At 68.5% G+C, this 115,343-nt stretch carries 100 protein-coding genes and 3 rRNA genes (2 of these 103 only partly in view); 19 read left to right on the plus strand and 84 right to left on the minus strand.

Annotated features, from left to right (window positions below):
• Positions 1 to 265 carry the start of an SDR family oxidoreductase gene (locus tag J2853_RS18935; protein WP_307559740.1) on the minus strand. Its footprint begins 476 nt before the window's first position, so 265 of the gene's 741 nt are visible here — the first part of the coding sequence; the start codon lies at positions 263 to 265; the stop codon falls past the left edge of the window.
• 88 nt (positions 266 to 353) lie between these two features.
• Here J2853_RS18935 and J2853_RS18940 point away from each other — a divergent pair, with 88 nt between their 5' ends.
• Positions 354 to 956, plus strand: a complete 603-nt coding sequence (locus J2853_RS18940; protein ID WP_307559742.1) for a TetR/AcrR family transcriptional regulator — start codon at positions 354 to 356, stop codon at positions 954 to 956.
• A gap of 127 nt (positions 957 to 1,083) precedes the next feature.
• On the opposite strand, the gene J2853_RS18945 is transcribed toward J2853_RS18940, so the two are convergent.
• The gene (locus J2853_RS18945) at positions 1,084 to 1,881 is read right to left on the minus strand and encodes a M23 family metallopeptidase (protein ID WP_307559744.1); all 798 of its coding nucleotides are present in this window, start codon (positions 1,879 to 1,881) and stop codon (positions 1,084 to 1,086) included.
• 33 nt (positions 1,882 to 1,914) lie between these two features.
• The gene (locus J2853_RS18950; protein WP_307559746.1) at positions 1,915 to 2,424 is read right to left on the minus strand and encodes an ArsR/SmtB family transcription factor; all 510 of its coding nucleotides are present in this window, start codon (positions 2,422 to 2,424) and stop codon (positions 1,915 to 1,917) included.
• Between the two features lie 405 nt (positions 2,425 to 2,829).
• Here J2853_RS18950 and J2853_RS18955 point away from each other — a divergent pair, with 405 nt between their 5' ends.
• From J2853_RS18955 to J2853_RS18965, 3 genes are all read left to right on the plus strand, one after another.
• Positions 2,830 to 3,324: a hypothetical protein gene (locus J2853_RS18955; RefSeq protein ID WP_307559748.1), complete on the plus strand. Its 495-nt coding sequence runs from the start codon at positions 2,830 to 2,832 to the stop codon at positions 3,322 to 3,324.
• A 135-nt stretch (positions 3,325 to 3,459) separates the two neighbouring features.
• Entirely contained in the window at positions 3,460 to 4,635 is a 1,176-nt protein-coding gene (locus J2853_RS18960) for a sensor histidine kinase (RefSeq protein ID WP_307559750.1), read from the plus strand.
• Positions 4,632 to 5,303 carry a response regulator transcription factor gene (locus J2853_RS18965; RefSeq protein ID WP_307559751.1) on the plus strand — a complete coding sequence of 224 codons (672 nt, stop codon included), beginning with the start codon at positions 4,632 to 4,634 and terminating at the stop codon, positions 5,301 to 5,303. Before J2853_RS18960 ends, J2853_RS18965 begins: the two co-directional genes overlap by 4 nt.
• 224 nt (positions 5,304 to 5,527) lie before the next feature.
• On the opposite strand, the gene J2853_RS18970 is transcribed toward J2853_RS18965, so the two are convergent.
• The 5 genes from J2853_RS18970 to gap form a co-directional block, all read right to left on the minus strand.
• Positions 5,528 to 5,875 carry an RNA polymerase-binding protein RbpA gene (locus tag J2853_RS18970; RefSeq protein WP_012892502.1) on the minus strand — a complete coding sequence of 116 codons (348 nt, stop codon included), beginning with the start codon at positions 5,873 to 5,875 and terminating at the stop codon, positions 5,528 to 5,530.
• Between the two features lie 81 nt (positions 5,876 to 5,956).
• Positions 5,957 to 6,187: a preprotein translocase subunit SecG gene (secG, locus tag J2853_RS18975; protein ID WP_089212697.1), complete on the minus strand. Its 231-nt coding sequence runs from the start codon at positions 6,185 to 6,187 to the stop codon at positions 5,957 to 5,959.
• A gap of 133 nt (positions 6,188 to 6,320) precedes the next feature.
• Positions 6,321 to 7,097, minus strand: a complete 777-nt coding sequence (gene tpiA / locus J2853_RS18980; RefSeq protein ID WP_307559753.1) for a triose-phosphate isomerase — start codon at positions 7,095 to 7,097, stop codon at positions 6,321 to 6,323.
• Complete coding sequence (locus J2853_RS18985; RefSeq protein WP_307559755.1) at positions 7,098 to 8,285, minus strand: phosphoglycerate kinase; 1,188 nt, start codon at positions 8,283 to 8,285, stop codon at positions 7,098 to 7,100.
• Entirely contained in the window at positions 8,285 to 9,289 is a 1,005-nt protein-coding gene (gene gap, locus J2853_RS18990) for a type I glyceraldehyde-3-phosphate dehydrogenase (protein WP_307559757.1), read from the minus strand. The genes J2853_RS18985 and gap overlap by 1 nt, the downstream gene beginning before the upstream one ends.
• A gap of 214 nt (positions 9,290 to 9,503) precedes the next feature.
• On the opposite strand from gap, the gene J2853_RS18995 reads away from it, so the two are divergent.
• Entirely contained in the window at positions 9,504 to 10,010 is a 507-nt protein-coding gene (locus J2853_RS18995; RefSeq protein WP_307559759.1) for a hypothetical protein, read from the plus strand.
• A 120-nt stretch (positions 10,011 to 10,130) separates the two neighbouring features.
• Here the strand turns inward: J2853_RS18995 and whiA are convergent, their stop codons facing one another.
• The 6 genes from whiA to uvrA all read right to left on the minus strand — a co-directional run bounded on the left by whiA (position 10,131) and on the right by uvrA (position 18,816).
• On the minus strand, positions 10,131 to 11,111 hold the full coding sequence (whiA, locus tag J2853_RS19000) for a DNA-binding protein WhiA (RefSeq protein WP_089212700.1): 981 nt from the start codon (positions 11,109 to 11,111) through the stop codon (positions 10,131 to 10,133).
• A 96-nt stretch (positions 11,112 to 11,207) separates the two neighbouring features.
• Entirely contained in the window at positions 11,208 to 12,125 is a 918-nt protein-coding gene (locus tag J2853_RS19005; RefSeq protein ID WP_307568730.1) for a gluconeogenesis factor YvcK family protein, read from the minus strand.
• A gap of 14 nt (positions 12,126 to 12,139) precedes the next feature.
• The gene (gene rapZ, locus J2853_RS19010) at positions 12,140 to 13,012 is read right to left on the minus strand and encodes an RNase adapter RapZ (RefSeq protein WP_307559763.1); all 873 of its coding nucleotides are present in this window, start codon (positions 13,010 to 13,012) and stop codon (positions 12,140 to 12,142) included.
• Positions 13,009 to 15,090, minus strand: coding sequence for an excinuclease ABC subunit UvrC (uvrC, locus tag J2853_RS19015; RefSeq protein WP_307568731.1), 2,082 nt, complete (start codon positions 15,088 to 15,090; stop codon positions 13,009 to 13,011). The genes rapZ and uvrC overlap by 4 nt, the downstream gene beginning before the upstream one ends.
• A 134-nt stretch (positions 15,091 to 15,224) precedes the next feature.
• On the minus strand, positions 15,225 to 15,671 hold the full coding sequence (locus J2853_RS19020) for a Rieske (2Fe-2S) protein (protein WP_307559765.1): 447 nt from the start codon (positions 15,669 to 15,671) through the stop codon (positions 15,225 to 15,227).
• A gap of 304 nt (positions 15,672 to 15,975) precedes the next feature.
• Positions 15,976 to 18,816: an excinuclease ABC subunit UvrA gene (gene uvrA / locus J2853_RS19025; RefSeq protein WP_307559767.1), complete on the minus strand. Its 2,841-nt coding sequence runs from the start codon at positions 18,814 to 18,816 to the stop codon at positions 15,976 to 15,978.
• Positions 18,817 to 19,336: 520 nt separating this feature from the next.
• Here uvrA and J2853_RS19030 point away from each other — a divergent pair.
• Complete coding sequence (locus tag J2853_RS19030; RefSeq protein ID WP_307559769.1) at positions 19,337 to 19,978, plus strand: MBL fold metallo-hydrolase; 642 nt, start codon at positions 19,337 to 19,339, stop codon at positions 19,976 to 19,978.
• A gap of 155 nt (positions 19,979 to 20,133) precedes the next feature.
• Here the strand turns inward: J2853_RS19030 and pssA are convergent, their stop codons facing one another.
• The 13 genes from pssA to J2853_RS19095 all read right to left on the minus strand — a co-directional run bounded on the left by pssA (position 20,134) and on the right by J2853_RS19095 (position 33,132).
• Entirely contained in the window at positions 20,134 to 20,964 is an 831-nt protein-coding gene (pssA, locus tag J2853_RS19035; protein WP_307559771.1) for a CDP-diacylglycerol--serine O-phosphatidyltransferase, read from the minus strand.
• Complete coding sequence (locus tag J2853_RS19040; protein ID WP_307559773.1) at positions 20,951 to 21,598, minus strand: phosphatidylserine decarboxylase; 648 nt, start codon at positions 21,596 to 21,598, stop codon at positions 20,951 to 20,953. Before J2853_RS19040 ends, pssA begins: the two co-directional genes overlap by 14 nt.
• A gap of 127 nt (positions 21,599 to 21,725) precedes the next feature.
• Positions 21,726 to 22,718 (minus strand): TerC family protein, encoded by a 993-nt coding sequence (locus J2853_RS19045; RefSeq protein WP_307559775.1) that lies wholly within the window; start codon positions 22,716 to 22,718, stop codon positions 21,726 to 21,728.
• A gap of 248 nt (positions 22,719 to 22,966) precedes the next feature.
• Entirely contained in the window at positions 22,967 to 24,088 is a 1,122-nt protein-coding gene (locus J2853_RS19050) for a glycosyltransferase family 4 protein (RefSeq protein WP_307559778.1), read from the minus strand.
• Positions 24,081 to 25,739, minus strand: a complete 1,659-nt coding sequence (gene murJ / locus J2853_RS19055) for a murein biosynthesis integral membrane protein MurJ (protein ID WP_307559780.1) — start codon at positions 25,737 to 25,739, stop codon at positions 24,081 to 24,083. The genes J2853_RS19050 and murJ overlap by 8 nt, the downstream gene beginning before the upstream one ends.
• On the minus strand, positions 25,736 to 26,602 hold the full coding sequence (locus J2853_RS19060; protein ID WP_307559781.1) for a hypothetical protein: 867 nt from the start codon (positions 26,600 to 26,602) through the stop codon (positions 25,736 to 25,738). The genes murJ and J2853_RS19060 overlap by 4 nt, the downstream gene beginning before the upstream one ends.
• Before the next feature lie 4 nt (positions 26,603 to 26,606).
• On the minus strand, positions 26,607 to 27,599 hold the full coding sequence (locus J2853_RS19065; protein WP_307559783.1) for a copper transporter: 993 nt from the start codon (positions 27,597 to 27,599) through the stop codon (positions 26,607 to 26,609).
• The gene (gene steA, locus J2853_RS19070; RefSeq protein WP_307559785.1) at positions 27,596 to 28,807 is read right to left on the minus strand and encodes a putative cytokinetic ring protein SteA; all 1,212 of its coding nucleotides are present in this window, start codon (positions 28,805 to 28,807) and stop codon (positions 27,596 to 27,598) included. Before steA ends, J2853_RS19065 begins: the two co-directional genes overlap by 4 nt.
• Before the next feature lie 128 nt (positions 28,808 to 28,935).
• Positions 28,936 to 30,651: a DNA repair protein RecN gene (recN, locus tag J2853_RS19075; protein WP_307559787.1), complete on the minus strand. Its 1,716-nt coding sequence runs from the start codon at positions 30,649 to 30,651 to the stop codon at positions 28,936 to 28,938.
• 90 nt (positions 30,652 to 30,741) lie between these two features.
• The gene (locus J2853_RS19080; RefSeq protein WP_307559789.1) at positions 30,742 to 31,647 is read right to left on the minus strand and encodes an NAD kinase; all 906 of its coding nucleotides are present in this window, start codon (positions 31,645 to 31,647) and stop codon (positions 30,742 to 30,744) included.
• 23 nt (positions 31,648 to 31,670) lie between these two features.
• Positions 31,671 to 32,489 (minus strand): TlyA family RNA methyltransferase, encoded by an 819-nt coding sequence (locus J2853_RS19085; RefSeq protein ID WP_307559791.1) that lies wholly within the window; start codon positions 32,487 to 32,489, stop codon positions 31,671 to 31,673.
• Positions 32,486 to 32,659 carry a hypothetical protein gene (locus tag J2853_RS19090; protein WP_307559792.1) on the minus strand — a complete coding sequence of 58 codons (174 nt, stop codon included), beginning with the start codon at positions 32,657 to 32,659 and terminating at the stop codon, positions 32,486 to 32,488. The genes J2853_RS19085 and J2853_RS19090 overlap by 4 nt, the downstream gene beginning before the upstream one ends.
• Positions 32,656 to 33,132: a hypothetical protein gene (locus J2853_RS19095; protein WP_307559794.1), complete on the minus strand. Its 477-nt coding sequence runs from the start codon at positions 33,130 to 33,132 to the stop codon at positions 32,656 to 32,658. The genes J2853_RS19090 and J2853_RS19095 overlap by 4 nt, the downstream gene beginning before the upstream one ends.
• 69 nt (positions 33,133 to 33,201) lie before the next feature.
• On the opposite strand from J2853_RS19095, the gene J2853_RS19100 reads away from it, so the two are divergent.
• The gene (locus tag J2853_RS19100) at positions 33,202 to 33,594 is read left to right on the plus strand and encodes an SCP2 sterol-binding domain-containing protein (RefSeq protein ID WP_307559796.1); all 393 of its coding nucleotides are present in this window, start codon (positions 33,202 to 33,204) and stop codon (positions 33,592 to 33,594) included.
• Positions 33,595 to 33,732: 138 nt separating this feature from the next.
• Here J2853_RS19100 and J2853_RS19105 read toward each other — a convergent pair whose 3' ends face one another.
• Together J2853_RS19105 and J2853_RS19110 are read right to left on the minus strand one after the other, a co-directional pair.
• Positions 33,733 to 34,749, minus strand: a complete 1,017-nt coding sequence (locus J2853_RS19105) for an HAD-IIA family hydrolase (RefSeq protein ID WP_307559798.1) — start codon at positions 34,747 to 34,749, stop codon at positions 33,733 to 33,735.
• A gap of 25 nt (positions 34,750 to 34,774) precedes the next feature.
• Positions 34,775 to 35,206 (minus strand): tetratricopeptide repeat protein, encoded by a 432-nt coding sequence (locus J2853_RS19110; RefSeq protein WP_370879291.1) that lies wholly within the window; start codon positions 35,204 to 35,206, stop codon positions 34,775 to 34,777.
• A 120-nt stretch (positions 35,207 to 35,326) separates the two neighbouring features.
• Between J2853_RS19110 and J2853_RS19115 the strand changes: the two genes are divergently transcribed.
• Entirely contained in the window at positions 35,327 to 36,628 is a 1,302-nt protein-coding gene (locus tag J2853_RS19115; RefSeq protein WP_307559802.1) for a DUF1015 family protein, read from the plus strand.
• A 112-nt stretch (positions 36,629 to 36,740) separates the two neighbouring features.
• On the opposite strand, the gene J2853_RS19120 is transcribed toward J2853_RS19115, so the two are convergent.
• Positions 36,741 to 37,259, minus strand: coding sequence for a single-stranded DNA-binding protein (locus tag J2853_RS19120; RefSeq protein WP_307559804.1), 519 nt, complete (start codon positions 37,257 to 37,259; stop codon positions 36,741 to 36,743).
• A gap of 110 nt (positions 37,260 to 37,369) precedes the next feature.
• On the opposite strand from J2853_RS19120, the gene J2853_RS19125 reads away from it, so the two are divergent.
• Positions 37,370 to 38,296, plus strand: a complete 927-nt coding sequence (locus tag J2853_RS19125; RefSeq protein ID WP_307559806.1) for an MBL fold metallo-hydrolase — start codon at positions 37,370 to 37,372, stop codon at positions 38,294 to 38,296.
• 58 nt (positions 38,297 to 38,354) lie between these two features.
• Here the strand turns inward: J2853_RS19125 and J2853_RS19130 are convergent, their stop codons facing one another.
• From J2853_RS19130 to argC, 16 genes are all read right to left on the minus strand, one after another.
• On the minus strand, positions 38,355 to 39,326 hold the full coding sequence (locus J2853_RS19130) for a hypothetical protein (RefSeq protein ID WP_307559807.1): 972 nt from the start codon (positions 39,324 to 39,326) through the stop codon (positions 38,355 to 38,357).
• A 14-nt stretch (positions 39,327 to 39,340) separates the two neighbouring features.
• The gene (locus J2853_RS19135) at positions 39,341 to 41,092 is read right to left on the minus strand and encodes a hypothetical protein (RefSeq protein WP_307559809.1); all 1,752 of its coding nucleotides are present in this window, start codon (positions 41,090 to 41,092) and stop codon (positions 39,341 to 39,343) included.
• Between the two features lie 399 nt (positions 41,093 to 41,491).
• Positions 41,492 to 42,439 (minus strand): prolyl aminopeptidase, encoded by a 948-nt coding sequence (gene pip / locus J2853_RS19140; protein WP_307559811.1) that lies wholly within the window; start codon positions 42,437 to 42,439, stop codon positions 41,492 to 41,494.
• Between the two features lie 181 nt (positions 42,440 to 42,620).
• Positions 42,621 to 42,737 (minus strand): 5S ribosomal RNA (gene rrf, locus J2853_RS19145).
• 205 nt (positions 42,738 to 42,942) lie between these two features.
• Positions 42,943 to 46,078 (minus strand): 23S ribosomal RNA (locus tag J2853_RS19150).
• Positions 46,079 to 46,522: 444 nt separating this feature from the next.
• Positions 46,523 to 48,043: ribosomal RNA gene (locus tag J2853_RS19155) — 16S ribosomal RNA — on the minus strand.
• The 16S, 23S and 5S rRNA genes sit together here, the layout of an rRNA operon.
• Positions 48,044 to 48,755: 712 nt before the next feature.
• The gene (tyrS, locus tag J2853_RS19160) at positions 48,756 to 50,024 is read right to left on the minus strand and encodes a tyrosine--tRNA ligase (RefSeq protein WP_307559813.1); all 1,269 of its coding nucleotides are present in this window, start codon (positions 50,022 to 50,024) and stop codon (positions 48,756 to 48,758) included.
• Between the two features lie 120 nt (positions 50,025 to 50,144).
• Positions 50,145 to 50,795: a DNA-3-methyladenine glycosylase gene (locus J2853_RS19165; RefSeq protein ID WP_307559815.1), complete on the minus strand. Its 651-nt coding sequence runs from the start codon at positions 50,793 to 50,795 to the stop codon at positions 50,145 to 50,147.
• Between the two features lie 52 nt (positions 50,796 to 50,847).
• Complete coding sequence (gene argH / locus J2853_RS19170; protein WP_307559817.1) at positions 50,848 to 52,266, minus strand: argininosuccinate lyase; 1,419 nt, start codon at positions 52,264 to 52,266, stop codon at positions 50,848 to 50,850.
• A gap of 42 nt (positions 52,267 to 52,308) precedes the next feature.
• Positions 52,309 to 53,508: an argininosuccinate synthase gene (locus tag J2853_RS19175; RefSeq protein WP_307559819.1), complete on the minus strand. Its 1,200-nt coding sequence runs from the start codon at positions 53,506 to 53,508 to the stop codon at positions 52,309 to 52,311.
• Positions 53,501 to 54,082, minus strand: a complete 582-nt coding sequence (locus tag J2853_RS19180; protein WP_307559820.1) for an arginine repressor — start codon at positions 54,080 to 54,082, stop codon at positions 53,501 to 53,503. Before J2853_RS19180 ends, J2853_RS19175 begins: the two co-directional genes overlap by 8 nt.
• Positions 54,079 to 55,170 (minus strand): ornithine carbamoyltransferase, encoded by a 1,092-nt coding sequence (argF, locus tag J2853_RS19185; protein ID WP_307559822.1) that lies wholly within the window; start codon positions 55,168 to 55,170, stop codon positions 54,079 to 54,081. Before argF ends, J2853_RS19180 begins: the two co-directional genes overlap by 4 nt.
• Positions 55,163 to 56,311, minus strand: coding sequence for an acetylornithine transaminase (locus J2853_RS19190; RefSeq protein ID WP_307568732.1), 1,149 nt, complete (start codon positions 56,309 to 56,311; stop codon positions 55,163 to 55,165). The genes argF and J2853_RS19190 overlap by 8 nt, the downstream gene beginning before the upstream one ends.
• Before the next feature lie 56 nt (positions 56,312 to 56,367).
• Positions 56,368 to 57,411 carry an acetylglutamate kinase gene (argB, locus tag J2853_RS19195; RefSeq protein ID WP_307559824.1) on the minus strand — a complete coding sequence of 348 codons (1,044 nt, stop codon included), beginning with the start codon at positions 57,409 to 57,411 and terminating at the stop codon, positions 56,368 to 56,370.
• On the minus strand, positions 57,408 to 58,562 hold the full coding sequence (gene argJ / locus J2853_RS19200) for a bifunctional glutamate N-acetyltransferase/amino-acid acetyltransferase ArgJ (RefSeq protein ID WP_307559826.1): 1,155 nt from the start codon (positions 58,560 to 58,562) through the stop codon (positions 57,408 to 57,410). The genes argB and argJ overlap by 4 nt, the downstream gene beginning before the upstream one ends.
• Positions 58,559 to 59,581 (minus strand): N-acetyl-gamma-glutamyl-phosphate reductase, encoded by a 1,023-nt coding sequence (argC, locus tag J2853_RS19205; protein WP_307559828.1) that lies wholly within the window; start codon positions 59,579 to 59,581, stop codon positions 58,559 to 58,561. Before argC ends, argJ begins: the two co-directional genes overlap by 4 nt.
• 268 nt (positions 59,582 to 59,849) lie before the next feature.
• Between argC and J2853_RS19210 the strand changes: the two genes are divergently transcribed.
• The 3 genes from J2853_RS19210 (at position 59,850) to J2853_RS19220 (ending at position 63,548) form a co-directional block, all read left to right on the plus strand.
• Positions 59,850 to 61,511: a class I adenylate-forming enzyme family protein gene (locus J2853_RS19210; protein ID WP_307559830.1), complete on the plus strand. Its 1,662-nt coding sequence runs from the start codon at positions 59,850 to 59,852 to the stop codon at positions 61,509 to 61,511.
• 70 nt (positions 61,512 to 61,581) lie between these two features.
• The gene (locus tag J2853_RS19215) at positions 61,582 to 62,886 is read left to right on the plus strand and encodes an MFS transporter (RefSeq protein WP_307559832.1); all 1,305 of its coding nucleotides are present in this window, start codon (positions 61,582 to 61,584) and stop codon (positions 62,884 to 62,886) included.
• A gap of 83 nt (positions 62,887 to 62,969) precedes the next feature.
• Positions 62,970 to 63,548: a Uma2 family endonuclease gene (locus tag J2853_RS19220; protein ID WP_370879532.1), complete on the plus strand. Its 579-nt coding sequence runs from the start codon at positions 62,970 to 62,972 to the stop codon at positions 63,546 to 63,548.
• 4 nt (positions 63,549 to 63,552) lie between these two features.
• Here the strand turns inward: J2853_RS19220 and J2853_RS19225 are convergent, their stop codons facing one another.
• From J2853_RS19225 to J2853_RS19300, 16 genes are all read right to left on the minus strand, one after another.
• Positions 63,553 to 63,798, minus strand: a complete 246-nt coding sequence (locus tag J2853_RS19225) for a hypothetical protein (protein ID WP_307559835.1) — start codon at positions 63,796 to 63,798, stop codon at positions 63,553 to 63,555.
• 104 nt (positions 63,799 to 63,902) lie between these two features.
• A complete protein-coding gene (locus tag J2853_RS19230) occupies positions 63,903 to 66,443 on the minus strand; it encodes a phenylalanine--tRNA ligase subunit beta (protein ID WP_307559837.1) in 2,541 nt (846 codons plus the stop codon).
• Positions 66,443 to 67,492 carry a phenylalanine--tRNA ligase subunit alpha gene (gene pheS, locus J2853_RS19235; RefSeq protein WP_307568734.1) on the minus strand — a complete coding sequence of 350 codons (1,050 nt, stop codon included), beginning with the start codon at positions 67,490 to 67,492 and terminating at the stop codon, positions 66,443 to 66,445. The genes J2853_RS19230 and pheS overlap by 1 nt, the downstream gene beginning before the upstream one ends.
• A 120-nt stretch (positions 67,493 to 67,612) precedes the next feature.
• Positions 67,613 to 68,695 carry a sensor histidine kinase gene (locus J2853_RS19240; RefSeq protein ID WP_307559839.1) on the minus strand — a complete coding sequence of 361 codons (1,083 nt, stop codon included), beginning with the start codon at positions 68,693 to 68,695 and terminating at the stop codon, positions 67,613 to 67,615.
• 77 nt (positions 68,696 to 68,772) lie between these two features.
• A complete protein-coding gene (locus J2853_RS19245) occupies positions 68,773 to 69,588 on the minus strand; it encodes a TrmH family RNA methyltransferase (RefSeq protein WP_307559841.1) in 816 nt (271 codons plus the stop codon).
• 73 nt (positions 69,589 to 69,661) lie between these two features.
• Positions 69,662 to 70,045, minus strand: a complete 384-nt coding sequence (gene rplT / locus J2853_RS19250) for a 50S ribosomal protein L20 (protein WP_307559843.1) — start codon at positions 70,043 to 70,045, stop codon at positions 69,662 to 69,664.
• Positions 70,046 to 70,070: 25 nt separating this feature from the next.
• On the minus strand, positions 70,071 to 70,265 hold the full coding sequence (rpmI, locus tag J2853_RS19255; protein WP_089210686.1) for a 50S ribosomal protein L35: 195 nt from the start codon (positions 70,263 to 70,265) through the stop codon (positions 70,071 to 70,073).
• Between the two features lie 130 nt (positions 70,266 to 70,395).
• Positions 70,396 to 70,995: a translation initiation factor IF-3 gene (infC, locus tag J2853_RS19260; RefSeq protein WP_442480515.1), complete on the minus strand. Its 600-nt coding sequence runs from the start codon at positions 70,993 to 70,995 to the stop codon at positions 70,396 to 70,398.
• 373 nt (positions 70,996 to 71,368) lie between these two features.
• Complete coding sequence (locus J2853_RS19265; RefSeq protein WP_307559846.1) at positions 71,369 to 72,193, minus strand: shikimate dehydrogenase; 825 nt, start codon at positions 72,191 to 72,193, stop codon at positions 71,369 to 71,371.
• On the minus strand, positions 72,190 to 73,215 hold the full coding sequence (gene mltG, locus J2853_RS19270; protein ID WP_307559848.1) for an endolytic transglycosylase MltG: 1,026 nt from the start codon (positions 73,213 to 73,215) through the stop codon (positions 72,190 to 72,192). Before mltG ends, J2853_RS19265 begins: the two co-directional genes overlap by 4 nt.
• 692 nt (positions 73,216 to 73,907) lie before the next feature.
• Positions 73,908 to 74,420, minus strand: coding sequence for a Holliday junction resolvase RuvX (gene ruvX, locus J2853_RS19275; protein WP_307559850.1), 513 nt, complete (start codon positions 74,418 to 74,420; stop codon positions 73,908 to 73,910).
• Positions 74,421 to 74,473: 53 nt separating this feature from the next.
• Positions 74,474 to 77,146: an alanine--tRNA ligase gene (gene alaS / locus J2853_RS19280; RefSeq protein WP_307559852.1), complete on the minus strand. Its 2,673-nt coding sequence runs from the start codon at positions 77,144 to 77,146 to the stop codon at positions 74,474 to 74,476.
• Between the two features lies 1 nt (position 77,147).
• Complete coding sequence (locus J2853_RS19285) at positions 77,148 to 77,402, minus strand: hypothetical protein (protein WP_307559854.1); 255 nt, start codon at positions 77,400 to 77,402, stop codon at positions 77,148 to 77,150.
• The gene (locus J2853_RS19290) at positions 77,399 to 77,791 is read right to left on the minus strand and encodes a DUF948 domain-containing protein (RefSeq protein ID WP_307559856.1); all 393 of its coding nucleotides are present in this window, start codon (positions 77,789 to 77,791) and stop codon (positions 77,399 to 77,401) included. The genes J2853_RS19285 and J2853_RS19290 overlap by 4 nt, the downstream gene beginning before the upstream one ends.
• Positions 77,792 to 78,130: 339 nt before the next feature.
• A complete protein-coding gene (locus tag J2853_RS19295; protein WP_307559858.1) occupies positions 78,131 to 79,441 on the minus strand; it encodes a replication-associated recombination protein A in 1,311 nt (436 codons plus the stop codon).
• A 29-nt stretch (positions 79,442 to 79,470) separates the two neighbouring features.
• On the minus strand, positions 79,471 to 79,935 hold the full coding sequence (locus J2853_RS19300) for a DUF2231 domain-containing protein (protein WP_307559860.1): 465 nt from the start codon (positions 79,933 to 79,935) through the stop codon (positions 79,471 to 79,473).
• Between the two features lie 198 nt (positions 79,936 to 80,133).
• Between J2853_RS19300 and J2853_RS19305 the strand changes: the two genes are divergently transcribed.
• The gene (locus J2853_RS19305; RefSeq protein WP_307559861.1) at positions 80,134 to 81,018 is read left to right on the plus strand and encodes a peptidylprolyl isomerase; all 885 of its coding nucleotides are present in this window, start codon (positions 80,134 to 80,136) and stop codon (positions 81,016 to 81,018) included.
• A 167-nt stretch (positions 81,019 to 81,185) separates the two neighbouring features.
• Positions 81,186 to 82,394, plus strand: a complete 1,209-nt coding sequence (locus J2853_RS19310; protein ID WP_307559863.1) for a cytochrome P450 family protein — start codon at positions 81,186 to 81,188, stop codon at positions 82,392 to 82,394.
• 101 nt (positions 82,395 to 82,495) lie between these two features.
• On the opposite strand, the gene aspS is transcribed toward J2853_RS19310, so the two are convergent.
• From aspS to J2853_RS19325, 3 genes are read right to left on the minus strand one after another with little or no spacing between them, the layout of a single operon-like run.
• The gene (gene aspS, locus J2853_RS19315; RefSeq protein WP_307559865.1) at positions 82,496 to 84,232 is read right to left on the minus strand and encodes an aspartate--tRNA ligase; all 1,737 of its coding nucleotides are present in this window, start codon (positions 84,230 to 84,232) and stop codon (positions 82,496 to 82,498) included.
• Complete coding sequence (gene hisS / locus J2853_RS19320; RefSeq protein ID WP_307559867.1) at positions 84,229 to 85,494, minus strand: histidine--tRNA ligase; 1,266 nt, start codon at positions 85,492 to 85,494, stop codon at positions 84,229 to 84,231. Before hisS ends, aspS begins: the two co-directional genes overlap by 4 nt.
• A 2-nt stretch (positions 85,495 to 85,496) precedes the next feature.
• Positions 85,497 to 86,225 carry an MBL fold metallo-hydrolase gene (locus tag J2853_RS19325; protein WP_307559869.1) on the minus strand — a complete coding sequence of 243 codons (729 nt, stop codon included), beginning with the start codon at positions 86,223 to 86,225 and terminating at the stop codon, positions 85,497 to 85,499.
• 148 nt (positions 86,226 to 86,373) lie between these two features.
• On the opposite strand from J2853_RS19325, the gene J2853_RS19330 reads away from it, so the two are divergent.
• Both J2853_RS19330 and J2853_RS19335 read left to right on the plus strand, forming a co-directional pair.
• A complete protein-coding gene (locus J2853_RS19330; protein WP_307559871.1) occupies positions 86,374 to 87,228 on the plus strand; it encodes a peptidylprolyl isomerase in 855 nt (284 codons plus the stop codon).
• Between the two features lie 60 nt (positions 87,229 to 87,288).
• On the plus strand, positions 87,289 to 88,518 hold the full coding sequence (locus J2853_RS19335) for a DUF349 domain-containing protein (protein WP_307559873.1): 1,230 nt from the start codon (positions 87,289 to 87,291) through the stop codon (positions 88,516 to 88,518).
• A 186-nt stretch (positions 88,519 to 88,704) separates the two neighbouring features.
• On the opposite strand, the gene J2853_RS19340 is transcribed toward J2853_RS19335, so the two are convergent.
• From J2853_RS19340 to pgsA, 19 genes are all read right to left on the minus strand, one after another.
• Complete coding sequence (locus J2853_RS19340) at positions 88,705 to 90,900, minus strand: RelA/SpoT family protein (protein ID WP_307559875.1); 2,196 nt, start codon at positions 90,898 to 90,900, stop codon at positions 88,705 to 88,707.
• A gap of 239 nt (positions 90,901 to 91,139) precedes the next feature.
• The gene (locus tag J2853_RS19345; RefSeq protein ID WP_307559877.1) at positions 91,140 to 91,658 is read right to left on the minus strand and encodes an adenine phosphoribosyltransferase; all 519 of its coding nucleotides are present in this window, start codon (positions 91,656 to 91,658) and stop codon (positions 91,140 to 91,142) included.
• A gap of 63 nt (positions 91,659 to 91,721) precedes the next feature.
• Positions 91,722 to 92,795 (minus strand): protein translocase subunit SecF, encoded by a 1,074-nt coding sequence (gene secF, locus J2853_RS19350; protein ID WP_307559879.1) that lies wholly within the window; start codon positions 92,793 to 92,795, stop codon positions 91,722 to 91,724.
• On the minus strand, positions 92,795 to 94,654 hold the full coding sequence (secD, locus tag J2853_RS19355) for a protein translocase subunit SecD (protein WP_307559881.1): 1,860 nt from the start codon (positions 94,652 to 94,654) through the stop codon (positions 92,795 to 92,797). Before secD ends, secF begins: the two co-directional genes overlap by 1 nt.
• Positions 94,655 to 94,738: 84 nt before the next feature.
• A complete protein-coding gene (gene yajC, locus J2853_RS19360; protein WP_307559883.1) occupies positions 94,739 to 95,098 on the minus strand; it encodes a preprotein translocase subunit YajC in 360 nt (119 codons plus the stop codon).
• Between the two features lie 226 nt (positions 95,099 to 95,324).
• Positions 95,325 to 96,383, minus strand: a complete 1,059-nt coding sequence (gene ruvB / locus J2853_RS19365; protein WP_307559885.1) for a Holliday junction branch migration DNA helicase RuvB — start codon at positions 96,381 to 96,383, stop codon at positions 95,325 to 95,327.
• A gap of 82 nt (positions 96,384 to 96,465) precedes the next feature.
• Positions 96,466 to 97,086 (minus strand): Holliday junction branch migration protein RuvA, encoded by a 621-nt coding sequence (gene ruvA, locus J2853_RS19370; RefSeq protein WP_307559887.1) that lies wholly within the window; start codon positions 97,084 to 97,086, stop codon positions 96,466 to 96,468.
• Positions 97,083 to 97,676: a crossover junction endodeoxyribonuclease RuvC gene (gene ruvC / locus J2853_RS19375; protein WP_307568738.1), complete on the minus strand. Its 594-nt coding sequence runs from the start codon at positions 97,674 to 97,676 to the stop codon at positions 97,083 to 97,085. The genes ruvA and ruvC overlap by 4 nt, the downstream gene beginning before the upstream one ends.
• Positions 97,677 to 97,787: 111 nt before the next feature.
• A complete protein-coding gene (locus J2853_RS19380; RefSeq protein ID WP_307559889.1) occupies positions 97,788 to 98,945 on the minus strand; it encodes a GNAT family N-acetyltransferase in 1,158 nt (385 codons plus the stop codon).
• Between the two features lie 44 nt (positions 98,946 to 98,989).
• Positions 98,990 to 100,249, minus strand: coding sequence for a cation:proton antiporter (locus tag J2853_RS19385; RefSeq protein ID WP_307559890.1), 1,260 nt, complete (start codon positions 100,247 to 100,249; stop codon positions 98,990 to 98,992).
• 139 nt (positions 100,250 to 100,388) lie between these two features.
• Positions 100,389 to 101,141, minus strand: coding sequence for a YebC/PmpR family DNA-binding transcriptional regulator (locus J2853_RS19390; protein WP_307559892.1), 753 nt, complete (start codon positions 101,139 to 101,141; stop codon positions 100,389 to 100,391).
• Positions 101,142 to 101,144: 3 nt separating this feature from the next.
• Complete coding sequence (gene pdxT, locus J2853_RS19395; RefSeq protein WP_307559894.1) at positions 101,145 to 101,735, minus strand: pyridoxal 5'-phosphate synthase glutaminase subunit PdxT; 591 nt, start codon at positions 101,733 to 101,735, stop codon at positions 101,145 to 101,147.
• A 168-nt stretch (positions 101,736 to 101,903) separates the two neighbouring features.
• Positions 101,904 to 103,577 carry an alkaline phosphatase D family protein gene (locus tag J2853_RS19400; protein WP_370879296.1) on the minus strand — a complete coding sequence of 558 codons (1,674 nt, stop codon included), beginning with the start codon at positions 103,575 to 103,577 and terminating at the stop codon, positions 101,904 to 101,906.
• Positions 103,578 to 103,704: 127 nt separating this feature from the next.
• Positions 103,705 to 104,619: a pyridoxal 5'-phosphate synthase lyase subunit PdxS gene (gene pdxS / locus J2853_RS19405; RefSeq protein ID WP_307559898.1), complete on the minus strand. Its 915-nt coding sequence runs from the start codon at positions 104,617 to 104,619 to the stop codon at positions 103,705 to 103,707.
• A 152-nt stretch (positions 104,620 to 104,771) separates the two neighbouring features.
• Complete coding sequence (locus J2853_RS19410; RefSeq protein WP_307559901.1) at positions 104,772 to 105,743, minus strand: DUF3048 domain-containing protein; 972 nt, start codon at positions 105,741 to 105,743, stop codon at positions 104,772 to 104,774.
• 120 nt (positions 105,744 to 105,863) lie between these two features.
• A complete protein-coding gene (locus J2853_RS19415) occupies positions 105,864 to 106,403 on the minus strand; it encodes a hypothetical protein (RefSeq protein WP_307559903.1) in 540 nt (179 codons plus the stop codon).
• Entirely contained in the window at positions 106,400 to 107,530 is a 1,131-nt protein-coding gene (locus J2853_RS19420; RefSeq protein ID WP_307559905.1) for a glycosyltransferase family 4 protein, read from the minus strand. Before J2853_RS19420 ends, J2853_RS19415 begins: the two co-directional genes overlap by 4 nt.
• A 183-nt stretch (positions 107,531 to 107,713) precedes the next feature.
• Positions 107,714 to 108,655 (minus strand): phosphatidylinositol mannoside acyltransferase, encoded by a 942-nt coding sequence (locus J2853_RS19425; RefSeq protein ID WP_307559907.1) that lies wholly within the window; start codon positions 108,653 to 108,655, stop codon positions 107,714 to 107,716.
• A gap of 11 nt (positions 108,656 to 108,666) precedes the next feature.
• Positions 108,667 to 109,284 (minus strand): phosphatidylinositol phosphate synthase, encoded by a 618-nt coding sequence (gene pgsA / locus J2853_RS19430; RefSeq protein ID WP_307559909.1) that lies wholly within the window; start codon positions 109,282 to 109,284, stop codon positions 108,667 to 108,669.
• A 300-nt stretch (positions 109,285 to 109,584) separates the two neighbouring features.
• On the opposite strand from pgsA, the gene J2853_RS19435 reads away from it, so the two are divergent.
• The 3 genes from J2853_RS19435 to J2853_RS19445 form a co-directional block, all read left to right on the plus strand.
• The gene (locus J2853_RS19435; protein ID WP_307559911.1) at positions 109,585 to 111,717 is read left to right on the plus strand and encodes an elongation factor G-like protein EF-G2; all 2,133 of its coding nucleotides are present in this window, start codon (positions 109,585 to 109,587) and stop codon (positions 111,715 to 111,717) included.
• Positions 111,718 to 111,977: 260 nt separating this feature from the next.
• The gene (locus J2853_RS19440; protein WP_307559913.1) at positions 111,978 to 113,540 is read left to right on the plus strand and encodes a glycoside hydrolase family 10-like protein; all 1,563 of its coding nucleotides are present in this window, start codon (positions 111,978 to 111,980) and stop codon (positions 113,538 to 113,540) included.
• An 84-nt stretch (positions 113,541 to 113,624) separates the two neighbouring features.
• A protein-coding gene (locus J2853_RS19445) for an alkaline phosphatase family protein (RefSeq protein WP_307559915.1) crosses the window boundary here: on the plus strand, positions 113,625 to 115,343 show its 5' portion. It continues 474 nt past the right edge of the window; only the first 1,719 of its 2,193 coding nucleotides appear in the window; the start codon lies at positions 113,625 to 113,627; the stop codon falls past the right edge of the window.

The following is a 115,343-nucleotide window of genomic DNA, read 5'->3' on the forward strand; positions in this document are numbered from 1 at the left end:
CGACGACGTCGACGCCGCCGAAGGCCTCCTCTGCGGCGTCGAAGAGCGCGGCGACCGCCACCTCGTCGCTGACGTCGGCCCGGATGGCGAGCGCCTGCCCGCCCTTCGCGATGACCTCTTCGGCGGCCGACCGGCCCTCGGCGTCGTTGCTCGCGTAGTTGACCACGACGGCGTACCCGTCGGCGGCGAGCCGGCTCACGACCTGGCGGCCGATCCCCCGCGAGCCTCCGGTGACGATGGCGACGCGAGCTGTTGTAGCGCTCATGGTGAGGTGCTCCTTCGCAAATATGTGTACGCTATGTACATATACATGATTATGAACACAGTGTCCATATAACCCCTGGAGGTAGACGGTGACGCAGTCCACGGAGCCGGCCCGCCGCGGGCGCGGGCGCCGCCCGGCCGACGAGGTGCGCCGCGAGGTCCTGCGAGCGGCAGGCGAGCTCCTGCTCGCGGAGGGGATGGCCTCCTTCACCATCGAGAAGGTCGCGGCCCTCGCGGGCGCGAGCAGGGTGACGCTCCACAAGTGGTGGCCGTCCAAGGGGGCGTTGGCACTCGACGGCTACTTCAGCGTCGTCGGCCCCACCCTGGCCTTCCCCGACACCGGCGACCTCGCCGCCGACCTCACCGCGCAGCTGCGGGCGTTCGTCCACCTGATGATTGATACCCAGGCCGGGCGCGTCATGCCCGAGCTCATCGGCCAGGGCCAGACCGACCCCGAGCTCATGGCCGCCTTTCGTGAGCGCTATTCGGCCCCACGCAGAGCGCTCGCCGTCGAGATCCTGGAGCGGGCCGGACGGCGCGGCGAACTCCGTGAGGGCCTCGACCTCGAAGTGGTCGTCGACCAGCTCTGGGGCGCCTGCTACCACCGGCTCCTCATCCCCGACCTGCCGCTGACCGACGAGTTCGCCGAGGCTCTCGTCAGGAACCTGCTGAACGGGATCAGACGCCCCTGAGCGGCCGTCGAACGGTGCCGGACGGCCCAGCGCCCCGGCCCCGGTTCGTGATCTTCATGCATCCGGAGCCGTCTCCGGCCACCGGCCCGGCGTCGGATCGGGGCCGTGGGCGGGTGCCGATCACGTACTACGGCATCGCGGGTTCGTCGACCGAGAAGACCTCACCGTTGCCGGGCACTCCGACGCCGCGCCAGGAGAAGGGAACTCCGTGGGCCACGTCCAGGTCAGGGTTGTCCATCAGCTGGAAGTGCACATGCGGTTCGGTGGAGTTGCCGGAGTTTCCGCAGCGGGCCAGCAGTTGGCCCGCGCGGACCCGGTCACCCTCGCGGACGGCCAGCGAACCGCGCTGGAGGTGGGCGTACATGGCGTACGTTCCCTCGCCCAGGTCGATGACGACGTGGTTGCCGACGACCTGGCCGGGGCCGCCCATCTCACGGAACATCCCCTCGACGAGTAGGTAGAGCAGAGCCGGAAACGAGTTGCGGCTGAGGTGGTCGCGGTTGCGGTCGACGGCACGTACGACGGTGGCGTCGGCGACAGCCAGGAGCGGGGCGCCGAAGGCCGGGAAGTCGCGGTTGCGGCGGACGACGGGCCACCAGCCGAAGCCGGGACGGGCTCGGCCCTCCGGTTCCGCCGTGATGTCGATGGCGTACGCCTGGCCGTAGACGCGGGTGCCGTGACTGGGGACCTTGTCAGCCGGGCTGTTGAGAGCCGACCAGCGACCGGTGACCGGTGGGTCGACCTCGACGGCCGGCGGAGTGCCGGGCGAGGCGGGTCTCCTGTTCAGCACGATCGGCAGGACCACCGCCAACCCCAGCGGGATCCAGCCCCACCACCGGGAGAAGTCGAAGAAGTATCCCGCCACGAGTTGCGCGAAGAACACCACCAGGCAGCAGCGGAACAGAACCATGGATATTTTGCGCATGAGCACCCCCAGGTAATCGTGTGCCGATCAGGTTCAGGGTCGAGACGCGGCCAGCGCCACCAGCAACGGGACCACCCGTCCCGGAGGGACCTCGTAGCGGCCTCGACCCGCGGTGTGCAGCCAGCCCGCGGACGTCAGTTGACGCAGGTGGTGGTAGACCTGACCGGTGGTGCCGAGGCCGTCGAGCGCGGCCAGGTCGGCGACGGCGCGACGTCCGCCGAGGATCTCCCGGAGCAGGCGCATCCGTACGGCATGCCCCAGTGCCGCGAAGGACTCCGCGGCGTCCGACCAATCCTCATCAAGGAGGGCGCCGGCGGGCAGTGCCTGCTGCCACTCGTATCGTTCGTTCGTCGGCAGCCGGACCGCCCCGGCGAACAGAACGCCACCGTCGGCGGCTTCACTCTCGGCGAGTTTCGCCTTCAGACCTTCCAGGGCCCAGAAGTCGGTGTCCTCCGGGGGGACCGCGCGACTCCCCTCGCGGTCCACCCCCTCAAGCGCCTCAATCCGGCGTTCCAACGCGGCTACGCGTTCCTCAAGCTTCATCTTTTTATTTTACGTAATTACGTACAAACGTCAAAAAGCGTGAAAACGGGGCTGATGGCTTGGCGCGGAAGGAGCCTGCACGCTGGATCGCGCACCACGCCCGCGCCGGCCATGGCAAGCGACCCACCCCAGGTCACGGCCCCGCCCTCATCCGTCGAGGCCCTTATCCGCTGAGATCCTCGGCGAGGTCGTCCGCCCTCCGCGCCCCGCGATGCCCATGCGAATCGGCACCCGACGTCCCGGCTCGCGTGACGGGGCGTGCTCGGCGAAACCCCGCGCCGGGATGGCCGTCGGACCGGTCGTCCGCCAGGCGGCCGCCTCCTCGAACTCCATCCACGGGTGGAGAGAAGAATCTCCACCGCCGCACCGATCCGCTCTGAGCTGCGCCTTTCTATCGTCTGACGCATGGACCCGATACAGATCGCAGCCCTCACCCTCGTCCTGACCGTCTTCGTTCTCTACCGCCAGATGAAGACCCGGCTCGTCTCCGGACACGGTCTTCGCTACACCGCCATAGCCATGATCGCGATAGGCCTTCTCTCCGGGGGGCTCATCGACACGCGCCACCCTGTTCTCAGCGTGACGTTGCTGATCGTGGAGGCCGCCCTGGCCGTGGCCTTCGGCGTCGTGCGCGCCGCGACCGTACGGGTCTGGCGGGATGAGACGGGAGCGGCGTGGTCCAGGGCCACCGGCTGGACCCTGGTGGGCTGGCTGGCCTCACTCGCCACGCGCGTCGCCCTGCTCGGCGTCGGCCCCGCCCTCGGCCTCGACCTCGCCTTCGCCCCCACCGCCCTGCTGTTCTTCGTCGGCCTGACCATCGGCGCCCAGTCGCTCTTCGTCGCCCGGCGTGCCCGCGCCCTGCCGCTCTCCCCCTCCCCCGTCACCCCGGTCGGCTCGTGATCGCCTCCCAGGTCCCCGCCCCCGTACGGCCACGCCCGCTCACGGCCGTCGTTCACCGCTCCCCCGACCCCGGCGTCGCCGTACGGCGAGCGGCCCGAAGCGGGAGGCCACCCGCCTTCTCGGTATCTTTCTGACATGACCGCGATCCGCCCGAAAGCCGTGATCATCCCGGTCATTGCACGTCTGGTGGCAATCACGGTATTCGCCGTGGCCCAGGTCGAACAGGAGCTCGGCTCCACCTCGGCCAGGCGCGGGCTTCTCATCGCGGGCCTGGTCGTGATCATCGTCGGTGCTCTGGCGCTCGCCCCCCTGCGCCGGGCGCACGAGGTGCGGCCCCCGGTCACGATCCTGGGGATTCCGGTCAGGCTCGGCGCCGCCGTGGCGGCCTCGATCGGGCTTTTGGCCGTCTCCCCTGACGGTAGCCCCGCCATCACCGCCCTGCTCATCGCCGTCGGAGTCGCGGCCTTCAGGTATCCGCTCGTTCGCGCGCTTCCGGTCGGGCTTCTCGCCCTGGCCGGTCTGCTGATGGTCGGCGTGGCCGATCGCCGCTGGGACCAGGAGCTCAGCCTCGGTTTCAGCGTCTGCTTGGTCTTCCTGGCCGTCCACTCGATCCGGCAGCGCAGGGCGGTCAGGAACGCCGAGGAGAGGGAGGCCGTGCTCGCCGAGCGGGCGCGGATCGCCAGGGAGATCCATGACATCCTGGCCCACTCCCTGTCCGCGCAGATCGTCCACCTGGAGGGCGCGCGCCTGCTGCTGCAGGCCGAACGGTCCGGGGAAGCCCTTGACCGGGTCGAGCGCGCCAGAGAACTGGCCAAGACCGGCCTGGAGGAGGCCCGCAGAGCGGTGTCCGCGCTGCGCGAGGACAGCCCACCGCTGCCCGTGGCGCTCAGGACACTGGCCGAGGAGTTCCGCTCCACGAACGGCCAGGCGTGCGTGCTCACCGTGACGGGCCCCGAGCGCCGCCTGACCCCCGAGGCCGAACTGACGATGATCCGTACCGCGCAGGAGGCTCTCACCAACGTCGGCCGCCACGCCCCCGGGGCGCCCGCGGCCGTACGGCTGAGCTTCGAGGACGGGGCGTGTGAGCTGGAGGTGACCAATCCCGCCGGTGACGGCCCCGGAACGCCGGGCGGAGGATACGGACTCGTGGGAATGGCGGAACGGGCCGAGTTGCTCGGCGGAGTCCTGGAGGCCGGAGAACGGGACGGAGGATTCCGGGTCCGGCTGAGACTGCCGGTGACGGTTGACCCCGCACCGGGGAAAGGCGCCGTCATGGCCGGTGGCCGGACCTCGCCCGGGCGGCCCGCATGACCGCCCGGGTGCTCGTGGTCGACGACCAGACGGTCGTGCGCGAAGGGCTCACCTTGCTGCTCGGACTGCTGCCGGGCATCGAGGTGGTCGGTTCGGCGGGTGACGGCGAAGCCGCGCTGCGGCTGATCGAAGCAGAGCGCCCGGACGTGGTCCTGATGGACCTGCGGATGCCCAGAATGGACGGCGTCGAGGCCACCAGGCGGATCCGCGCCGCGTATCCGGACACTCAGGTCGTCGTCCTGACCACCTACTCCGACGACGAGTCGGTGTTCGCCGCCCTCCAGGCCGGGGCCAGGGGCTTCCTCACCAAAAGCGCCGGCGCGGAGGAGATCTCCCGGGCCGTCGCCACCGTGATGAGGGGCGACGCCCAACTGGATCCCACGGTCCAGCGCCGTCTCCTGGAGACCATGACCCCGCCCGCCTCATCCGGCCGGGGCCGGGAGCAGAGGCAGCGGAAGGGCGATCCGCCCGACGGCCTGACCAGGCGGGAGACCGAGGTCCTGCGTCTCATCGCCCAGGGCCACTCCAACGCCGAGATCTCCGCCGTCCTGTTCATCAGCGAGGCCACGGTCAAGACCCACATCAACAACCTCTTCGCCAAGATCGGGGTCCGCGACCGCGCCCAGGCCGTCACCTACGCCTATCGCCGCGGCATCGCCGACACCTGAGACCGACCGGCCCGCGCGAACCACCTCACCACCGGGCCCGACCGGCCCGAGCGAACCACCTCACCACCGTGACCGACCGGCCCGCGCAGATCATCTCACCACCGGGTCCGACCGGCCCGAGCAGGTCGCGTCTCCGTCTGGAGCCGATCTCGACGGACCCGGCACGGACATACGGAAGGCCCCCGTGGACGAGTTCCACGGGGGCCCTGCGAGCTTGGCCGTACCTAGTAGATCGGGCGCGAGGAGGAGCGCAGGCGCTCCAGTGCCTCAGCCAGAATCTGAGCGCCGTCCTTGTCGCTACGACGCTCCTTCACATAGGCGAGGTGCGTCTTGTACGGCTCGTTACGCGGCGGCGCGGGCGGGTTGGCCTCGTCCTGACCGGCAGGGAGACCACACCGGGGGCAGTCCCAGAATTCCGGGACGGCCGCGTCGCTGGCGAAACTGGGACGCGTCTCATGCATGTTCGCGCACCAGAAGGGGACCCTTACACGGGGAGCCGCCTCGCCGCGCTCCGCCTCCCCCATAGGGCCGGCGCCGACACGGCTGCCACGGATCGCGTTGCCACTACCCACGGATGAACTCCTTGCTCGATGGCCCCTCCGCTCAGGATGGATGCGGGGGGCTGAACCACTGTCACGCCTGTCGAAGCCGGGTCAGGGCCTCAGGAGCAGGCCCAGCGCGATGATGCAGACAAACCAGACCACACCAGTGATGATCGTGAGGCGGTCGAGGTTGCGCTCCACCACGGAAGAACCTCCGAACGACGACGAGAAACCGCCACCGAAGAGGTCCGACAGACCGCCGCCCTTGCCCTTGTGGAGCAGGACGAGCAGCATCATCAGCAAGCTCGACAACATGAGGGCGATGGAAATTCCGATTGTCACGGTTGACCTGTTCCCTATTTCGCGCGGCCCGCGTCCGGGCGCGACCCTTGTTATGACGCCTACGGCGTGACGATTCAAACTTGCTCTACGAGGGTATGACCTGTTGTCAAGTCACACCCCCCGAATAGCCGAGTCAGGCAGATATTTCGCCAAAACGACAGATCTTGACGAACTCTCCCGGGTCGAGGCTCGCGCCACCGACCAGGACACCGTCGACATCAGTCTGAGCCATGATGCCTGCGATGTTGTCAGACTTGACCGATCCACCGTAAAGGATACGGACAGCGGCGGCCACCTCGCCGTCATACAGCTCGGCGAGTCGGGCACGCAATGCGCCGCAGACCTCCTGAGCGTCGGCCGGAGTGGCCACCTCACCGGTACCGATCGCCCAGACCGGCTCATAGGCGAGCACAATGGACGCGGCCTGCTCGGCCGTGACCTTGTGGAGCGCGCCGTCGAGCTGGGAGACGGTGTAGGCCACCTGGCCGCCGGCCTGGCGGATCGCCAGCCCCTCCCCCACGCACAGGATCGGCGTGAGCGAGTTGCGGTAGGCGGCCTGCACCTTCGCGTTGACGAGGTCGTCGTCTTCGTGGTGATACTGCCGCCGCTCCGAGTGCCCGGCCAGGACGAAGGTGCAGCCGAGCTTGGCGAGCATCGCCCCGGAGACGTCTCCGGTGTAGGCGCCGCCGTCGTGCTGCGACAGGTCCTGCCCGCCGTACTCGATCCGCAGCTTGTCGCCGTCGATCAGGGTCTGCACGCTGCGCAGATCCGTGAACGGCGGGAGCACCGCCACCTCGACCCTGTCGAAGTCCTTGTCGTTCAGTCCGAACGCCAGCTTCTGGGTGGTGATGATGGCCTCAAGATGGTTGAGGTTCATCTTCCAGTTACCGGCGATGAGCGGCTTGCGCACCTATTCCTCCAAGGCGACGAGTCCGGGCAGGGTCTTGCCCTCCAGGTATTCCAGACTGGCACCGCCACCGGTGGAGATGTGCGAGAACCCGTCCTCGGGCAGACCGAGCCGTCGCACCGCGGCGGCGGAGTCTCCCCCGCCGACGACCGTGAACGCCTCCGCTCGGATCAACGCCTCGGCGATCGCGCGTGTTCCGTCCGAGAACGCCTCGAATTCGAAGACGCCCATCGGGCCGTTCCAGAACACGGTCTTGGCGTCGGCCAGCTTGCTCGCGAACAACTCGCGGGTTCGCGGGCCGATGTCGAGACCCTCCCTGTCGGCCGGGATCGCGGTGGCGTCGACCACCTCGTACTCGGCGTCCTCGGCGAAGTGCGTGGCCGCCAGCACGTCGACCGGGAGGACGAGCTCCACGCCGCGCTTGACCGCCTCGGAGAGGAAGCCCCGCACCTGGTCGAGCTGGTCCTTCTGGAGAAGCGACTGCCCGACCTCGTAGCCCTGGGCCGCCAGGAAGGTGTAGGCCATGCCTCCTCCGATGAGGAGCCGGTCGACCTTGCCGAGCAGGTTGCCGATGACGCCGAGCTTGTCGGAGACCTTGGCGCCGCCCAGCACCACGACGTACGGCCTGGCGGGTTCGTCGGTCAGCTTCTTCAGCACCGCGACCTCGGCCAGGACCAGCCTGCCCGCGGCGTGCGGCAGGAGCTTCGGCACGTCGTAGACGCTGGCGTGCTTGCGGTGCACCGCGCCGAAGCCGTCGCCGACGTAGACGTCGCCGAAGGCGGCCAGTTTCGCCGCGAACTCCGCGCGCTCGGCGTCGTCCTTGGACTCCTCGCCCGGCTCGAAGCGCAGGTTCTCCAGCAGGGCCACCTGGCCGCCCTGCAGGGCCCCCACGACGGCCTGGGCCGAATCCCCGATGACATCGGTCGCGAAGGCGATCTCGGCGCCCAGGAGCTCACCCAGCCGCTTGGCGACGGGGGCGAGGGAGTACTTCGGGTTCGGCTGCCCCTTGGGGCGTCCCAGGTGCGCCATGACGACCACCCGGGCGCCCTTGCCGACGAGCTCCTCGATCATCGGCACCGAGGCGCGGATCCGGCCGTCGTCGGTGATGACGTCCCCTTCGAGGGGGACGTTGAGGTCGGCGCGCAGGAGAACGCGCCGGCCGTCCACGTCGAACTCGGAGATGTCCTTCATCAGAGGTCTGCGCCGACCAGCTCGATGAGATCGGCGAGACGGTTGGAGTAACCCCACTCGTTGTCGTACCAGCCGATGACCTTGACCTGGTTGCCGATCACCTTGGTGAGGCCGGCGTCGAAGATGCAGGACGACGGGTCGGTGACGATGTCGCTGGAGACGATCGGGTCCTCGGTGTAGCTGAGGTAGCCCTTGAGGTAACCCTCGGCCGCGGCCTTGAGCGCGGCGTTGACCTCGTCGACCGTGGTCTCGCGGCCGACCTCGACGGTGAGGTCGGTGGCGGAGCCGGTGGGGATCGGCACGCGCAGCGCGAAGCCGTCGAGCTTGCCCTTGAGCTCGGGCAGCACCAGGCCGATGGCCTTGGCCGCGCCGGTGGAGGTCGGCACGATGTTGATCGCGGCGGCGCGGGCGCGGCGCAGGTCCGAGTGGGGGCCGTCCTGCAGGTTCTGGTCCTGCGTGTAGGCGTGGATCGTGGTCATCAGACCCTTCTCGATACCGAAGGTGTCATGGATGACCTTGGCCATCGGCGCCAGGCAGTTGGTGGTGCAGGACGCGTTGGAGATGATCGTGTGGTTGGCCGGGTCGTACTTGTCGTGGTTGACGCCCATCACGATGGTGACGTCCTCGTTCTTGGCCGGAGCCGAGATGATGACCTTCTTGGCACCGTTCTCGGCGTGCGTCCTGGCCTTGTTGGCGTCGGTGAAGAAGCCCGTCGACTCCACCACGACGTCGACGCCCAGGTCGCCCCAGGGCAGCTTGGCGGGGTCGCGCTCGGCGAATGCCTTGATCGCCTTGCCGTCCACGATGATCTCGTCGGCGGTGCTCTTCACCTCGTACGGCAGGCGGCCGAGAATGCTGTCGTACTTGAGCAGGTGGGCGAGCGTGGCGTTGTCGGTCAGGTCGTTGACGGCAACGATCTCGATGTCCTTGCCGCTGGCAGCGACCGCACGCCAGAAGTTACGGCCGATACGGCCAAATCCGTTGACGCCTACGCGGATGCTCACGTGCAGATCTCCTCGTACGTCGATGCGCCGGTCCGCAGGACCGGCGACTTGTGTGGGCTGAAACCTCAACCACAAACCCTATAGGACCCAAATTGGTTTAGACCACTGGGAGGGTCGGGTCGGTTCTTCCCTAACCCATGAACAGGTATCGCACCATTCAAGTAAAGTGCCCGACTCGTCACTTTAAACACCGCTATCCCCCCAAGGACCAGCCATGACAGACAATGATCGTCTTTTGACGAAGGGGCTCTTACCCGGCGTCCTCACCGGTCTCGGCGCCATGGTCCTGGGCGCCGCAGCCTACGGCGCGCTCCTCGGCTTCAGCGGCTACGGGTTCGGGTACGTCGGCGCCGGCGTCGGCGTCCTCGTCGGGCTCGCCATGACGGCGGCCGAGCCCACGAGCCCGGTTCTGCCCCCGCTGGCCGCCCTCTTCTCACTGGCCGGCGCCGCACTCGGGCAGCTGGCCGGAAGCACCGTCAGCTGGGCGCAGAGGTCCGGCAGCGATTACGGCGCCGCCCTCCGCGACACGTACACGGCCTTCCCCCAGCAGCTCGGGGATCGACCCGTCTGGATCCTGTTCTGGGTGATCGCCGCCTGCGCGGGCTTCGGCTTCGTGCGCAAGCACGTCACGTCCGCCCGCAGAGCGCTCGCCGCCCCGTCCCTCCCGCAGCGGGACGAGGCCGGGCACGCGGACGACGTCACCCCGCGGAAGCGGGCCTAGCCGTACCCTCGCCCGAAGAGACGCCTGCCGGCGAACGAGGCGCGGGCCGTACGAGCGGAGAGCCCGGACCCGCACGGGGCGCCGGCTCTCCGCCGCTCGCGGACTCGCCCACGGGCTCGTCTACGGCGCCAGCATGTCGACCGTGAGGTTGGCCTCGGTGTTGGGGATGCCGATGTCCTGGGCCCGCTTGTCGGCCATGGCGAGCAGGCGCCGGATCCGGCCGGCGATGGCGTCCTTGGTCAGCGGCGGATCGGCGAGCTGGCCGAGCTCCTCCAGGGAGGCCTGCTTGTGCTCCACCCGGAGACGACCGGCGATCACCAGATGCTCGGGAGCCTCCTCGCCGAGGATCTCCAGGGCCCGCTGGACCCTGGCCCCCGCGGCGACCGCGGCGCGAGCGGAGCGGCGCAGGTTGGCGTCGTCGAAGTTGGCCAGACGATTGGCCGTCGCCCGCACCTCGCGGCGCATTCGCCGCTCCTCCCAGGCCAGCACGCTGTCATGGGCGCCCAGCCGGGTCAGCAGCGCGCCGATGGCGTCGCCGTCACGGACCACGACCCGGTCGACACCGCGGACCTCGCGGGCCTTGGCGTGGATCTTCAGTCTCCGGGCGGACCCGACCAGCGCGAGCGCCGCCTCCGGCCCCGGGCAGGTGACCTCCAGCGACATCGAACGCCCCGGCTCGGTGAGGGAGCCGTGAGCCAGGAAAGCCCCTCGCCAGGCCGCCTCGGCGTCACAGGTGGCTCCCGCGACGACCTGACGGGGCAGGCCGCGGACCGGGCGTCCGTGGTTGTCGATCAACCCGGTCTGCCGTGCCAGCGCCTCCCCGTCGCGGTAGACGCGCACCAGGTATCGCGACCCCTTGCGCAACCCCGCGGGGGCCAGGACGAGCACCTCGGCCTTGTGCCCGAACACCTCGTTGATGTCCTTGATGAGTCGCCGGGCCGTGACGTTGGTGTCCAGCTCCGCCTCGATCACAATTCGCCCGCTCACCAGGTGCAACCCGCTCGCGAACCGAAGGAGTGTCGACACCTCGGCCTTACGGCAGCAAGGCTTCAGGACCGGCAGCCGGCTCAGCTCGTCCTTCACCACACCTGTCATCGCCATGTGCGTTCGTCCTCCCCCATACAGACCCCCATGCGGCCCGAGATAAAAATCAGGCTCACAGAAGTTTCTCGCACTCCTGAGCACCGCTGACCAGGATCAACGCTTCTCACGGAAAATCTCGTCCAGGACGGAGGCAAGACGTTGTGCATCGTGTCGCGGCGAACCGTCCTCGTCCGCGACGGAGGCCATGACGAGCCGCCCGCCGAGCTCGGCGGCGGCCTTGTCGAGTTCTTCCTGGTCGTCGGCCACCCCGGTGTCGGCGAGCACCACGTCGATCTCCAGGGCGGGTGCGTGCTGCCGCAGCACCTCCAGGTGTTTCTGGGGCGAGAAACCGTCGGTCTCCCCGGCCTGGGGTGCCAGGTTCAGCGCCACCAGACGGCGCGCGCGGGTGCTGTGCAGCGCCTCGGCCAACTCGGGCACCTTGAGGTGGGGCAGCACGCTGGTGAACCAGGATCCCGGACCGAAGACGACCCAGTCGGCGTCCAGGACGGCCTGAACCGCCTCGGGGCAGGCGGGCGGATCTTCCGGGACCAGCGAGATGGCCCGGACCCGGCCCGGGGTGAGCGCGCAGGCCACCTGGCCGCGCACCGTGCTCACCTGGCCGTCCAGCTCCACCTCGGCGGCGATGTCGAGCGGTACGGAGGCCATCGGCAGCACCCGCCCGTGCGCGCCGAGCAGCCGCCCGACCCAGTCGAGCCCGGCGACCGTGTCGCCCAGCCGTTCCCACAGCGCCACGATCAGCAGGTTGCCCACCGCGTGCCCGTGCAGGTCTCCCTCACTGCGGAAACGGTGCTGGACGACCTCGCTCCAGGTCCGTCCCCACTCGTCGTCACCGCAGAGCGCGGCCAGGGCCATCCTCAGATCTCCCGGGGGCAGCACGCCGAGCTCGCGGCGGAGCCGCCCGCTCGATCCCCCGTCGTCGGCGACGGTGACCACCGCCGTCAGCTGGGAGGTGACCCTCCGAAGCGCGGTCAGTGAGGCGTACAACCCATGCCCGCCACCCAGCGCGACGATCTTGAGATCTTCATTCACTCCCGGCCCACATCCCGATGACTCACCTGCACCTCCATGCCACCCCGGTCTCGCAGGCGGCCGCCGATCTGCTCGGCCATCGCGACACTGCGGTGCTTGCCGCCGGTGCAGCCGACGGCGAGCGTGGCGTAGCTCTTGCCCTCGCGGGTGTAGCCGGAGGCGATGATGCCGAACACCTCTTCGTAGGCGTCGAGGAGCTCCTTTGCACCCGCTTGGTTGAGAACGTACTCCCGAACGGGAGCGTCGAGACCGTTCATCGGGCGAAGTTCGGGAACCCAGTGCGGATTGGGCAGGAACCGGCAGTCGACGACCAGGTCCGCGTCGACGGGCAGGCCGTACTTGTAACCGAAGGAGACCACGTTGACGCGCAGGCCAGGCCGGTCCTCGCCGCCGAAGAAGGCGACGATCTTGCCGCGGAGCTCGTGGACGTTGAGGTTGGAGGTGTCGATGACCAGATCGGCGTTCGCCCGGACCTCACGCAGGATGCCGCGCTCGCGGGCGATCCCGTCGACCAGGCGGCCGTCTCCCTGAAGCGGGTGCGGACGGCGGACGTTCTCGAATCGGCGGACCAGTTCCTCGTCGCTGGCCTCGAGGAACACCACGCGCACGGCGACGCCGCGCCCTTCCAGCTCCTCGATCGCGGCGTTGAGGTCGGTGGTGAAGGCCAGGCTGCGCACGTCGACCACCGCGGCCACCTTGTCGGCGGCCAGCTTGACCCGCCCGGCCTCCTCGGCCATGGCGAACAACAGGCCCGGTGGCAGGTTGTCGATGACGAACCAGCCCAGGTCCTCAAGTGCCTTGGCGGCGGTGCTCCGTCCGGCCCCCGACATTCCGGTGACGAGGACGAACGCGGGTTCTCTTTCGCTCATGTGCTCTGCCCTTTCAAGGCCGACACGATCGTCTCGGCCGTCAGCGGGCCGATCCCGGGAACCTCGCAGATCTGCGCCGCGGTCGCCTCCCGCAGCCGTTTTACCGACCCGAAATGCTTGATCAGCGCCTGTCTGCGGGCCGGACCAAGACCGGGGACCTCATCCAGAGCGCTTTCCTTCACGCTCTTCGACCGCTTGGAACGATGGTAGGTGATGGCGAAGCGATGAGCCTCGTCACGTACCCGCTGAAGGAGGTAAAGGGCCTCGCTGGAACGGGCGAGGATCACCGGCAGGTCCTCACCGGGAAGCCAGACCTCCTCCAGCCTCTTGGCCAGACCGCAGACCGCCACGTCGTCCACGCCCAGTTCGTCGAGCGCCCTCCGGGCCGCCGCCGCCTGCGCGGGCCCGCCGTCCACGACGACCAGGTTCGGTGGATAGGCGAATTTGCGCGGCCGGCCGGTCTCCGGGTCGATGCCCGGTTGGACGTCGAACTCACCTTCGGCCTCGGGCTCAGCCCCCGCCTCAGACTCGGACCCGGCTCCGCCGTCGAACTCACCCCCGGCCTCGGGCTCAGCCCCCGCCCCAGACTCGGGCTCGGCTCCGCCGTCGAACTCACCTTCGGCCTTGGGCTCGGCTCCGCCGCCGAACTCGGCCCCGGCCTCGGCGTCGAGCTCCCCGGTGGCGGAGCGCTCCTCCAGGTATCGCTTGAACCTGCGCGAGATCACCTCGTGGATCGAGGCGACGTCGCCCTCGGTGGACCGCACGGAGAACCTGCGGTATTCGCTCTTGCGGGCCAGGCCGTCCTCGAACACCACCATGGAGGCCACCACGTTGGTGCCCTGGATGTGGGAGACGTCGTAGCACTCGATGCGGAGCGGCACCTGGTCCAGCTCAAGCGCGTCGGCGATCTCCTGCAGTGCCTTGCTCCGCGCGGTCAGGTCACTGGCGCGCTTGAGCTTGTGCTGCTTGAGAGACTCCCCGGCGTTGCGCTCGACGGTCTCCATCAGCGCCTTCTTGTCACCGCGCTGCGGAACGCGGATCTCCACCCGGGCCTTTCGGTGCTCTCCGAGCAGTTCCGCGACCGCCTCGGTCTCGGGCAGCGGGACGGGCACCAGCACCTCCCTGGGCAGGGTCTCGGCGCTCGCGTCGCCGTACATCTGCAGCAGGAACTGCTCGACCAGCTCGCCCGGCCCGACCTCCTCGACCTTGTCGACCACCCATCCGCGCTGGCCCCTGATGCGCCCGCCACGGACGTAGAACACCTGGACCGCCGCCTCCAGCGGATCCTCCGCCAGCGCGACCACGTCGCAGTCGGTGTTGTCGCTCAGCACCACGGCCTGCTTCTCCAGCGCCCGCTGCAGGGCCTGGAGGTCGTCGCGCAGCCTGGCCGCCCTCTCGTACTCCTGCTCGACGGCCGCCTGGCGCATCTCACTCTCCAGCCGCTTGATGAAGCGGCCGGTGTTGCCCGACATGAAGTCGCTGAAATCCTCCGCCAGCGACCTGTGCTCCTCGGCGGTGACCCGGCCGACGCAGGGCGCGGAGCACTTGTCGATGTATCCCAGCAGGCACGGCCGGCCGATCTGCGCGGCCCGCTTGAACACCCCCGACGAGCAGCTCCTGATCGGGAACACCCGCAGCAGCAGGTCGACCGTCTCCCTGATCGCCCAGGCGTGGGAGTAGGGGCCGAAGTAGCGGGTGCCCTTGCGCTTCGCGCCGCGCAGCACCTGGACCCGGGGGAACTCCTCCCCCATGGTGACCGCGAGATAGGGATAGGACTTGTCGTCGCGGTATTTGACGTTGAAGCGCGGGTCGTACTCCTTGATCCAGGAGTATTCGAGCTGGAGCGCCTCGACCTCGGTGCCGACGACCGTCCAGTCGACGCCGACGGCGGTCGTGAGCATGGTCTGGGTGCGCGGATGCAGTCCGGCGAAGTCCGCGAAGTAGGAGTTGAGCCGCTGGCGCAGGCTCTTGGCCTTGCCCACATAGATGACCCGGCCACCGTCATCTTTGAATCGGTAGACACCGGGCGATTCGGGAATCGACCCCGATTTTGGCCGAAAACTTATCGGGCCACCCATAGATCTCGCCACACTGCAAGCCTATCGGCCTTCACCGACAGGATCCCTTTCCCTGTTCGTGGGATTCCCTGTTCGTGGGATTCACACGACACCGCCGCCGGGATCGCGGCCCGGCGGCGGTGACCCGGCCGGGTTCAGGCGAGGCTGATCGAGTCGCCGTTGACCTTGATCGGCTTCTCGGCGAGCGGCTGGCTGGCCGGGCCGTTCGCCACCGAGCCGTCCGCGATGTTGAACTTGCTGCCGTGGCACGGGCAGTTGATCGTTCCGCCGTCGACGGCGTCGACGTCGCACCCCTGGTGGGTGCAGACGGAGGTGAAGCATTTGAACTCCCCGGCCTTCGGCTGGGTCACCACGAGCTTCTCGTCCTTGAAAATCTTGCCGCCGCCCTCGGGGATGTCGGCGGTCTTGGCGAAACCCGTCGCCGCGGCGCCCGCGTCCGCGCCGCCTCCGGTGGTGGCCGGCGCCGCGGCGCCGCCGTCCGTCGCAGACGTGTCGCCGTAACCCGAGCAAGCGGTCAGCACGACGGCCATCCCGGCGCCTCCCGCGCCCAGCATCACCGCACGACGTGTTGTATCTGTCATGGTCACCCTCCCAGGATCATTCATCATTTGGTACGGCTGGCACCCCGATGAGGGTTCAGCCTGCCGTAAGGCTTGTTGAATGACTGTGAAGAATTACGCCCTCGGCCGTCGTATCCGACAGTGGCCGAAACCGCGCGCCCGAAACCCCGCGCGCCGGACCTCGCGGTTCGGAGCGCGCCGCGAACCGCCCGGGGCGGGCCGTGGGTTCGCGGACCGCGAGGCTGGCTCTCACTCACGAAGATCTCCCCGTCAGGGCCGGCCCCATCGAGGATGCCGATGGAGGGGGCCGGCCCTGACGCCGGTCTCAACTGCCGAGGATCTTGCGCAGGAAGCGGCCGGTGTGACTTTCGTCGACCAGGGCGACCTCCTCGGGCGTGCCGACGGCCAGCACGCTGCCGCCCCGGGAGCCGCCCTCGGGGCCCATGTCGATCACCCAGTCGGCGGTCTTGATCACGTCGAGGTTGTGCTCGATGACGATGACCGTGTTGCCCCCGTCCACGAGCTTGCCGAGCACGCTCAGCAGCCGCCGGATGTCCTCGAAGTGCAGGCCCGTGGTCGGCTCGTCCAGCACGTAGATCGTCCGGCCGGTGGATCGGCGCTGCAGCTCGGAGGCGAGCTTGACGCGCTGGGCCTCACCGCCGGACAGGGTCGTGGCGGGCTGGCCGAGCCGGACGTAGCCCAGGCCGACGTCGTTGAGCGTCTTCAGGTAACGCTTGATGGCCGGGATGGCGTCGAAGAAACCGAGGGCCTCCTCGATCGGCATGTCGAGCACCTCGGAGATCGTCTTGCCCTTGTAGTGGACCTCCAGGGTCTCCCGGTTGTATCGCGCTCCGTGACAGATCTCACACGGCACGTAGACGTCCGGCAGGAAGTTCATCTCGATCTTGAGGGTGCCGTCTCCCGAACAGGCCTCGCAGCGGCCGCCCTTGACGTTGAAGCTGAACCGGCCCTTCTGGTAACCGCGGACCTTGGCCTCGGTGGTCTGCGCGAACAGGTCGCGCACCTTGTCGAAGACCCCGGTGTAGGTCGCCGGGTTCGATCGGGGCGTGCGGCCGATGGGCGACTGGTCCACATGCACGACCTTGTCGACCTGGTCCATCCCGTTGACCCGCGAGTGACGGCCGGGGACGGTGCGCGCGCCGTTCAGCTCCTTGGCCAGGGCGTTGTAGAGGATGTCGTTGACCAGCGTGGACTTGCCGGATCCGGACACCCCGGTGACCGCGGTGAACACCCCCAGGGGGAACTCCACGTCGACGCCCTTGAGGTTGTGCTCGCGGGCGCCCTTCACCGTGATCTGCCGCTTCTTGTCGCGCTTGCGGCGGTGCGCGGGGATGGCGATGCTCTTGCGACCGGACAGGTAGGCGCCGGTCATCGAGTCTTCGGAGGCCAGCAGTTCCGCCACCGTGCCGGAGACGACGACCTGGCCACCGTGCTCGCCCGCGCCGGGGCCGATGTCCACCACCCAGTCGGCGGCGGCGATGGTGTCCTCGTCGTGCTCGACCACGATGAGCGTGTTGCCCATGTCGCGCAGCCTGATCAGGGTCTCCAGCAGCCGATGGTTGTCCCGCTGGTGCAGCCCGATGGAGGGCTCGTCGAGCACGTAGAGCACGCCGACCAGGCCGGAGCCGATCTGGGTGGCCAGCCGGATGCGCTGGGCCTCGCCCCCGGCGAGGGTGCCCGAGGCCCGATCCATGGTCAGGTAGTCGAGACCGACGTCGAGCAGGAAGCCCATCCGGGCGTTGATCTCCTTGACCACCCGCTCGGCGATGTGCATGTCACGGTCGGACAGCTTCAGTTCCGCCAGGAACGCCGCGCAGTCGCCGATCGACATGGCCGAGACGTCCGCGATCGAGCGGTCGTCCACCGTGACGGCCAGCGAGACCGGCTTGAGCCTGGCCCCCTTGCAGGCCGGGCACGGGATCTCCCGCATGTAGCCTTCGTATTTCTCGCGCATGCCGTCGCTCTCGGACTCGGCATGGCGGCGCTGCACCCAGGGGATCACCCCCTCGAAGGTGGTGTAGTAGGAGCGCTGGCGGCCGTAGCGGTTGCTGTAACGGACGTGGACCTGCTCGTCGTGCCCGCGCAGCAGGGCGTTCTGCGCCTTCTTGGGGAGCCGCTCCCACGGGGTGTCGATCGCGAACCCCATCGCGAGGCCGAGCGCCTCGACGAGGCGGATGAAGTAATCGCTGGTGTGGCCTCCCGCCCACGGGGAGATCGCCCCCTCGCCCAGGGCCTTCTCCGGGTCGGGCACGATCAGGTCGGGGTCGACCTCCATCCGGACACCCAGTCCGGTGCACTCGGGACAGGCTCCGAAGGGCGAGTTGAAGGAGAACGAGCGGGGCTCCAGCTCCTCGAACGACAGGTCGTCGTAGGGGCAGTAGAGGTGCTCCGAGTAGAAGCGCTCGCGGTTCGGGTCGCCCTCGGGAAGATCGACGAACTCCAGGGTGATCGTGCCGCCGGAAAGCTGCAGGGCGGTCTCCACCGAGCCGGTGAGGCGGCTGTTCGCGCTCTCCTTCACCGAGAGCCGGTCAACGATCACCTCGATGTCGTGCTTCTCCTGCTTCTTCAGCGTCGGCGGGTCGTCCAGCCGGACCACCGTGCCGTCGACGCGGGCCCGCGCGAAGCCCTTGGCCTGCAGTTGGCTGAAGAGCTCGGCGTATTCGCCCTTGCGACCGCGGACCACCGGGGCGAGCACCTGGAAGCGGGTGCCCTCCGGAAGCTCCATCACCCGGTCGACGATCTGCTCCGGGCTCTGCCGGGCGATCGCGCGCCCGCACTGCGGGCAGTGCGGCTTGCCGATGCGCGCCCAGAGCAGGCGGAGGTAGTCGTAGACCTCGGTGATCGTGCCGACGGTCGAACGCGGGTTACGGCTCGTCGACTTCTGGTCGATCGACACCGCGGGCGAGAGCCCCTCGATGAAGTCGACGTCGGGCTTGTCCATCTGCCCGAGGAACTGCCTGGCGTAGGCCGACAGCGATTCGACATATCGCCGCTGTCCCTCGGCGAAAATAGTGTCGAAGGCCAGGCTGGACTTGCCCGAGCCGGACAGTCCGGTGAAGACGATCAGAGAGTCTCGCGGCAGGTCCAGCGAGACGTCTTTGAGGTTGTGTTCACGTGCGCCACGCACGATGAGGCGGTCAGCCACAGCAGTCCCGACGTCGATGTAGAAGGGTCAAAAGCAGTCGCGGGAAGGATAGCGATGGGGTCCGACAATTTCCGGAGCCTCATGGGGCCCAGGATTTCCCCGCCATCTCCAGACTACGGTCCTCCCCCGAGCACGATGAGGGCGTTCGTGGTTTCAACCACGTGAACACCGCTGTTTATGCCCGGCACACCCCTCACCCCCCGGCACGACCGCTCCATGTCGCCCCAGCCGGGACGTCCGGATGTGCCCCGGCACGCAGTCTTGAAGGAGATCACGACGTGCGAGGGCAGATGTCCCGGACCCGGCCCGGGCCGGACTCGCCGCCTTCGCCGACCGGCGCCCCCACTCTCCACCCCCGCGGAGCGCGTCCCGCCCGTCACCGGCCGTCGGCCGGGCTTAGGGTGATGCCCGGGGACCAAGGGCAACCGGCCCGCCACGGCCGGCGTGGGCCCGCCCGCGCCACTGCGGCCGATCATGCTCGTGCCCCTCGCCTTCCCGCCCATCCGCTCGAGGAGTATCCGTGACGTACACAGGTGACGTGCAGGTCGGCGGCCCCGCCGACGTGCGCGAACTGCCCGCCCTGACGATCGCCAAACTGGCGGTCGGCCCGTTCGACAACAACGCCTACCTGCTCCGATGCGCCATGACCGGCGACGGCCTGCTCATCGACGCCGCCGCCGAGGCCGACTGGCTGCTGGCGCTCATCGGCGACCGGCCGATCAGCAAGATCGTCACAACCCACCAGCACGGCGACCACTGGCAGGCCCTGCAGGAGGTCGCCGGGGCGACCGGCGCCACGGTGATCGCCCATCCGCTCGACGCCCCCGCCCTGCCGGTGCCGGTGGACCTGGAGGTCGAACGCGGCGACGTGGTCACCGTGGGCGCGGTCGCCCTGGACGTGATCCACCTGCGCGGGCACACGCCGGGCTCGATCGCCCTGCACCATGCCGGCCACCTGTTCACCGGCGACTCGCTCTTCCCCGGCGGGGTCGGCAACACCAACAAGGATCCCGAGCGGTTCGCCCAGCTCTTCACGGATGTGTCGGAGCGGATCTTCGATCGGCTTCCCGACGACACCTGGGTCTATCCGGGCCACGGCAAGGACACCACGCTCGGCGCCGAACGCCCGTCCCTGCCCGAATGGCGCGAACGCGGCTGGTGACCCCTTCCGTGCACGGGCGTCCCCGTGCACGGTCACCGGCTCTTCTCCGATCCCCGTGAGCACGGCCTCCGGCGCCTCTCCGGGTACGGCCGGCGCCCGAAGGCGTCAGCCGTACGTCCGGCCGCCGAAGGCCCCGGCGATCCGCTCCTCCGGCATCAGGTGATGCTCTCGGCCTCTTTGCGCTCCTTGCGCTTCTCCCGCTTGAACATCAGGACACGCAGCGGAATCGTGGCCACGATGGTCATCTGCATGATGGCCCCGACCTTGATCAGCGTGTCGCCGCCGGCCAGACCCGCGGCCCAGATGGTCAGGCAGGCCACGTTGATCATCATCCAGGCGAGCACGGCGGCGGCCAGATTGCCCTTGGGCTTGGGATATTCGATCCGGCTCACCATCAGGTAGGCCACCCCGAAAATGGGCAGCACGGTCCAGATGGACGGCGGGAACAGCAACACGACGGAGACCACGGTCATGGCGCCCATCGGGATGGGCAGGCCCATGAAGTCGCCGCTCTTGGTCTTCACGCAGGCGAAGCGCGCGAGCCGGATGACCCCGGCCAGCAACACCGACGCCGCCGCGACCATGACCAGCAGAAACGGGATCTGCTGATTGAATCCAGCCCAGATGACCACCATGAAGGCGGGTGCGAAGCCGAAGCTGATCACATCCGCCAGGTTGTCCAGCTCGGCGCCCATGGCCGAGGCCCGGAACTTCCGGGCCACCAGGCCGTCGAACAGGTCGCAGATGGCACCGATCAGCAGCAGCACCACGGCGGTGCCGAAGAACCGCGGGTCCGCCGCGAAGCCCTTGCCCTCCTGCAGCGAGCTGATGGCCGACCAGGCGAGTATGCAGACGGCCAGAAAGCCGCAGAGAGCGTTGCCGAGCGAGAGAGAGTCGGCGGCGGAGAGACGAAACGCCTTACCTACGGGTCCCCGGGGTTCGTCGTCGGTCTCGTCCATCGGCCAGCTGGCGTCAGCCGTGGTCAAGACCCGTCACCCCCGCGATGGTCTTCTCCCCGACGGACACCGCCGGAACGATTCCCTCGGGAAGGTAGACATCCACTCGCGAGCCGAGCCTGATGAGCCCGATCCGCTCCGCCCGGCCCACCTTCGCTCCGACGTTCACGTACGGCACGATGCGACGCGCGACCGCGCCGGCTATCTGGACCAGCTCGATGTCGCCGAGCGCGGTGTCCAGATGCCACACGACCCGCTCGTTCGTGTCGCTGTCCTTGTTGAAGGCGGGCAGGAACCCTCCGGGCATGTGCTGCATCGAGGTGACCGTACCGGCCAGCGGTGCGCGGTTGACGTGCACGTCGAGCGGGCTCATGAAGATGGCCACCCTCGTACGGCCGTCCGGCCACGGGTCGATGCTCTGTACCACGCCGTCCGCGGGCGACAGGATCCGCCCGGTTCCCGGCGTGCGCTCGGGATCGCGGAAGAACCAGAGCATGCCTCCGGTGAGCGCGGTCAGCGGGGCCGCTGCCAGCGCCCAGCGCCGATCACGGCGGCTGAGCAGCGATGTCACAGCGGCAGCGGCCGCGGTAGGAAGCAACCACGGGGAGACGCCACGCGCCAGCCGTACCCGGCCTGGCTGGTGGCTTGCTGAATCGTGGGACACAGGGAACCTTTGTGATGTCTTGCGGCATTAGACCGGTATGTCTACCCGCGCTGGGGCAGGATGCTACCTATCTCTCAGCCCTTATATGGCGGAACGAGACAAGCAAAGCGTCTCACGCGCCAATCCGCTAGCCCTGTTTAGCACTCGCGGGGGTGGTGTTTCCCTTGCTTGCGCGCACGTCACGCCGGGCCTTGATCAGGCTTGCCACGGTAGTGATCACCATGGTGATGCCGATGACCGACAAAGACACCCAGATCGGCACTTCAGGTGCCCACGAAACGCCGCTGGTGTGCAGAGCCTCAGCAATCAGCTTAACCCCGATGAAACCAAGGATGAACGCGAGACCGTAGCTCAGGTAGACCAGTCGCTGGAGCAGACCGCCCAGGAGGAAGTACAGCTGACGCAGGCCCATCAGGGCGAACGCGTTCGCGGTGAAGACGATGAAGGCGTCGGTGGTCAGACCGAAGATCGCCGGAATCGAGTCGAGCGCGAACAGCAGGTCGGTGGTGCCGATCGCGATCATCACGATCAGCAGCGGGGTGACCATTCGCTTGCCGTTGACCTTAACGACGATCTTGGAACCCACGTAGTCGTCGGTGTGGGGCAGCACCCGCCGGGCCCAGCGCAGGACCGCGTTCTCCGCGACCTCGTCATCGTCACGGCCGTGCTGGCGGACGAGCTGCACCGCGGTGTAGATCAGGAACAGGCCGAAGACGTAGAACAGCCAGCTGAAGTTCGCCAGCGCCGCCGCGCCGATGGCGATGAAGATGCCTCGCATGACCAGGGCCATCAGGATGCCGATCAGCAGCACCTTGTGCTGGTGGATCTTCGGCACCGCGAAGCGGGTCATAATGATGTAGAAGACGAAGAGGTTGTCGATGCTTAGGCTGTACTCGGTGAGGTAGCCGGCGAAGAACTGACCTGCGTGGGTCGGCCCGTCGAACACCCACAGGATGATGCCGAAGATCACAGCGAGCGTGACGTAGAAACCGACCCAGAAACCGGCCTGCTTCAGGGAGAACTCTCGTGGCTCACCCCGGTCGACGATCCAGAGATCGAAGGCGAGGACGACGAGAAGACCGCCGATGACGGCGAACCATGCCCAAACAGGAACGCTCACAATGAACTACCCTCCGGCGGAATGCGTGACAAACTGCCGGAGGTCTCTCCCGCCCGCCTGAAAAATGGTGCGGACCGACAGCCCCGGGGGCCTCGTGGGGCGAGGCAGCACCGTGATGACGAGACTGTCACGAAGGGATACTCCCCTCCTCAACCATGTCAGTATAAGCATCCGGCATGGTCTCGCCTAATCCAACCGTGTGGGGCAACCCCTTGTTCCGCTCGCCCCGCGGTCCGCGAGAGATCGCGTCACGCCCTTCGGTCCGCCGGCGGCAAAGTCTCGTAAACCGCCAGTACGGCGTTCACCGCCTGCTCCTCTCCCGGCAGCTCACGACCTCGTCCGGCGGCCGCGCCGGCCAGGGCCCGTACGAGGTCGTCGTCGGCGAGCACCCTGCCGATCGCGTCACGCATCGCGCCGACGTCTCCGTACGGCACCAGCAGCCCGGCGTCGCCCACCATCGCGGGGATCCCACCCACCTCGGTGGCGATGACCGGTGTCCCCGCCCGCAACGCCTCCTGAACGTTGAGCGGCTGCCCCTCCCAGCGGCTGGGCACCAGCAGGGCCCTGGTCACCCGGAGCAGATCCTCGACGTCGCCGCGGTTGCCCAGCAGCCGCACCGGCAGGTTCTCCCTGTCGATCCGTCCCTGCAACGCCCCCCGCAGCGGCCCCTCTCCCGCGACCAGGAACACGGGCCGCCGGGTGAGCTCCTGGGCCCGGCCCTCGCCGAAGGCGCCGGCGACCTCCAGCAGGGTCTCCAGGCCCTTCTGCTGGGCGAGCCTGGCCACCGTCAGGAAGACGGCCCTGTCGCCCGCGCCGAGTTCCTCCCTGATCTCCCGCGGCTCGCGTCCCGTCGGGACCGGCGCGGGCGCGGGGACGACGGCTGCCTCGACGTGCCTCGCGCCCAGTCCGGCCATCCGCTCTCCCAGATCGGGGGAGACAACCAGGATCCGGTCGGCCCGGCGGGCGACGATCCGTTCGAGGAGGCTGTAGACCGCCCCGATCGCGCCGCCCGCGGTGGCGGCGTTGTGCAGGGTCACCACCAGGCCGGTCCCGGTTCCGGTCAGAGCGAGCGCGGCCAGGGCTCCGGCCCTCAGGCCGTGGGCGTGCACGGCGTGCGCCCCGCGCAACGCCCTGAGCGCTCGCATCGCCCGCAGGTCGTTGAGCGGATGAGGCCGATCGGAGATCGGCACGGGCACGAACCGGGCCCCGAGGTCGCCGAACCCGAACGCCTCCTCGGTGCCGGGCGGCCCGGCCACGATCACACGGTGCCCCCCGCGCACCAGCCCTCCCGCCAGCATGGCCACATGCCGTCCGACCCCACCCGCGCTCGTCCCCAGCACGAAGGCCACGCGCGATCCCTGGTCAGCCATCCGAACGGTTCCCTTCTGACGTGGAGACCCGCCGCAGCCGCCCCAGCAGCACCCGGGCGTCGGGCCCGTCGATCACGACGGCCACGGCCGCGAACACCGCCGCGCCGACCGCCGCCGCACCCACCCCGACCGCCACGCACTCCCACCTGGACACCGCGCTGAAGACCTTGGTCACGACCAGCCCGGCGCCCCAGGCCGCGACGCCACCGGCCACGGCGGCGAGCAGGGCGCGCAACATCCCGTCCAGCGCGGAGAGCCCCCTGGCCCTGAGCACGGCGAGCCCCAGCAGCACCCCGCCCACCGTCATGCCGATCGTGCTGCCCAGAGCCAGTTGTCCCACCACCTCCGACGGACGGTCGGCGGCGTGGGCGAGCAGGACCTGGGCCGCGAGCGCGACCCCCCATCCGACCACCGAGGCCGCGGCGGCCGACCGGCCCCTTCCACAGGCGTACAGGACCCGCGCGAGGTGGAACAGGAGGGCGTATCCCAGCAGACCGGGCGCGAAAAGCGTGACGGCCCTGGCCATCTCCTCGATCTCCGCGACTCCTCCGCCGGGCGTGCCCTCCAGGAACACCCGCGACACGGGCACGGCGACCGCCGCCATCACCCCGGCCGCGAGCCCCGTGATCAGCAGGATGACCCGCGTGGTGGACGAGGTCAGGCCGTCGAATCCTGCCGTGTCCCCGTCGGTGGCCCGGGTGGACAGCAGGGGGAAGGAACTGGTGGCGATCGGCACCGCGAGCACCGCGAGGGGAAGCTGGTACAGCGCCCAGGCATAGGTGTAGACGCCCACCGCCCCCTTCCCGCCCAGATCGTTGGCCAGGCGGATCACGATGATCAGCGCCAGTTGCTGCGCGATCAGCACGGCGATGCCGGCGGTCGCGAGCCCCCGCGCCCGGGCCGCGACGCCCGGCGGGAAGGACAGCGAGGGCCGCAGGCGCAGGCCGAGCCTGCTCACCGGGCCGATCACGGTGAACACCATCGCCGCGGCGGCGACCGTGGCGCCGAGCGAGAGCGCCAGCTGTCCCGGAGTGGTGAGATCCGCCAGCTCCTGGGCCCCGCCGTCGCCGATCTGATCGAACACCAGGTAGGAGACGATGATGAGCAGGCTGGAGACCAGCGGCGCCAGGGCCGGGCCCATGAAACGCCGGTGGGCCTGGAGCACGCCGTACAGGACCACCGCGAGCCCGAAGAAGATCATTCGGGGGGCGAACACGACGAGCATGCCCGTGCCGACCCTGACGACCTCGGCCAGGTCGCACGAGTTCGGGTCGCCCAGGAGCAGCACGACGACCGGCCCGGCGAACACGACGATGAGCAGCGTCAGCGGCACCAGGGCGAGCATCACCCAGGTGAGCAGTGCCGAGGTGGTCCGGCCGACCTCCGCCCTGGCCTCGGGGTCCGTATCGGCCCGGGACGCGGCCGAGGCCAGCACCGGCACCACCATCCCGGCCAGCGCACCGCCCGCCACCAGCTCGAAGACGATGTTGGGCACGTAGTTGGCGGTGTTGTAGGCGGTGCTCAGGCAGAGGTTGCCGACGTTCTGCGACTGAAAGAGATAGCGGCTAAATCCGACAATTCGGGCCACCATCGTCACGATTCCGATGAGGAGTGCCGCCCCCGCGACCCCCTGCCCGACCTTGGTGATCATCGGCTGACGGGAGCCTGCTCCACAGGGCGCCGGCCGAGCATGTCGATGCCGTTGAGCACCGGATTACCGGCGATGACGCGGGTGAAACTGATCTTCTCGGAGGCGGCGGTCAGCGCGACCACGGTGCCGAGCACGACCAGACGCCCGGGACGGCCCAGGGTGACGGTGGCGGCCAGGCCGAGAAGCGCGCCCAGCGCGTTGGCCCCCGCGTCGCCCAGCATCGCCCGCTCCCCGAGATCCTCGGACAAAAGCGCGGCCGCGGCGCCCATGGGGAGCGCGGCCAGGGTGGCCGAGACCGGGTCGGCGCGGCGGAGACCCATCGCGAGCACGGGCGCGCCGGCGAGCAGGCCGACCTTGACGGCACGGCCGGGACGCAGGTCGAAGAGATTGGCCAGGTTCGCGCCGCCGGCGACCAGCGCACCGTTGACCACGGTGTCGACGGGGCCGCGGGAGGTGAGGGCCGCGGCGGCCAGGCCCGTCACGCCGATACCGAGGATCTTCACCGCTCCGCTGGTGACCTCGCCCTTGGCCAGGGCGCTCAGGTGTCCCTTGAACCCCTTGGACGACGTCGCGCCGTACAGGTCGTCGTAGGCGCCGAGACCGCCGCTGCCGGCCACGGCCAGCAGTGCGGCCGCGCGGATCCTGGCGGGCAGACCGGGGATCACCGCGGCGGTCACACCGGCGCCCGCGACGAAGGCCGGACCTTCGAGCAGGGTGATCGGCTCGCCTCGGTGGTTCGTCCTGGTCCAGGTCTCCGCGTCACCGACCGGCGGCCTTCGGGTGAAGGCCGCATACGCGGCGCGGGCGGCCACCGCTCCGAGGAGAGCACCGGCCAGAGCACTGAAAAAAGCGCGACGAGCCATCGAGTCATCCTCCGGTGGTGGCCGTGGTGGCCGTGGGGGCCGGGGTTGCGCTGGGCTCGACATTCGCGGCACCGGGGCCGATGCCGTACTGGCCGGCGAGCCCGGACAGTTGCTCCCGCAGAGCGTAGACCATGACGACCCGGCCTGAGGGCATATCGGCGGTGTCGACGGTGGACACCTTCTCCGTGAAGGAGGTCTCCTCGCGGAGCGCGGCGATGGTCCCACCGGCCGCGGCGGAGCCCTGCGTGCCGACCAGCACGGTGCCCTGGCCGGCCTCGTCGAGACCCAGGGCCATCGACACGATCGCGCTCGCCTGCTCGGCCGCGCTCGCCTGCTCCGCGGTGGTCTCCCCCACGTACGGCTCCGCCGGGGCGATCAGCACGGCCAGGTCCGCGTGTTCGGCGGGCTTGTCGGTGACGGTGAGCAGCCCGCCGCGCTGGAACGCGTCAAGCACCCCGGCCGCGGCCGGGTCTTCCTTGCCCACCTGCCCGGGGTCGCTGGTCACGATCGCGCTGGCGAGCACCGCGGCCGCCTTGTCGTACGGCGTGCCCACGGCAGGGAAGATCATCTCTGCGGGCTTGGCCGCGGCGGCCAGCTTGTCGACGAAGGTCGACTGGCTGACGTCAACGTATCGGTCGGCCAGGGTGACCCGGCCGGTCACGCTCGCCCCCGCGTCGAGGATCACCTGCTGCACCGCCTCGCGTACGGCCGTCGTGGCGCCCGGGGCCTCCACGATCACGACACTCTTGCCGATGAGCGCGTCTTTGACGAGCTTGGGGGTGTCGGCGGCGATGACGGCGTCATTGGCCGCCCCGCGCTTCTGCAGCACCTGCACCTCGTCGCGGAGCGCGGTGTTTCCTTCGCGCAACTGGTTGGCGAGGGTCTCGGCCGCGTCTATGGCCGGCTCCTTCAGCAGGGTGGTGCCCAGCACGATGCCCACCGACAGCGCGAGGAAGATCGCGACGATGGAGACGAGGTGATAGCGGAAATCAATCACGAGAACAGTCCGACCAGCCAGAAGATGAAGCCGTTCCAGACGTCGCGGACGCTGTCCAGCCAGATCTTGCCCACCGGAGAGACGATGATCGCCACTCCCATGGTGATCAGCGTGGTGGCGACGAGCAGGAGCAGAGACGGAGTGGAGATCCGGCTGCGATAGAGCCGGCTGACGCCCTTCGCGTCGACGAGTTTGCTGCCCACCCGCAGGCGGGTGAGGAAGGTGCTGGCCATCCCCGAACGGCCCTTGTCGAGGAATTCCACCAGGGTCGCGTGGGTGCCGACGGCGACGATCAGATCGGCGCCCTTGTCGTCGGCGAGCAGCATGGCGATGTCCTCGCTGGTGCCGATCGCCGGGAAGAGCACGGCGGTGCGGCCGAGCTGCTGGACCCGCTCCAGGCCCGGCGCCCTGCCGTCCCGGTAGGCGTGCACGACCAGCTCGGCGCCCGAGAGGAGCACCTTGGTGGAAACCGAGTCGAAGTCGCCCACGATGATGTCCGGCACGTAGCCGGCCTCCATCAGCGCGTCGGCCCCGCCGTCCACTCCGATCATGATCGGGCGGTATTCGCGGATGTACGGACGAAGGGCGGCGATGTCCTCCTTGTAGTGGTAGCCCCGCACCACGATGAGGACGTGACGTCCCTCCATGACGGTCTGGATGTCGGGCACGCCGACCCCGTCGATGAGAAGGTCTCGCTCGCGCTTGATGTACTCCATCGTGTTGGCGGCGAACGCCTCGATCTGGACGGTCAGCCCGGCCCGCGCCTCGATCATCGCGGCCTCGATGGACTCGACCGTCTGCACGTCGCCCTTGCCGACCACCTCGTCGTCGAGGTAGATGACGCCCTCGTGCACCCTGACCAGGTCGCCGTCCTTGACGCGCTCGAACAGCTCGGCGGTCGCGTTGTCGACGAACGGCACCCCGGCATCGACGATGATCTGCGGGCCCAGGTTGGGATAACGGCCGCTGATACCCGCGGCGATGTTGACCACGCCCGCCACTCCGCACGCGACAAGCGCCTCCGCGCTCACCCGGTCAACGTCAACATGATCGATAATCGCGACTTCTCCTGACCGGAGGCGCTTGGTCAGCCCCTTGGTCCGCCGATCGATTCTCGCCACTGCCGTCACCCCGGGAAGGTCCGTGACCTTCCTCCGGCGGAGGTAACCGTTGAGCTTGCGGTGAAGCTCGTCAATCGGCACCTTCATTACGACCATCCTGCCAGAGGGAACGACCAGGAGAGCCAGACACCCGGCGGCGTGTCAGATTCGTCATCGGGATCTCCGGCGATCCTGCTGCCCCAGAACAACCGAAACAGTCCTTACCGCCCCGCCTGTCAATCGCCCTTGTCGGCGGCGGCGATCGCGAGGAGCTCCTCCGCGTGCGCCCGTCCCAGTTCGGAATCCTCAAGACCGGCGAACATGCGCGAGAGTTCCCGTGCCCGGCTGTCCTTGTCGAGCGCGATCACCCCGCTGCGCACCACGCTGCCGTCATCCGCCTTCTCCACGACCAGGTGCTGGTCGGCGAACGCCGCGACCTGGGGCAGATGGGTGACGACGATGACCTGGGCGGTGCGGGCCAGCCGAGCCAGCCGGCGACCGATCTCCACCGCGGCCTTACCGCCCACACCCGCGTCGACCTCGTCGAACACGAACGTCGGCACCGGGTCCGCTCCGGCGAACACCACCTCGATGGCGAGCATCACCCGGCTCAGCTCACCGCCGGAGGCGCCCTTGTTCAGCTGCAGGAGGGGCGAGGCGGGATGCGGCGCCATGCGCAGCTCGATCTCGTCGACGCCGTGCGCGCCGAAGTCGTCGGTGGGGGTCACGATGACCACCACCCGGGCATGCGGCATGGCCAGCGCCGTGAGCTCCTCGGTGACGGCCTGCCCGAATCTCTCGGCCGCCGCTGTCCTGACCCTGGTCAGCTCGGCGGCCAACTCGGTGAGCCGCGCGGTGACCTCCTCGTGCTCACGGGTGAGCTCGCCGATGCGCTCGTCGTCGCCCTCGAGCTCGGCGACACGCAGCGCGGCCTTCGCCGCCCAGTCGAGCACCACACCGGTGTCCTCGCCGTACCTGCGGATGAGGTGGGTGAGCACGGCCTGACGTTCCTGCACCGCCGCGAGCCTGCCCGGATCGGCCTCGACCGACTCGGCGTAGGAGGCCAGGTCGGTGGCGACATCGGAGATCAGGTATCCCGCCTCCGCGAGCCGGTCGGCGATTTCGCCGAGCGTCGGGTCGAAGTCACGCACCGCCTCCACGGCCGTACGAGCCTCGCCGACCAGTGCGATGGCGTCCTGGCTGACCTGCTCGCCGGACATCGGATCGCCGAGCAGCGCCCGGTGCGCCGTCTCCGCCGCGTTTCTGAGGGAGTCGGCGTGAGAAAGCCGCTCCTGCTCCTCGCGGAGCGAGGACTCCTCCCCCGGCTTGGGGTCGGCCTGCTCGACCTCGTTGAGCCCGAATCTGAGCTGGTCGGCCTCCTGGGCTCGCTCCCTGGCCCTGGTCGTCAGCTCGGTCAGCTGCTCCGAGATTCGCTTATGCCGTTTGTAAGCCTGTTCGTAGGCCCGCAGCGGCTTGACCAGTTCCTCGCCCGCGTACCGGTCGAGAGCGGCGCGCTGGCGACTGGGCTGGAGCAGCCGCTGCTGGTCCATCTGGCCGTGCACGGCGACGAGATCCTCGGCCAGGTAGGTGAGCGTTCCGACGGGAACCGTACGCCCGCCCAGCCAGGCGCGGCTGCGCCCCTCGCCGGAGACCGTGCGTGAGATGATCAGCTCGCCGTCCTCGATCTCACCGCCCACGTCCTGGACCTGCTGGGCCACCCGGCCCGCCGGGTCGACCCGGAGCGTGCCCTCGATGGTGGCCTTGTCCGCGCCAGGACGGACCCGCGCGGGGTCGGCCCGGCCGCCGAACAGCAGCCCCAGGCCGGTCACCACCATGGTCTTTCCCGCACCTGTTTCGCCTGTGACCACGGTGAATCCCGGTGATAGCACCAGGACGGCCTCGTCGATCACACCGAGCCCTCGGATGCGGACCTCCTCGACCCTAGGTCGCACTGGTCCCTCCTGTCACATCGAATTCACCGAACATCAGTGCGGTGCGCGGGCACGATCCTACGCTCTTGAGACGTGAATCGTCCGGACGCGCTACGACCTCACACGGCCATGCCATCCCTGGACTGGAAGGTTGAACTTGGCGACCAGCCTGTCGGTGAACGGCGCCCCGGTGTCCTCCAGGCCGTGCAGCCGTGCCAGCCGTACGGGCAGCTCGGCCCGGCGGACCTCGACCCGCGCTCCGGCCGGCAGGTCGAACCTGCGCCGGCCGTCACACCACAGCACTGCCCCCGCCGTGTGCGGCTGAACCTCCATCGCGAGCCTGGACCGGGGGGAGACCACCAGCGGCCGGGAGAACAGCGCGTGAGCGCTGATCGGGACCAGCAGCAGCGCCTCCACCTCGGGCCAGACGACCGGCCCGCCGGCCGAGAAGGCGTACGCGGTCGAGCCGGTCGGCGTGGCGCAGATGACCCCGTCGCACCCCCAGCGCGACAGCGGACGCCCGTCGATCTCGGCGACCACCTCGAGCATCCGCTCGCGCTTCTCCACGGTGGCCTCGTTGAGCGCCCAGCTGTCGGCCAGCACCTGACCGTTGAGACGGGCGGTGACCTCGATGGTCATCCGCTCCTCGACGTCGTAGCGGCCGTCGACCACGCAGTCGACCGCGTCGGACAGGTCCTCCACCTCGGCCTCGGCCAGGAAGCCGACGTGTCCCAGGTTGACGCCCAGCAGCGGCACCCCTGCCGGACGGGCGAGCTCGGCGGCCCGCAGAAGGCTCCCGTCGCCACCGAGAACGATCATCATCTCCGCGTCCTCGACGGCCGCCGACCCCGTGGAGACCACGTCGACGCCCGCACACGCGATCTCCTCCGCCTCGGCCCTCAGGACGCGGACCGTCAGGCCCGCCTTCAGAAGCCTGCCGATCACCATGCGAGCGCTGTCGACAGCCGCTCCTCGCCCGGTGTGGGCGGTGACCAGCACAGTGCGCTTGGCAGTCATATTCCACTCCCTGGTGGCCAAAACTACTGGGGGCCTTCCGCCACCGCTCGCTCGATCTCGGCGACGAGATCCGAGACCGGTGGAGCGCCGTCTCCCTTGCCCAGCCAGATGACGTACTCCACGTTTCCGGCCGGGCCCGGCAGCGGGCTCGCGGTGACGCCCCGCACGATCAGACCGAGCGTTTGCGCGGCTTCGGCCACATCCTGTACGGCTTGCGCCCTCAGCGCGGGATCCCGGACGACCCCGCCCGCGCCGACCCGCTCCTTGCCGACCTCGAACTGGGGTTTGACCAGCATCGCGAAGTCCGCGTGCTCGGCGGCGCATCGGATGAGAGCGGGCAGCACCAGGCGCAGCGAGATGAAGGAGAGGTCACCGACGATCAGGGAGGGCGCCTCACCGACCATGTCAGGGGTCAGTTCCCTGACGTTGACCCGATCCATCACCGTGACCCTCTCGTCGGTCCGCAGGGACCACGCGAGCAGACCGCGTCCGACGTCGACGGCGAGCACGTGCGCCGCGTCGTTGCGCAGCAGCACATCGGTGAAGCCTCCGGTCGAGGCCCCGGCGTCCAGGCAGCGACGCCCCGCGACGGTGAGGCCCCGCGGCCCGAAGGCCTTCAGCGCACCGAGAAGCTTGTGCGCCCCCCTCGACACGTAGTCGGGCCCCTCGGCGGCCTCAGTGACCACGATCGCCGAGGCCGTGTCGACCTGGGTCGCGGGTTTCGCCGCCAGCTGACCACCGACGCTGACCCGGCCGGCCTCGATGAACTGGGCGGCCTGTTCCCTGGATCGGGCCAGTTTCCGGCGCACGAGCTCACTGTCGAGACGTGTCCGCCGGCTCACCGCTGCCGGTCCGGGGTGTCGTCCACCGAGGCGAGCGCCTGCTCCAACCCGGTGAACACCTCCTCGAACACACCCACGTGTGCCGACACGGGCAAGGCCCCGAGCCGGGCGAGCCCGCCCAGCGCGGCGTTCGCCCGCTCGTCGCCTGTCTCTTCCGGCAGGTCTGTCATACGCCCCCTCCGGAGGTGCTTTTCACCGTCTCGATCGTCCCACGGGCACGCGGCACGCGAGCCGCATCACCCATGGATTCCCCGACCGTATCGGAACCCGCGCCGCTCGTCGCCTCGGAACCCGTGTCGCTCATCGCCCCCGTCGTCGCCTCGGCCGCGGCGAGACCGGCCTCCGGCTCCGCCGCGCGGCATCGCGGCCGGTCGGCATCCCCGGAACGAACCGGGCCGCGCGCGTCGCTCAGGCGACCGGCCTCGACCTTGACGATCTTCTTGTGCTCGGTCCGATCGGCCCTGCCCGTCGCGACGAGCTCTCCGGCCGGTTCGCCGACGTGGTCGGACATCTGGGGCCGTCCGGTTTCCTCATAGGTAAGGGGATCGCGAACTATCGCCCGTGCCTTGCTCGTTGTTGTTTCCATGAGACCCGTGGCCCTTTGCACATGCCCCCGCAGCGATTTGAACACCATGGCGGACACCCCCCTTCCGGCTTACCCCCCGCGTGCCGGATTGCGCGTCCCACCCATGTGAAACGCTACCGTCCGTAAGTGCAGAGGTTCGGGCCGGTCCTGAACGGAAGGGAGTGCCACGCGATGGCGAGCGTCGACGAGTGCCGAACGGCATTACGCAAACTCAGCGAGCAGTTCGACGAGGTCGACCAGGAGAGTCGTGCCAGGCACGTGGTCGAACGCAGCATCAGCTGTCACATCAGCGACCTTGGTGTCACCTTTCACGGCCGCATCCATCACGGCGGCCTCGGCCCGTTCGGCGATCTGCCCCCCGCTGACGGCAAACCGGCCGATGTGAAGCTGACCATCGGCAGTGACGATCTCGTTTCCCTGGTCAACGGCGAGCTCGACATGGGAAGGGCCGTGTTCGGCGGCCGGGTCAAGGTCGACGCCAGCTTCGGCGACCTTCTCCGTCTCCGCAAGCTCCTCTGAGGTCCACGCTCCTCTGAGGTCCACGCCGACGGCGAGGGGCGGAGATCCGCCCCTCGCCGTCGGCGTGGACCTCACCGCTTTTCGCCGGCCGTACCTTCACCTGGGCCGACGGAAGACGGGCCGCTTGAAGGATGCTCGCTATCTGGGGGACATCCGCCCTGCGAGCGAGGAGTCGAGCACCGCCTTCACGGCGTCCTCATCCGCCTGCCCGTCGCCGGCGGCCTCCCATGTCGCGGCGGAGGCCGCCCGGAGTCCGTCAATCGGCTTGCCCCCGCCGTCGAGGTGGAGACGACCCCCTTCCCATCGGGCCGTCCACCCCTCGCAGGCCCACCCGCTCTCACCACGTCGCACCTGCGGGTACGGCTGATGCAGAGCCGACAGGCCATCGGCGACATAGGTGGGCCGGTGCCGGGGCGCGGCGGTCAGCAGGTCCAGTGGGGTGGACACTCCGGTCAGCACCAGCAGGCTGTCCACTCCCGCGTTGGTCGCCCCCTCGATATCGGTGTCGAGCCGATCACCGACCACCAGCGGCCGTTTCGACCCGGTCCGCAATATCGACTCGCGATGCAGGGGCGGCTCCGGTTTTCCCGCGACGATCGGCTCCACACCGGTCGCCGCGGCGATGACCCGGGTCATCGCGCCGTTGCCGGGCAGCTCGCCCCGGGCCACCGGCATGGTCAAGTCCTCGTTCGCGGCCACGAACAGGGCGCCCTGCCGTACGGCGAGCGTGCCCTCGGCCAGCAGGCCGTACGAGAGATCGGGCGCGATTCCCTGGACCACCGCGACGGGCGCGTCCATGGCGGTGCTGACCGGACGCAGGCCGTGGACACGCAGGGCGCTGCGCAACCCCATTCCGCCGACCACCAGCACCGCCGCCCCCGGCTCGACCCGCTCGGCCACCAGCCGTGCGGCCGCCTGGGCCGAGGTGACCACGTCATCGGGAGTCGCCGGGGCCCCGAGTGCGCTCAGGTGCTGGGCGATGGCGCCGGGGGTGCGTGAGGCGTTGTTGGTCACGTAGGCGAGCCGCACGCCGCGTTCCGCCGCCAGCCGTAATGCCTCTGGAGCCCCCGGCACGGCGTTACGCCCGAGATACACCACCCCATCTAGATCAAGGAGAAGGGTGTCGTACGGGTAGATCAGCGCTTTTATGTCCACTGACCCATTTCATCACCCACCCGGATCACATCCGCCGGGCGCGCAATGTGGCGCGGACACTTTTCAGCGCCGACACGTAGTGTCGATGATCAGGCCGCATGGCGACGGCGATGGCCAGGGGTTCCTGCGCCCCCTTCATGTCTCCGGTTCGCCACAGAGCGAGACCGAGTCCGAAATAAGCGTAATCCTCGGCCGGATTGGCGTCGATGATCCAGCGAAAGCTGTCGGCGGCATCGGCGTACTGCCGTGAGTTGAACTGGGCGCGGGCGAGCGCCTCACGGATGCTCCGCGACTCCGGCTCCGCCTCGACCGCACGCTCCAGCAGTGCGGCGGCCGCCGCGGGGCTGCCCTCCGCCAGAAGTTTCATCCCTCGTTGGAACCATTCGTATACGTCCCCGACCGGAGCGCCCGTCTCAGGGCTGGGGGAATCAGACGGACCACTACGTCCTTGGACCATTGTGTGAGGCCTCCTTCATCGACAGACGACAGATCTGACCGATTCCCTGACGGACCAAGCGCCACCGCGCCATCGGGGTGGCCCCTGGACGTTTCAGGCCTTTATGGCAGCATGCCCCCTATGGCGAATCCTGAACTGCCGGTGCCCGATGGGCTGGTGCTACGCCCGTTTCACGGCGTACGGTTCACGGTCAACGATCTGGCCGAGGTAACTTCCCCGCCTTACGACCTCATCGGAGAAGCCGATGTGCGAGCTCTGCTCGATGCTCATCCCAACAACGTGGTGCGCCTGATCCTTCCCGGCACCGACCGTCACCGGTACGCCGAAGCGCGGAAAACCCTTGATGACTGGCTCTCCTCCGGAGTTCTCGCCGCCGACGAGACACCCGCGGTGTACGTCTACGAACAGTCCGGCCCGGGGGTCCTGCAGCGCGGTCTCATCGGCGACGTCGGCCTGGCCGGTCCCGAACTTCGCATCATCCTGCCGCACGAGAACGTGATGCCGGGACCGGTCGCCGACCGGCTGGCCCTCATGCGCACGACCGAGGCGAACCTGGAACCCATCTTCCTGCTCTACGACGGCACGGACGGCGCCGCCACCCGCCTCGTCGATCAGATCGCAGGCACCCGCCCCCCACTGATGGAGACGGAGACCCGCGACGGGATCAGGCACCGGCTGTGGGCCATCACCGACTCCGGCGAACTCGCCTCCCTCGACGCCGACCTCCGTCCCCGTCAGGCCCTCATCGCGGACGGTCACCACCGCTACGCCACCTACCTCGCACTTCAGCGCGAACACCACGCCGCGACCGGCGGCGACAGCACAGAGATTACGCCTGGTCTCCCCGTGGAACCAGGGCCGTGGGATTTCGGTCTCGCGCTCCTGGTGGACTCCAGCTCCTATCCGCCGGACCTTAAGGCCATCCACCGGGTCATCCCCGGCCTGCCGCTCGAAGACGCGCTGGCCAGGGCCAGAGGCTCATGGCAGGTGCACGATCACACGGACCTCGCCGAAGGTCTGATCGCGCTGGAGGACGCCACAGGACCGGCCTACCTGTTGTCCGCCGGAGATTCCGCGCACCTGCTCACCCACCCGGATCCGACTCAGCTTGAGCACGCCATGCCGGCCGAGCGCTCGGCCGGGTGGCGCGCGCTCAACACCTCCATCCTCGCGGAGTTCCTGCTCCCCAAGGTCTGGGGGATGCGCGACGACGAGCAGGCGGTGCGGATCGTGCACCATGATCCGAAGACCGCGGTACGGATCGCGCAGGAGTCAGGAGGGACAGCGGTGCTGCTGAATCCCCTGGCCGTCGACGACGTGCTCTCGGTCGCGGCCCACGGGGAGCGGGTGCCGCGCAAGTCCACCTCCTTCGGCCCCAAGCCCCGCACCGGGCTGGTCCTGCGCACGTTCACGCTTGACTGAGCTCTCGCGATCCGGGTTTTCCCTCCGGTCCCTTGAACCTCTCACGACACTTGGCCCTCGTGCCGAACGATCGGGAAACGGTGGGCCTCGGCTGAGCTGTCATGGGCGCTCGTCACCCGGGGGACGAGGCTTCCAGACGTCGCGGGACGGGCGTCGGCCCGCCGTCTCCGGTGGGATGCGCCGGCGCCGGACCGGCGAGCTGGGGCGCCTCCTCCTCCCCGGCCATGGCGCCCCTGGCACGCAGGAGTGAGCGCACCGGCCTCGGCGGGGCCGGCTGCGGAACCAGGCCGTCCTCGTCACCGTTCAGGACCGCGGCGGCCTGCCGTTCGAGGCGTCTTCCCGAGCTCACCTCGACCTCGTAGCCGGACGCCTTGGACCCCTCACTCCCCCACCAGCGGCGACGCAACGAACCCACCACTTCGACCATGTCGTCCGGCAGCCAGTCGGCCGCGGCCACAGTGACCTCGGGCTCGAATGACATGCAGGGAATGGTGTCCACCCGGCCGCCACGGCCGCGGTGCTGCCTCCGGACGATCAGTCGCCAGGTGCCGAGCGTGCTTCCGCTCTGCAGCGACCTGATGTGCACCGCTTCGGGCAGGCGGCCCACCAGCACGACCTCGTTGCGATCCATCGAATCCTCCTTCGATCTCTGCTGATCGAGGATGACTCTCTACGATGTGAGCTATGCCGGAATGGCCGAATGCCATTCTGGGGACGCCGGTTCCAGTTCTGAGGTGGCCTGTGGACAACATCACCGCCCTCGGCGGAGACGTCTATGAGATCGACACAAGGATGGCCGGATACTCCGGTATCACGGCGGGTTATCTGATTCTCGGAGACCGTCCCTGTCTGGTGGAGACAGGGACCTCCACCTCCGCCCCCGTGGTGCGCGACGCCCTGACCTCCCTGGGCGTCGGCGCGGGCGACCTCGCCACGGTCGTTGTGACGCACATCCATCTGGATCACGCCGGTGGGGTCGGCGACATCGCCGGGTTCTACCCCGAGGCGGAGATCGTGGTCCATGAGAAGGGCGCCCGGCACCTCGCCGATCCATCCCGGTTGATGTCCAGCGCCCGGATGGTCTGGGGCGACAAGCTGGACACGCTGTTCGGCGAGCTCTCCCCCACCGAACCCTCGCGGATCCGTGCGCTGGGCGACACCGGAGTCGTCGATCTCGGCAACGGGCGCATGCTGAGCAGCCACTACTCCCCCGGGCACGCCAAACACCATGTGGGATTGATCGACTCGGGCACCGGCGACCTCTACGTCGGCGACGCCGCCGGGGTCTACCTGCCGCAGACGGGCGACCTGCGCCCCGCCACACCGCCACCGGACTTCGACCTGCAGACCGCGCTGGACTCGATCGCCCTGTTCGAGGCACTGGGCCCGCAACGACTCCTCTTCAGCCACTACGGGCCGGTCACGGACGTGGAGGAGACCCTGGGGCGTTCCGCGGAGGAACTACGCATCTGGGTCGACCTGACTCGTCAGGCCCACTCGCAGGGAATGGACCTGGACCACGCGGTGGCCATGGTCAGGGAACGCACGCAAGAACGTTACGCGGCGCTGAAAGCCGACGAGGCCACCGCCGAGCGGTTCGAGTTGCTCAGCGGTGCCCCGTCCAACGTGGCCGGAATCCTGCACTGGCTGGATCGAGTCCAACCGTAGAAAGCCCGGTTGTCCCGTCTTGGGTGAGCCCGTTCATTCACCCAAGACGGGCACGCGACTACTTCTTCTCGACCTTGTCCGGGCCCTCGTCCTCGTCCTCGTCGTCGTCGTCGTCCTCGTCGTCGATATTGGCGGGATCGCTGAGGATGTCGCCGAAATCAGGCTCGATGAAGGCCGGGCCGACACCTGCTTCGACCTTCTCCGGCTTCTCTTCGGCCTTCTGCTCCACGGGGGGAGACTGGACTTCGGGAGCGTTGTCGATGACGGGCTCGTCCTCCTCGTCATCGAGGTCGTCATCGCTTTCGATCTGCTCGTCGAGGGTGGCGACATCGTCGATGTCGACGTCGAGTTCGTCGTCGATATCCGCCTCCCCCTCGTCGTCGTCCTCGTCGTCGTCCTCGTCATCGCCGAGTTCGTCGTTGACGAGCTCGCCGTCCTCGCCGTCCTCGTCTTCTTCGAGGTCTTCGATCACGGCGCCGGTCAACTCCGCGTAGCGCTCGGCGGCGTCGGTCTCACCGTCCTCGTCGAAGGCCATCGAACGACCGAACCACTCGGCGGCGGGACCTTCATGACCCGCTTCCGCCAGGGCGTCGGCGTAGGCGAAGGCGAGGCGAGCCGACCAGGGCTGCGGACGAGTGTCACGCAGCTCGGGCAGGCGCTGGAGGGTGATGACCGCGGCGTCCTTCTGCCCGAGATCCCGGCGAGCGCCGGACTCCACGATGGCGAGCTCGATCTTGCCCATACGGTCGAGGTGCTCGGCCTCCTTGGAGCGGACCAGGTCAAGCGCACGCTCAGGACGGCCGAGACCGCGCTCGCAATCCGCCATGACCGGCAGGAACGCGTCAGAACCCGTCATACGACGGGCGGCTCGCAGGTCGCTGAGCGCCTCGGCGAAGTGCCCCGCATGATAGGCGGCGATACCGACGGCCTCGCGGATCACACCGATCCTGGCCGCGAAGCGACGGGCAACCTTGGTGTGCTCGTACGCCTCCTCGGCGTTGCCGTCGCCAAGGGCCCGCTCGGCCGCCACGAGGTGACGGGAGATCAGGTCGGCGAGATCGAGCGGAAGGGAACGCAGCTCTTCGCGGATCTCCTTGTCGAGCTCCTCCGCGGTGATGTCCGGCGCGAGGGGAGGCAGTTCTTCACGCTCCCGGCTCGGAGCCTCATCGCGGCTGTTAGGCCGTTCGTCCCGGCTGTAACGGGTACGGGAACCATCGCCTTCACTGCGGAATCCACCGTCGCGGTAACCGGAGGGGCGTCCACCACGGTCATCGCGGTTGAAGGAAGGACGATCGCCGCCACGATCGTCGCGGTTGAAGGGAGGCCTGTCCCCACCGCGGCTGTCGCGGTTGAACGGAGGACGGTCACCACCACGGTTATCCCGATTAAACGGAGGACGGTCACCGCCACGGCTGTCGCGATTGAACGCCGGTCGGTCACCGCCACTGCCGCCGTACTGGCTACGGGACTGGTCACGGTCACCGTAACGCGGACCACTTTCACGCGGCCCGGAAGGCCTCTGCCCACCACCGAAACGATCGTCGCGGTTGAACGCGGGACGATCACCCCCACGGCTGTCCCGGTTGAACGGAGGACGGTCACCACCACGGTTATCCCGATTAAACGGAGGACGGTCACCGCCACGGTTGTCGCGGTTGAAGGGAGGCCTGTCCCCACCGCGGCTGTCGCGGTTGAACGGAGGACGATCACCGCCACGGTTATCCCGATTGAACGGAGGCCTCTGCCCACCACCGGAACGGTCATCACGGTTAAACGGGGGACGATCACCCCCACGGTTATCCCGGTTGAACGCGGGACGGTCACCACCACGATCGTCGCGGTTGAACGCCGGCCTGTCACCACCACGGTTATCCCGATTGAACGGAGGCCTCTGCCCACCACCGGAACGATCGTCCCGGTTGAACGGAGGACGGTCGCCCCCACGGCTGTCGCGGTTGAACGGAGGACGGTCACCACCACGGTTATCCCGATTAAAGGGAGGACGGTCCCCGCCACGGCTGTCGCGGTTGAACGGGGGACGGTCACCACCACGGTTATCCCGATTGAACGCGGGACGGTCCCCACCACGGTTATCGCGATTAAACGGGGGACGGTCCCCACCACGGTTATCCCGATTGAACGCGGGACGGTCCCCACCACGGTTATCCCGGTTGAAGGGAGGCCTCTGCCCACCACCGGAACGGTCATCACGGTTAAACGGGGGACGGTCGCCGCCACGGCTGTCGCGGTTGAACGCCGGTCGGTCACCGCCACTGCCGCCGTACTGGCTACGGGACTGGTCACGGTCACCGTAACGCGGACCACCTTCACGCGGCCCAGAAGACCTCTGCCCACCACCGGAACGATCGTCACGGTTGAACGGAGGACGATCACCACCACGGTTATCCCGATTGAACGCGGGACGGTCACCGCCACGGCTGTCACGGTTGAACGGAGGACGATCACCACCGCGGTTATCCCGATTGAACGGGGGCCTCTGCCCACCACCGGAACGGTCATCACGGTTGAACGGGGGACGGTCGCCACCACGGCTGTCACGGTTGAACGGGGGACGATCACCGCCGCGGTTATCCCGGTTGAAGGGAGGCCTTTCGCCCCTATCACGAGACCCGTACGAACCGCCCGAATTCCCTTCACGGCGCTCGCCATATCGGGGGCCATCACCCGGCCGCCCCCTGTCACTGCCTGCGCGGTCGCCGCGCTGGCCTCCCCTATCACCGTATCCGCGGCTTTCGCCTTCTTCGCGTCGGCCTGCGTCGTCGCGCCCGTTATCACTGTTCACTTCTGGTCCATTCGTTTGCTCACTCGGCGAGCGCGTCCCGTCTCCTCATATGGATGGGACGATTCGCTGTGCGGGCGGTCTCCGGCCGCGGGGTGCGCCCCGTTCGCTATCGCTGCCCCGCCCTATCGTGGTCTGGCGCGACGAAGGCCATCCTCGGTGGGATGGCCCGGCCCCTCCAGCCTAGCAAGCTCACGAAAGTCCACACGCCTTATCCCTTGTGTATCCCTTATGCCCACAGGCGATCATGCACCCTGAAGTCAGCCATCAGGCATACTCGGCACCCACGTCAGCCGAGGGATGAGCCCCCACATCGCAGCCCGTTAACTCGGACGACGAGCCGGCGGTAGTCCCCCTCCGATACTGAGCGGGTGGCAGTGAGCGCCAGGCCTGGCTCAGTTCGCGAAGCCGTCCAGAGCAGCAGGAACCGCCTTGGCCATGGTACTGCTGCCGGTATGCCCCGAATCATCCACTACAACGAGCCGTGCATCAGGCCAGGCCTGGGCCAACTGCCAGGCGTTCTCCAGGGGGCAGCCCAGGTCGAAGCGTCCGTGGACAAGCACGCCCGGGATGCCGGCCAGCATGTACGCATCGCGCAACAAGATGCCTTCCTCCAGCCAGGCGGCGTTGGAGAAATAGTGAGCGCAGATGCGGGTGAAGGCCAGCAAATCTGCCTCTGGCCGGTCGCTGTAGGCGTTCGGCTTGCCGTTGACCTCCAGGGAGATCACCGCGTCCTCCCAGTCCGCCCAGTCGTGAGCGGCCTTGGCGCGTACGGCGAGGTCGGGGTCGGACATGAGCCGTGCGTAGGCGGCCAGCAGGTCACCGTCGCGTTCGGCCTCGGGAACGCCCTCGCGGAAGCGCTGCCACTGCTCGGGGAAGAAACGGCCCACACCGTGGTAGAGCCAGTCGATCTCAGAGCGGCGGGTCATACTGACCCCGCAGATGACCATCTCCGACACCCGCGTCGGGTGAGCTTCGGCGTAAGCAAGCATCAGCGTGGATCCCCACGATCCGCCATAGAGCAACCATCGGTCGACTTCGAGATGCTCGCGCAACCGTTCCATGTCAGCGACCAGGCGCTGGGTGGTGTTGGTGCTCAGATCGGCGGCCGGGTCGCTGGCGTGCGGCAGACTCCGACCGCAGTTGCGCTGATCGAACAGGATGATGCGGTAGCGCTCGGGATCGAATCCGCGGCGTTGACCAGGCGTACAGCCCGCGCCGGGACCGCCGTGGACGACGAGCGCGGGCTTACCCTCGGGGTTGCCGCAGACCTCCCAGTAGACGAGGTGGCCGTCACCGGTATCGAGGTGCCCATGGTCGTAGGGCTCGATCGGGGGATACATCGCTCCAAGATACAAGCGCCACCGAAGGCCCAGACCGGGAAGCGGTCCACCCTCTGGAAATGCATCCCAAGAGAGGAAAAGCCCTCAAGGGGACCCCCGGGAAAAGCCCTCAACGAAAAAAAGGGGGCTGAAAATGAAAGAAGGGCCACCCCGCATGGGGTGACCCTTCTTATCAAAGATTGTCCGGCGGCGACCTACTCTCCCACACCGTCCCCGGTGCAGTACCATCGGCGCTGAAGAGCTTAACTTCCGGGTTCGGAATGTAACCGGGTGTTTCCCCTTCGCCATAACCGCCGTAACACTATGAAACTATCAACACCACACACCCCCACCAACTCTGCCGTGGGGGGCGGTGTTTGCTGTTTCAGAATCACATAGTGGACGCGGGCAACACTGCCCTCCTACCAACCAACCCCAGCGGTCACGCGCTGCTCCGGACCCGGCGAAGGATACAGAGCGCAGCGACAACCACCATCGGTTGACCTTCAGAGCACGATTGCTTTGTGGTCAAGTCCTCGGCCTATTAGTACCGGTCAGCTCCACACGTTACCATGCTTCCACCTCCGGCCTATCAACCCGGTCGTCTCCCGGGGGCCTTACCCACTCACGTGGTGGGAGACCTCATCTCAAGGCGAGCTTCCCGCTTAGATGCTTTCAGCGGTTATCCCTTCCGAACGTAGCCAACCAGCCATGCTCCTGGCGGAACAACTGGCACACCAGAGGTTCGTCCGTCCCGGTCCTCTCGTACTAGGGACAGCTCCTTTCAAGTCTCCTGCGCGCGCAGCGGATAGGGACCGAACTGTCTCGCGACGTTCTAAACCCAGCTCGCGTACCGCTTTAATGGGCGAACAGCCCAACCCTTGGGACCTACTCCAGCCCCAGGATGCGACGAGCCGACATCGAGGTGCCAAACCATCCCGTCGATATGGACTCTTGGGGAAGATCAGCCTGTTATCCCCGGGGTACCTTTTAGCCGTTGAGCGACGGCGCTTCCACATGCCACCGCCGGATCACTAGTCCCAGCTTTCGCTCCTGCTCGACCCGTCGGTCTCACAGTCAAGCTCCCTTGTGCACTTACACTCGACACCTGATTACCAACCAGGCTGAGGGAACCTTTGGGCGCCTCCGTTACTCTTTAGGAGGCAACCGCCCCAGTTAAACTACCCACCAGACACTGTCCCTGATCCGGATCACGGACCGAAGTTAGACGTTCAAAACGACCAGAGTGGTATTTCACCAATGACTCCACCACCACTAGCGTGATAGCTTCAAAGTCTCCCACCTATCCTACACAAGACGTTCCAAACGCCAATGTCAAGCTGTAGTGAAGGTCCCGGGGTCTTTCCGTCCTGCTGCGCGTAACGAGCATCTTTACTCGTAGTGCAATTTCGCCGGGTCTGCGGTTGAGACAGCGGGGAAGTCGTTACGCCATTCGTGCAGGTCGGAACTTACCCGACAAGGAATTTCGCTACCTTAGGATGGTTATAGTTACCACCGCCGTTTACTGGCGCTTAAGTTCTCAGCCTCGCACACCGAAGTGCGCTAACCGGTCCCCTTAACGTTCCAGCACCGGGCAGGCGTCAGTCCGTATACATCGTCTTACGACTTCGCACGGACCTGTGTTTTTAGTAAACAGTCGCTTCCCCCTGGCCTCTGCGACCCCCACCAGCTCACAAAGCAAGTCTGATCACCAGCGGAGGCCCCCCTTCTCCCGAAGTTACGGGGGCAATTTGCCGAGTTCCTTAACCACAGTTCACCCGATCGCCTTGGTATTCTCTACCTGACCACCTGAGTCGGTTTGGGGTACGGGCCGCCACGACACTCACTAGAGGCTTTTCTCGGCAGCATAGGATCACCCACTTCGCCACAATCGGCTCGGCATCACATCTCAGGATTACATGAGAGGCGGATTTGCCTACCTCTCTCCCTACATGCTTACCCCAGGACTACCATCGCCTGGGCTGGGCTACCTTCCTGCGTCACCCCATCGCTTACCTACTACCAGTTCAGGCCAGGCGTTCAGCCTCACCCCTACACACCCCGAAGGATGCAAACGAGGGACTTAAGGACCCTTAGTATCACTGGATTCAGTATTGGCGCATCGTAGCGGGTACGGGAATATCAACCCGTTGTCCATCGACTACGCCTGTCGGCCTCGCCTTAGGTCCCGACTTACCCTGGGCGGATTAGCCTGGCCCAGGAACCCTTGGTCATCCGGCGCAGAAGTTTCTCACTTCTGATTCGCTACTCATGCCTGCATTCTCACTCGCACGGCCTCCACGACTAGATCACTCTGCCGCTTCGCCGGCCGCACGACGCTCCCCTACCCATCCACACACCTAAACCACAAAGGCTCAGCATACGTGTGAATGCCACGACTTCGGCGGTGTACTTGAGCCCCGCTACATTGTCGGCGCGGAATCACTTGACCAGTGAGCTATTACGCACTCTTTCAAGGGTGGCTGCTTCTAAGCCAACCTCCTGGTTGTCACTGCGACTCCACATCCTTTCCCACTTAGCACACGCTTAGGGGCCTTAGTCGGTGGTCTGGGCTGTTTCCCTCTCGACTACGGAGCTTATCCCCCGCAGTCTCACTGCTGCGCTCTCACTTACCGGCATTCGGAGTTTGGCTGACGTCAGTAACCTTGTCGGGCCCATTAGCCATCCAGTGCTCTACCTCCGGCAAGAAACACGCAACGCTGCACCTAAATGCATTTCGGGGAGAACCAGCTATCACGGAGTTTGATTGGCCTTTCACCCCTAAACACAGGTCATCCCCCAGGTTTTCAACCCTGGTGGGTTCGGTCCTCCACGCGGTCTTACCCGCGCTTCAACCTGCCCATGCCTAGATCACTCCGCTTCGGGTCTACAGCATGCGACTCAAACGCCCTATTCAGACTCGCTTTCGCTACGGCTCCCCCACACGGGTTAACCTCGCCACACACCATAACTCGCAGGCTCATTCTTCAAAAGGCACGCAGTCACATCACAAACAAAGCAAGCTTTGTTTACGCTCCTACGGCTTGTAGGCACACGGTTTCAGGTACTATTTCACGACCCCTCACCGGGGCGCTTTTCACCTTTCCCTCACGGTACTTGTTCACTATCGGTCATCAGGGAGTATTTAGGCTTACCAGGTGGTCCTGGCAGATTCACACAGGATTTCTCGGGCCCCGTGCTACTTGGGATCCCCTCAAACAGTCCAACCGATTTCGCCTACCCGACTCTCACGGTCTGTGGCGCCCCTTCCCAGAGGCTTCGACTATCGAAAGGATTTTTTACTGTCTACGAGAACGGCAGTCCCCGTCAGAGGGTCCCACAACCCCGCCCGCGCAACGCCTGCCGGCTATCACACGCGAACGGTTTAGCCTGTTCCGCTTTCGCTCACCACTACTCACGGAATCACTATTTGTTTTCTCTTCCTACGGGTACTGAGATGTTTCACTTCCCCGCGTTACCACCAACCGCCCTATACATTCAGGCGGAGGCAACACCACATGACTGGTGCTAGGTTTCCCCATTCGGACATCCCCGGATCAACGTCTGGTTGGCGACTCCCCGGGGCTTAACGCAGCCTCCCACGTCCTTCATCGGCTCCTGATGCCAAGGCATCCACCGTGTGCCCTAAAAAACTTGGCCACAAAGATGCTCGCGTCCACTATGCAAATCTCAAACAACAAACAGCGACCGTATCCACCCCACCACCAGACACCCACACCCCCGCGAAGAGGTGATGAGCCGATGTGGCAGGAGAACAGTCCCGCAAACGAGGAACCAATGACCTACCCGCATCCCGCGGCCAACGCCGCGAGGCAGGCATCAAGGCCACCACCCGACGGCGGTGACCTCGACGTGGCCCGTTTCCTCAGGACCCAACAGTGTGTCCGAACCCATCCGTGCTCCCTGAGCGGTCTTCCCACTCCCGTCCCCCCACAGGGGTTCAGGCGGTACCAACCGACCCGGGCGAGACCCAGATCATCCGATTAGCCAGTGCTCCACTAATGAGCGTGTCACGCAGGAAACATTCGCCCCTGACCGTGACGTAGACCCCGCAGCTTGCGCTGCACGGTCGGTGCTCCTTAGAAAGGAGGTGATCCAGCCGCACCTTCCGGTACGGCTACCTTGTTACGACTTCGTCCCAATCGCCAGCCCCACCTTCGACCGCTCCCCCCAGCAAGCTGGTTGGGCCACGGGCTTCGGGTGTTGCCGACTTTCGTGACGTGACGGGCGGTGTGTACAAGGCCCGGGAACGTATTCACCGCAGCGTTGCTGATCTGCGATTACTAGCGACTCCGACTTCATGGGGTCGAGTTGCAGACCCCAATCCGAACTGAGACCGGCTTTTAGGGATTCGCTCCACCTTGCGGTATCGCAGCCCTCTGTACCGGCCATTGTAGCATGTTTGCAGCCCAAGACATAAGGGGCATGATGACTTGACGTCATCCCCACCTTCCTCCGAGTTGACCCCGGCAGTCTCCAATGAGTCCCCAACCACCCGAAGGTGTTGCTGGCAACATTGAACAAGGGTTGCGCTCGTTGCGGGACTTAACCCAACATCTCACGACACGAGCTGACGACAGCCATGCACCACCTGTCACCCGATCCGAAGAGGCACCCATCTCTGAGTGTTTCCGGGCAATGTCAAGCCTTGGTAAGGTTCTTCGCGTTGCGTCGAATTAAGCAACATGCTCCGCCGCTTGTGCGGGCCCCCGTCAATTCCTTTGAGTTTTAGCCTTGCGGCCGTACTCCCCAGGCGGGGCGCTTAATGCGTTAGCTACGGCGCGGAAACCGTGGAAGGTCCCCACACCTAGCGCCCAACGTTTACAGCGTGGACTACCAGGGTATCTAATCCTGTTCGCTCCCCACGCTTTCGCTCCTCAGCGTCAGGTAAGGCCCAGAGAACCGCCTTCGCCACCGGTGTTCCTCCTGATATCTGCGCATTTCACCGCTACACCAGGAATTCCGTTCTCCCCTACCTACCTCTAGCCAGCCCGTATCGAATGCAGACCTGGAGTTAAGCCCCAAGCTTTCACACCCGACGTGACAAGCCACCTACGAGCTCTTTACGCCCAATAATTCCGGACAACGCTTGCGCCCTACGTATTACCGCGGCTGCTGGCACGTAGTTAGCCGGCGCTTCTTCTGCAGGTACACGTCAACTTCGTCCCTGCTGAAAGAGGTTTACAACCCGAAGGCCGTCATCCCCCACGCGGCGTCGCTGCGTCAGGCTTTCGCCCATTGCGCAATATTCCCCACTGCTGCCTCCCGTAGGAGTCTGGGCCGTGTCTCAGTCCCAGTGTGGCCGGTCGCCCTCTCAGGCCGGCTACCCGTCGTCGCCTTGGTAGGCCGTTACCCCACCAACAAGCTGATAGGCCGCGAGTCCATCCCTGACCGAAAAACTTTCCACACCCACCCCATGCGAGGAGGTGTCGTATCCGGTATTAGACCCAGTTTCCCGGGCTTATCCCAGAGTCAGGGGCAGGTTACTCACGTGTTACTCACCCGTTCGCCGCTCGAGTACCCCGAAGGGCCTTTCCGCTCGACTTGCATGTGTTAAGCACGCCGCCAGCGTTCGTCCTGAGCCAGGATCAAACTCTCCAAACAATGTCTGAAAAAGTTCACCCCAGCTGAAAGCACCCACCCCTCACACAAGAGGGGCGCGTGTATCAACCAAAGGAATCCGTCCCCCACCCGCAAAAGGTGGGATGAACGGGGTTGTGCATCATGCACTGGCTTTTAACACACTGTTGAGTTCTCAAGAAACGGACGCGTACACCGGAGTGAATCAGAACCCGCAGGGCCCGACCATCCGGGGCGTTCGTTGTGTTTTCTGTTGTGCTGTGTTCGTTTCTGTGTTCCGATCTTAGCAGGCCCGCCCGGTCCGAGTGAAATCGGCGCTTGCGCATCCGTTTCCATCGAACCCGCGAAATCCGCTAGGATCTCGACCACCCTGTTTCCAGGGCAACCCTCTAAACCTACCGTGACATCCAGGCCGTGCCAAATCAACCGATTTTCCGGTGATCAACACAGAGGCCGAACGCTCAGGTTCGTTCAGTGAGGGGCTCCCTGGGGCCCGTCCGCTGATTCAGCGTCCGGCTCGCTCCCAGGGCATTGAGAACATTAGGCGGCCCTCGTAACCCCGTCAAATCAGCTACATCGCAAGAACGTGCAGGTCAGCGCCGTTTCTCAGGAAAACCCGCACCGTTCGCTACCGGAACGTTACCCGCTGAACGACCAACGCCCCGGCCGAAACCGGGGCATTGACCAGCTGACAAGCACATCGCGCCAAGAACAGGACCTCAGTCCCGCGAAGGCATCAGACCGCGACGACCTCGATACCGCCGACGGAACGCTTGCCCCGGCGCAGCACCAGGAAGCGGCCGTGCAACAGGTCGTCCGCAGAGGGCACGTATGTCTCGTCGGTGACCTTGACGTTGTTGAGGTAGGCGCCGCCCTCCTTCACCGCGCGACGGGCCTCGGACTTCGAGTTGACCAGACCGCTCGCGGCGAGCAGGTCGACGATCGACGCGCCCAGCCCCGGTACCTCGGCACGCGGCACCTCGGCGAGGGCCTCCCCCAGGGTTCGCGCGGGCAGCTCCTCCAGCGAGCCCTGACCGAACAGAGCCGCCGAGGCCGCGATCACCGCGTCACACTCCTCGGCGCCGTGCAGCAGCGTGGTGAACTCCTTGGCGAGCGCGCGTTGGGCCGCACGCGCGGCGGGCCGCTCGGAGGACTCCTTCTCCAGCTCCTCGATCTCCTCACGAGACCTGAAGCTGAAGATCTTGAGGAACCTCACCACGTCGCGGTCGTCGGAGTTCAGCCAGAACTGGTAGAACGCGTACGGCGAGGTCATCTCCGGGTTGAGCCAGACCGCGCCGCCGGCCGTCTTGCCGAACTTGGTCCCGTCAGCCTTGGTGATCAGCGGCACGGTGAGGGCGTGCACATGGTTTCCGGTCACCCGGCGGATGAGGTCGGTTCCCGCGGTGATGTTGCCCCACTGGTCGCTGCCGCCGATCTGCAGTGTGCAGCCGTACCGCCGGTTCAGCTCCAGGTAGTCGTTGGCCTGCAGGATCTGGTAGCTGAACTCGGTGTAGCTGAGCCCGTCGCCACCGAGGCGGGCGGAGACCGACTCCCGGGCGAGCATGCGGTTGACCGGGAAATGCTTGCCGACGTCGCGAAGGAAGTCGATCGCGGACATCCCCTCGGTCCAGTCGAGGTTGCTGACCAGGATCCCGGACTCCTCATCCGAGAAGTCGATGAACTTCTCCACCTGGACACGGATTCTCGCGACCCATTCGGCGACGACCTCGGAGGAGTTGAGCGAGCGCTCGGTGCTCCGGCCGCTGGGATCGCCGATCAGCCCCGTCGCGCCGCCCACCAGGCCGATGGCCCGGTGGCCCGCCCGCTGCAGGCGGGTGAGGGCCAGCAACGGGACCAGGTTTCCGACGTGGAGCGAGGGCGCGGTCGGGTCGAAGCCGCAATAGACCGTGATCGGACCCTCGGCCATCGCCGCGCGCAAGGCGTCGATATCGGTGGACTGCGCGATCAGGCCGCGCCAGGCGAGGTCATCCAGAATGTCGGTCACGATCCTTGCTTTCCAATGCTCGAAGGGACATATACCGCTGTCGTACTACCCTGCCCGATCACTGCCTCGTTCCGCCACCCGAAAACTCTCCCTCGGACAAGGCGACCAGCGGGTATGCGCCTACCGGCGGCGAGGGACGTGCGGCCGGTACGGCGAGACGGTGCGATCTCCGTCGATCCAGAAGCGCCACGGCGTCTCCCTGCCCGTCGAGACCCCGGTGCGCGGCCCGGACATGATCGACCCCGCCTCGGCCGGCGTGCCTGCCCGGATGGAGATCGGACCGGGCACGCAGGCGTCAAGCCCGTTGTGTTCCATCGCGAGACCGAGCGCCACGGTCAGGCGTGCGGGTCCGCGGGCGAGGTCGCGTTCGGTGACGGTACGGCTCACGCCCGCGGTCCGGCGGGCGAGGGCGACCTCGACGCCGGAGATCACCTCCCCGGCCCGGAGCAGCACTCCCGAACCGATCCCCTCGGGCAGGCAGGCGAGGTTGGCACAGAAATGCATCCCGTACGTGAAGTAGACGTACAGGTGCCCCGGCGGTCCGAACATCACCGCGTTGCGGGGCGTCCGGCCGCGGTAGGTGTGGGAGGCGGGATCCTCTCCCGGCAGACCGTACGCCTCGACCTCGGTGAGACGCACCGCGACCGGCCCGTGCACGAGCACCCGTCCCAGCAGGTCCGGGGCGACCTCGTACGTCGGCCGGTCGAAGAACTCACGCGTCAGGAGCGCGGATCCGGCGAGCGGGTGCTCGCCGGATCCGTCAGCGAGCATGGGCGTGACCATGGATGGACGTCACCGGACCGCCTGCGGGCACCAACGAGGATCAGTTCCCACTCGCCCAGGCGGCCTGCACGTCGACGATCTCACGCAACGCGATGAGCTGGTCGCGGACCCTGTCGGGGGCGGTGCCACCGTGCGCCTTGCGTGCCGCCAGGGCGCCCGGTACCGAGAGCACCTCCCGCGAGTCGGGCGTGAAGTGCGGCGAGACCTTGATCAGTTCCTCGTCGGTGAGCTCGTCGAAACTCTTGTCGTTGACCTGGCACCAGACGACCAGATGGCCGACCGCCTCGTGGGCCTCGCGGAAGACGACACCCCTGCGGACCAGCAGCTCGGCAAGATCGGTGGCCAGTGCGAACCCGTCGGGGGCCGAGGCCTCCAACTTGGCGGTGTTGACGCGCATGGTGGCGACCAGGCCGGCCATGGCCGGCAGGACCAGCAGGAGGGTGTCCACGGAGTCGAACACCGGCTCCTTGTCCTCCTGCAGGTCGCGGTTGTAGGTCAGCGGCAGGCCCTTGAGGGTCGTCAGCAGCGCCACCAGGTTGCCGATGAGACGGCCGCTCTTGCCGCGGGCGAGTTCGGCGACGTCCGGGTTCTTCTTCTGCGGCATGATCGACGAGCCTGTGGAGTAGGCGTCGTCCATCTCGATCCAGCGGAACTCCTGGGAGGCCCACAGGACGATCTCCTCGCCCAGCCGCGACAGGTGCATGCCGATCATCGCCGCGTCGAACAGGAACTCGGCGGCGAAGTCACGGTCGGCGACGGCGTCCATCGAGTTGGGCGCGGCGGAGTCGAACCCGAGCTCCCGCGCCACCGCCTGCGGGTCGAGCGGCAGGGAGGAACCGGCCAGCGCGCCGGAGCCGAGCGGGGAGACGGCCGCGCGCCTGTCCCAGTCGCGCAGCCGTTCGATGTCGCGGGCGAAGGCGTGCACGTGGGCCAGGAGCTGATGGCCGAAGGAGACCGGCTGGGCGTGCTGCAGGTGGGTCATGCCGGGGGCCGCCGTCTCGGCGTGCGCCTCGGCCTGGCTCATCAGCGCGGTCTCCAGCTCGACCAGCCGGGACACGATGTGCCTGACGTGATCGCGGAGATAGAGCCTCAGATCGGTGGCGACCTGGTCGTTACGGCTCCGACCGGCGCGGAGCTTGCCGCCGAGCGTGCCGAGACGCTCCAGCAGGCCGCGCTCCAGCGCGGTGTGGACGTCCTCGTCGGCCACGGTCGGCCGGAACTCGCCCGTCTTGCAGGCCCGCTCCAGGTCGTCCAGGGCACCGAGCATGCGCCTCAGTTCGTCGTCGGTGAGCAGGTTCGCACGGTGCAGCACCCGGGCGTGCGCCCGCGAGGCCAGCAGGTCGTACGGCACGAGCCGCCAGTCGAAGTGCACGCTCACCGAGAGCCTGGTCAGCGCGTCGGCCGGACCTCCCTCGAACCGGCCGCCCCACAGCCGCATCGGCTTACCACCATCAGTCACCGTTGTTCTCCTCCTCATTCACAATCCGCGACCCTAGCCCAATCAGGCCAGCCGGGAGTCCCGGGCCGACGCAATCTTGGAGGGCAGGCTCCACAGCTCGACGAAGCCCTTGGCGAGGGACTGGTCGAAGGTGTCGCCGGTGTCGTAGGTGGCGAGGTTGAAGTCGTACAGCGAGGCCTCGGAGCGCCGGCCGGTGACCGTCGCCCGGCCGCCGTGCAGGACCATCCGGATCTCACCGGTGACGTGCTCCTGGGCCTCGGCGATGAAGACGTCCAGGGCCTTCTTGAGAGGGGAGAACCAGAGGCCGTCGTAGACCAGCTCGCCCCAGCGCTGGTCCACCGACCGCTTGAACCGGGCGAGGTCGCGCTCGACGGTGACGCTCTCCAGCTCCAGGTGCGCGGTGATCAGCGCGATGGCGCCCGGCGCCTCGTAGACCTCGCGGGACTTGATGCCGACGAGCCTGTCCTCGACCATGTCGAGGCGGCCGACGCCCTGGGCGCCCGCCCGCCGGTTGAGCTCGGCGATGATCTGGAACGGGGTCAGGTGCCGCCCGTCCAGCGCCACCGGGACACCCTTGACGAAGCTGATGATGACCTCGTCGGCCTCGCGAGGCTGGGCCGGGTCGGCGGTGTAGGAGTAGACGTCCTCGGTGGGGCCGTTCCAGATGTCCTCCAGGAAACCGGTCTCGACGGCCCGGCCCCAGATGTTCTGGTCGATCGAGAAGGGGTTCTTCTTGGTGGTCTCGATCGGGAGGTTCTTCTCCTCGGCGTAGGCGATCGCCTTGTCCCGGGTCCACGCGTAGTCGCGGGCGGGGGCGATGACCTTGAGCTCGGGGAAGAGCGCGGCCAGGCCGGCCTCGAAACGGACCTGGTCGTTGCCCTTGCCGGTGCATCCGTGCGAGACGTGGGTGCCGCCGAACTGCTTGGCCGCGTCGGCCAGGTGCTTGACGATCAGAGGCCGCGACAGCGCGGAGACCAGCGGGTAGCGGTCCATGTAGAGGGCGTTGGCCTGCAGGGCGGGCACGCAGAAGTCGGCGGCGAACTCCTCGCGGGCGTCGACGACAACGGACTCGATGGCCCCGCAGTCGATAGCCCGCTTGCGGATGACCTCCATGTCCTCGCCGCCCTGGCCGACGTCGACGGCCACGGCGATGACCTCCGCACCGGTCTTCTCGGCGAGGAAGGGAATGGCCACGGAGGTGTCGAGGCCTCCGGAAAAGGCGAGTACGACCCGGTCAGTCATGATCGATTTCCTCGAAGTCTTTTGTCTCAGATATCAGATGGTTCCGAGGGTCGCCCGCCTGCACGGGCTGGGTACGTCGGTCCGCGAGCCTGAGCAGCCCCTCGGCGACCAAGGACCCGCCCAGCGGATCACGGCTGATGACGAGGATCGTGTCGTCTCCGGCCACCGTGCCGAGGATGGACTCCCAGTCGGCGTGGTCGATGGCGGAGGCGAGGAACTGGGCCGCGCCCGGAGGTGTGCGGACGATCACCAGGTTGGCGGACGCCTCGGCGGAGACGAGCAGTTCCTCCGCGATCCGGCTCAACCTGGCGGCCGGGGACTCTCCCGCGCCGAGCCTGGTCAGCCGTATCCGGCCCCCGCCTTCGCCGGGAAGGGCGTAGACCAGGGAACCGTCCTCCGCGCGCAGTTTGAGCGCGCCGAGCTCGTCGAGGTCTCGCGAGAGGGTGGCCTGGGTGACCTCGACCCCGCTCTCCAGCAGGAGCTTGGCCAGTTCGGGCTGCGATCTGACCGGTTGCCGCCCCAGGAGGTCGGCGATCCGCGCCTGACGGGCGACCTTGGTCATGGGGATCGTCATGCGGGCTCCCCCCCGGGTCCCACGAGAGACGCGCCACGCCCGTCGGCGCCCCCGCCCGCCTCCACCGGCGAAACGGGCGAGACCGGCGAGACCGGGCTCGTCGCCTCGACCGGCTCGACCGGCTCGGTGGCCGAGATCAGCTCGGTCGCCGAGACCAGCCAGGACAGCAGGGCCTTCTGGGCGTGCAGCCGATTCTCCGCCTGGTCCCACACCACGCTCTGCGGGCCGTCGAGAACGTCGGCGGTGACCTCCAGCTCCCGGTAGGCGGGCAGGCAGTGCAGGAGGATCGCGCCGGGGGCCGCGCGGCCCATCACCTCGGCGTTGACCTGGAAGGGCATCAGGTCGGCGATTCGCTGTTCCTTGCCGTCCTGCCCCATCGAGACCCAGGTGTCGGTGGCGATCACGTTCGCGCCGTCCGCGGCCTCATCCGCGCCGGACAGCACGGTGACCGATCCGCCGGTCTCCGCCGCGATCTCTCCGGCCCGCCGGAGGATCTCCGGATCGGGCAGGTATCCGGCGGGAGCGGCGATCCGCACGTGCATGCCGGCCACGGCACCGCCGAGCAGGTAGGAGTGGGCCATGTTGTTGGCGCCGTCTCCGAAGTAGGCCAGGGTGAGCCCGTCGATCCTGCCGAAGTGCTCCCTGACGGTCTGCAGGTCGGCGAGGATCTGGCAGGGATGGAACTCGTCGGTGAGCGCGTTCACCACCGGCACCGAGGAGGCCGAGGCCATGGCTTCGATCCTCTCCTGCCCGGCGGTCCGCCACACGATGGCGCCGACCTGACGGCTGAGGAACCGGGCGGTGTCCTCGATGGACTCGCCCCGGCCCATCTGGGAGGTTCCGGCGTCGATGATCAGGGGCAGTCCGCCGAGTTCGCCGATGCCGGTCGCGAAGGAGACGCGGGTCCGGGTGGAGGGTTTGTCGAAGAGCATGGCGACGGTCTGCGGGCCTTCGAAGGGCCGGTGGCCGTACCGGTTCTTCTTGAGGGCGTCGGCCAGGTCGAGCACCTGGGCCTGCTCGGCGGGCGACAGATCATCGTCCCTCAGGAAATGCCTGATGTGCGCTGATTCCGCGGGCTTCCTAGTCATCTGCGGCCTCGTCAAGGATCGCGGGGAGCGCGGCCACGAAGGTGGCGATCTGGTCGGAAGTGATCACCAGCGGCGGCGCGAGGCGTACGACGCCGGGCTGGAGGGCGTTGACCAGGAAGCCCGCCTCCTGCGCCGCGGCCTGGAACGGTGCGGAGCGGTCGCCGGTCAGCATGAGGCCCAGCCACAGGCCGTCTCCGCGGACCCCCGCCAGCAGCGGGTGGTCCGTCGCGGCGATCCCGTCGGCGAGCTGCGCGCCGACCGTCCGGACGTGCTCCAGCAGGCCGTCCTTCTCGATCGTGTCGAGTACGGCGAGCGCCGCGGCGGCCGATACGGGGTTGCCCCCGAAGGTGGATCCGTGGTCGCCCTTGGCGAAGATCGTGCCCGCCGGGCCGAAGCCGACGCAGGCTCCGATCGGCATGCCGCCGCCGAGGCCCTTGGCCAGGGTCAGCACGTCGGGCAGGACCCCGGCGTGCTGGTGGGCGAACCAGTGCCCGGTCCGGCCGATCGCCGACTGGATCTCGTCGGCCACCAGCAGCGCGCCGTTGGCGTCGCAGATCTCCCTGGCGGCCTTGAAGTAGCCCTCGGGCGGGGGCACGACCCCGGCCTCGCCCTGGGTGGGCTCCAGGAAGACCGCGGCGCACTTGTCGGTGACCGCGCTCTTCAGGGCCTCGGCGTCGCCGTACGGGACGAACCTGACGTCCACCGGGAACGGGCCGAACTGGTCGCGGATCGACGCCTTGCCGGTCAGCGCGAGCGCGCCGAGGGTCCGGCCGTGGAAGGAGTTCTCGGCGGCCACGAAGTAGGTGCGGCCGTTCGTCTTGCCGTACTTGACGGCCAGCTTCAGGGCGGCCTCGTTGGCCTCGGTGCCGGAGTTGGTGAAGAACACCCGGGCCGGAGCGGCCAGCAGGTCGAGCAGCCGTTCGGCGAGCAGCACCTCGGGCTCGTGCAGGAACAGGTTGCTGGTGTGCGCGATCGTGGCCACCTGCTTGGACACGGCCTCGACCAGCGCCGGGTGGGCGTGGCCGAGCGAGCTGACCGCGATGCCGCCGATCAGGTCGAGATACTCACGGCCGTCGACGTCCCAGACCTTCGAGCCCTCACCGCGCGCCAGCGCCAGCGGGGGCACCCCGTAGTTCGGCATGAAGGCGGTCTCGAAGCGTTTGCTGAGCGCGTCTCCGACCGTACGCTCGTACAGGCTCACTCGTCACTCCCGTTCGACTGGACGGTGGCCGTCAGCCCCCGCTTGACCAGATTGGGCACTGCTACCGCCTCGGCGTCCGGCAGCACCATCGTTCCGATGCCCTGGTCGGTGAAGATCTCCAGCAGCACCGAGTGGGACACCCTGCCGTCGAGCACGTGTGCCTGGGGCACGCCGCCCTGGACGGCGGTCAGACACGCCTCCATCTTGGGCACCATGCCGCTGGACAGGCTCGGCAGGAGTTGTTCCAGCTCGGCGGCGAAGAGCTCACCGATCACCTCGTTGACCTGGACCGATGTCGTTCCATCCAGATCATCCACATTGTCCCCGCCGGTCACGTCGTTCATGCCTGCCGCGTCATCCGCGGCGGCCGCGCCGCCGGGGCTCCAGTTGCGGTAGAGACCCTCGACGTCGGTGAGGACGATCAGCTTGGACGCCCCCAGCGCCACGGCCAGCGCGGCGGCGGCGGTGTCGGCGTTGACGTTGTAGACGGTGCCGTCGTCGCTGCGCGCGATCGAGGAGATGACCGGGATACGGCCGTCGTCCAGCAGCGCCCGCACGGCCCCGGCCTCGACCTTGACGATGTCGCCGACCTGGCCGATGTCCACCTTGGCGCCGTCGACGACGGCGTGCTTGCGGACCGCGGTGAACAGGTGGGCGTCCTCACCGGACATGCCGATCGCGAACGGCCCGTGCCGGTTGATCAGGCCGACCACGTCCCGGTTGACCTGTCCGACCAGGACCATCCTGACGACCTGCATGGCCTCGGGACTGGTGACCCGGAGCCCGGCGGTGAAGGTGGACGCGATGCCCAGCCTGTCGAGATGGGCGTTGATCTGCGGGCCGCCTCCGTGCACGATCACCGGCTTGAGCCCCGCGTAGCGCAGGAAGACCACGTCCTCGGCGAACTTCTCGCGCAGATGCTCCTCGGTCATCGCGTTGCCGCCGTATTTGATGACGACGGTCGCACCGTGGAAGCGGGCCAGCCAGGGCAGCGCCTCGATCAGTGTGTGGGCCTTGTCCAGGGCCTCGTCGGCTCTCATGACGAGTACGCCGAATTCTCGTGGACGTAGGCCGCGGTGAGGTCGGTGGTGTGGATCGTCGCCGAGTGCGGGCCCGCCGACAGGTCGATGGTGATCGTCACGTCGCGGGGACTCAGGTCGACCTTGGACCGGTCGTCCCCGGCGGCGCCGCCCCGGCAGATCCAGATGCCGTTGATGGCCACGTTGAGCCGGTCGACCTCGAAGACCGCGTCGGTGGTGCCGACCGCCGACAGCACCCGGCCCCAGTTGGGGTCCTCCCCGTGGATGGCGCACTTGAAGAGATTCGAGCGGGAGACCGCGCGGGCGACGGTCACGGCGTCGTCCTCCGACGCCGCGCCGACGACCTCGATGGCGATCGCCTTGCTGGCGCCCTCCGCGTCCACCAGCAGCTGGCGGCTGAGGTCGGCGCAGACGGCGTGGACCATCTGCTCGAACTCGCCGAGGTCCGGAGTGACGCCGGAGGCGCCGCTGGCCAGGAGCAGCACGGTGTCGTTGGTGGACATGCAGCCGTCGGCGTCGAGCCGGTCGAAGGTCACCCTCGTCACGTTGCGGAGCACGGCGTCGAGCCGGTCGGCGGGCAGGTCGGCGTCGGTGGTGATCACGCACAGCATGGTGGCCAGACCGGGGGCGAGCATGCCCGCGCCCTTGGCCATGCCGCCGACCATGTAGCCGCCCTCGCCTCGTTTGAAGGAGATCTTCGAGACGGTGTCGGTGGTGCGGATGGCGTCGGCGGCGGCCAGGCCGCCGTCCCGGGCGAGCCGGCCGACCGCGAGGTCCACCCCGCCCAGCAGCGCGTCCATCGGCAACCGCTCACCGATCAGGCCGGTGGAGCAGACCGCGATCTCGCCCGCGGACTCCCCCAGCGCTCCGGCGACCTTCTCCGCGGTGGCGTGGGTGTCCTGGAAGCCGAGCGGTCCCGTGCAGGCGTTGGCCCCGCCGGAGTTGAGGATGACCGCGTGGACCCGGCCTCCGGCCAGCACCTGCTGGGACCACAGGATCGGCGCGGCCTTCACGCGGTTGGCGGTGAAGACGCCCGCCGCGGCGCGCGAGGGGCCGTCGTTGACGATCAGTGCCAGGTCGCGGGTGGCGCCGGACTTGATTCCGGCGTCGACACCCGCCGCCCGGAAGCCGAGGGGGGCGGTCACACTCATGGGGCAACTCCATTGAGAGGAAGGCCGAGTTCTTCGGGAAGGCCGAGGGCCAGGTTGGCGCTCTGGATCGCGCCGCCCGCGGTCCCCTTGGTCAGGTTGTCGAGGGCGATGACCACGACGACGCGTCCGGCGCGCTCGTCCAGGGCGACCTGGAGGACGGCGGTGTTGGCACCGAGGGTCATCGAGGTCGCGGGCCACTGCCCCTGGGGCAGCAGCCGCAGGAACGGCTCGTCCTTGGTCGCGGCCTCGTAGGTCTCGCGCAGGGTCTGCGGGGTGAGCTCCGCCCTGGCCGGGGCCGTGCAGGTGGCGAGGATGCCTCGGCTCATCGGGGCCAGCATGGCGGTGAAGGAGACCTTCACCGGCCCGCCCGCCAGCGGGGAGAGGTTCTGCTCCATCTCGGGGGTGTGCCGGTGGACGCCGCCGACGCCGTACGCGCTGACCGAGCCCATCACCTCGCTGCCCAGCAGGTGCGGCTTGAGCGACTTGCCCGCCCCGCTGGTTCCGGTGGCGGCGACCACGACCACGTCGGGCTCGACGAGACCGGCGGCGAAGGCGGGGAACATCGCCAGGGTGACGGCCGTCGGGAAGCACCCGGGGACGGCGATCCTCGAGGCGCCCCGGAGCCTGTCGCGCTGCCCCGGCAACTCGGGCAGGCCGTACGGCCAGGTGCCCGCGTGAGCGCCGCCGTAGAAGTGGTCCCAGGCGGCGGGGTCGGCCAGGCGGAAGTCCGCGCCGCAGTCGACGACCAGCGTGCCGTCGCCGAGCTGCTCGGCGACGGCGGCCGACTGGCCGTGCGGGAGCGCGAGGAAGACGAGGTCGTGGCCGGCGAGGGTCTCGGCGGTGGTGTCGAGCAGGATCCGGTCGGCCAGCGGGGTCAGGTGGGGCTGGTGGGCGCCGAGCGCGGTGCCCGCGCTGGACTTCGCGGTCAGCGCGCCGATCTCGATCTCGGGATGGGACAGCAGTAGACGCAGGAGCTCACCTCCGGCATAGCCGCTCGCGCCTGCGATGGCCGCTCTCATCCATCCCCCTCAACTCTGCATATTCATGCATTCAAACTCATGGACTTACTAGAGAGATTATGCATTGCCGAGGATTGCCATGCAAGTCACGGGACGGCAAGCCCTCGGTGACGCCCATCACCCAATGGGACAAAATGACATAAAAAGGACTTTCATCTATTTGTAGCCGTGAACGGGAAATCACCAGTCGCCCTCCAGCACTGTTGTACGTACCTACCGGTCGGTATCGTGACGTTTCCGGCCCCTCTGTCTCCGGGAGTATCAACGTATGACTGTCACCCATGACCAGGTCCAGGCCCAGCTCACCGGTCCCGGACAGCTTTTCGAGATGGACGACGCCCCCAGCCACGGCGGAACCGTCAAGACCTGGAAACACGCCCCCGGTGACTTTCGCGTGCTCCTTGAGACAAGCCGGTTCCACGGGGACAAGGTCTTCCTGACGTACGAAGAGGAGCACATCACCTACGAGGAGCACTTCCGGCGGGTGGCCACCCTGGCCCGGCGCCTGGTGGAGGAGTACGGCGTCGTCAAGGGCGACCGGGTGGCCATCGCCATGCGCAACTATCCGGAGTGGGTGATCTCGTTCTCCGCCGCTCTGGCGGCCGGGGCGATAGCCGTACCGCTCAACGCCTGGTGGACCACTCAGGAGCTGGAGTACGGGCTCTCGGACTCCGGGGCCAAGGTACTGATCGCCGACGGCGAGCGCGCGGCCAAGCTGCCCGGCCTGACGCAGGCCCTGATCGTGACCCGGGGCGAGGTGCCGGAAGGCGCCCGCTCGTTCGAGGACGTGCTAGGCGCGGTGGAGGCGAACGTCACCCTGCCGGCGGTCGAGCTCTCCCCCGAGGACCCGGCCACGATCTTCTACACCTCGGGCACGACGGGCCGCCCCAAGGGCGCGCTCGGCAGCCACCGCAACCTCGGCCAGTCCCCCATGACCGTCGCCTACAGCCTGATGCGCGCCGTGCTCCTGGCGGGCAGGGATCCGGCGGAGACGACCGGGCAGCGCCGCGTCACCCTGCTCACCGTGCCGCTCTTCCACGTCACCGGCTGCTTCTCGGTGATGACCACCACCATGTTCAGCGGCGGCACCGTCGTGCTGATGTACAAGTGGGACGCGGGACGGGCCCTGGAGCTGATCGAACGCGAGAAGGTCACGGGAATGACCGGCGTGCCCACCAACGTCTGGCAGCTCCTGTCCCACCCCGATCTGGCCAAGTTCGACGTCTCCAGCCTCGTCGGCCTCGGGTACGGCGGCGCCCCCGCCCCGCCGAAGCTCCTGGAGCGCATCACCACGCAACTGCCCAATCGCGCCCCCTCCAACGGGTACGGCATGACCGAGACCACCGCGCTCGCCATCGGCAACAGCGGCGCGGACTATCTCGCCAAGCCCGACAGCATCGGCCTGCCGGTGGCCGTGGTCGAAGTGAAGATCGCCGACCCGACCGGCGAGGAACTGCCCGCCGGCGAGATCGGCGAGCTCTGCATGCGCGGGCCGAACGTGATCCTCGGCTACTGGAACCGCCCCGACGCCACCGCCGAGACCTTCGTGGACGGCTGGCTGCACACCGGCGACCTCGCCAAGGTCGACGAGGAGGGGTTCGTGTTCATCGTGGACCGGGCCAAGGACATGGTCATCCGCGGCGGGGAGAACGTCTACTGCGCCGAGGTCGAGGCCGCGCTGTTCGAACACCCCGCGGTGGACGACGTCGCGGTGATCGGCATCCCCCACGACGAACTGGGCGAGGAGGTCGGCGCGGTGGTGCGGCTGACGTCACCGGTGTCCCCCGAGGAGCTGCAGGCGTTCCTGCGCGAGCGGATCGCGGCATTCAAGATCCCGGTCCGGTTCTGGGTGCGCGAGGCCGAGCTTCCCCGCAACCCCGGCGGCAAGATCCTCAAGACCCACCTCCGCAGGGAGGTCCTGGGCTCCTGACGCCCGCCCGGCGGTGACCTGCCGGAAAATCAGTTGATTCGAGGCAGGTCACCGCCGACACTGGCTGTTCGTGCCAGAAAATCCTGATCGATCGATCAGAAGCCTGCTCCGTCGCCTGAAGATGGACTTCAGCCCCCTGCGCGATTCCCGTGACTTCCGGCTGCTCTTCGGCTCCGGGGTGGTCACGATGTTCGGCACCTTCCTGACGCTGGTCGCCGTCCCGCTGCAGATGAAGGAGCTCACCGGCTCCTACCTGGCGGTCGGCCTGGTCAGCGCGGCGGAGTTCGTGCCGATGGTGCTGTGCGGGCTCTGGGGCGGGGCGATCGCGGACGCGCTGGACCGGCGCAAGATCATCCTCTATACCGAGATCGGACTCTGCCTCACGGTCCTGATCCTGATGATCAACGCGATGCTGCCCGATCCCCAGGTCTGGGTGCTGTACGTGGTCGGCGCGCTCTCGGCGGGCCTGGGCAGCCTGCAGCGGCCCAGCCTGGAGTCGCTGATGCCGCGCGTGGTGAGGCACGACCAGCTCACCGCGGCCGCCGCACTGAGCAGTTTCCGCTGGAACCTCGGCGCCATCGTCGCCCCCGGCCTCAGCGGCCTGATCGCGACCTGGTTCGGCGTCGCCGCCGCGTACGGCATCAATGTGGCGACCTTCCTGATCTCCCTGGTCCTGCTCTGGATGGTGAAGGCCCCGCCCCGCTCCGAGGACGCTCCCCCCGCGTCGATCCGCGCACTGGTCGACGGGGTCCGCTACGCCACGGGCCGTCCTGACCTGATGGGCACCTACCTGGTGGACATCGCCGCGATGGTCTTCGCGTTCTCCACCGCGCTGTATCCGTTCCTCGCCGACGAGCTGGGCGTCCCGGAGGCGCTGGGCCTGTTCTACTCCGCCTCCGCCGTCGGCTCGCTGATCGCGTCGGTCACCTCCGGCTGGACCAACCACGTTCACCGGCACGGCCTCGGCGTGATCATCTCGGCGATCGTGTGGGGTGCCGCGGTGGCACTGGCGTCCGTCATGCCGAACGTCTGGGGCATCTTCGCCTGCCTGGCCCTGGCCGGGGCCGCGGACATGGTCAGCGGGGTCTTCCGGGCGACCGTCTGGAACCAGACCATCCCCGACGAGTTCCGCGGACGCCTGGCGGGCATCGAGCTGCTCTCCTACACCAGCGGCCCGATGATCGGCAATGCCAGGGCGGGGCTGATGGCCGATCTCGGCGGGAGTCGCTTCTCCCTCGGCGTGGGCGGCCTGCTGTGCGTCGGCGCGGTGGTCGCCATGGCCGCGCTGCTGCCGAAGTTCAGGAACTATGACGCCCGCACCGACGAGCACGCCATCGCGGAACGCACCCGTCGCGAGGAGCTCGCCCAGGCCTGACGGAGGCACCGGGAAAGTATCCTCACCGAACGGAGCCCTGTTGCTACTGTGAGGGCATGAAGGTCGACGTACGGAGCCCCGAGATGACGGAGTCCTCGCTGCCCGACTGGGCGTTCCCTCCGCCCGGGGGATTCACCACGGAAGACCTCGATCGCATTCCGCAGTTACCCGCACACACAGAGTTGATCGACGGAAGCCTGGTCTTCGTGAGTCCTCAGGCTTCTTTCCACATGCTCGCGGTAGAGCTTCTGATGATCGCCTTGCGCCGGGCCGTACCCGCCGACCTTCGCGCGCGCCGGGAGATGAGCGTCGTGCTGGGCAAGCGGCAGCGGCCTGAGCCGGATGTGTGCGTCATCCACGCCTCCGCCGAGCACAGCCCGGAGCAGACCGCCTACCGGGCGGAAGACGTCGTGCTCGCGGTGGAGGTCGTCTCACCCGACTCCGAGAGCCGCGACCGTGACCGCAAGCCGGCGCTGTACGCCCAGGCGGGCATCAAGCACTTCTGGCTGGTCGAGAACCAGTCGGGCAGACCCGCGGTCTACGTCTACGAGCTCGATCCCCTCGCCCGCTCCTACGTTCTCACCGGGATCCACCACGACCGGCTCAAGCTCTCGGCCCCCTTCGACCTCGACGTCGACCTGACGGAGATCGACAGCCTCTGAGCCGTCATTCGGTCTCGCGCCAGCCGTCGTACTCCTCGGCGAGCGCGTCCAGGCGGGCCAGATCCTCCGCCGCGAGGGCGCCTGCGGGATCCTCGACCACGACGAGCCACTGGGCGTCCTCGGCGTCGTCCTCGCCCGCGAGCGTCTCCTTGACCACCGTGGGGGTGCCGAGCTCGGGAAACTCCTCCCCCACGGTCTCCGCGACCTCCTCGGCGTCGTCACGGCCGGCGAACACCAGCAGGTGCCTCATCGCCCCTCCTCCAGGTGAGATCTCCATCCACGCGGCGGCAGGTGAGCGGCCCCGCGTTCGAGAAAGGCCCCGGCGGCACGGCCGCCGGGGCCTTCTCCTGCGTGTCAGACGCCGCGGAGCTGGGCTCCGGTGCGCTCTCCGGCCAGGGCCACGGCCGCGTCGCGGGCCGCGGTGGTCTCCTCGACGGTGAGCGTGCGGTCGGAGGCCCTGAAGCGCAGGGAGTAGGCGAGGGACTTCTTGCCCTCACCCACCTGGGCGCCGGTGTAGACGTCGAACAGCCGGATGGACTCCAGGAGCTCGCCCGCCCCCTCGCGCAGCGCGGCCTCCACCGGGGCCACCGGGGTGTCCGCGTCGACGATGAGCGCGACGTCCTGGCTCGCGACCGGGTAGGCGGAGATCACGGGCGCCTGGACCGAGCCGACCGGCAGCGACTCCAGCCCGGTCAGTTCCAGCTCCATCGCGCAGGTGCGCGGAGGCAGGCCGTACGCCTCGATGACCCGGGGGTGCAGCTCACCGGCGTGGCCGATGAGCAGGTCCCCCACGTACAGCGCGGCGCAGCGCCCCGGGTGCCAGGGCTCGTGCCGGTCGGCGCGGACGTCGAGGGTGACCCCGGCCTCGCGGGCCACAGTACGGGCCGCCTCGACGGCGTCCGCCCAGTCGGCGGTACGGCCCTTGCCCCACCAGCCGGACGGGGAGAACTCTCCGGCCAGCACGATGCCGACGCGCAGGGGCTGGGCGGGCAGCGCGGCCTCGATGGAGGCGAGCTCCCGCTCGTCCGGCCTGCGTGCGACACCGAGCACCGGGGCGACCGCGGGGGCGTCCTTCGAGGGCCGGTAGACCAGGCCCATCTCGAACAGCGCCACGTCGCCCCGGCCCCGGCCCACGTTGCGGACCAGCGTCTTGAGCAGGCCCGGCAGCAGGGTGGTCCGCATCAGCGGATCGTCCTCGCTGAGCGGGTTGGCCAGCCGTACGGCCAGGCGGCGCGCGTCGTCGGCGGGCAGCTGCAGGTTGTCGAAGTCACGCTCCCCGTTGAACGGGTAGGCGAGGATCTCGACGTAGCCGGAGGCGGCCAGGGCCCGGCCGACCCGGCGGCGCAGCCGCTGACCCTCGCTGAGCCCGGCGCCCGCCGGGGCGGTCGGCAGGATCGAGGGCAGGTTCTCGTAGCCTTCGAGCCGGATGACCTCCTCGGCGAGGTCGTTCGGGTCGGTCAGGTCGGGCCGCCACGAGGGCGGGGTGACCTTCAGCATGTCCGCGCCGGTGACCGCGAGCTTCGCGGCGATCCCGCCGTCGAGGTCGGCCTGGCCGGTCGAGCCGTCCTCGGCCACACCGCTCTCGACCGTGCAGCCGACCTGCTCCAGGCGGCGGATCACGGTCTCGCGGTCATAGGTGGTCCCGGCGACCTTGCCGGGGTAGCCGCTCGGGATGAAGATGTGAGCCGGCTCGACCGGGGCCGCGGCGTGGGTCACGCCCGGCTGGATCGTGCCGCCGCCGAGCTCGGCCAGGAGCAGGGCCGCGCGCCAGGAGGCGTTCAGCGGGAGCTCCCGGTCCACGCCCCGCTCGAAGCGCTTGGACGCCTCGCTGACCAGGTTGTGGCGGCGGGACATGCGGGCGGTGCCGCTGGGGGAGAAGTGCGCGGCCTCGATCACGATGTCGGTGGTGCCATCGGAGATCTCGGTGTGCAGGCCGCCCATGGTCCCGGCCATCGAGATCGCACCCGACTGATCGGTGATCAGGATGTCTTCCGGGTTGAGCGTGCGCACGACGTGGTCGAGCGTCTCCAGCGTCTCGCCGGGCTCGGCCCTGCGCACGACGATCTCGCCGGCCAGCTTGGCGGCGTCGAAGGCGTGCAGGGGCTGGCCGAGCTCCAGCATGACGTAGTTGGTGACGTCCACGGCCAGTGAGACCGGGCGCATGCCGGCGCGGGCGAGCCGTGCCCGCATCCACAGCGGGCTCTCGGCCGACGGGTCGAACCCGCGGATCTCGCGCAGCACGAAGCGATCACACGCGGACGGGTCCGCGATCGAGGCCGGGTAGGACGGACCGGACCCGGCGGGCGGCGAGACGTCGGCCGGGTCGAGGAACGCCGAGTCGAAGGCGGTGGCGGCCTCGCGGGCCACTCCCCGGATGGAGAGGGCGTACCCGATGTCCGGGGTGATCTCCAGCTCGATCACGTCGTCGCGCAGGCCGAGCAGCTCGACCACGTCGGCGCCGATCGGGGTGCCCTCGGGCAGCACGAGGATGCCGGGCGAGGAGTCGGCCATGCCGAGCTCCGCCTCCGAGCAGATCATGCCGTCGGACAGGCGCCCGTAGGTCTTGCGCGAGGCGATCTCGAACCCGCCGGGCAGCACGGCGCCGGGCAGGGCGACCGGAACGCGGTCGCCGACCTCGAAGTTGACGGCGCCGCAGACGATCTCACGCGGCGTGGCCTCCCCCACCTCGACCCGGCAGTGACGGATCGGCTTCTTGAAGCCCTCCAGCGACTCGATCTCGAGCACCTCGCCGACGACCACGTTCTTGATGTCGTGACCGTAGGAGGTGACGCCCTCCAGCTTGAGGCCGGCGGCGGTGAGCTTCTCGGCGATCTCGTGAGCGGTGACGGCGGGGAGATCGACGTACTCCCGCAGCCAGGAAAGCGGGACCTTCATCAGACCTCCATTCCGAAGGGAAGCGTGAAACGAACGTCTCCCTCGACCATGTCGCGCATGTCCTCGGCATTGTGGCGGAACATCAGGGTGCGCTCGACGCCCATGCCGAAGGCGAAGCCGCTGTAACGGCCGGGGTCGACGCCGCAGGCGATGAGCACCCGCGGGTTGACCATGCCGCAGCCGCCCCACTCGATCCAGCCCTCCGACTTGCAGGTACGGCAGGGCGGGTTGCCGGGCACCGCGGAGGCGCCGCGGCAGACGAAGCACTTCAGGTCCATCTCGGCCGAGGGCTCGGTGAACGGGAAGTAGTTCGGCCGGAACCGGGTGGTGATGCCCTCACCGAACATGACCTCGGCGAAGCGGTCCAGGGTGCCCTTGAGGTGGGCCATGGTCAGGCCCTCGTCGATCGCCAGCCCCTCGATCTGGTGGAAGACGGGGGTGTGGGTGGCGTCGAGCTCGTCGGTGCGGAACACCTTCCCCGGAGAGATCACGTAGATCGGAAGCTCCCGGCTGAGCAGCGTCCGGATCTGCACCGGCGAGGTCTGGGTGCGCAGCACCTTGCCCGAGTCGACGGACTCCACGAAGAAGGTGTCGTGCTCGGAGCGCGCCGGGTGGTCGGGGGAGATGTTCAGCGCGTCGAAGTTGAACCACTCCCCTTCCAGCTCGGGCCCCTCGGCCACCCCGTAGCCCATCGCGACGAACGCGTCGGCGATGCGCTCCTGCAGCGTGGTCAGCGGGTGCCGGGCTCCGAGCGGGGCCCGGCCGGAGGGCAGCGTGACGTCGACGGTCTCCTCTACGAGGACCCGTTCGTCGCGCTCGGCCTCCAGCTCTGCCTGGCGCGTGCCGAGGGCTTCGGTGATGGCCTTGCGGGCACCGCCGATGCGCTTGCCCGCCTCGGCGCGGGCCGCCGGGGGCAACACACCGATCTCGCGGTTGGCCAGGGCGATCGGCGAGCGATCACCGGCGTGCGCGAGCCGTACCTGCTTGAGTTCGTCGAGGTCACCCGCCGCCTTGATGGCGTCGAGTGCGTCGGTGAGCATGCGCGCCATCTCATCGGCGTGCAGCGGGGTCACCTCAACGGGGTCGTAGTTAGACAAGAGAGAGCTCCGAATCCAGGGCTTGAGCGGCCATGAGTCTAGTCGGGAAAGCCCACCGGCCCGGCATTCACGTCAGGCGAAGTCAGGGGTGCCGGTGGGCACCATAAATCGAAACTCGGCCCCGCCCTCGGGCCCCCGCTGCACGGAGATGGTGCCGCCGTGGGCCTCGATCAGGCCTTTGACGATGAACAGGCCGAGGCCGGTACCGCCGCGGCGGCGGGCGTTGCCCCGCCAGAACTGCCGGAACACGCGCGTGACCAGCTCGGGCGGGATGCCCTCTCCCTGGTCGCGGACGGACACGGTCACTCCCCATTCGTTCGGCTCTACGACTATTGTCACCGTACCGCGCCCGTGACGCACCGCGTTTTCCATCAGGTTGGCCAGGACCTGGTCGATCTTGTCCTGGTCGAGCCAGGTCTCCGGCAGCTCTCCGCCCAGCTCCAGCCGGAAACGGTCGTCCGGCTCCCCCGCGGCCACCCGGCCCGCGATGATCTTACGGATCCTGGCCGGGATGTCGACCACCTGGCGGTGGATCTCCAGCCGCCCGGACTCGATCCGGGACACGTCGAGCAGCTCGGTGATCAGCCGGGTCACGCGATCGGCGTCGGCGTTGACCGTCTCCAGCATGACCAGTTTCTGGTCGTCGGTGAAGCGGGTCCACTTGGACAGCAGGGTCGCGGTGAACCCCTTGACGCTGGTCAGCGGGGAGCGGAGCTCGTGGGCGACGGTGGAGACCAGGTCGGCGCGGCTGCGCTCCAGACGGGCGCGGGCACCGGCGTCGCGCAGTGTGATCACCACCCGGACGATCTCGCCGCCCCGCTCGGGGCTGCGCACGAGACGCGCGGCCACGAGCATCTCCTGGCCGCCGGGCGTGCGCAGCGGCAGTTCCGGCTGGCGGGTGCGGGTGGGCAGCCCGCCGTAGGTGTCGAGCCACTTCCACCAGTCGCGCCCGTCGTGGTCGCGGAAGGAGAACACATCCCGCAGATGCCGGCCGACGGCCTGATCGTGGGTGACGCCCGTGAGACGGGCGGCGGCCCGGTTGACGATCAGCACGTGCCCGTCCCTGTCGGTCACGACAAGACCGTCGGGAAGATCGTTCACGTCGATCACAGACGCGGTTTCAGCGCTCCGCTCGTCGATGTGTTCGCCGTGCACGACCCCGCCTCCTCGACGCTACAGGGCCGACAATAGCGGGTTTCCCACGCCGCACGGCAGCCCCGGAGCGTAGGGCCTCACCCAGCGCCGGGACCGATGCGCTGAGATCGGGCAGATGCGTACAGACACACCGCGGCGGCGGTCGCGAGGTTCAGGCTCTCGGCCCGCCCGTAGATCGGCACCCGCACCACCTCGTCGGCCAGTCGCAGGATTTCCTCCGGAAGTCCCCACGCCTCATTGCCGAAGATCCACGCGGTCGGACCGGACAGGTCTACGTCGTCCAGGGTCTGCTTGCCCGCGCCGTCGGCGGCGAGCACCCGCAGCCCCGCGTCCTTCAGACTCTGTACGGCCTGCGTCACCGCGACCCCGGTGGTGACCGGGAGGTGGAACAGGCTGCCCGCGCTGGCCCGCACGCATTTGCCGTTGTAGGGGTCGACCGAGGCGTCGGTGAAGACCACCGCGTCGGCGCCCGCCGCGTCGGCCGTGCGCAGCACGGTGCCCGCGTTTCCGGGGTCACGGACGTGGGCGAGCACGGCCACCAGCCTGGCGTCGGCGGTGACGGCTCGCTCCAGCGGCACGTGCACGAAGCGGCACACGGCCAGCAGCCCCTGCGGGGTGACGGTCTGGGCGAGTTCGGTCATGACCTCGCCGCTGGCCCGGAAGAGGGGCACCCCGGCGAGGGTGGCGGCGGTGATGATCTCGGCGTGCCGCAGTTCGGCGTCGGCCGTGGCGAACAGCTCCGTGACGACACCGTCCAGCGCCAGCGCCTCGCGGACCGCCTGTGGCCCCTCTGCCAGGAAGGAACGGTCACGGTCCCTGAAGGCCCGTTTGGTCAGCCGCCGCACGGCCTTGACCCGCGGCGACTTGATGTTGGTCAGCTCAGACCCGGCCATGCCCGTCCCCCAAGAATGCGAATACGGCCCGCAGCGTGATCGCTGCGGGCCGCATGCTCGTTCAGTGCCTGGCTCAGCCGGCGACCGGCGCGTTCACGTCGGACGGGAGCGCCTTCTTGGCGGCCTCGACCAGAGTCGCGAACGTGGCGGCGTCGTTGACCGCGAGGTCAGCGAGGATCTTGCGGTCGACCTCGATGGAGGCGAGGCGCAGACCCTGGATGAGCCGGTTGTACGTGATGCCGTTCTGGCGGGCAGCGGCGTTGATGCGCTGGATCCAGAGACGGCGGAAGGTGCCCTTGCGGTCCTTGCGGTCGCGGTAGGCGTAGGTCATCGAGTGGAGCATCTGCTCCTTGGCCTTGCGGTACAGCCTGGAGCGCTGGCCCCGGTAGCCCTTCGCCCGCTCGAGAACGACCTTGCGCTTCTTCTTGGCGTTGATCGCCCGCTTGACGCGTGCCATGTGAATCTATCTCCCCGGGGGCCGGTTACTTAGCGAGCAGCTTCTTGATCTTCTTGGAGTCGGCATCGGAGAGCACGACATCAGACTTGAGACGGCGCATGAACTTCGACGACTTGTGCTCGGCGTAGTGCGCACGGTTGGCACGACGGCGAACGAGCTTGCCGGAGCCGGTCACCCGGAACCGCTTCTTCGCACCGCTGTGCGTCTTCATCTTCGGCATCTCAGCCGTCTCTCCCTCTATCGTGCCCGTGTCCGGGGCCGGTGACCCAGGTCAAGGGCATGCCTGACTGCGAGACCGGACCCGGTCTCGGCTTGATCTCGCGACTACCTGACGCTTCAGGTTATGCGAGTCACTCCTGCGGAGTGGCTACAGCTTCACTGACCGACGCCTCGTCGGCCGCCGGCGCCTGGTCCTCCGAAGGACCGTCGTCGTGCCGTGCCTTGGCCGCCGCCTTCTCGGCCTTGGCCTCGGCCTTCTTCTTGTGCGGGCCGATCACCATGATCATGTTTCGGCCGTCCTGCTTGGGCTGAGACTCGACGAAGCCAAGCTCGGTGACATCCTCCGCCAGGCGCTGCAGGAGCCGGAATCCCAGCTCGGGCCGGGACTGCTCCCGCCCGCGGAACATGATCGTAACCTTGACCTTGTCGCCGGCCTTGAGGAACCGCACCACGTGACCCTTCTTGGTCTCGTAGTCGTGCGGGTCGATCTTCGGCCGGAGCTTGATCTCCTTGATGATCGTGTACGCCTGGTTGCGGCGCGCCTCGCGTGCCTTCATCGCGGACTCGTACTTGAACTTGCCGTAGTCCATGAGCTTGCACACTGGCGGGCGAGCCGTGGCTGCGACCTCAACGAGGTCGAGGTCTGATTCCTGAGCCAGCTTCAAAGCATCGCCGATGGAGACGATGCCCACCTGTTCACCGTTCGGGCCGACGAGGCGGACCTCGGGCACGCGAATACGGTCATTGATGCGGGGCTCGGCGCTGATGGGGCCTCCTAGGTTTGCGATCCGCGGCCGTCCCTCTGAACGACTGCCACATGCTCGATCGTGCCGGGAGGTCGCAGAACTCACGCCGTTTTCAGGTCGTAGAACGCGAAATGCCCCGCACGTCGCGCATGCGGGGCCACACGAACTCACAAGCTTTTGACGCCGTAAGCTCTCCGGAGTTACCCGGTGTGATCCTGAACCTGCCGGCCTTGCGGCTGACCAGGTGGGAGGACGACCTCCGCTTGCGCGTCCAGCAGGAACGCCGGACCGATCGATTGGTTACTCTACCACAACAGCACGCTCACCCAGAATCATCCCTCCGGGCCTCCGCACGCCCTCAGGCCGTCACGGCGGCCCGTCTGACGATCTCGGTCTTCCCGGCGGCGCGCATCGCCTCCACCGGGGCCCCGGGCAGGCCGGTCATCAGCTCGACCTGCCGGACGGCCTGGTGCAGGAGCATCGGAAACCCGCCGATGACGATGCCCCCGCCCTCCGCCACGGCGGCCGCCAGGCGGGTGGGCCAGGGCGCGTAGACGACGTCGAAGAGCGCGGGCACACCCGCCAGCAGGCCGGCGAAACCGTCGGCGGCCCCGGAGGGCAGGGTCGAGACGACCAGATCCACCTCGAGCACGGTGGCGAGCTTGTCGAAGGTCTGCAGCGTCAGGGTCACACCCAGCCTCTCGGCCACCTCGGCGGTCTCCCCTGCCCTGTCCCGGTCGCGGACCACCAGGGTGACCTCCCCGAGCCCCAGCTCGCGCAGGGCGGCCAGCGCGGAGGCCGCGGTCGCCCCGCCGCCGAGGATCGTGGCCGCCCTGGGCGGGGCCACCCCCGCCTCGGCGAGCGCCTGGACGATGCCGTGGACATCGGTGTTGTCACCGTGCCGGGCGCCGTCCGAGAAGATCACGGTGTTGGCCCCGCCCACCTCGACCGCGAGCTCCGAGACCGTGTCGAGCAGCGGCAGGACGGCCCGCTTGAGCGGCATGGTCAGCGACAGGCCCGCCCACTCGGCGCCCAGCCCGCCGATCAGGCCGGGCAGTCCGGCCTCGTCGCACTCGATCGCCTCATAGTGCCAGTCGTGCAGGCCGAGGCCCTCGTAGGCGGCGCGGTGCAGGTGCGGGGAGAGCGAGTGGGCGATCGGCGAGCCCAGGACCGCCGCTCTCATCCGCCGGCCGCCTTGTTCCGCTCGTACTCCGCCTTGAGCTGGAGGAACTCGGCCTCCGTCGTGGCGAACTTGGTGATGCGCCGCTTGGTGTCGGTGGTCACGAAGAAGAACCAGCTGCCCTTGGTGGGGTTGAGCGCCGCCTGGATGGCGTCGTCACCCGGGTTGGCGATCGGCCCGGGAGGCAGGCCCAGGTATTTGTAGGTGTTGTAGGGCGAGGTGCTCTCCAGGTCCGCGTTCGAGGCCTCGACGCCGTACTTGTTCAGCCCGTACATGAGCGTGCTGTCCATCTCGAGCTTGCGCGGCGGGGTGCTGTCGAGCCGGTTGTAGATGACCCGGGCCACCTTGCCCATGTCGCTCTTGTTGCCGGACTCGGCCTGGACGATGCTGGCGATCGTCATGATCTCGTGCGAGGTGTGACCGAGCGCCTTGGCCTTCTCCTGGAGGTCGTCCTTGTTCGCGGTCTGGTTGAACCGGTCGACCATCGCGGTCAGGATCTCGGCGGGCCCCATCTTGGGCGTGATCTCGTAGGTGGCCGGGAAGGCGTAGCCCTCCAGCTTGCCCTTCGCGTAGGGCGGCAGGCCGAGACCCTTGCCGCTCTTGGCGACCTGCTGGAACTCCTTGAGCGGCTTGCCGGTCTGCTTGGCGAGCTGCGCCAGGGTGTCGGACAGGCGCAGGCCCTCCTTGAGGGTGACGTTCTCCCGCACCCGCTTGTCCGGGTCGAGCAGTTTGACCGCCTCGGCGGCGGACATCTGCTTGCGCATGGTGTATTCGCCCGGCTGCAGGGAGGAGCTCTTACCCGCGCTCGCGACGGCGTTGGCGAAAGCCTTGGCGCTCTTCACCACGCCCTGGTCCTGCAGGGTCTGGGCGACGTCGGTGGCGCTCTGACCGTCCTTGATCTCCACCTGTACCTGACCGCTGCCCAGGCCGGTGTAGTCGTCAGGGGTGATCGCGTCGCGGAGCCACATGTAGCCGAAGTAGCCACCGGCGCCGAGACCGCCCACGAGAACGATGATCGCCAGCATCGGCGCCAGGAAGCCGCCCCGGTTGTGGCGGCGCCGCCTGCGGCGCCCTCGCCGTCCGCCGGATTCACGACCTGAGGATGCACGAGACCTACGCCGTGGCCGACCGTCGTCGTCGTCGGCGCCGACCAGGAAGTCCATATCGAGATCGTTCATAGATACGCCGGCCAATCTCCCGGTTGGGGCGGCCTGGCGTCAAGCGGGTGTGCCAAACCGCGGGGGGAAACCAGACTGAGGGTCCCGACCCGCCGGGCACCTTCCCATACCTTGTCGGTGCAGGTCGCCGCGTGCGGCGGAACGGGGGAGGTTCCGCCGGACATCAACGTCTCCCGAGGTATATGTTCAGCTCTTCCCGGTATCTCACAAACTCACTCTCTGTGTCAGTGAATTTCGTGATTCTATGCGCCAGATCGGTGATAACACACCACAACAAATCACCTTGGTCTGGCCGGAAGGACCCTGCCCATGCTTTATCCCCGTGGTTCACGGGGATAAAGCATGCGCCGGGCCTGAGACGGGTGTCGCACGGCGCCCTCATCACGCTGTCCTCCTCCGGACACCCCGCGCCTGCGCGCGCAAGCACCGCGGGGCCGGGCTGGAGCGATGTCCGGGCCTTGATCCGGTCGTAGATCATTCTAGCGATCTTCGGACGGTCCGGATCCCGCCCGCCGGCGACCGCGTCGGCCGCACACGGCTCACCGAGCGGCCCCACCGCTCGGCTCTCCTCCGGGCCTCTCGCCGGCCGCTCCCTCCCCGGGCGGGTCGATGGACCTCCCCGGGGGCCTGCCGGTGGCACGCTCGGCGTCCAGCGCCGCCTGGAGCAGCACGATGGCCGCCGCCTGATCCACCACACCACGCTGATTCTTGGCCTTGACCCCGCTGGCCCGCAGGCCCTGCTGGGCGGTGACCGTGGTCAGCCGCTCGTCGAACAGCCGCACCGGCAGGGGCGCCAGCCGTAGTGAGATCCGGGTCGCGAAGTCGCGGGCGGCCTCGGCCGCCCGCCCCTCACGGCCGGAGAGCGAGGTCGGCAGCCCGACCACGATCTCGACGACCTCGTACTCGGCCGCGATCTCCGCGAGCCGGTCCAGATCGCCCTTGCCGCGCCGGACGGTCTCCACCGGCGTGGCAAGCATTCCCGAGGGATCGCTACGAGCCACGCCGATGCGGACCGAACCGACATCGACACCCAACCGAACGCCGTCTCTCATCATCCCTGTCCTCACCCTCCCGGCCGGATCCGGCTTGAGGGTGTCATCTCTCGTCAGGCGAGGGTCTGGCTGATCGCCTGCTCGACCGCGACGAGCGCGTCGCCGATCGCCTCGGCCCGCACCCCGCCGCCCTGAGCGACGTCATCCTTGCCGCCACCGCCGCCGCCGAGTGCCTTGGCGGCGACGCCGACGAGGCGACCCGCCTTCAGCCCCCGCGTGCGTCCCGCCTCGTTGACCGCGGCGACGACGACCGGCCGGTCTCCGGGGACACCGGCGATCACGACGACCGCGGCGCGGTCGCCGGGGAACCGGCCACGCACATCCAGGGCGAGTTTACGCAGATCATCCGGAGAGGTTCCATCCGGCGCGCGGTGCGTCACAACGGAGACTCCCCGCAGATCACGGGCACTTTCGGCCATTTCACCCGCGCCCGCGAGCACCTGGGCGGAGCGCAGCGTGGAGAGCTCCTTCTCCGCGGTGCGAAGCCGGGTGACGATGCCCTCGATCCGCTCCGGCAGCTCCTCCCGCCGGGCCTTGAGCTGCTCGGAGAGCTGGGAGACGAGCACGCTCTCCCTGGCGAGGAAGCGGAAGGCGTCCAGGCCGACCAGGGCCTCCACCCGGCGCACCCCGGCGCCGATAGAGGCCTCTCCCAGCACCTTGACCAGGCCGAGCTGCCCGGAGCTGGCGACGTGGGTGCCACCGCACAGCTCACGGGAGTACTCGCCGACCTCGACGATGCGGACCGTCTCGCCGTACTTCTCGCCGAACAGGGCCAGCGCGCCCATCGCCCGGGCCTCGGCCTGGGAGGTGTGGAAGGCGTTGACCCTGAGGTCGTTGATCAGGACGGCGTTGACCTCGTCCTCGACCTCGCGCAGCAGGCTGGGCGCCACGGCGCCCGAGGCGGTGAAGTCGAAGCGGAAACGACCGGGCGAGTTCTCCGAACCGGCCTGGGCCGCCGTCTCGCCCAGCGCGTTGCGGAACCCGCGATGCACCAGGTGCGTGGCGGTGTGGCTGCGGGAGATGGCCCGGCGGCGCTCGACGTCGATCTCGGCCTGGGCCTGGTCGCCCACCAGGATCTCGCCGCTGCGGACCTTGCCCCGGTGCACGACGACTCCGGCGACCGGGGACTGCACGTCCACGATCTCCACCTCGGCCCCGCCCGTCCGGATGACACCCTGGTCGGCGAGCTGCCCGCCGCCCTCGGCGTAGAACGGGGTTCGGGCGAGCACGACCTCGACCGCCGTACCGGCCCCGGCCGCGGGGACCGAGATCCCGTCGACGAGGAGGCCGACGATCTCGGACTCGGCGCTCACCTGGTCGTAGCCGAGGAACTCGACCTTGCCGGTCTTCTCCAGGAGCTCGCCGAACACCGAGATGTCGGCGTTGCCGGTCTTCTTGGAGGCGGCGTCGGCCTTCGCCCGGTCGCGCTGCTCCTTCATCAACCGGCGGAAGCCCTCTTCGTCGACCTTGAGCCCCTGCTCGAAGGCCATCTCCAGGGTCAGGTCGATGGGGAAGCCGTAGGTGTCGTGGAGCTGGAAGGCCTGGTCGGCGGCGAGCGTGCCCCGTCCCTTGCGCTTGGTCTCCTCCGCCGCCACGTCGAAGATCGCGGTGCCGGTGCGGAGGGTGCCCAGGAACGAGGCCTCCTCGGCGTCGATGACACCGTGGATCTGCGGGGCGTCGGCCTTGAGCTCGGCGTACTGCTCGCCCATCACCTCGATGGTCACCGCCGTGAGCTCGTGCATGTAGCGCTCCTCGCCCGCGCCGAGCAGGCGCAGGTTGCGGATGGCGCGGCGCAGGATCCGGCGGAGCACGTAGCCCCGGCCCTCGTTGGAGGGCAGCACGCCGTCGGCGACGAGCATGACGCCGGTCCTGACGTGGTCGGCGATGATCCGCAGCGAGACGTCGGCGCGCTCGTCGCGGCCGTAACGCGTCTTGGTGAGCTCGGCGGCCCGATCGAGGATCTTGTAGGTGGTATCGATCTCGTAGATGTTGTCGACGCCCTGCAGGATCGCCGCCATGCGCTCCAGGCCCATGCCGGTGTCGACGCTCTTGGCGGGCAGTTCGCCCGAGACGTCGAAGTCCACCTTGTTGCGGACCGCGCCGAGCTGGAACTGCATGAAGACGTTGTTCCACACCTCGAGGTAGCGGTTCTCGTCGGCGATGGGGCCGCCGTCGCGTCCGTACTCGGGACCGCGGTCGTAGTAGATCTCGCTGCACGGCCCGCCCGGACCCGGCACGCCCATGTGCCAGTAGTTGTCCTCCAGGCCACGGCGCTGAATCCGCTCGACGGGGATGCCGACCCTGTCGTGCCAGATGGTGAAGGCCTCGTCGTCGTCGAGGTAGACGGTGACCCAGAGCTTGTCCTCGGGGAAGCCGAAGCCGCCCTCGGACTCGGGCTTGGTCAGCAGCTCCCAGGCGAGCGGGATCGCGTCTTCCTTGAAGTAGTCCCCGAAGGAGAAGTTGCCGAGCATCTGGAAGAAGCTCGCGTGCCTGGTCGTCTTGCCGACCTCGTCGATGTCGAGGGTACGGACGACCTTCTGCGCGCTGGTGGCCCGCTTGAAGGGCGGCTTCTGCTGGCCCAGGAAGTAGGGCTTGAAGGGCACCATGCCCGCGTTGACCAGAAGCAGCGTCGGATCCTCGGCGATGAGGCTGGCCGAGGGCACGACGGTGTGCCCACGCTCCTCAAAGAAGCGCAGGAAGCGGCGGGCGATCTCTGCCGACTCCATGTCAGCGGCCATCCTTTACGTTGTAGTGATAAGTGTTTTCCACAGTGTCGAGCCCGAACCTGGACCGCAACTCGGTTTCTCTCCTGGCCGCGCCCTCCAGGGCGTCCCCGGTGAAGTCCCTCACCTGCTCCAGGGCTCCGGTGGCGTTGTTCACAGCCCGACGCGCCAGGTGGTTCGGGTGCAGTGACTGAAGCTTACGCATGACCCACACCGCGCCGAACGCGCCCAGGGCCATGTAGAACAGCCGTCTGATCATCGCCGCCGCCTCTCGACTGCCCGGGGGCTCGGCCTGCCGCGCCGGTGGGCGCCCAGGGCCTGCCGGATGCCGTGGCCGAGTGCCGCCACCTTGATCAGCGGCCCGGTGACCAGGCTCTGGGTGACGTTGCTGACCTTGGCCACGTGCCCGCTCACCTGCTTGACGTCCAGGGCGATGGCTTCTACGGCGACCAGCTGGCGGTTGGTCTGGCTGACGGTCACCGCGGCGTCCTCCAGCAGCGGCACCACGCGGTCGCTCAGCTCGGAGACCATCTTGGTGGTCTCGGTGAGCAACCGGGCCAGCTTGACCATGACCACGGCCATGAAGCAGACCAGGATCGCCCAGGCCATGGCGACGATCAGTCCGGCGACCTCTCCTGCGGTAAGCATGCGCCGATCTCCTTAGTTCACCCGGCTGGAATGGGCAGAACCCTATCGCGTCCGGCCTCACTCCCTCCGGCATGCCGTGTCACGGCGTGCGAACCGTGCGCGGGCCGCCCCCGGACGCGTCCGCCCAGAGCCGCGCGGACCACGTGGTCCCGGGGAGCGGAGAGCACGGGAACCCGCCACGTGGACCGGCGCCGGAGGCATGACGGGCCGCGACCGCGGAACTCAGGGCCGCGGCGCCGTGGCCGCCCTCGCCCGCACGTGGACCGGCGCCCGAGGCATGACGGGCCGCGATCGCGGGACCCGGGCGCGGGCGCCGTGGCCCGCCCCTCGCCCGGGTGGCTACTGGCCGCGCAGGAAGGAGCGGATTTTGGACCAGCGGTCGGCGAAGCCCGCTTCGGCGCCGTGCCGGGTGGGCTGGTAGTAGCGGCGGTCCCTCAGCTCCTCCGGGGCGTAGTCCTGGCGGACCAGCCCGTGCTCGAAGTCGTGGGGGTATTTGTAGCCCTTGCCGTGCCCCAGCGTCTTGGCTCCCGCGTAGTGGGCGTCGCGGAGGTGGTTCGGGACGTGGCCGATGTTGCCCCGCCGCACGTCCTCAGAGGCCGCTCCGATGGCGTTGATCACCGCGTTGGACTTGGGGGCCAGCGCGCAGTGGATGACCGCCTGAGCGAGGTTGAGCCGTCCCTCGGGCAGGCCGATGAACTCCACCGCCTGAGCCGCGGCCACCGCGATCTGCAGGCAGGTGGGATCGGCCATGCCGACGTCCTCCGAGGCGAAGATGACGATCCTGCGGGCGATGAACCGCGGGTCCTCCCCCGCCTCGATCATCCGGGCGAGGTAGTGCAGCGCGGCGTCGGCGTCGGAACCGCGCATGCTCTTGATGAAGCCGCTGATCACGTCGTAGTGCTGGTCGCCCTGGCGGTCGTACCTGACCGCGGCCTTGTCCACCGCGCGCTCCACCACCTCGACGGTGATCTCGTCGTCGGTGATCAGCGCGGCGGCCTCCAGGTAGGTGAGCGACCTGCGGGCGTCTCCCCCGGCCAGGCGCACCAGGTGCTCGGCGGCCTCGGGTGCCAGCCGTACCTTCCCGTCCAGGCCGCGGGGGTCGGCGACGGCTCGCTCCAGCACCACCCGGATGTCGTCCTCGGACAACGACTCCAGGGTCAGCAGCAGCGAGCGCGACAGCAGCGGTGAGATGACGGAGAAGAAGGGGTTCTCCGTGGTCGCGCCGATGAAGGTGACCCAGCGGTTCTCCACCGCGGGCAGCAGGGCGTCCTGCTGGGCCTTGTTGAAGCGGTGCACCTCGTCCACGAACAGCACGGTCTGGCGCCCGGACATGCCGAGCTCGCGCCGGGCCTGCTCGATGGCGGCGCGGACGTCCTTGACGCCCGCCGACACCGCGGAGACCTCGACGAAGCGGCGCTTGGTGACGCCCGCGACCACGTAGGCGAGGGTGGTCTTCCCGGTCCCCGGCGGACCCCACAGGAACAACGACATCGGGGCCTCGGCCTCGACCAGTCTGCGAAGCGGCGTGCCGGGGCCCAGGAGGTGCCGCTGCCCGATCACCTCGTCCAGGCCCCGGGGGCGCATCCGCACCGCTAAGGGCTCATGGCCGCGATGGGCCTCTTCCGCCGCCGCATCGAACAGGCTGTCCACGGTCAGACATTACCGTCAGGAGACACGCCTCAGCTCCCCCAGGCGGCGGTGGCCCCGCTGTGTCCGGCGCGCACCACGTAGTAGAGCGCCACGACGGCCACGACCACGGTCAGGCCCGAGACGGCCAGCCGCACCGGGCGGCCGAACCGGTCACCTCGCGAGACGTGGACGAGTCCCAGCGAGACCAGGCCGAGGGCCAGCGTGGCGAGCAGCAGGGGGATGGAGAAGCTCTCGTGCTCGGCGATGCGCAGGGCGGCCTCGCCGCCGACGGAGGAGAAGCGGCTGCTCGCCAGCAGCGCCTCGCCGCTCAGCCTGGCCGCGAAGACCGACAGCGGGACGACCGGCGCGAGCCCCACCAGCGCCCAGGTGGTCACGCCGCGCACGCGCGGTGCCAGGGCGTACACGATGGCGAGCACCGCGAGGAGCGGCGTCAGGATCACGGGAACATGAATGATCAAGGGATGGAGAGGCAGACCGAGGATCTCATCAAACACGCATTTCTCCGATCGGACGAAGACCGAACCTGGCAAGAACGGATCACATCATGAGTGAGTTATGGGCGGTGTGAAGCACCACATGCACCCCTTCACTCGCACCTGGTGGATTTCGTCACTTACGTCCAACACACGCTGAGGCCGGTACGCTTTCGGCCAGTCAGTAGTCATGCAACAGTAATCCTGGAGGACATAGCGGTGAGCGGCGAGGACCGCCAGAGCCAGCTGGCTCGGGAGCACAAGGAGCGGCAGGCGCGGCGTGCCGAACAGGAGCGTCCCAAGACGAAGCGGAACGCTCTCATCGGAGTGGTCGTCGCAGCGGTCGTCGTCGTGGGAGGTTTGGTCGCCGCGACGACACTGATGGGGGGAACCGGCCAGGCCAAGCCCGACGCCGCCTCTCCGGCCCCTTCGAGCAGCACCCTCGAAGACCTGTCCCCCACCACGGCCCCCAGCCCTCCGGTCGACCTGTCCAAGGTGACCTGTTCGTACCGGAAGGACACCAGCGGCAGCCCGGCCAAGAAGGTGGGCATGCCGCCGCGCAAGCCCAACACGAAGCTGAAGACCATGACGATCACCACCAACCACGGTGCCATCGTGATCGACCTGTTGACCGCGCAGTCTCCGTGCGCCGTCAACTCCCTGGCCTTCCTGGCCAGGAAGAACTTCTACGACAACACCAAGTGCCACCGCCTGGCCACCCCGGAGAACTCCGGTCTGGGCCTGCTGCAGTGCGGCGACCCGCAGGCCAAGGCCGACGGCAAGAACCCCACCGACGGCCAGGGCAGCCCGGGTTACGTCTTCGACGACGAGCTCTCCGCCGGCATCCAGTACGTCCCGGGGGTCGTGGCCATGGCGAACGGCGGCCCCAACTCCAACGGCAGCCAGTTCTGGATCTCGCTCTCGGAGGAGACCACCCAGCTTGAGCCGGTTTACACCCCCGTCGGGACCGTCGCCAAGGGCATGGACATCCTCGACAAGATCTTCAAGGGCGGGTGGATCACCAATCCCGCGGACATCACCGGTGACGGCGGCTCCACCGCCCCCAAGATCCCGGTGATCATCAAGGACGTGCGGCTCTCCTAGCAGGACGCGAAAGCACGATGCCCCGGCGGTCGTCTGACCGCCGGGGCATCGTGCTTTCGCGGACGACCCCGGCTCCTGTGATCCCCCTCACAATCGGGCGACAACCGCGTTCGCGGGGCCAAACTTGAACCGAAAGGCGCGTCATCCATCTCACCGGGGGTTCGTCGATGTCCGAGAAGCTACCGATCGAGTTCGTGTTCAATCCGGAGTTCGGCAGGGATCCCTACGCCGCCTACGCCACGCTCCGGGACAAGGGACCGGTTCACGCGATCGACTTCCCGCCCGGGATGGACGCGTTCCTGATCATCGGTCACGAGCACGGCCGGCCGGCGCTCGGCGATCCCCGGCTGGCCAAGGACATGCGCCACGGACCCGCCCTGTTCCGCGAGTTCGTCGCGACCGGCAACCCGGTGCTGGCCCACAACATGCTCAACAGCGACCCACCGGACCACACCCGGCTACGCCGCCTGGTCTCCAAGGCGTTCACCCCCCGGCGGGTCGAGAGCCTGCGTCCGCGGATCCAGGAGATCACCGACGGTCTCATCGACGCGATGACCGCCAAGGGGCACGCCGACCTGCTCGACGACTTCGCCTTCCCGCTGCCGATCATCGTGATCTGCGAGCTGCTGGGCATTCCCTCCGAGGATCGCGACGACTTCCGCGACTGGTCGGCCGCCCTGGTCAACCCGACGGTCGACGAGGAGCAGCTCCGGCACCGCGCCGAGATGGGTGCCGCCACCCGCGCCTACTTCACGCGGCTCATCGCCGAGCGCCGGGCCGAACCCCGCGACGACATGGTCAGCGCGCTGGTCGCCGCCAGCGACGACGAAGAGCTGCTCAGCGAGCAGGAGCTGCTGTCCACGCTCATCCTGCTGCTCATCGCCGGGCACGAGACCACGGTCAACCTGATCGGCAACGGCATGCTGGCGCTGCTGACCCATCCCGACCAGCTCCAGTTGCTGCAAGACAAGCCCGAGCTGCTGCCCTCGGCGATCGAGGAGTTCCTGCGCTACGACGGCCCGGTGGAGCGGGCCACCTTCCGGTTCGCCGCCGAGGACCTGGAGATCGCGGGCGTCCACATCCCCCAGGGCAGCATCGTCCACATCTCCCTCGGCGCGGTCGACCACGATCCGGAGGCGTTCGACGCCCCCGAGACCCTGGACATCACCCGCACCGACAACCGGCACGTGGCCTTCGGGCACGGCATCCACTTCTGCCTGGGCGCGCCCCTGGCCCGGCTGGAGGCGCAGATCGCCTTCGGGACGCTCCTGCGCCGCCTGCCCGGCATCGAGCTCTCCTGCGCGCCGTCCGAGGTCGCCTGGCGCCAGACCGGCTCGATCGTCCGCGGGCTGCGGGCACTGCCGGTCAGCTTCTGACACCGGACGCGGAAAGGCCCCCGGAGCATCGTCCGGGGGCCTTTCCGCGTCCGCGAGCGGGGTCCCCGCCCTGGGCCTGAGACCCTCACCCCGTCCGGGGGTTAGACCTCCGCCTTGGGCTTGGCGTCCACGCCGGCCTCCTTGCGCTGCGCACCCGTGATCGGAGTGGGCGCACCGGTCAGCGGGTCGAAGCCGGAGGCCGTCTTCGGGAAGGCGATGACGTCGCGGATCGAGTCGCCGCCCACGAGGAGCATGCAGATCCGGTCCCAGCCGTAGGCGATGCCTCCGTGCGGCGGCGGGCCGTACTTGAAGGCCTCCAGCAGGAAGCCGAACTTGTTCTCCGCCTCCTCCTTGGAGATGCCGAGCACGTCGAAGACACGCTGCTGCATCTCGGCCCGGTGGATACGGATCGAACCGCCGCCGATCTCCATGCCGTTGCAGACCATGTCGTAGGCGTAGGCCAGGGCCTCACCGGGGTGGTCCTGGAAGGTGTCGGCCCACTCGGGCTTGGGCCCGGTGAAGGGGTGGTGGACCGCGGTCCAGCCGCCCTCGCCGTCCTCCTCGAACATGGGGGCGTCGACGATCCAGAGGAAGTTCCAGGCGGACTCGTCGATCAGACCGCAGCGGCGGCCGATCTCCAGGCGGGCCGCGCCGAGCAGGTCGCGGGAGGCGGAGGCCGTACCGGCCGCGAAGAAGATCGCGTCACCCGGTCCGGCGCCCACCTTGGCGGCCAGGCCGGACGACTCGGTCTCCGACAGGTTCTTGGCGACCGGGCCGCCGAGCGTGCCGTCCTCGCCCACGAGCACGTAGGCCAGGCCCCTGGCGCCGCGTGACTTGGCCCAGTCTTGCCAGCCGTCCAGCTCCTTGCGGCTCTGGGAGGCACCGCCCGGCATGACCACGGCGCCCACGTACGGCGCCTGGAACACCCGGAAGGTGGTGCCGGCGAAGAACTCGGTCATCTCGACGAGCTCCTGGCCGAAGCGCAGGTCCGGCTTGTCGGAGCCGTAGCGGGACATGGCGTCCCAGTAGGTCATCCGGGGCAGCGGCGTCGGCAGCTCGTAGCCGATCGTCTCCTTCCAGATGCGGCCGATCAGGGCCTCGCCCAGCGCGATGACGTCGTCCTGGTCCACGAAGGACATCTCAACGTCGATCTGGGTGAACTCCGGCTGCCGGTCGGCGCGCAGGTCCTCGTCGCGGTAGCACTTGGCGAGCTGGTAGTAGCGCTCCAGCCCGGCGACCTGGAGCAGTTGCTTGAACAGCTGCGGCGACTGCGGCAGGGCGTACCAGCTGCCCGGCTGGAGCCGGACCGGGACCAGGAAGTCGCGGGCCCCCTCCGGGGTGGAGCGGGTCAGCGTCGGGGTCTCGACGTAGGTGAACCCGTGCTCGTCCATCACCTGGTGGGCCAGGTAGGTGGCCTTGGAGCGGATCCGCATGGCCTGCGCGACCTGCGGGCGGCGGATGTCGAGGTAGCGGTACTTGAGCCGTGCCTCCTCGGACACGCCCGCGCCGCCCTCGATGGGGAACGGCAGCGGCGCGGACTCGCTGAGCACCTCGACCTGGGAGGCGACGACCTCGATGGCGCCCGTCGGCAACTCGGGGTTCGCGTTGCCCTCGGGGCGGACCCGCACCTCTCCGACGACCTTCACGCAGTATTCGGCCCGCAGGCCGTGTGCGTCGTCCTCTTCGCGGAAGACCACCTGGGAGGAGCCGGAGGCGTCACGCAGGTCGATGAAGACCACACCGCCGTGGTCGCGGCGGCGCGCCACCCAACCGGCCAGCGTCACCTGCTGCCCGGCGTGCTCCTCGCGCAGTGATCCCGCTTCGTGCGTGCGGATCATTTGTTCAGTCTCTCCTTCAAAGTCGTGACGATCTCAGCGAGCCGTACGGTGATCTGATCACCGCTGACCAGGTCTTTCACCTGCGCGGACTCGACGGCGAGGTCTCGCTCGCCGAGAATCACGGCATAGCCCGCCCCCGAGCGGTCGGCGCCCTTCATGGCGCCCTTGAGGCCCTTGACGCCGAACGACATGTCGGCGTCCAGACCTGCCCGGCGCAGCTCGGTGATGAGCAGGAACATCCGGCGGCGCGCCTCCTCACCCAGCGGCACACCGTACACCTGGACACGCGACTGCCCGGCCTCGCCTCCGAACAGGCCCTCGGCCTCCATGGCCAGGAGCGTCCGGTCGACGCCGAGCGCCCAGCCCACGCTGGGCAGGGCGGGACCGCCGAGCATCTCGCTCAGCCCGTCGTAACGGCCGCCGCCGCCCACCGCCGACTGCGAGCCCAGCCCGTCGTGGACGAACTCGAACGTGGTGCGCGTGTAGTAGTCGAGGCCGCGGACCAGCCGGGGGTCGTCGGCGTAGTCCACGCCGGAGGCGCTCAGCAGCGAGCGGACCTCCTCGTGGTAGATCTTGCACGCCTCGCACAGGTGGTCGGTCACCAGCGGCGCGCCGGCCAGCTGGGCCTGCACCTCGGGGCGCTTGTCGTCGAGCACGCGCAACGGATTGATCTCAATCCGCTGGCGGGTGGCCTCGTCGAGGTCGAGCCCGCGCAGGAAGTCCTGGAGCGCGGCCCGGTAGACGGGACGGCACTCCCTGCAGCCCAGCGTGTTGATCAGCAGCCGGACCCCGGTGAGGCCCAGCCCGGCGTAGCCGTCGGCGGCCAGGATGATCAGCTCGGCGTCCAGGGCGGGGTCCTCGGCCCCCAGCGCCTCGGCGCCGACCTGCCAGAAGTGGCGGTAGCGGCCTCTCTGGGCGCGTTCGTAGCGGAACTGGCTGCCCGAGTACCAGAGCTTCACGGGAAGCTGGCCGTTGTGCAGGCCGTGCTGGAGGACGGCCCGCACGACCGACGCGGTGCCCTCGGGGCGCAGCGTGAGGGAGCGCCCGCCCTTGTCCTCGAAGGTGTACATCTCCTTGGAGACGATGTCGGTCGACTCGCCGACACCGCGCACGAACAGCGCGGTGTCCTCGAAGACCGGCGTCTCGATGTAGCCGTAACCGGCGCGGCGGGCCGGAGCGGTCAGCGCCTCGCGCACGGCGAGCGCCCGCTCGGACTGCGGCGGAAGCCAATCAAAGGTGCCCTTGGGCGCCTGCAGAGTCATCTCTAAAGTCCCCTGGTGGGACCACGACCGTGCCGGAGGCTCCCGGAGCCGGCGCTGGACGCCGCCTCCGCTTCCGCCATGTACGGATTGGTGGCACGCTCGTGGCCGATCGTGGTCTGTGGTCCGTGGCCGGGCAGGACCACCGTGTCCTCCGGCAGCGGCAGGCATTTGACCGCCAGGCTGCGCAGGATGGTCGGGTAGTCGCCTCCCGGAAGATCCGTGCGGCCGATGGAGCCGGCGAACAGCAGGTCACCCGAGAACATCACGTCCGGAATCTCCTCGGTGCTGGGCAACCTGAACGTCACCGACCCCCTGGTATGGCCCGGAGTGTGGTCGACGGTCAGATCCATACCCGCCAGCCGCAGCACCTCACCGTCGACGAGTTCGCGCACGTCGTCGGGCTCGGTGAAGGTCAGGCCGCCGAACATCTGCTGCCTGGTCGCCGTCGACAGTCCCTTGCCCGGGTCGGAGAGCAGCTCACGGTCCTCGGGGTGGATCCACGCCGGGACCCCGCGCGCGCCGCAGACCGGGGCGACCGACCACATGTGATCGATGTGACCATGGGTGACCAGCACCGCGACCGGCTTGAGCCGATGCTCGCGCAGCACGTCGTCCAGGTCGCCGACGGCGTTCTGGCCAGGATCGACGATGACACACTCCTCGCCCGCGGCGGGAGCTACGACGTAGCAGTTGGTCTGAAACGACCCTGCTGGAAACCCGGCGATGAGCATCTGCCTCAGCTGATCTCGTCAAGAATGCGGATGGGAATGTAACCGAAGGGTACCGGTGCGGGTCGGCGGGCTGCGAACCATTACCCTCTGGCCGATACGATTCGCCCACCTCAATAAGTAACACTCCAGCACTCGGGAGGGCGAAGCGGTGAGCGGCAAGGAACGCCAGAAGCAGTTGGCGCGCGAGCACTACGAGCGGCAGATGCAACGACGGGTCGAGCGCGAGACCAAGGCCAAGCGCAACGCGATCATCGGCACCAGTGTGGCCGTAGTGGTGGTCGTGGGAGGCGTGATCGCCGCAACCACCCTGCTCGGAGGCTCCGACACCACGGCGACGGCCGCCCCGGAGGCGTCCGCGAGCCCGGAGGCGTCGAGCGCCGCCGCCGCCCAGCCGACGGCCTTCGACCCGGCCAGCGGCACCTGCGGCTACGTCCCCGACACCAGCGGCGCCCCGGCCAAGAACGTGGGCATGCCTCCGGCGAAGGTGGACACCTCCATCGACCAGATGACCCTCAAGACGAACCGGGGCGACATCGTCATCAAGGTTTCGGCCGAGAAGACGCCCTGTACGGTCAACTCCTTCGCCTTCCTGGCGGAGAAGAAGTTCTTCGACGGCTCCAAGTGTCACCGCCTGGGGTCCGACCAGTTCCCGATGCTGCAGTGCGGAGACCCCCTGGCCAAGGCCGACGGCAAGAGCCAGACTGACGGCCAAGGTGGCCCCGGCTACCGGTTCGTGAACGAGAACCTCGAGGGCGCCAAGTACACCCGCGGGGTGGTTGCCATGGCGAACAGCGGCGCCGACACCAACGGCAGCCAATTCTTCATCGTTTTCGGCGACACCCAACTGCCCCCGAATTACACGCCGTTCGGTACGGTGACCAAGGGACTGGAGATCATCGACAAGGTGAACAAGGCCGGCGTCATCACTCCGGGGCAAGACGGCACCGGAGCCCCGAAGGAAACCGTTCAAATCGAAGACGTGACAATGTCCGGCAAGAGCTGACGTAATACAAGCAAGGGACGGCTAAGTCCCGAAAGGCTGATGAAAGTGCGGGAGGACACGGTGAGCACCGACCCGTGGGGCCGGGTAGACGACGACGGCACCGTCTACGTACGTACGGCTGAGGGAGAACGGGCCGTCGGGTCCTGGCAGGCCGGCGAACCGGAAGAGGCACTCGCCTACTTCCATCGCAAGTTCGACGAGTTGGCCGGGCAGGTCACCCTGCTGGAGCAGCGGGTCCGCGGCACGGATCTGCCGCCCGCCCAGGCCGAGGCGACCATCGTCAAGCTCCGCGAGGCGATCACCGACGCGCATGCGGTCGGCGATCTCGACGCGCTGCTGAACCGGCTGAACGTCGTCACGGAGCTGGTCGCCCAGCGCCGTGAGGAGGTCAAGGCGGCACGCGACGTGGCCCGCGCGGAGGCCAAGGACATCAAGGAGCGGATCGTCGCCGAGGCGGAGCGCATCGCCGACGACACCACCCACTGGAAGACCGGCGGCGAGCGGCTGCGCCAGCTCATCGAGGAGTGGAAGGCCGCCGAGCGCATCGACCGGGTGACCGAGGCCGCGCTCTGGAAGCGCCTGTCCGCCGCCCGCACGGCCTTCGCCAAGCGGCGCAAGGCCTACTTCGCGGGTCTGGACGAGCAGCGGGAGAGCGTGCGCTCCACCAAGGAGCGCATCGTCGCCGAGGCCGAGGCGCTGTCGTCCTCCACCGACTGGGGCACCACCGCCTCCACCTACCGCGAGCTGATGCAGCAGTGGAAGATGGCGGGCCGGGCCTCCCGTGAGGTCGAGGACGAGCTCTGGAACCGATTCAAGGGCGCCCAGGACCAGTTCTTCCAGGCGCGCTCGGCGGTCTTCGCCGAGCGTGACGCCTCGCTCGCGGCCAACGCCGAGATCAAGGAGCAGCTCCTGGTCGAGGCCGAGAAGATCCTTCCGGTCTCCGACGCCCGCGCCGCCCGGACCGCCCTGCGTACCATCCTGGAACGCTGGGAGGCCGCGGGCTCGGTCCCGCGGGAGCAGCGCGACCGTCTTGAGGGCGGGCTGCGCAAGATCGACGAAGCGATCCGCAAGGCCGAGGAGACGGAGTGGAAGCGTTCCAACCCCGAGGCCCGCGCCCGCGCCCAGAACACGGTCGACCAGCTCCGTAAGACGATCGCGCAACTGGAGACCCGCCTGGCCAAGGCCCAGACGGCCGGCAAGGACAAGGACGTGAAGGACGCCGAGGAGGCCCTGGCCGCCCGTCGTTCCTGGCTGGAGGAGGCCGAGCGCACGCTCGCCGAGTTCTCCTGACACGCTGAGGAGGGCCCCCAGAACGCGCTCTGAGACGAGAGCACGCTCTGGGGGCCCTCGTATGTCGGGAAGGCCTTCTCGCCTACGACGCCGCGCCCACAGGACCTCGGAGGGCACCCTGTGCCGCGTACGGCGCCGCCCGTCCTCGTCTTCCAAGGACGGGCGCGGCGAGCCGGGGGCGGCCGGTCAGGAACCGGCGCCGCTGACCCGATAGACGTCGTACACGCCCTGGATGTTGCGCACGGCCTTCAGCACGTGACCCAGGTGCTTGGGATCGCCCATCTCGAAGGTGAACTTGCTGATCGCCACACGGTCCCTGGAGGTCGTCACCGACGCCGACAGGATGTTGACGTGCTGGTCCGACAGGGTCCTGGTCACGTCTGACAGCAGGCGGGGCCGGTCGAGCGCCTCGACCTGGAGGGCGACCAGGAACACCGAGTCGTCCGCGGCCGACCAGGCGACCTCGACCAGACGGTCGGGCTCGGAGTTGAGCTGATCCATGTTGGGGCAGTTCGTACGGTGCACCGACACGCCGTGCCCTCGGGTGACGAACCCGACGATGTCATCGCCGGGCACGGGGGTGCAGCAGCGCGAGAGCCGTACCCACACGTCGGAGTCGCCCGCCACCACCACGCCCGCGCCGCCGCTGCCGCGAGGACGGCCCCGCAGCTTGGTCGGCACCGAGGCCTCGGCGATGTCCTCCTCCGCGCCGTCCACCCCTCCGAGGGAGTGCACCAGCTTCTGCACCACGTGCTGTGCGGCGATGTGGCCCTCTCCGACGGCCGCGTAGAGCGCGGAGACGTCGGGGTAGCGCAGGTCTCTGGCGAGGGCCAGGAGGGACTCTCCGGACATCAGGCGCTGCAGCGGCAGACCCTGCTTGCGCATGGCCCGGCCGATCGCCTCCTTGCCCGCCTCGATCGCGGTCTCGCGGCGCTCCTTGGAGAACCACTGCCGGATCTTGTTACGGGCACGGCCGGACTTGACGAACTTGAGCCAGTCGCGCGACGGTCCGGCGTCCGGCGACTTGGAGGTGAAGATCTCCACGGTGTCGCCGTTGCTGAGCCGCGACTCCAGCGGCACCAGACGGCCGTTGACCCGCGCCCCGATGCAGCGGTGGCCGACCTCGGTGTGCACGGCGTAGGCGAAGTCGACGGACGTCGCCCCGTCGGGCAGGGCGATGACCTGGCCCCGCGGTGTGAAGACGTACACCTCCGAGACCGACAGGTCGAACCTGAGCGACTCCAGGAACTCGCCCGGGTCCGCGGTCTCCTTCTGCCAGTCCAGGAGCTGACGGAGCCAGGCCATGTCGCTGGCCGGCTTCAGCTTCGCCCCGGGAGGACCGGAGGTGGTCGTGTCCTCCTTGTACTTCCAGTGCGCCGCCACGCCGTACTCGGCCCTGTGGTGCATGCCGTGGGTGCGGATCTGCAGCTCCACCGGCTTGCCCTCGGGGCCGATGACCGTCGTGTGCAGCGACTGGTACATGTTGAACTTGGGCATCGCGATGTAGTCCTTGAACCGGCCGGGCACCGGGTTCCATCGCGCGTGAATCGTTCCGAGGGCGGCGTAACAGTCGCGGACCGTGTCGACCAGCACCCGGATGCCGACCAGGTCGTAGATGTCGTCGAAGGCGACGTCCCTGGCGATCATCTTCTGGTAGACCGAGTAGTAGTGCTTGGGCCGGCCCTTGACCGCGGCGCGGATCTTGGCGTCGCGCAGGTCGCCGGAGACCTTCTCTATGACCTCCTGCAGGAACAGGTCCCTGCGGGGAGCCCGCTCCGACACCATCCGGGCGATCTCGTCGTAGCGCTTGGGATAGAGCATGGCGAACGCGAGGTCCTCCAGCTCCCACTTGATGGTGTTCATGCCCAGCCGGTGGGCGAGCGGCGCGAAGATCTCCAGCGTCTCGCGGGACTTCTGGTGCCGCTTGTGCTCCGGCAGGTAGCGCATCGTCCGCATGTTGTGCAGCCGGTCGGCGAGCTTGATCACCAGCACGCGGATGTCGCGGGACATGGCCACGACCATCTTGCGCACGGTCTCGGCCTCGGCCGCGTCACCGAACTTGACCTTGTCGAGCTTGGTGACGCCGTCGACCAGCAGCGCGATGTTGTCGCCGAAGTCCGAGCGCAGTTCGTCCAGCCCGTAGGCGGTGTCCTCGACGGTGTCGTGCAGCAGCGCGGCGCACAGCGTCTCGTCGTCGGTGCCCAGCTCGGCCAGGATCGTCGCCACCGCCAGCGGGTGGGTGATGTACGGATCGCCGCTTTTGCGCTTCTGGTCGCGGTGATGGTAGGCGGCCACATCGTAGGACCGCTCGATCAGTCGCAGGTCGGCCTTCGGATGGGTCGCACGGACCGTCCGGAACAACGGCTCCAGCACGGGATTCATGGCGCCACCCCATTGCCCCCCAAAACGCGCGAGCCTGCGTCGTACCGCCGGCTTCTCCTCGGCGGATCCAGACATGGCGGAACCGGCACCGTCTGCCGGAACGGCCGTCTCGGGACCGCCGCCGTCAGCGGTCACGTCGGGGACGACCACATCACGGGGCACTCAGACTCCTTAACATTCGAGTCCAGATCCCTCAGTGTATCCAGACCGGCTTGTGTGCGTCCGTCCGCGGGGGTCGATCAGACGATGACGAGGGAATGCAGCGTGACATCGTCCAGGCGCTCGCGGCCCTTGAGGAAGGCGAGTTCCATGAGCACGGCGACGGCGACGACCTCGGCGCCCGCCCTGCGGACCAGCTCCACCGTCGCGCACGCCGTACCTCCGGTGGCGAGCACGTCATCGACGATCAGAACCCGTTCCCCGGGGAGGAAGGCGTCTCGGTGAACCTCGATGGTGGCGGAGCCGTACTCCAGATCGTAGGACGCCTCAAGCGTCTCAGAGGGCAGTTTGCCTTTCTTACGCACCGGAACGAACCCCACGCCCGCCTTGCAGGCGACGGGGGCGGCCAGGATGAACCCTCGGGCCTCGATGCCGACGATCTTGTCCACCCGGTGCAGACCGGCGAGTTCGTCGATCACCGCGGCGAACGCCCCGGGATCGGCGAGCAGCGGGGTGATGTCCTTGAACAGCACTCCCGGCTGGGGGTAGTCGGGTACGTCCCGGATCTTGTCCAGGATCAGCTTGCTCAGGTCACTCACGTCGTTCCCCTTACGGAAAACGCCTCCGCCCCCCGGAAGGGGCGGAGGCGTGATTTCTTCGAACTACTTCTTTTTGGGCTTTTCCCCACGGGGAACGGCTCCGGCGGCGCCGTTGGAGTTCGCGGTGCCGTTCGAGGCCCCGGCCGCCACCGGCTGGCGGACGGCCTTCTTGCCCGCGGACGCGGTACCGCCGCCGGTCGCGGCGAGCCGGTGGGCGATCCTCTGGTAGCGCGGCTCGCGCTCCTTGAGGGTGACCAGCAGAGGCGTCGCGACGCACAGGGAGGAGTAGGTGCCGACGATCATACCGACGAACAAGGCCAGCGACAGGTCCTTCAGCGTGCCCGCGCCGAACAGCGTGGTCCCGATGAACAGGATCGCCGCGACCGGCAGGATCGCCACCAGGGTGGTGTTCAGCGACCGGATCAGCGTGTGGTTCAGCGCGTTGTTGGCGGCCTCGGTGTAGGTCATCTTGGAGGTCGTGCCGAGCTTGGCGGTGACCTCCTTGATCATGTCGAACACCACGACGGCGTCGTACAGCGAGTATCCGAGAATCGTCAGGAAGCCCAGCAGGGTCGCGGGCGTGACCTCGAAGCCGGACCACGCGTAGACGCCGGCGGTGATCACCAGGTCGTGCAGCAGCGCCACGACGGCGGCCAGCGCCATCTTCCACTCGAAGGCGAGCGTCAGGTACAGGATGATCGCCAGCATGAAGACGATCAGGCCGATGATGGCCTGGTTCGCGACCTGACCACCCCATGAGCCGCCGATCACCTGAAGGTTGACCTGGTCCTGCGGCAGGCCGTACGTCTGGGCGACCGTCTTCTGGACCGCGGTCACCGTGTCGGGCGGAAGGCTCTCGGTGGTGACCCGCCAGCCGTTCTGCGTCGTCTGGACGATGACCTGGTGCGCGTCGGCGTCGAGGAACGTCCCGCGAACGTCCTCGATGCTGGCGCTCGGGGCCTTGAAGGAGAACACCGACCCGCCCTTGAACTCCACACCCAGGTTCAGGCCGTTGAAGACCAGACCCGCGATGGAGATCACCAGCAGAACGGCGGAGAGGCTGTACCAGAGCTTCTTGCGCCCGACGAAGTCGACGTTGACCTCGCCGCGGTACAGACGGCGCGCGATGCCGGACATCAGGCCTCCTGCGGAACGGTCTTGGGATTGACGACGCTCTCGCTCATGCGCTCGGAGTCAAGACCGGAGAGCTTGTGGCCCTTGGCGAAGAACTTCCGCTTGGCCAGCAGGGCGACGAACGGCTTGGTGAACATGAACACCACCACGAGGTCGATGAGCGTGGTCAGGCCCATCGCGAAGGCGAACCCGGCCACACCTCCGACGGCCAGGAAGAACAGCACCACGGCGGCGATGAACATGACGGCGTCGGCGATCAGGATCGTCCGGCGGGCACGGGTCCAGGCGACCTCGACGGCCGTGCGCAGCGAGCGGCGGCCTTCCTTCATCTCGTCACGGATGCGCTCGAAGTAGACGATGAACGAGTCCGCCGTGATACCGATCGAGACGATCAGACCGATGATGTGCGGGAGCGACAGGCGGAAGCCCGCGAACGCCCCGAGCAGCACCACGGTCTGGTAGGTCAGGATCGTCGCCACCACGAGGCTGAGCACCGAGACGATGCCCAGACCCCGGTAGTAGAGCATCGAGTAGATGAGCACCAGGAAAAGGCCGATCGCGCCCGCGATCAGACCGCCGCGGAGCTGGTCGGCGCCCAGGGTGGAGGAGACCTCCTCGTTGGACCCGATCTCGAACTTCAGCGGCAGCGCGCCGAACTTGAGCTGGTTGGCCAGCTCGTTGGCCGTCGCGTCGGTGAAGCTGCCGGAGATCTGCGCCCGGCCGCCGGTGATGGGCTCCTGGATGGTCGGCGCGGAGATGACCACGCCGTCCAGGACCATGGCGACCTGGTTGCGCGGGGGCTGCGAGTTGAAGGCGGTGGTGGTGACCGTCGACCACTGCTGCGGCCCCTGGCCCTTGAAGGAGAGCTGGACGAGCCACTCGCCGGTGCTCTGGTCGACGCCGGCGGTCGCGGTGTCGATCGCGGAGCCGGTCACGGCCGCCTTGTCGAGAACGTACTTGGCGCTGCCGTCGTCGCTGCAGGCGACGTACTGCTTCTCCGGTGCGTCCTGAGCGCCCTCACCCTTGTTCTTGGAGCAGTCGAGCGCCTCGAACTGCTTGAGCACCGCCGGGTCGATCCCGGTGGTGTCGACGTTCGCCATGGGGTCTTCGGGAGCCGCGGGCGGCGCCGAGGGATCGGCGCCGCCGGACGGGTTCGCGGTCGGAGCGGTGCTCCCACCCGGCTGGGCGCTCGGGTCCGCGGCCTTGGCGGGCTGGTTGTCCGCCGTGTTCCCCGCGGGCTTGTTGTCCGCGTTCCCCGCGGGCTTGTTGTCCGCGTTCCCGTTGTTCCCGGCGTTCCCGTTGTTCCCGGCGGGCGTGGCGCCCGGGCTCGGGTTGGTCAGCGCCGAGGACAGGGCACGGCCGGCGGGCGAGCCGCTCGGGCCCGGCTCGGCGGTCGCGGCGGAGTCGGGAGCGGCGGAACCCGTGGGCTTGGGAGCCTGGGAACTCTTCTGACCGGTACCCGAAGGAGAAGGAGCGGACGTCGGCGCCTGGGTGGGCAGCTCACCGGGGGGTTGAGGCGACCCGGGAGCGATCGCCATCACCTGACGGAAACGCAGCTCCGCAGTGGTGCCGACCAGCTTGACGACTTCCTCTTGGCCAACTCCGGGGACGGAGATGACGATGTTGTCACCGGATTTGGCGACCTCGGCGTCGGAGATGCCACTGCCGTTCACCCGATCACGGATGATGTTCACGGCCAGGTCGAGGCTCTCCTCTGTGGGAGCGCTGCCGTTCGGCGTGATTGGCTGCAGCGTCACTGTCGTGCCGCCGGCGAGGTCGAGGCCATATTGCGGGGCGTATGCCTTGTTCAGCAGCATAACCCCGCCCATGGCGAGAATGATCGCCAGAAGCACCAGGAGCATACGCCCCGGTCTGCTCTGGCCACTGGTCGGTCGGGCCACTGGTCGTCAGTTCTTTCGGCTATAGGGGGTTGGTGGTGAGCCTGCTCATGCCTTCTTGGTCGTCGAGTCGTTGTCGCCGTACTGTTCCACGGTCCCAGTCACATTGTCGTCGACGGCCTTGACGTCTTCGTCCTCCACATCGTCAACCGGAGTCAGGACGCGGCCGATCGCCGCCTTGACCCAGCGGGTCTCGACACCGGGGGCGATCTCCAGGATCACGTCGTCGGCGTCGATCGCCACCACGGTCGCGAGCAGACCGGTCGTGGTCATGACTTTGGTGCCCGTGGTGAGGCTGTTCTGCATCTGAACCTGCTCCTGCTGCCGCTTACGCTGCGGCCGGATGAGCAGGAAGTAGAACACCACGACCATCAGAGCGATCATGATAAGGCTGGAATAGCTGCCCACAGGGCCGCTCCTTCTCTTGAAAATGACCGGCCGGGCGCCGGACGTCACATACGGCCACGCCGCTCAGCACGTCAGCCTACACAGCCAGCCAAGCCTCGGAGTTTAGGCGAGCTGTTAGAAGCGCGGCAACGAAGTCACGATTCGGCGCGCAGGGAAGTTCCCATTTCGATACCGTCGTCACCGAGTTGTGATCAACCCTGTACTGCTCCCCTAACAAACCTCAACGTCAGATCTGTCCCGGATCATCCCCGAGATCGAGAAGCAACGAGGCTCCGAACGCGTCCGGCGGCGGCGTCAGGCCCATGTGCACCCAGGCCGCCGCGGTCGCGACCCGGCCCCGCGGAGTGCGGGCCAGCAGTCCCTGCCGCACCAGGAACGGCTCGGCGACCACCTCCACCGTCTCCGGCTCCTCCCCCACCGCGACCGCCAGCGTGGACAGCCCCACCGGCCCGCCGCCGAACTTGCGCAACAGCGCTTCGAGCACCGCCCGGTCGAGCCGGTCGAGCCCCTCGGCGTCGACCTCGTAGAGATTCAGCGCCGCGGAGGCGATGTCCTTGGTGACCGCCCCGTCCGCGCGCACCTCGGCGAAGTCACGGACCCTGCGCAGCAGCCGGTTGGCGATGCGGGGCGTGCCCCGCGACCTTCCGGCGATCTCACCCGCCGCGTCGCCGGGAAGCCTGACCCCGAGCAGCCGCGAGGAGCGGTGCAGCACCTGTTCCAGCTCGGCGACCGAGTAGAAGTCCATGTGCGCGACGAAGCCGAACCGGTCACGCAGGGGCGCGGGCAGCATTCCGGCCCTGGTGGTGGCCCCGACCAGGGTGAACGGCGCGATCTCCAGCGGAATCGCGGTCGCCCCCGGCCCCTTGCCCACCACGATGTCGACGCGGAAGTCCTCCATCGCGAGATAGAGCATCTCCTCGGCGGGCCTGGACATCCGGTGGATCTCGTCGATGAAAAGGACCTCGCCCTCCGAGAGCGTCGACAGGATCGCCGCGAGGTCACCCGCCCGTTCCAGCGCGGGGCCCGAGGTGATCCGGAGCGGCACGGAGAGCTCGGTCGCGATGATCATGGAAAGGGTCGTCTTGCCCAGCCCGGGCCCGCCGCTCATCAGCACGTGGTCCGGCGGCCGGTTGCGCCGCAGCGCGCTCTGCAGCACCAGCGACAACTGCTCGCGCACCCGCGCCTGGCCGATGAACTCCTCCAGCCGCTTGGGCCGCAGGGCCGCCTCGATGAACTGCTCGTCGCCCTCGACCTCCGGCGACACTAGATCCCGCTCCGAACTCACGCCGATCCACCTTCACTCACACGGGCGCCCCGCGCCCTGCCGCGCCTTCGGAGATCATCGGGCAGCCGCCCGGAAGAGCCCCTCACCGGACGCTCAACGCGCGGAGCGCGGCCTTGAGCAGCGTGGCCACCTGCGGGGTCCGGCCCTCCATCAGCTCGGCGTCGGCCTGGGGGGTGACGGCGGCGATCGCCTCGTCCGCGTCTCTGGGGGAGTAACCGAGACCGACCAGGCCCGAGTGCACCTGATCCCGCCAGACGGGCACGGTCACGTGGCCGTTGAGCGCGGCGTTGACGGTCTCCTCGGGCGTACCGAGCTTGCCCTTGAGGTCGACGATGATCCGCTGGGCGCCCTTGGGGCCCACCCCCGGAACCCTGGTCAGCGCCTTCACGTCCGCGCTCGCCACGGCCACCCGGAGTGCGTTGGGTGTGTACACGGCCAGCATCGCCAGCGCCACCTTGGGGCCGACCCCGTTGGCCGTCTGCAGCATCTCGAAGATCCCGCGCTCGTCGTCGCTTCCGAAGCCGAACAGCGTCAGCGACTCCTCACGGACCACGAGCGAGGTGGCCAGCCGGCTCTCCTCCCCCACCCTGAGCGTTGCCAGCGTGCCCGGCGTGCAGTGCACGAACATGCCCACCCCGCCGACCTCGACCACCGCCCCGTCGGGCGCGACGGCGGTCACCTGTCCCCGAACCGAGGCGATCACTTGGTGGTTCCTCTCGAATATCCGGCCCTGCCCTGCCCGCGGAAGTAGGCCGCGGGGGACGTCTGCGGACCGGCCTTGACCTTGGCGTTGGCCACCGCCTGGGCCAGCCTGCTCTGCGCCCCGCCCCGCCACACGTGACAGATCGCGAGCGCGAGCGCGTCGGCGGCGTCGGCGGGCTTGGGCATGGCGTCCAGCCGCAGCAGCCGGGTCACCATGGCCCCCACCTGCTGCTTGTCGGCCGTGCCGCTGCCGGTGATCGCGGCCTTGACCTCGGAAGGGGTGTGCAACGCGACCGGCAGACCCCTGCGGGACGCGCACAGGATCGCCACGGCGGACGCCTGCGCGGTGCCCATCACGGTCCTGAGATTGTGCTGGGCGAAAACCCGCTCCACGGCCACCGCGTCGGGCTTGACCTCGTCGAGCCACTGCTCGATGCCCGCCTCGATCGCCACCAGCCGGGCCCCGAGGTCGTCGTCGGCCGGAGTTCGCACGACTCCGACCTTGACCAGGCTCAGCGGCGCCCCGGGCCGCCCTTCGACGGCACCGAGCCCGCACCGGGTCAGCCCGGGATCGATTCCCATCACCCGCAGCTCGGGCAACCGCACCGACATGCCTCCGCTCGCCGAACACCTGTTCGGTGCCCGACTCTACCGTGTGAGAGCACGCCACGCACGGTTCGGCCCATCGGCCCTTGCGAAGTGTCAGTAGTGGTCGAGCATATGCGGTCTGGCGTGGAAGGCGGCGTCGAAGACCTCGTGGGCGTCCGCCGGGCCGGTGAGCGTTCCCGAGCGGCGGAGGGTGGCGGTCGGGACCCCGGCGAACAGGGCGGAGAAGGCTCCGACGGTGAAGACGGGAAACGTTCCCGGCAGGGTTCCGGCGGGCTCGGCCGTACCGGATCCGCCCGCGACGGACAGGTGCCAGGGGCCGGAGTTGGCGGGACGCTGGGGGTCGTCGACCTGGATGACGGCGTCGAGGGTGACGCCGGCGGGGAAGCCACGCCGGGCGACGGCCGCGGGGAGGTCGACGACGCGGAACATCCAGCGGGTCTGCCTGACCTCGTCGCTGGACCGGTCGCCGATCAGCCAGAACACCGGGTCGTCGGGGGCGACGACCGCGTGAACCGACGTGGCGACGGAGGAGGACGAGCCGACCAGCGACCACAGGGCGCGGGTGGTGGCCTCCGAGCCCGCGACGAGCTTGTCGACCTCGATGTCCCCGCCGTCCCAGCGGTAGACGAGGAAGCCGTCGTCGGCCAGGTAGAGGAAATAGTCCTTCCTCTCCAGCCACAGCCGCCAGATCCGCTCGTCCCAGCAGACGGGGCCGGAGGCCTGGGTGGCGGCGTGGACGCGGCCGAGGATCGCGATCACCTCGGGGGCGTCGTCGGGGCCCATGCGGCGGATCTTGACCTGCTCGGTGGGTTTGATCGTGCGCAGGGCCTCGGCGGGCAGGGTGGCCTGGTGCGTGGCTCCCGCGTGCTCCCAGCCGAGCGACCGGTAGATCCGGGTGGTGGCCGGATAGAGGGCCGAGACGAGGTGACCGAGCTCCGCGCAGCGGTCGATGGTGGCCCGCATCAGCATCCGGCCGACGCCGCGTCCGCGATCCTCGGGAGCGACCGTCACCGAACCGATGCCGCCCATGGGCATCGGCCTGCCGTGCCACCACTGGGTGAGATCGTTGATCTTGCTCGTCGCGACCAGCCGGGGGCCGTCGACGACGCCCAGGTATCTCCCGCCGGCGAGCACCGGGAGGACATGCCTGCGCCAGACCTCCGCGTCGCCGTCGGAGACGGGCCCGAAGGCACGCCGGCGGTTGTCCAGGACCGCGTCGAAGTCGTCGACGGTCAGATCACGTAGTTCCACAGTGGTCCAACATAGGCAGGACCGGCGGGCACGGGCAATCCGGTTCAGAGGTGTCGCGCCGCGGGCTCGGCGCTCTCCTCGCCCTCCGCCTTTCCCGTCCTGTCGCGCAGGCGGTCCAGCCGTGCCATGACCGGCGTCGCCGTGACGCCGTGCACGACCAGGGAGGCCAGCACGGTGAAGGCGACCACGGCCCAGAGCTCGTCGGCGGGCACGCCGAAGTCGGCCTGGCCGAGGGCGTAGGCGAGGTAGAACAGCGAGCCGATGCCGCGGATGCCGAAGAAGGCCGTCACCCCGCGCTCCCGCGGCCCCGCCTGACCGCCCAGCCCCGCGAGCCATCCGGTCAGCGGCCGGATCACCAGCAGCAGCAGGAGTGCGAGCACCGCGCCCTCCCAGGTGAGCGCGGCCAGGCCGCCCGCCGCCACGAACCCGCCGAGCAGGACGATCAGCCAGGCGGTGAACAGTCGTTCGATCTGCTCGATGAAACCGTGCAGGACCCCGTTGTAGCCATTGGTCCGCTCGGCCGCCCTGATGGTGCACGCGGTCACGAACACCGCGATGAAGCCGTATCCGTGCGCCAGCTCGGTCAGGCCGTACGCCAGGAACGTCGCGCCCAGCGCCACGAAACCGTCCCGGTGCTCGGCCAGCCGCAGGTCGGAAACCCGGGTGCGGAAGAACAGCCGGCCCAGCAGCTTCCCCATCAGCAGGCCGCACACCACCCCCGCCCCGCACCGGTAGAGCAGGTCCACCAGGGCCCACTCGCCGACCCATCCGGCGCCCCCGGCGGCGGCCAGGGCGATCGCGGCGTACACCAGGGGAAAGGCGAGGCCGTCGTTCAGGCCGGCCTCGGAGGTGAGGGTGAAGCGAACCTCGTCGTCGGCCTTCTCCGAGTCGACGGGCTCACCCACCTGCACGTCGGAGGCGAGCACCGGGTCGGTCGGGGCGAGCACCGCGCCCAGGAGCAGCGCCGCGGCCAGGGGCCATCCCAGCAGGCCGTAGGCGACGGCGGTCACCCCCACGACGGTCAGCGGGAGCGTCCATCCCAGGAGACGCCAGGTGGAGGACCAGTTTCGCCGCCCGAAGGGCCGGTTGATCGCCAGCCCGGCGCCCATCAGCGAGATGAGCACGCAGATCTCGGTGGCGTGCTCGACCAGCGCCCGGTGGGCCACGGGATCGGGATCGGGAAGGTCGAGAGGCAGGAGATAGAGCACGAGGCCGCCGATGAGACAGACCATCGGCAACGAGAGGGGCAGCCGGTTGAGCAGCCGGGGCAGCACGGCCGCGAGCAAGGCCGCGATGCCCGCCACCGTAAAAATCAGGTCAGGATTCCCCATGGTCCGCGTGACCTGCCCTCGACCTAAAGGACAAACCTCACAGAGAATCCGAGATTACTCAGGAGCCGCGAAATGCCCGCCTTCTCAATGGAGAGACGGGCATTCCCGGTGGTCACGCGTCGAGCTTCTCCAGGATCTCGTCGGAGACGTCGAAGTTCGCCCAGACGTTCTGGACGTCGTCGTCGTCCTCCAGAGCGTCGATCAGCCTGAAGACCTTGCGCGCGCCGTCCTCGTCGAGCGGGACGCTCATCGTCGGCATGAAGCTCGACTCGGCCGAGTCGTAGTCGATCCCGGCGTCCTGCAGGGCCTTTCGGACCGGGACCAGGTCGGTGGCCTCGGAGACGACCTCGAACTGGTCGCCCAGATCGTTGACCTCCTCGGCTCCCGCGTCGAGGACCGCGGTCAGCACGTCGTCCTCGGACAGGCCCGCCCTGGGGACGAGCACGACGCCCTTGCGGTTGAACATGTAGGAGACCGAGCCGGGGTCGGCCAGCGAGCCGCCGTTGCGGGTCAGGGCGACGCGGACCCCGGTGGCCGCCCGGTTGCGGTTGTCGGTGAGGCACTCGATCAGCACCGCGACACCGCCGGGGGCGTAGCCCTCGTACATGATGGTCTGCCAGTCGGCACCGCCGGCCTCCAGGCCGCCGCCGCGCTTGCGGGCACGCTCGATGTTGTCGATCGGGACCGAGCTCTTGCGCGCCTTGGTGATGGCGTCGAACAGCGTCGGGTTACCGTCCACATCGGGGCCGCCGGTCCGGGCCGCGACTTCGATGTTCTTGATGAGCTTGGCGAACAGCTTGCCCCGCTTGGAGTCAAGCGCGGCTTTCTTGTGCTTCGTCGTCGCCCATTTGGAGTGGCCGGACATCGCCTAGAGCTCCCTCACCATCTCAGCAAAATATGAATGCACACCGACATCCCCGGTAAGTTCCGGGTGGAAGGACGTGGCGAGCAGCGGTCCTTGACGGACCGCGACGATCCTATCCCCAGGTTCGGCCCGTGCCAGCACTTCGACGTCGGAACCCATGGATTCCACCCATGGAGCGCGAATGAAGATCGCACGCATCTCACCGCGGCCGGCGAAGTCGATGTCGGCCTCGAAGGAGTCGACCTGACGGCCGAAGGCGTTGCGGCGGACCACCATGTCGATGCCGCCGATCGTCTGCTGCCCCTCGATCCCGCCCTCGATCCGATCGGCCAGCATGATCATGCCGGCGCAGGAACCGTAGGCGGGCATGCCGGCCTTGATCCGCATCCGGAGCGGTTCGAGCAGCTCGAAGGTCTCGGCGAGCTTCCACATCGTGGTGGACTCCCCACCGGGGATGATCAGCCCGTCGACCGCCTCAAGCTCGGCGGGGCGCCGTACGGCCACCGCCTTCGCGCCCACCGCCTCCAGTGAGCGCACGTGCTCGCGCACGTCTCCCTGCAGGGCGAACACGCCGATCGTCGGGGCGATGGTCACCGATGGTCCTTTCGATGAGTCTGGAATGCCTCCCTAGCGTATGACCACCCTGCGGATCACCCCAAACCGATCATTCCTCGCGGGTCCGGCCGCGAGGGACCTCCCGGCGGGGACTCCCCCCACGGGTAAGGGCGGCGCCCCCGGGACGCCGCCCTTACCGGAAAACGATCAGGGACGCTTGGTCTCCAGGTCCACGACTTCCTGGATCCGGTCGATCTCAGGGGTCCTGGCGGCCGACGGGTCGACCGGACGCAGATAGGTCTGCTGGACGCCCGGGACCCGGTCCTCGATCACGAAGGTCGCCTTGGTGTGCGCCTTGGCGCCCGCCTGCGTGACCTTCGGCAGCACCTTGAAGTCGGCGGTGAGCTGGTCGCGCTCGATCCGGGTGATCACGTAGCCGCGCTGGTTGTTGTAGAACTTCAGGTGCGGGTTGATGCTCAGGAACGGCTGCGTCCTTGGATCGGAGTCGGCGCCGTCACCACCGGTGGTGATGGAGGAGGCGACCAGCTCCGAGCCGACCGTACGCGTGGTGGGATCGTCGTAGTCGAGCTTGAGGTCGCTCGCCCAGTGGGCGTGCACGTCTCCGGTGAGCACGACGGGGTTGCGCACCTCGGCGTCGACCCAGCCCTGGGTGATCCGCTGCCGCGAGGCGACGTAACCGTCCCAGGCGTCCTGACTGGTGACCTTCGCCGGTCCGGCGTTGTTGTCACGCTGGGCGAAGAAGACCTGCTGACCGAGGATGTCCCACTGTGCCCGCGAGCGGCGGAAGCCGTCCAGCAACCAGCGCTCCTGCTCCGCGCCGGTGATCGAGCGGGCGGGGTCGACCGCCTCCGGGCAGTCGTCGTAGCCGTCGCCGCACCCCTGGTCGCTGCGGTACTGCCGGGTGTCGAGCATGTGGAAGTTGGCCATCCGGCCCCACTGGATCCGCCGGTAGAGCTGCATGTCGATGCCCCGCGGGATGGATTCACGCCGCAGCGGCATGTTCTCGTAGTACGCGCGGAAGGCCGCCTCACGCCGGGCGAGGAAGTTCGGCTGGGGGGCCTCCGGCACCTCGTCGGCCCAGTTGTTGTCCAGCTCGTGGTCGTCCCAGACGACCAGCCAGGGCGCGGCGGCGTGCGCGGCCTGAAGGTCGGGGTCGGTCTTGTACTGGGCGTGCCGCTGGCGGTAGTTCGCCAGGCTCTCGGTCTCGGGGCCCTCGTGGTGGCGGATGTTGCCGCCGGGGATCGTGTAGGTGTCGCGCCGGTACTCGTACTGGTAGTCGCCCAGGTGCAGGATCAGGTCGGGGTGCTCCTCGGCCAGACGCCCGTAGGCGGTGAAGTAGCCGTGTTCGTACTGGGCGCAGGAGACGAAGGCCATCGCCAGACCGGAGCCGTAGGAGGACGCGTGCGGGGCGGTCCTGGCCCGGCCCATCGGGGAGACGTAGTGACCGACCTTGAAGCGGTACCAGTAATCCCGGTCGGCGGAGAGCCCGTTCAGTTCGACGTGGACGCTGTGCCCCCACTCCGGCGCCGCCTGGGCCACGCCCCGCCGTACGACGTGGCGGCCCGACTCGTCGCCGTAGACCTGCCAGTCGACGGAGAAGCGGCGGCCCGGCATCCCGCCCAGGCCGTCCTCGGCGAGCGGCTGGGGCGCTAAGCGGGTCCAGATGACGAAGCCGTTCGCGTCGGGGTCTCCGGAGGCGACTCCGAGCGTGAAGGGATCGGTCTGCAGGCCACGGGAGGTCAGGGAGGCGGCGCTCTCCAGGGTGGGGTCGGAGCCTGCGTTCGCCATGGCGGGAACACCGGCCACGGCGCCCACCGCTATGCCGGTGACAAGAAATGACCGTCGGGTGAGCCGGGACATGGGGGCCTCCCAAAGTGATCGGGTACGAACGCCCGTCAGCTTTGCGGAGGATCATGACCGGAGAGTGAACTTCTCCAGTCAGGAAAAAGGCGACATCCTTCACGGATGCCGCCTTCTTCGAAACTCTCTACCAGCCGCGGTCGGCAAGGCGGTGCGGGACCGGGATGTCGGCGACGTTGATGCCCACCATGGCCTCGCCGAGACCACGGGAGACCTTGGCGATAACGTCGGGATCATCATAGAACGTGGTGGCCTTGACAACCGCGGCGGCGCGCTGGGCCGGATTTCCGGATTTGAAGATGCCCGAACCGACAAAAACACCCTCGGCGCCGAGCTGCATCATCATCGCGGCGTCGGCCGGGGTGGCGATGCCGCCCGCGGTGAACAGCACGACGGGCAGCTTGCCGGTCCTGGCGACCTCGGCGACCAGCTCGTACGGCGCCTGCAGCTCCTTGGCCGCGACGTACAGCTCGTCCTCGGGCAGCGAGGAGAGGCGCTTGATCTCGCCCCTGATCTTGCGCATGTGGGTGGTGGCGTTGGAGACGTCACCGGTGCCGGCCTCACCCTTGGAGCGGATCATCGCCGCGCCCTCGGTGATGCGGCGCAGCGCCTCGCCCAGGCCGGTCGCGCCGCAGACGAAGGGCACCGTGAACTGCCACTTGTCGATGTGGTTGGCGAAGTCGGCCGGGGTCAGCACCTCGGACTCGTCGATGTAGTCGACGCCGAGCGACTGGAGCACCTGCGCCTCGACGAAGTGACCGATGCGGGCCTTCGCCATGACGGGGATCGAGACGGCGGCGATGATGCCGTCGATCATGTCGGGGTCGCTCATCCGGGAGACGCCGCCCTGGGCGCGGATGTCGGCGGGAACGCGCTCAAGGGCCATGACGGCGACGGCACCGGCGTCCTCGGCGATCTTGGCCTGCTCGGCGTTGACGACGTCCATGATGACGCCGCCCTTGAGCATCTCCGCCATACCGCGCTTGACCCGGGCGGTGCCGGTGACGGTGGTCTCGGTGACTTCAGGCGTACTGCTGGACACGGTCTCTACCTCACGACGGCTGGTTGCGAATCACGGGCCGCCCGCGGGGAACGGCCACCACACCTCCATGTTAGGCGCTGATCAGGCCGCCCCCCTACACCGTCTTGTCACGCTTGGGCGATCTTCTTGGACAGGATGTACGGCTTGCGCCGTCAGGGGATGACGGGCTTGGGAGCGGCCAGGACCATCCAGACCTGGCCCGGAGAGAAGTTCATCGGCTCTCCGGTCTCGGTGGTGAAGACGGTGCCGTCCTTCTCCGTCTTACGCGACCATTCGGCCTTGAACGCCTGGCCGTCGCGGAGCACGACCGCCTTGCCCTTGCCGGTGGTCTCCATCAGGGGCGTGTAGCTCTGGTTCAGGTCGTGGAACTCCGAGCGCACGGTTTTGACGTACTGCACGACGATCGTGGGCGCGCCGAGCTGGCCGCCCTCGGCCGCCATGTCCTTCTGCCCGTCCTGCCAGATCAACCACTTGCCCGTGTCCTCCGACCAGCCGAAGGTGAAGCGCGCCCCCGGATACTTCACGCTGAACGTCTTCTTGGGCACACCGCCCTCGGGGGCGTCGCCGAAGGTGAAGCCGATGTCCTTCGCCTTGCTCGCCTTGGGCGCCGCGGCCAGCAACTGCTTGGTGTTGGCGAACAGGTTGTAGGGCGCGTAACGCCCCGGCTGGCGGAAGTAGGCACCCGGCGCCCGGCTGTCGGAGACGTCGATCAGCGGCGCCTCCGCGATGAAGGGAAGCATCTTGGTCTGCGCGCCCGAGTAGGCGAAGGCGGGGGTGCCGAACTGCGGCACGAGGTGCAGGTCGGAGATCCGGGCGCTGCGGACCGGACCGATCTTGGGGGGAAGCTTCGAGGAGAAGACCGCCATCAGCCGGGTCAGGCCCGCCTCGACCTGCTCGACGTAGACGATGTCGGCGCTCTTGAGACCGAGCTGCGGCTTGCCCGCCGAGGTGTTCTCGATCTTCGCCACCAGCACGGGCTTCCGGGCCTCACCGGGGAGCCCGGTGAACGGCTGGGTCGGCTCGGGAGTGGGAGTCGCGGGGGGCGCCGTGGCCGCCTGAGCGACCTGACCCGCCGCGGGCGACTCGGCGGAAGAGCAGGCAGCAGCAGGCGCCAGAACCGCCACTCCCGCAAGCGTAATGGCGATCATCCGATGCACCCGCACGGCTCATCTCCTCAAGTCAGCCACGAAATGGCAAGAGCTTACCCGTGTCCGACTTGTCAGATACCGCGCTTTATAGATGCCTTATTCCGCAGCCAAGGCCTCCGGGGGCGCATCGTCTATTTCAAAGAAATCCGGATACTCGGTGTGACCGGCCAACCGCAGCGTACGGGCCAGCCAGCGGCGCTGGGCGGTGCGGGTCACACCCACCGCATTGTTGTAGAAACGTCGCGAGTAGAGCACCTTGGCCACCGCGGCGCCGAGTTCCTCCAGCAGCTCGGGACCCGTGGGGGTGTCGGCCAGCCGATCGTGGAAGCTCTCCTGGTCGACCACGGCCCGCAGCGTGCGCGACAGATCACTCTCCGCGTGCTCGCGCTCCTCCGGCCCCGCGGTGCGGGCCTCATGAGCCGCCGCGGCCAGCACCAGGCTCGTCGCCGGGTCCAGAAGCCGGGAGGCGGCCAGCTCCAGGGAGACGGCGGTCCGCCGCACCAGGGCGGCGTCCAGGGACTCGCGGGCCAGCTCCAGCCGGATGTGCAGCCGGTCCAGCCGGCCCGCCCGCCAGGAGACGTAGACGGCCGTGAGCACCACGATCACGCCCACCACCAGGATCAACGTGGTCGTCACGGGGTGTCGTCCTCCTCGACTCCGGTCGTGCTCGCCGCCACCGTCTCGTAGACGCGGAGGACGTCGCGGGCGACCGTGGACCAGTCGTACTTCCAGACCGCGTGACGCGCCTCGTCCGACAGCTTGGCCCGGCGCGCGGGGTCGTCGAGCAACGCGGCGGCCTCGCGGGCGAGCGAGGCGGCGTCACCGGTCTCGAACAGCGCCCCCGCCTGGCCGTCGCCGAGCACCTTGCGGAAGGCCGGGATGTCGCTGGCCAGGATCGCGGCGCCGGCCGACATCGCCTCGGTGAGCACGATGCCGAAGCTCTCCCCTCCCAGGTTGGGCGCGCAGAAGACGTCCACCGTGTGGTAGGCGCGCACCTTGTCCTCCTCGCTGACCAGGCCGAGCAGGCCGACCCGGTCGTGGAAGGCCGCCGGGACCCTCTCCAGCACCTCCTTGGCGTCGCCGGGCCCGGCGATGAGCAGGCGCAGCTCCGGCCTCTCGGCGGCCAGCAGGGCGAACGCCTCCAGCAGCACGGGCAGGCCCTTGCGCGGCTCGTCCATCCGGCCGAGGAAGCCGATCACCTCACCCTCGTCCCAGCCGGGCAGGGGCTCGCCCTCGGCGTAACGGCCGACCGTCACCCCGTTGGGAATGAGCACGGCGTCACCGCCCATGAACTCGACCAGCGTCTTCCTGGCCGCGTCGGACACGGCTATCCGGCCCGTGATCTTCTCCAGGGCGCTCATGAGGACCGACGCCGTGACCGAGAGCGAGCGGGAGTTGGTGTAGGAGGCGTGGAAGGTGGCCACGATCGGCCCCCGCGCCACCCAGCAGGCGAGCAGGCCCAGCGAGGGAATCGCGGGCTCGTGCACGTGAAGCACGTCGAAACCGCCCTCGCGCACCCAGCGGCGCACCCGGTTGGCCGACAGGAACCCGAACGACAGCCTGGCCACCGACCCGTTGAAGGGCACGGGGACCGCCCGGCCCGCCGAGGTCACGTAGGGAGGCAGCGACGCGTTCTCAGCGGCTGGGGCGATCACCGAGACGTGGTGGCCGTCCTCCATGAGCGCCTCGGCGAGGTCGCGGATGTGCACCTGAACGCCACCCGGCACATCCCATGTGTACGGGCAGACGATGCCGATCCTCATTACTCCCTCATCGCTCCTCGTTCGCTTCGCGGAGAGCTTGCTTCGCCACGCTCTCCACTCCACTCACTGCGTCGAACTCGGTCGCGCCTCATTACTCCCCCACCGCTCCTCGTTCGCTTCGCGGAGAGCTTGCTTCGCCACGCTCTCCACTCCACTCACTGCGTCGAACTCGGTCGCGCCTCATTACTCCCCCACCGCTCCGGGCTCTTTCGCCGCTCTCGGCTCCAGATCCTCCAGCCAGAGCCGCTGAAGCATGTGCCAGTCCTCGGGGTGCTCCGTGATCCCCTTCTCGAAGACGGTGGCCAGGCTCTGCATGACGACGGCCACCTTCTCCTTTCGCGTGCCCTCGCCGGGAACCGCGATCTCCTCGTGGAACTGCAGTCCCCAGTCCTTCCCCTTGAAATAGAGGATCGCCGGGATCAGCGCGGCGCCGGTGTGCACGGCGAGCAGGCCGGGGCCGGCGGGCATGCGCGTGGCCGAGCCGAAGAACTGGACCTCGACCCCGTTGGCGGTCAGATCCCGCTCGGCGGGCAGGGCGACCGTACGACCGGCCCGCAGACGCGAGGCCAGGGTGGCGAAGACATGGCCGTCACCGCCGGTGAGCGGCAGCACCTCCATGCCCAGCCCCTCGCGGAAGGCGGTGTAGCGGTGGAACAGCGACTCGGGCTTGAGCCGCTCGGCGACGGTGGTGAACGGGTGGCCCGTCCCGGCGAACCAGGCGCCCGCCTGATCCCAGTTGCCCATGTGCGGCAGGGCGAGGACCACGCCGCGGCCCTTCGCGAGGTTGTCGTAGATCGGCCCGTCACCGACGACGTGCATACGGGAGACGATCTCGTCGGTGGACATCGAGGGCAGCCGGAACACCTCGTGGAAGTAGCGGAAGTAGGAGCGCATGCCGTCTCGGCTGAGCCTCCGGATCGCCGGATCGCCGGGCGCCGTCCCCTTGACCCTGGCGAGGTTGGCCTCCAGCCGGAGCACCGACCCGCCGCGGCGCTTCCACAGCCGGTCGGCGGCCACGCGGAAGGCCCAGCCGGTGAGACGCTCGGGGAGGCGGGGCACGACGGCCCAGCCGACGCTGAACCCCGCGGCGACGAGTCGATCCAGTGCAGACGGCTTGTCGGTCATCGCTCTCCTGATCAGCGGAGGGTGTGGGGGGGTGAGGAGACTGCCTGCCGGTGGACGTTCCAAAGGCGCTGGCCGACCGTGATCGCGCTGGCGAGCGCGAGCAGCCAGAGTCCCACGGCCAGGATGTACGGCAGGCCGAGACCGCCGAGACCGGCGGAGACCAGCCCCACGACCAGGCGCTCGGGCCGTTCGGCGAGGCCGACGTTGCACGTCATGCCCAGCCCTTCGGCCCTCGCCTTGATGTAGGACACCACGGCCCCGGCGACGAGGCAGAACAGCGCGACCCCCGCCAGCACCAACTGGTCGCTCACGATGAACCAGAACACCAGTCCCGAGAAGATCCCGGCGTCGCCCACCCGGTCGAGGGTGGAGTCGAGGAAGGCGCCCCAGAGGCTTCCCGAGCCGGTCATCCTGGCCATGACCCCGTCGAGGAGATCCGCCAGCACGAAGAACGTGATCACCAGCGTGCCGAGGAACAGCTCGCCACGGGGATAGAAGAACAGCGCCGCGGCGACCGTGCCGATCGTGCCGACCGCGGTGACCACGTTGGGGCTGATCCCCCGGCGGGCGAGTGCCCTGCCCAGGGGGGTCAAGATTCGGGTGACGGCGGGGCGTAGAAGTTTCAGCATCGCGCTCTGATCGTAGGCCACCTGGCCTGTGAGCGTGTATCGAGGCCGGAGAGCGGCGAGCCCCGTACGAAAGAAGGCGTCTCGGAGGCGGCCCGAAGCCCGGTGGGGGCGCGAAAAGCGGCCGGAACATCTAGCGGGCGAGTCATAGGATCGCAAGAGGATGCACTCAACCCTCTTGTGATATTCGCCACATGGGTATTTGGTGAACACACCGCGTCCATGCGGGGTATGGACGCGACAGCGGATCCGGGGGTGTGGCCCCACTGGCCGCGCTCCTTCGGCAATGACGCGGGAGGCGATGTGGCAGAGAGAGCAACCGGCGGAACAGCGGGAGCCGCGGGGAGGGCACCTGCGGTCGACCGGCCGGACATGGTGCGTAATGTCGTGCTGGTCGGCCCTTCCGGTGCCGGAAAGACAACTCTCGTCGAGGCGCTGCTGGCCGCGACGCGAACCATCCAGCGGACCGGCCGGGTCGAGGACGGCACGACGGTCAGCGACTTCGACGAGGTCGAGGTGCGACAGCAGCGCTCGGTGAACCTGACCGTCGCTCCGATGATCTACAACGACGTCAAGATCAATCTGTTGGACACCCCCGGCTACGCCGACTTCGTCGGCGATCTGCGCGCCGGACTGCGCGCGGCCGACGCGGCGCTGTTCGTGGTCTCGGCGTCCGAGGGCGTGGACGGCCTGACCAAGATGCTGTGGGAGGAGTGCGCGGCGGTGGGGATGCCCCGCACCGTCGTGATCACCAAGATCGACCACCAGAGGGCCAACTTCGAGGAGGTCCTCATCGCCTGCCAGGACGCCTTCGGCGACGGCGTGGCGCCGCTGTACCTCCCCGTGGTGACCAACGGCCGGGTGAACGGCCTGATCGGGCTGCTGAGCCAGAAGTTCTACAACTACGCGACCGGCAGCAGGACCGAGAACGCCCCCGGGCCCATGTACAAGGACCGGCTTGAGGAGTATCGCGACGCCCTGATCGAGAGCATCATCCAGGAGAGCGAGGACGAGTCCCTGATGGACCGTTACCTCTCCGGCGAGGAGATCGGCACCAAGGTCCTCATCGACGACCTGGAGAAGGCGGTCGCACGCGGAGGTTTCCATCCGGTGCTCGCCGCCGGGACGGGCGTGGGCGCACTGGAGGTCCTGGAACTCATCACCCAGGGTTTCCCCTCCCCGCTCGAGCACCCGATGCCGGAGATCACCTCACTTGACGGCACTCCGGTCCCGGCCATCGCCTGCGACCCCGACGGACCGCTCGTGGCCGAGATCGTCAAGACCACCAGCGACCCCTACGTGGGCCGGATCAGCCTGGTCCGCGTGTTCTCGGGGACGCTGCGCCCGGACCTGACCGTGCACGTCTCGGGGCACGGCCTGGCCGACCGCGGCCACGAGGACCACGACGTGGACGAGCGCATCGGCGCGCTCTCCTCACCGCTGGGCAAGCTGCAGCGGACGGCCGCCAAATGCATGGCCGGCGACATCGTCGCGGTGGCCAAGCTGTCGCGGGCGGAGACCGGCGACACCCTGTCGGACAAGGAGCGGCCGCTGCTGATGACCTCCTGGACGATGCCCGAACCGCTGCTGCCGGTGGCGATCCAGCCCAAGTCCAAGGCCGACGACGACAAACTCGGACAGGCGCTGCAGCGACTGGTGGCCGAGGACCCGACGCTCCGTCTGGAGAACAACCCCGAGACCCGGCAACTCGTGCTGTGGTGCATGGGCGAGGCCCACGCCGACGTGCTGCTCGATCGGCTGAGCAAGCGGCACGGCGTGGAGGTGGAGAAGATCGACCTCCGGGTGCCGCTCAGGGAGACCTTCGGCGGCAGTTGCCAGGCCCTGGGCCGCAACGTCAAGCAGACCGGCGGCCACGGCCAGTTCGCCGTCTGCCATCTGGAGATCGAGCCCCTGCCCTCGGGCGGCGGCTTCGAGTTCGTGGACAAGATCGTCGGCGGTGTGGTTCCGCGCCAGTTCATCCCCTCGGTGGAGAAGGGGGTGCGCACCCAGATGCAGCGCGGGGTGCTGGCCGGATATCCCATGGTGGACGTCCGGGTGACGCTGTACGACGGCAAGGCGCACTCGGTCGACTCCTCCGACATGGCCTTCCAGATCGCCGGGGCGCTCGCGCTCAAGGAGGCGGCGGCCAAGGTGCCGATGCTGTTGCTCGAACCGGTGGACGAGGTGTCCGTACTGGTGGCCGACGACCACGTCGGCTCGGTGATGTCCGACCTGTCCTCCCGCAGGGGCCGGGTCCTCGGCACCGAACCGGTCGGCGTCGGGCGCACGCTGGTCCGGGCCGAGGTGCCCGAACTGGAGATCACCCGCTACTCCATCGACCTGAGGTCGATGTCACACGGCACCGGGACGTTCCACCGCGCCTTCCTGCGTTACGAGCCGCTCCCGTCACATCTGATGGACAAGGTCGCCGGCTGACCCGGGGCCGGACGCACCCCAGGTCGGGAGAGGCCCGGAAGGCGCGCCGCCCGTGAGATGGCCCGACGCGCCGTTCACGGGGAGGCGCCGCGAGGGGCGCGCGATTCGGGGAGAGGGGTCTGGGAGGCGTCGCACCATCCGGCGCACGCCTCCCAGAGATGTACTTACATAACGGTAGCATCACAAACTCGTTTCGTTTTTCCGGCCAAACCATCTCGGTCCTGGTGCCAAACTGATGAACTATGCGAACAGGACGCCCTTTGCTTGCCGCTGCCACCCTTGCCGTCGTCACCGCGGGCGCCGCCTACACCTTCGGCCCGGACGCCGAACCGGTGGGCGCCGCGGCCGCCGCGGCGCCCACCGCCGACGCGAAGGGCGGGGTCTCCGCCGCGGCGGCGTGCCCGGTCGACGCGAGGTATCCCAAGCGGCAGCTGCGCGGTGTCTGGATCGCCACCACGCAGAACATCGACTGGCCCTCACGGGCCGGCCTGCCGGTCGCCAGGCAGCAGGCGGAATACCTCAAGATTCTCGACAGCGCGGTCAAGCGCCGGTTCAACGCGGTGTTCGTGCAGGTCCGTCCGGCCTCCGACGCCTTCTACGCGTCGTCGCTGGAGCCCTGGTCCCAGTATCTGAGCGGCACGGCCGGCAAGAACCCCGGCTGGGACCCGCTGGCCTTCCTGGTCGCGGAGGCCCACAAGCGCGGGCTGGAGTTCCACGCCTGGTTCAACCCCTACCGCGCCTCCTACGGCACCAACCTGGGCAAACTCCCGGCGAACCACCCGGCACGGCTGCACCCCGACTGGATCGTCAAGTACGGGGGCCAGTCCTACTACAACCCCGGCCTGCCCCAGGTCCGCAACCACGTCACCACGGTCGTCAAGGACGTCGTGAGCCGCTACGACGTGGACGGGGTCCACTTCGACGACTACTTCTACCCCTATCCGGTCAGCGGCTCGACGTTCGCCGACAACGCCGCCTTCAAGAAGTACGGCAAGGGCACGAAGCTGGCCGACTGGCGCCGCTCCAACGTCAACAAGCTGGTCGCGCAGGTCGACAAGGCCGTGCACGACACCAAGAAGTACGTGAAGTTCGGCATCAGCCCGTTCGGGATCTGGCGCAACAAGTCCAACGACCCCACCGGCTCGGCGACCGCCGGGATGTCCGCCTACGACTCCATCTACGCCGACTCCCGCCACTGGATCCGCCAGGGCACGGTCGACTACGTCATCCCGCAGCTCTACTGGCCGCGCGGGTTCAAGGTCGCCGACTACAACGTGCTGACGCCGTGGTGGGCGAAGGAGGTCAGGGGCACCGGGGTGGGCCTCTACATCGGCCAGGCCCTCTACCAGGTCGGCACCGGCGGCGCCTGGAGCGACCCCGGAGAGCTGTCCGCGCACCTGGCGGTGAACCGTAAGTACAAGGAGGTTCAGGGCGACGTCTACTTCAGCGCCAAGCAGCTCCTCACCAACCCGCTCGGCGCGCTGGATCGGGTCGTCAAGAGCGGCTACTCCCGCCCGGCGCTGCTGCCCCTGATAAAGGACCTCGGCACTCAGGCCCCCGCCGCGCCCGCGGAGGTGAGGCTCCAGGGCAAGAACCTCACCTGGAAGACCTCCGCGAACGCCCGCTCCTACGCGATCTACCGGGTCCCCTCCGGCAAGCCGGGAAAGTGCGCCACCGCCGACGCCCGCAACCTGGTCGCGGTCGTGCCGGCGGCGAACGGCGGGCGGCAGTCCTTCGCCGCCGCGGCGGGCGGCGCCTACCTCGTCACCGCCCTGGACCGCCTGGACAACGAGAGCGCTCCCACGGGCGCCGCCCTGACCTGATCTCGATCCACGGGTCGGCTGGACCGGTGACCCCGTTCTCCCCTACGGTGCCAGCATTTGCACAAAGGCCTGGGGAGGTCACTCGTGAGGCGGACGCTTGTCGCGTTTGCGTTGATCTTGAGCGCGTTATGGCCGGGAGCCGCGCAGGCCGCCGCGCAGACGGACGAACGGGTGGTGCTGATCGGGGTCCCCGGCCTGCAATGGAGCGACCTCAGCCCCGGGATCACCCCGAACCTGTGGCGGCTGGCCGGGCAGAGCGCCGCGGGCTCGCTGTCCGTCCGCACGGTGGGCCGGGTGACGTGTCCCTACGACGCGTGGCTGACGGTGTCGGCGGGGACGAGGTCCGCGGTCGGCTACGGCTGCGGGCTCTCGCCGGCGCCCGATCCCGGCCCGACCGGCGCGGTCATCCCCGGCTACGGATACCTGCACGAGGTCGCCGGGCAGAAGGGCGCCGGGACGCTCGGCGAGGCCGTACACGCCGCCGGGCAGTGCACGCTGGCGATCGGCCCGGGGGCGGCGCTGGCCCTGGCCGACCGGACGGGCAAGGTCGACGTCTACGCCTCCTCCCCCGCGCAGCTCGACGCCGGCCTGCTCACCCGGTGCCGGGTGATCGCCGCGGACGTGGATGACCTGATCAGGCCCTACGTGGCCGCCGGGCGGCTCCCCGCCGCCGAGGAACAGCTCACCCCGCGGCAGCGGACGACGGCGCTGCGGCTGGCCGACGCCAAGGTGGGGGCTCTGCTGAGCGTGCTGCCCGAGGACGCCGGTGTGCTGCTGGCGGGCCTGTCCGACCACGGGGGCACGCCACACCTGCGGGTGGCCATGATGCGCCACGGAGACGTCTCCGGCCGTTTCCTGGGCGCGGCCTCCACCCACCGCGAGGACATCACGATCCTGCCGGACATCACCGCCACGATGCTCTCGATGACCGGCGTCCCGGTGCCGGCGACCGTGATCGGGGTGCCCTGGCAGGCGGGCGAGAGCCGTACCGGCGGCACCGAGGCGGCGCGGGTCGAGCTGAAGAACGCCGACGTGGCCGGCCAGATGATCAGAGAGATGGGCGGGATCTTCTTCACCGCCGTCGCCGTGCTCCAGGTCGCCTTCTACGTCGTCGCGTTCCTGTTGCTGCGCCGCAGGCGCGGCCTGCCCGGGGTCCGCGTGGCAGCGGTGGCGCTCGCGTCCTTGCCCGTGGCGACGTATCTGGTCAACCTCACCCCCTGGCACCACACGGGGACGCCGATGCTCGCCCTGGTCGGCGGGATCGCGGGGTTCGCGCTCCTGCTGGCCGCGGCGGCGCTGGCGGGTCCCTGGCGGCGCAGCCCGCTCGGGCCGCTGACCGTCGTGACGGGGGTGACGGCGGCGGTGCTCGGCGGTGACCTGCTGACCGGGACGACCCTGCAGCTCAACAGCGTGATGGGTTACACCGCCGTGGTCGGCGCCCGCTACTACGGCCTGGGCAACATCCCGTTCGCGCTCTTCGCCACCTCGGTGCTGCTGCTGGCGGCCACGATCGCGCACCGGCTGACCCGCCTGGACCGCGGACGCGCGGCGGTCGCCGCGGTGGTCGTGCTGGGGTGCGCGGCGATGATCCTGGGCGGCTGGCCGGGCGTGGGCAGCGACTTCGGCGGCGTGATCGCGTTCGTGCCCGGCATCGCGGTGACCGCGTTGCTGATCGGAGGACAGCGGGTCTCGCTCGTCAAGCTGGGCGCGTTCTGCGTGGCGGGCGGGGTCACCGTGATGACCATCGCCTATCTCGACTACATGCGCCCGCCGGCCTCCCAGACGCACCTGGGCCGATTCGTC

The sequence above is a fragment of the Streptosporangium lutulentum genome (assembly GCF_030811455.1).
Taxonomy (GTDB): Bacteria; Actinomycetota; Actinomycetes; order Streptosporangiales; family Streptosporangiaceae; genus Streptosporangium; species Streptosporangium lutulentum.

Coding starts and splice junctions, on each gene's coding strand:
- J2853_RS18945 (WP_307559744.1), bottom strand. CDS start 1,881: ATGCGCAAAATATCCATGGTTCTGTTCCGCTGCTGCCTGGTGGTGTTC.
- J2853_RS18950 (WP_307559746.1), bottom strand. CDS start 2,424: ATGAAGCTTGAGGAACGCGTAGCCGCGTTGGAACGCCGGATTGAGGCG.
- J2853_RS18955 (WP_307559748.1), top strand. CDS start 2,830: ATGGACCCGATACAGATCGCAGCCCTCACCCTCGTCCTGACCGTCTTC.
- J2853_RS18960 (WP_307559750.1), top strand. CDS start 3,460: ATGACCGCGATCCGCCCGAAAGCCGTGATCATCCCGGTCATTGCACGT.
- J2853_RS18965 (WP_307559751.1), top strand. CDS start 4,632: ATGACCGCCCGGGTGCTCGTGGTCGACGACCAGACGGTCGTGCGCGAA.
- J2853_RS18985 (WP_307559755.1), bottom strand. CDS start 8,285: ATGAAGGACATCTCCGAGTTCGACGTGGACGGCCGGCGCGTTCTCCTG.
- J2853_RS18995 (WP_307559759.1), top strand. CDS start 9,504: ATGACAGACAATGATCGTCTTTTGACGAAGGGGCTCTTACCCGGCGTC.
- whiA (WP_089212700.1), bottom strand. CDS start 11,111: ATGGCGATGACAGGTGTGGTGAAGGACGAGCTGAGCCGGCTGCCGGTC.
- rapZ (WP_307559763.1), bottom strand. CDS start 13,012: ATGAGCGAAAGAGAACCCGCGTTCGTCCTCGTCACCGGAATGTCGGGG.
- uvrC (WP_307568731.1), bottom strand. CDS start 15,090: ATGGGTGGCCCGATAAGTTTTCGGCCAAAATCGGGGTCGATTCCCGAA.
- J2853_RS19020 (WP_307559765.1), bottom strand. CDS start 15,671: ATGACAGATACAACACGTCGTGCGGTGATGCTGGGCGCGGGAGGCGCC.
- J2853_RS19050 (WP_307559778.1), bottom strand. CDS start 24,088: ATGGCTGACCAGGGATCGCGCGTGGCCTTCGTGCTGGGGACGAGCGCG.
- murJ (WP_307559780.1), bottom strand. CDS start 25,739: ATGATCACCAAGGTCGGGCAGGGGGTCGCGGGGGCGGCACTCCTCATC.
- J2853_RS19060 (WP_307559781.1), bottom strand. CDS start 26,602: ATGGCTCGTCGCGCTTTTTTCAGTGCTCTGGCCGGTGCTCTCCTCGGA.
- steA (WP_307559785.1), bottom strand. CDS start 28,807: ATGAAGGTGCCGATTGACGAGCTTCACCGCAAGCTCAACGGTTACCTC.
- J2853_RS19080 (WP_307559789.1), bottom strand. CDS start 31,647: ATGACTGCCAAGCGCACTGTGCTGGTCACCGCCCACACCGGGCGAGGA.
- J2853_RS19090 (WP_307559792.1), bottom strand. CDS start 32,659: ATGACAGACCTGCCGGAAGAGACAGGCGACGAGCGGGCGAACGCCGCG.
- J2853_RS19110 (WP_370879291.1), bottom strand. CDS start 35,206: ATGGTCCAAGGACGTAGTGGTCCGTCTGATTCCCCCAGCCCTGAGACG.
- J2853_RS19115 (WP_307559802.1), top strand. CDS start 35,327: ATGGCGAATCCTGAACTGCCGGTGCCCGATGGGCTGGTGCTACGCCCG.
- J2853_RS19120 (WP_307559804.1), bottom strand. CDS start 37,259: ATGGATCGCAACGAGGTCGTGCTGGTGGGCCGCCTGCCCGAAGCGGTG.
- pip (WP_307559811.1), bottom strand. CDS start 42,439: ATGTATCCCCCGATCGAGCCCTACGACCATGGGCACCTCGATACCGGT.
- J2853_RS19165 (WP_307559815.1), bottom strand. CDS start 50,795: ATGCTCGCTGACGGATCCGGCGAGCACCCGCTCGCCGGATCCGCGCTC.
- J2853_RS19175 (WP_307559819.1), bottom strand. CDS start 53,508: ATGACTGACCGGGTCGTACTCGCCTTTTCCGGAGGCCTCGACACCTCC.
- J2853_RS19180 (WP_307559820.1), bottom strand. CDS start 54,082: ATGACGATCCCCATGACCAAGGTCGCCCGTCAGGCGCGGATCGCCGAC.
- argF (WP_307559822.1), bottom strand. CDS start 55,170: ATGACTAGGAAGCCCGCGGAATCAGCGCACATCAGGCATTTCCTGAGG.
- J2853_RS19190 (WP_307568732.1), bottom strand. CDS start 56,311: ATGCCGAACTACGGGGTGCCCCCGCTGGCGCTGGCGCGCGGTGAGGGC.
- argB (WP_307559824.1), bottom strand. CDS start 57,411: ATGAGAGCCGACGAGGCCCTGGACAAGGCCCACACACTGATCGAGGCG.
- argJ (WP_307559826.1), bottom strand. CDS start 58,562: ATGAGTGTGACCGCCCCCCTCGGCTTCCGGGCGGCGGGTGTCGACGCC.
- argC (WP_307559828.1), bottom strand. CDS start 59,581: ATGAGAGCGGCCATCGCAGGCGCGAGCGGCTATGCCGGAGGTGAGCTC.
- J2853_RS19210 (WP_307559830.1), top strand. CDS start 59,850: ATGACTGTCACCCATGACCAGGTCCAGGCCCAGCTCACCGGTCCCGGA.
- J2853_RS19220 (WP_370879532.1), top strand. CDS start 62,970: ATGACGGAGTCCTCGCTGCCCGACTGGGCGTTCCCTCCGCCCGGGGGA.
- J2853_RS19225 (WP_307559835.1), bottom strand. CDS start 63,798: ATGAGGCACCTGCTGGTGTTCGCCGGCCGTGACGACGCCGAGGAGGTC.
- J2853_RS19230 (WP_307559837.1), bottom strand. CDS start 66,443: ATGAAGGTCCCGCTTTCCTGGCTGCGGGAGTACGTCGATCTCCCCGCC.
- pheS (WP_307568734.1), bottom strand. CDS start 67,492: ATGGCGCGCATGCTCACCGACGCACTCGACGCCATCAAGGCGGCGGGT.
- J2853_RS19245 (WP_307559841.1), bottom strand. CDS start 69,588: ATGGCCGGGTCTGAGCTGACCAACATCAAGTCGCCGCGGGTCAAGGCC.
- rplT (WP_307559843.1), bottom strand. CDS start 70,045: ATGGCACGCGTCAAGCGGGCGATCAACGCCAAGAAGAAGCGCAAGGTC.
- rpmI (WP_089210686.1), bottom strand. CDS start 70,265: ATGCCGAAGATGAAGACGCACAGCGGTGCGAAGAAGCGGTTCCGGGTG.
- J2853_RS19265 (WP_307559846.1), bottom strand. CDS start 72,193: ATGAGAGCGGCGGTCCTGGGCTCGCCGATCGCCCACTCGCTCTCCCCG.
- mltG (WP_307559848.1), bottom strand. CDS start 73,215: ATGCTGGCGATCATCGTTCTCGTGGGCGGTCTCGGCGCCGGTGGCTAC.
- ruvX (WP_307559850.1), bottom strand. CDS start 74,420: ATGAGAGACGGCGTTCGGTTGGGTGTCGATGTCGGTTCGGTCCGCATC.
- alaS (WP_307559852.1), bottom strand. CDS start 77,146: ATGGAGTCGGCAGAGATCGCCCGCCGCTTCCTGCGCTTCTTTGAGGAG.
- J2853_RS19285 (WP_307559854.1), bottom strand. CDS start 77,402: ATGATCAGACGGCTGTTCTACATGGCCCTGGGCGCGTTCGGCGCGGTG.
- J2853_RS19290 (WP_307559856.1), bottom strand. CDS start 77,791: ATGCTTACCGCAGGAGAGGTCGCCGGACTGATCGTCGCCATGGCCTGG.
- J2853_RS19310 (WP_307559863.1), top strand. CDS start 81,186: ATGTCCGAGAAGCTACCGATCGAGTTCGTGTTCAATCCGGAGTTCGGC.
- aspS (WP_307559865.1), bottom strand. CDS start 84,232: ATGATCCGCACGCACGAAGCGGGATCACTGCGCGAGGAGCACGCCGGG.
- hisS (WP_307559867.1), bottom strand. CDS start 85,494: ATGACTCTGCAGGCGCCCAAGGGCACCTTTGATTGGCTTCCGCCGCAG.
- J2853_RS19325 (WP_307559869.1), bottom strand. CDS start 86,225: ATGCTCATCGCCGGGTTTCCAGCAGGGTCGTTTCAGACCAACTGCTAC.
- J2853_RS19340 (WP_307559875.1), bottom strand. CDS start 90,900: ATGAATCCCGTGCTGGAGCCGTTGTTCCGGACGGTCCGTGCGACCCAT.
- secF (WP_307559879.1), bottom strand. CDS start 92,795: ATGTCCGGCATCGCGCGCCGTCTGTACCGCGGCGAGGTCAACGTCGAC.
- secD (WP_307559881.1), bottom strand. CDS start 94,654: ATGCTCCTGGTGCTTCTGGCGATCATTCTCGCCATGGGCGGGGTTATG.
- J2853_RS19390 (WP_307559892.1), bottom strand. CDS start 101,141: ATGTCCGGCCACTCCAAATGGGCGACGACGAAGCACAAGAAAGCCGCG.
- J2853_RS19400 (WP_370879296.1), bottom strand. CDS start 103,577: ATGTCCCGGCTCACCCGACGGTCATTTCTTGTCACCGGCATAGCGGTG.
- J2853_RS19420 (WP_307559905.1), bottom strand. CDS start 107,530: ATGAGGATCGGCATCGTCTGCCCGTACACATGGGATGTGCCGGGTGGC.
- J2853_RS19425 (WP_307559907.1), bottom strand. CDS start 108,655: ATGACCGACAAGCCGTCTGCACTGGATCGACTCGTCGCCGCGGGGTTC.
- pgsA (WP_307559909.1), bottom strand. CDS start 109,284: ATGCTGAAACTTCTACGCCCCGCCGTCACCCGAATCTTGACCCCCCTG.